Source organism: Aurantiacibacter sp. D1-12 (assembly GCF_028858515.1).
Taxonomy (GTDB): domain Bacteria; phylum Pseudomonadota; class Alphaproteobacteria; order Sphingomonadales; family Sphingomonadaceae; genus Alteraurantiacibacter.
In genome coordinates this window covers 338,607-450,762 of record NZ_JAPJZJ010000002.1, presented here as the reverse complement: position 1 = coordinate 450,762, position 112,156 = coordinate 338,607, and the positions used below count along the sequence as shown (strand labels likewise).

Annotated in this window: 108 protein-coding genes and 2 tRNA genes (2 of these 110 only partly in view); 60 read left to right on the top strand and 50 right to left on the bottom strand. The window is 60.9% G+C overall.

Annotation, left to right across the window (positions count from 1 at the left end; genetic code table 11):
• From OOZ52_RS06320 to OOZ52_RS06300, 5 genes are all read left to right on the top strand, one after another.
• A protein-coding gene (locus tag OOZ52_RS06320; RefSeq protein WP_274697653.1) for a ribonucleoside-diphosphate reductase subunit alpha crosses the window boundary here: on the top strand, positions 1 to 1,515 show its 3' portion. Its footprint begins 546 nt before the window's first position; the window shows 1,515 of its 2,061 coding nt (coding positions 547-2,061); its start codon lies beyond the left edge, outside the window; the stop codon is at positions 1,513 to 1,515.
• A gap of 119 nt (positions 1,516 to 1,634) precedes the next feature.
• Entirely contained in the window at positions 1,635 to 1,919 is a 285-nt protein-coding gene (locus OOZ52_RS06315; RefSeq protein ID WP_274697652.1) for a hypothetical protein, read from the top strand.
• A 109-nt stretch (positions 1,920 to 2,028) separates the two neighbouring features.
• Entirely contained in the window at positions 2,029 to 2,331 is a 303-nt protein-coding gene (locus OOZ52_RS06310; RefSeq protein WP_274697651.1) for a hypothetical protein, read from the top strand.
• A 150-nt stretch (positions 2,332 to 2,481) separates the two neighbouring features.
• A complete protein-coding gene (locus OOZ52_RS06305; RefSeq protein ID WP_274697650.1) occupies positions 2,482 to 3,564 on the top strand; it encodes a ribonucleotide-diphosphate reductase subunit beta in 1,083 nt (360 codons plus the stop codon).
• Between the two features lie 31 nt (positions 3,565 to 3,595).
• Positions 3,596 to 3,931, top strand: coding sequence for a hypothetical protein (locus OOZ52_RS06300; RefSeq protein ID WP_274697649.1), 336 nt, complete (start codon positions 3,596 to 3,598; stop codon positions 3,929 to 3,931).
• Positions 3,932 to 3,951: 20 nt separating this feature from the next.
• Here the strand turns inward: OOZ52_RS06300 and OOZ52_RS06295 are convergent, their stop codons facing one another.
• Positions 3,952 to 5,118 carry an HNH endonuclease gene (locus tag OOZ52_RS06295; RefSeq protein ID WP_274697648.1) on the bottom strand — a complete coding sequence of 389 codons (1,167 nt, stop codon included), beginning with the start codon at positions 5,116 to 5,118 and terminating at the stop codon, positions 3,952 to 3,954.
• A gap of 278 nt (positions 5,119 to 5,396) precedes the next feature.
• On the opposite strand from OOZ52_RS06295, the gene OOZ52_RS06290 reads away from it, so the two are divergent.
• Together OOZ52_RS06290 and OOZ52_RS06285 are read left to right on the top strand one after the other, a co-directional pair.
• Complete coding sequence (locus tag OOZ52_RS06290; protein WP_274697647.1) at positions 5,397 to 5,834, top strand: hypothetical protein; 438 nt, start codon at positions 5,397 to 5,399, stop codon at positions 5,832 to 5,834.
• Between the two features lie 149 nt (positions 5,835 to 5,983).
• Positions 5,984 to 6,238: a YdcH family protein gene (locus OOZ52_RS06285; protein ID WP_274697646.1), complete on the top strand. Its 255-nt coding sequence runs from the start codon at positions 5,984 to 5,986 to the stop codon at positions 6,236 to 6,238.
• On the opposite strand, the gene OOZ52_RS06280 is transcribed toward OOZ52_RS06285, so the two are convergent.
• Both OOZ52_RS06280 and OOZ52_RS06275 read right to left on the bottom strand, forming a co-directional pair.
• The gene (locus tag OOZ52_RS06280; RefSeq protein ID WP_274697645.1) at positions 6,235 to 6,702 is read right to left on the bottom strand and encodes a hypothetical protein; all 468 of its coding nucleotides are present in this window, start codon (positions 6,700 to 6,702) and stop codon (positions 6,235 to 6,237) included. The genes OOZ52_RS06285 and OOZ52_RS06280 overlap by 4 nt on opposite strands.
• An 11-nt stretch (positions 6,703 to 6,713) precedes the next feature.
• Positions 6,714 to 7,361, bottom strand: coding sequence for a hypothetical protein (locus OOZ52_RS06275; RefSeq protein WP_274697644.1), 648 nt, complete (start codon positions 7,359 to 7,361; stop codon positions 6,714 to 6,716).
• A 95-nt stretch (positions 7,362 to 7,456) separates the two neighbouring features.
• On the opposite strand from OOZ52_RS06275, the gene OOZ52_RS06270 reads away from it, so the two are divergent.
• The gene (locus tag OOZ52_RS06270) at positions 7,457 to 8,032 is read left to right on the top strand and encodes a DUF4440 domain-containing protein (RefSeq protein ID WP_274697643.1); all 576 of its coding nucleotides are present in this window, start codon (positions 7,457 to 7,459) and stop codon (positions 8,030 to 8,032) included.
• A 1-nt stretch (position 8,033) separates the two neighbouring features.
• Here the strand turns inward: OOZ52_RS06270 and OOZ52_RS06265 are convergent, their stop codons facing one another.
• Positions 8,034 to 8,507, bottom strand: a complete 474-nt coding sequence (locus tag OOZ52_RS06265; RefSeq protein ID WP_274697642.1) for a DUF4870 family protein — start codon at positions 8,505 to 8,507, stop codon at positions 8,034 to 8,036.
• A 303-nt stretch (positions 8,508 to 8,810) separates the two neighbouring features.
• On the opposite strand from OOZ52_RS06265, the gene OOZ52_RS06260 reads away from it, so the two are divergent.
• From OOZ52_RS06260 to OOZ52_RS06245, 4 genes are all read left to right on the top strand, one after another.
• Complete coding sequence (locus OOZ52_RS06260; RefSeq protein WP_274697641.1) at positions 8,811 to 8,996, top strand: YdcH family protein; 186 nt, start codon at positions 8,811 to 8,813, stop codon at positions 8,994 to 8,996.
• Between the two features lie 147 nt (positions 8,997 to 9,143).
• Positions 9,144 to 10,316, top strand: coding sequence for a Na+/H+ antiporter NhaA (nhaA, locus tag OOZ52_RS06255; protein ID WP_274697640.1), 1,173 nt, complete (start codon positions 9,144 to 9,146; stop codon positions 10,314 to 10,316).
• 96 nt (positions 10,317 to 10,412) lie between these two features.
• Positions 10,413 to 10,712, top strand: coding sequence for a hypothetical protein (locus OOZ52_RS06250; RefSeq protein WP_274697639.1), 300 nt, complete (start codon positions 10,413 to 10,415; stop codon positions 10,710 to 10,712).
• The gene (locus tag OOZ52_RS06245; protein ID WP_274697638.1) at positions 10,699 to 11,316 is read left to right on the top strand and encodes a DUF6969 family protein; all 618 of its coding nucleotides are present in this window, start codon (positions 10,699 to 10,701) and stop codon (positions 11,314 to 11,316) included. Before OOZ52_RS06250 ends, OOZ52_RS06245 begins: the two co-directional genes overlap by 14 nt.
• Here the strand turns inward: OOZ52_RS06245 and OOZ52_RS06240 are convergent.
• The 3 genes from OOZ52_RS06240 to OOZ52_RS06230 form a co-directional block, all read right to left on the bottom strand.
• Positions 11,313 to 11,768 (bottom strand): thermonuclease family protein, encoded by a 456-nt coding sequence (locus OOZ52_RS06240; RefSeq protein WP_274697637.1) that lies wholly within the window; start codon positions 11,766 to 11,768, stop codon positions 11,313 to 11,315. The two genes, OOZ52_RS06245 and OOZ52_RS06240, sit on opposite strands and share 4 nt — an antisense overlap.
• Before the next feature lie 80 nt (positions 11,769 to 11,848).
• Positions 11,849 to 12,622 carry a polyphosphate kinase 2 gene (gene ppk2 / locus OOZ52_RS06235; RefSeq protein ID WP_274697636.1) on the bottom strand — a complete coding sequence of 258 codons (774 nt, stop codon included), beginning with the start codon at positions 12,620 to 12,622 and terminating at the stop codon, positions 11,849 to 11,851.
• A 69-nt stretch (positions 12,623 to 12,691) separates the two neighbouring features.
• Positions 12,692 to 12,853, bottom strand: coding sequence for a hypothetical protein (locus OOZ52_RS06230; protein ID WP_274697635.1), 162 nt, complete (start codon positions 12,851 to 12,853; stop codon positions 12,692 to 12,694).
• A gap of 160 nt (positions 12,854 to 13,013) precedes the next feature.
• Between OOZ52_RS06230 and argB the strand changes: the two genes are divergently transcribed.
• Genes argB through OOZ52_RS06210 form a run of 4 tightly spaced genes read left to right on the top strand, consistent with a single transcriptional unit; the run spans position 13,014 to position 15,697 of the window.
• Positions 13,014 to 13,913 carry an acetylglutamate kinase gene (gene argB, locus OOZ52_RS06225; protein WP_274697634.1) on the top strand — a complete coding sequence of 300 codons (900 nt, stop codon included), beginning with the start codon at positions 13,014 to 13,016 and terminating at the stop codon, positions 13,911 to 13,913.
• A gap of 52 nt (positions 13,914 to 13,965) precedes the next feature.
• Complete coding sequence (locus tag OOZ52_RS06220) at positions 13,966 to 14,253, top strand: YggT family protein (protein WP_446698118.1); 288 nt, start codon at positions 13,966 to 13,968, stop codon at positions 14,251 to 14,253.
• A 31-nt stretch (positions 14,254 to 14,284) separates the two neighbouring features.
• Positions 14,285 to 15,061, top strand: a complete 777-nt coding sequence (locus tag OOZ52_RS06215; protein WP_274697633.1) for a hypothetical protein — start codon at positions 14,285 to 14,287, stop codon at positions 15,059 to 15,061.
• A 15-nt stretch (positions 15,062 to 15,076) separates the two neighbouring features.
• A complete protein-coding gene (locus OOZ52_RS06210; RefSeq protein WP_274697632.1) occupies positions 15,077 to 15,697 on the top strand; it encodes a MarC family protein in 621 nt (206 codons plus the stop codon).
• Between the two features lie 278 nt (positions 15,698 to 15,975).
• Here OOZ52_RS06210 and OOZ52_RS06205 read toward each other — a convergent pair whose 3' ends face one another.
• Both OOZ52_RS06205 and OOZ52_RS06200 read right to left on the bottom strand, forming a co-directional pair.
• The gene (locus OOZ52_RS06205) at positions 15,976 to 16,587 is read right to left on the bottom strand and encodes an LON peptidase substrate-binding domain-containing protein (RefSeq protein WP_274697631.1); all 612 of its coding nucleotides are present in this window, start codon (positions 16,585 to 16,587) and stop codon (positions 15,976 to 15,978) included.
• Entirely contained in the window at positions 16,584 to 17,525 is a 942-nt protein-coding gene (locus OOZ52_RS06200) for a tetratricopeptide repeat protein (RefSeq protein ID WP_274697630.1), read from the bottom strand. The genes OOZ52_RS06205 and OOZ52_RS06200 overlap by 4 nt, the downstream gene beginning before the upstream one ends.
• Positions 17,526 to 17,728: 203 nt before the next feature.
• Here OOZ52_RS06200 and OOZ52_RS06195 point away from each other — a divergent pair.
• A tRNA-Gly gene (locus tag OOZ52_RS06195) sits at positions 17,729 to 17,803 on the top strand.
• Positions 17,804 to 17,862: 59 nt separating this feature from the next.
• On the opposite strand, the gene OOZ52_RS06190 is transcribed toward OOZ52_RS06195, so the two are convergent.
• Positions 17,863 to 18,354 carry a protein tyrosine phosphatase family protein gene (locus tag OOZ52_RS06190; RefSeq protein ID WP_274697629.1) on the bottom strand — a complete coding sequence of 164 codons (492 nt, stop codon included), beginning with the start codon at positions 18,352 to 18,354 and terminating at the stop codon, positions 17,863 to 17,865.
• A gap of 157 nt (positions 18,355 to 18,511) precedes the next feature.
• Here OOZ52_RS06190 and OOZ52_RS06185 point away from each other — a divergent pair, with 157 nt between their 5' ends.
• Positions 18,512 to 19,048: a hypothetical protein gene (locus OOZ52_RS06185; protein ID WP_274697628.1), complete on the top strand. Its 537-nt coding sequence runs from the start codon at positions 18,512 to 18,514 to the stop codon at positions 19,046 to 19,048.
• Here the strand turns inward: OOZ52_RS06185 and pyk are convergent.
• Positions 19,030 to 20,505, bottom strand: coding sequence for a pyruvate kinase (pyk, locus tag OOZ52_RS06180; protein ID WP_274697627.1), 1,476 nt, complete (start codon positions 20,503 to 20,505; stop codon positions 19,030 to 19,032). The genes OOZ52_RS06185 and pyk overlap by 19 nt on opposite strands.
• A gap of 60 nt (positions 20,506 to 20,565) precedes the next feature.
• Between pyk and OOZ52_RS06175 the strand changes: the two genes are divergently transcribed.
• The gene (locus tag OOZ52_RS06175; RefSeq protein ID WP_274697626.1) at positions 20,566 to 20,883 is read left to right on the top strand and encodes a DUF1244 domain-containing protein; all 318 of its coding nucleotides are present in this window, start codon (positions 20,566 to 20,568) and stop codon (positions 20,881 to 20,883) included.
• Positions 20,884 to 20,989: 106 nt separating this feature from the next.
• Positions 20,990 to 21,226 carry a DUF2312 domain-containing protein gene (locus tag OOZ52_RS06170; RefSeq protein WP_197919798.1) on the top strand — a complete coding sequence of 79 codons (237 nt, stop codon included), beginning with the start codon at positions 20,990 to 20,992 and terminating at the stop codon, positions 21,224 to 21,226.
• A 9-nt stretch (positions 21,227 to 21,235) separates the two neighbouring features.
• On the opposite strand, the gene OOZ52_RS06165 is transcribed toward OOZ52_RS06170, so the two are convergent.
• On the bottom strand, positions 21,236 to 21,979 hold the full coding sequence (locus tag OOZ52_RS06165) for a CPBP family glutamic-type intramembrane protease (protein WP_274697625.1): 744 nt from the start codon (positions 21,977 to 21,979) through the stop codon (positions 21,236 to 21,238).
• A gap of 48 nt (positions 21,980 to 22,027) precedes the next feature.
• Between OOZ52_RS06165 and OOZ52_RS06160 the strand changes: the two genes are divergently transcribed.
• The 4 genes from OOZ52_RS06160 to OOZ52_RS06145 all read left to right on the top strand — a co-directional run bounded on the left by OOZ52_RS06160 (position 22,028) and on the right by OOZ52_RS06145 (position 24,939).
• A complete protein-coding gene (locus OOZ52_RS06160; RefSeq protein WP_274697624.1) occupies positions 22,028 to 22,774 on the top strand; it encodes a YebC/PmpR family DNA-binding transcriptional regulator in 747 nt (248 codons plus the stop codon).
• A 12-nt stretch (positions 22,775 to 22,786) separates the two neighbouring features.
• Positions 22,787 to 23,251, top strand: coding sequence for a crossover junction endodeoxyribonuclease RuvC (gene ruvC / locus OOZ52_RS06155; RefSeq protein ID WP_274697623.1), 465 nt, complete (start codon positions 22,787 to 22,789; stop codon positions 23,249 to 23,251).
• A gap of 204 nt (positions 23,252 to 23,455) precedes the next feature.
• Positions 23,456 to 23,806 (top strand): ArsC family reductase, encoded by a 351-nt coding sequence (locus tag OOZ52_RS06150; RefSeq protein WP_274697622.1) that lies wholly within the window; start codon positions 23,456 to 23,458, stop codon positions 23,804 to 23,806.
• 62 nt (positions 23,807 to 23,868) lie between these two features.
• Positions 23,869 to 24,939, top strand: coding sequence for a glycerophosphodiester phosphodiesterase (locus OOZ52_RS06145; RefSeq protein ID WP_274697621.1), 1,071 nt, complete (start codon positions 23,869 to 23,871; stop codon positions 24,937 to 24,939).
• Here the strand turns inward: OOZ52_RS06145 and ubiG are convergent, their stop codons facing one another.
• Entirely contained in the window at positions 24,940 to 25,689 is a 750-nt protein-coding gene (ubiG, locus tag OOZ52_RS06140; protein ID WP_274697620.1) for a bifunctional 2-polyprenyl-6-hydroxyphenol methylase/3-demethylubiquinol 3-O-methyltransferase UbiG, read from the bottom strand.
• Between the two features lie 53 nt (positions 25,690 to 25,742).
• Between ubiG and OOZ52_RS06135 the strand changes: the two genes are divergently transcribed.
• The 3 genes from OOZ52_RS06135 to OOZ52_RS06125 are packed head-to-tail and all read left to right on the top strand — an operon-like array spanning position 25,743 to position 29,241.
• Positions 25,743 to 27,023, top strand: coding sequence for an aspartate kinase (locus OOZ52_RS06135; RefSeq protein ID WP_446698117.1), 1,281 nt, complete (start codon positions 25,743 to 25,745; stop codon positions 27,021 to 27,023).
• Positions 27,020 to 28,198: a formate-dependent phosphoribosylglycinamide formyltransferase gene (gene purT, locus OOZ52_RS06130; protein WP_274697619.1), complete on the top strand. Its 1,179-nt coding sequence runs from the start codon at positions 27,020 to 27,022 to the stop codon at positions 28,196 to 28,198. Before OOZ52_RS06135 ends, purT begins: the two co-directional genes overlap by 4 nt.
• 20 nt (positions 28,199 to 28,218) lie before the next feature.
• A complete protein-coding gene (locus OOZ52_RS06125) occupies positions 28,219 to 29,241 on the top strand; it encodes an NAD(P)H-dependent flavin oxidoreductase (protein WP_274697618.1) in 1,023 nt (340 codons plus the stop codon).
• 6 nt (positions 29,242 to 29,247) lie between these two features.
• Here OOZ52_RS06125 and OOZ52_RS06120 read toward each other — a convergent pair whose 3' ends face one another.
• Positions 29,248 to 29,730 carry an NINE protein gene (locus OOZ52_RS06120; RefSeq protein WP_274697617.1) on the bottom strand — a complete coding sequence of 161 codons (483 nt, stop codon included), beginning with the start codon at positions 29,728 to 29,730 and terminating at the stop codon, positions 29,248 to 29,250.
• A 159-nt stretch (positions 29,731 to 29,889) separates the two neighbouring features.
• On the opposite strand from OOZ52_RS06120, the gene OOZ52_RS06115 reads away from it, so the two are divergent.
• The 3 genes from OOZ52_RS06115 to OOZ52_RS06105 all read left to right on the top strand — a co-directional run bounded on the left by OOZ52_RS06115 (position 29,890) and on the right by OOZ52_RS06105 (position 33,252).
• On the top strand, positions 29,890 to 30,765 hold the full coding sequence (locus tag OOZ52_RS06115) for a dienelactone hydrolase family protein (protein ID WP_274697616.1): 876 nt from the start codon (positions 29,890 to 29,892) through the stop codon (positions 30,763 to 30,765).
• Between the two features lie 218 nt (positions 30,766 to 30,983).
• On the top strand, positions 30,984 to 31,385 hold the full coding sequence (locus tag OOZ52_RS06110; protein ID WP_274697615.1) for a hypothetical protein: 402 nt from the start codon (positions 30,984 to 30,986) through the stop codon (positions 31,383 to 31,385).
• A gap of 238 nt (positions 31,386 to 31,623) precedes the next feature.
• Positions 31,624 to 33,252, top strand: a complete 1,629-nt coding sequence (locus tag OOZ52_RS06105; RefSeq protein ID WP_274697614.1) for an AMP-binding protein — start codon at positions 31,624 to 31,626, stop codon at positions 33,250 to 33,252.
• A 17-nt stretch (positions 33,253 to 33,269) separates the two neighbouring features.
• Here the strand turns inward: OOZ52_RS06105 and fsa are convergent, their stop codons facing one another.
• On the bottom strand, positions 33,270 to 33,923 hold the full coding sequence (gene fsa / locus OOZ52_RS06100; RefSeq protein ID WP_274697613.1) for a fructose-6-phosphate aldolase: 654 nt from the start codon (positions 33,921 to 33,923) through the stop codon (positions 33,270 to 33,272).
• A gap of 115 nt (positions 33,924 to 34,038) precedes the next feature.
• Positions 34,039 to 34,986 (bottom strand): complex I NDUFA9 subunit family protein, encoded by a 948-nt coding sequence (locus tag OOZ52_RS06095; RefSeq protein ID WP_274697612.1) that lies wholly within the window; start codon positions 34,984 to 34,986, stop codon positions 34,039 to 34,041.
• Between the two features lie 220 nt (positions 34,987 to 35,206).
• Here OOZ52_RS06095 and OOZ52_RS06090 point away from each other — a divergent pair.
• Positions 35,207 to 35,293: transfer RNA gene (locus OOZ52_RS06090), tRNA-Leu, on the top strand.
• Between the two features lie 11 nt (positions 35,294 to 35,304).
• Here OOZ52_RS06090 and OOZ52_RS06085 read toward each other — a convergent pair.
• A complete protein-coding gene (locus OOZ52_RS06085; RefSeq protein ID WP_274697611.1) occupies positions 35,305 to 35,871 on the bottom strand; it encodes a helix-turn-helix domain-containing protein in 567 nt (188 codons plus the stop codon).
• An 89-nt stretch (positions 35,872 to 35,960) separates the two neighbouring features.
• Here OOZ52_RS06085 and tdh point away from each other — a divergent pair, with 89 nt between their 5' ends.
• Positions 35,961 to 36,989, top strand: coding sequence for an L-threonine 3-dehydrogenase (tdh, locus tag OOZ52_RS06080; protein WP_274697610.1), 1,029 nt, complete (start codon positions 35,961 to 35,963; stop codon positions 36,987 to 36,989).
• A 10-nt stretch (positions 36,990 to 36,999) separates the two neighbouring features.
• Positions 37,000 to 38,172, top strand: coding sequence for a glycine C-acetyltransferase (kbl, locus tag OOZ52_RS06075; RefSeq protein WP_274697609.1), 1,173 nt, complete (start codon positions 37,000 to 37,002; stop codon positions 38,170 to 38,172).
• Between the two features lie 18 nt (positions 38,173 to 38,190).
• On the opposite strand, the gene OOZ52_RS06070 is transcribed toward kbl, so the two are convergent.
• The 4 genes from OOZ52_RS06070 to cysD form a co-directional block, all read right to left on the bottom strand.
• Complete coding sequence (locus OOZ52_RS06070) at positions 38,191 to 40,155, bottom strand: CAP domain-containing protein (RefSeq protein WP_274697608.1); 1,965 nt, start codon at positions 40,153 to 40,155, stop codon at positions 38,191 to 38,193.
• Positions 40,156 to 40,275: 120 nt separating this feature from the next.
• A complete protein-coding gene (locus OOZ52_RS06065; protein WP_274697607.1) occupies positions 40,276 to 41,007 on the bottom strand; it encodes a 3'(2'),5'-bisphosphate nucleotidase CysQ in 732 nt (243 codons plus the stop codon).
• A gap of 11 nt (positions 41,008 to 41,018) precedes the next feature.
• Positions 41,019 to 42,932, bottom strand: coding sequence for a sulfate adenylyltransferase subunit CysN (gene cysN / locus OOZ52_RS06060; RefSeq protein WP_274697606.1), 1,914 nt, complete (start codon positions 42,930 to 42,932; stop codon positions 41,019 to 41,021).
• Entirely contained in the window at positions 42,932 to 43,846 is a 915-nt protein-coding gene (cysD, locus tag OOZ52_RS06055; RefSeq protein ID WP_274697605.1) for a sulfate adenylyltransferase subunit CysD, read from the bottom strand. Before cysD ends, cysN begins: the two co-directional genes overlap by 1 nt.
• 67 nt (positions 43,847 to 43,913) lie before the next feature.
• Here cysD and OOZ52_RS06050 point away from each other — a divergent pair, with 67 nt between their 5' ends.
• Positions 43,914 to 44,906 (top strand): helix-turn-helix transcriptional regulator, encoded by a 993-nt coding sequence (locus tag OOZ52_RS06050; protein ID WP_274697604.1) that lies wholly within the window; start codon positions 43,914 to 43,916, stop codon positions 44,904 to 44,906.
• Positions 44,907 to 44,943: 37 nt separating this feature from the next.
• Positions 44,944 to 45,822 carry a 3-hydroxyisobutyrate dehydrogenase gene (mmsB, locus tag OOZ52_RS06045; RefSeq protein ID WP_342454942.1) on the top strand — a complete coding sequence of 293 codons (879 nt, stop codon included), beginning with the start codon at positions 44,944 to 44,946 and terminating at the stop codon, positions 45,820 to 45,822.
• Positions 45,823 to 45,828: 6 nt separating this feature from the next.
• Here the strand turns inward: mmsB and OOZ52_RS06040 are convergent, their stop codons facing one another.
• The 4 genes from OOZ52_RS06040 to OOZ52_RS06025 form a co-directional block, all read right to left on the bottom strand.
• On the bottom strand, positions 45,829 to 48,861 hold the full coding sequence (locus OOZ52_RS06040; protein WP_274697602.1) for a CHAT domain-containing protein: 3,033 nt from the start codon (positions 48,859 to 48,861) through the stop codon (positions 45,829 to 45,831).
• Entirely contained in the window at positions 48,858 to 54,089 is a 5,232-nt protein-coding gene (locus OOZ52_RS06035) for a beta strand repeat-containing protein (protein WP_274697601.1), read from the bottom strand. Before OOZ52_RS06035 ends, OOZ52_RS06040 begins: the two co-directional genes overlap by 4 nt.
• The gene (locus OOZ52_RS06030) at positions 54,086 to 55,810 is read right to left on the bottom strand and encodes a ShlB/FhaC/HecB family hemolysin secretion/activation protein (protein WP_274697600.1); all 1,725 of its coding nucleotides are present in this window, start codon (positions 55,808 to 55,810) and stop codon (positions 54,086 to 54,088) included. Before OOZ52_RS06030 ends, OOZ52_RS06035 begins: the two co-directional genes overlap by 4 nt.
• A 209-nt stretch (positions 55,811 to 56,019) precedes the next feature.
• Positions 56,020 to 56,922 carry a tetratricopeptide repeat protein gene (locus OOZ52_RS06025; protein ID WP_274697599.1) on the bottom strand — a complete coding sequence of 301 codons (903 nt, stop codon included), beginning with the start codon at positions 56,920 to 56,922 and terminating at the stop codon, positions 56,020 to 56,022.
• Between the two features lie 118 nt (positions 56,923 to 57,040).
• Here OOZ52_RS06025 and OOZ52_RS06020 point away from each other — a divergent pair, with 118 nt between their 5' ends.
• Genes OOZ52_RS06020 through OOZ52_RS06005 form a run of 4 tightly spaced genes read left to right on the top strand, consistent with a single transcriptional unit; the run spans position 57,041 to position 62,989 of the window.
• Complete coding sequence (locus OOZ52_RS06020; RefSeq protein WP_274697598.1) at positions 57,041 to 59,494, top strand: cyclic nucleotide-binding domain-containing protein; 2,454 nt, start codon at positions 57,041 to 57,043, stop codon at positions 59,492 to 59,494.
• Positions 59,495 to 59,500: 6 nt separating this feature from the next.
• A complete protein-coding gene (locus OOZ52_RS06015) occupies positions 59,501 to 60,376 on the top strand; it encodes a hypothetical protein (RefSeq protein WP_446698116.1) in 876 nt (291 codons plus the stop codon).
• Between the two features lie 10 nt (positions 60,377 to 60,386).
• Positions 60,387 to 62,126, top strand: a complete 1,740-nt coding sequence (locus tag OOZ52_RS06010) for a cytochrome c3 family protein (protein ID WP_274697596.1) — start codon at positions 60,387 to 60,389, stop codon at positions 62,124 to 62,126.
• A 2-nt stretch (positions 62,127 to 62,128) separates the two neighbouring features.
• Positions 62,129 to 62,989: a phosphodiesterase gene (locus tag OOZ52_RS06005; protein ID WP_274697595.1), complete on the top strand. Its 861-nt coding sequence runs from the start codon at positions 62,129 to 62,131 to the stop codon at positions 62,987 to 62,989.
• Here the strand turns inward: OOZ52_RS06005 and OOZ52_RS06000 are convergent.
• From OOZ52_RS06000 to OOZ52_RS05970, 7 genes are all read right to left on the bottom strand, one after another.
• A complete protein-coding gene (locus OOZ52_RS06000) occupies positions 62,986 to 63,249 on the bottom strand; it encodes a hypothetical protein (RefSeq protein ID WP_274697594.1) in 264 nt (87 codons plus the stop codon). The genes OOZ52_RS06005 and OOZ52_RS06000 overlap by 4 nt on opposite strands.
• Positions 63,246 to 67,499, bottom strand: a complete 4,254-nt coding sequence (locus OOZ52_RS05995) for an LVIVD repeat-containing protein (protein WP_274697593.1) — start codon at positions 67,497 to 67,499, stop codon at positions 63,246 to 63,248. The genes OOZ52_RS06000 and OOZ52_RS05995 overlap by 4 nt, the downstream gene beginning before the upstream one ends.
• Positions 67,499 to 69,511 (bottom strand): hypothetical protein, encoded by a 2,013-nt coding sequence (locus OOZ52_RS05990; protein WP_274697592.1) that lies wholly within the window; start codon positions 69,509 to 69,511, stop codon positions 67,499 to 67,501. The genes OOZ52_RS05995 and OOZ52_RS05990 overlap by 1 nt, the downstream gene beginning before the upstream one ends.
• Positions 69,511 to 71,502, bottom strand: a complete 1,992-nt coding sequence (locus OOZ52_RS05985; RefSeq protein ID WP_274697591.1) for a heme-binding protein — start codon at positions 71,500 to 71,502, stop codon at positions 69,511 to 69,513. Before OOZ52_RS05985 ends, OOZ52_RS05990 begins: the two co-directional genes overlap by 1 nt.
• Positions 71,502 to 72,860, bottom strand: a complete 1,359-nt coding sequence (locus OOZ52_RS05980) for a cytochrome c family protein (RefSeq protein ID WP_274697590.1) — start codon at positions 72,858 to 72,860, stop codon at positions 71,502 to 71,504. The genes OOZ52_RS05985 and OOZ52_RS05980 overlap by 1 nt, the downstream gene beginning before the upstream one ends.
• Positions 72,861 to 73,046: 186 nt before the next feature.
• Entirely contained in the window at positions 73,047 to 73,766 is a 720-nt protein-coding gene (locus tag OOZ52_RS05975) for a hypothetical protein (protein ID WP_274697589.1), read from the bottom strand.
• 135 nt (positions 73,767 to 73,901) lie between these two features.
• A complete protein-coding gene (locus tag OOZ52_RS05970) occupies positions 73,902 to 75,971 on the bottom strand; it encodes an adenylate/guanylate cyclase domain-containing protein (protein WP_274697588.1) in 2,070 nt (689 codons plus the stop codon).
• A 117-nt stretch (positions 75,972 to 76,088) separates the two neighbouring features.
• On the opposite strand from OOZ52_RS05970, the gene gdhA reads away from it, so the two are divergent.
• Positions 76,089 to 77,450 carry an NADP-specific glutamate dehydrogenase gene (gene gdhA, locus OOZ52_RS05965; RefSeq protein WP_274697587.1) on the top strand — a complete coding sequence of 454 codons (1,362 nt, stop codon included), beginning with the start codon at positions 76,089 to 76,091 and terminating at the stop codon, positions 77,448 to 77,450.
• Here the strand turns inward: gdhA and OOZ52_RS05960 are convergent.
• Complete coding sequence (locus OOZ52_RS05960) at positions 77,447 to 78,250, bottom strand: class I mannose-6-phosphate isomerase (RefSeq protein WP_274697586.1); 804 nt, start codon at positions 78,248 to 78,250, stop codon at positions 77,447 to 77,449. The genes gdhA and OOZ52_RS05960 overlap by 4 nt on opposite strands.
• Before the next feature lie 95 nt (positions 78,251 to 78,345).
• On the opposite strand from OOZ52_RS05960, the gene OOZ52_RS05955 reads away from it, so the two are divergent.
• Positions 78,346 to 79,332, top strand: coding sequence for a hypothetical protein (locus OOZ52_RS05955; protein WP_274697585.1), 987 nt, complete (start codon positions 78,346 to 78,348; stop codon positions 79,330 to 79,332).
• Here the strand turns inward: OOZ52_RS05955 and OOZ52_RS05950 are convergent.
• Genes OOZ52_RS05950 through OOZ52_RS05930 form a run of 5 tightly spaced genes read right to left on the bottom strand, consistent with a single transcriptional unit; the run spans position 79,329 to position 81,700 of the window.
• Positions 79,329 to 80,255 (bottom strand): alpha/beta fold hydrolase, encoded by a 927-nt coding sequence (locus tag OOZ52_RS05950; RefSeq protein ID WP_274697584.1) that lies wholly within the window; start codon positions 80,253 to 80,255, stop codon positions 79,329 to 79,331. The genes OOZ52_RS05955 and OOZ52_RS05950 overlap by 4 nt on opposite strands.
• 23 nt (positions 80,256 to 80,278) lie before the next feature.
• The gene (locus OOZ52_RS05945) at positions 80,279 to 80,494 is read right to left on the bottom strand and encodes a helix-turn-helix transcriptional regulator (RefSeq protein WP_274697583.1); all 216 of its coding nucleotides are present in this window, start codon (positions 80,492 to 80,494) and stop codon (positions 80,279 to 80,281) included.
• Positions 80,491 to 81,087, bottom strand: coding sequence for a hypothetical protein (locus tag OOZ52_RS05940; RefSeq protein WP_274697582.1), 597 nt, complete (start codon positions 81,085 to 81,087; stop codon positions 80,491 to 80,493). The genes OOZ52_RS05945 and OOZ52_RS05940 overlap by 4 nt, the downstream gene beginning before the upstream one ends.
• Positions 81,084 to 81,509 carry a hypothetical protein gene (locus OOZ52_RS05935; RefSeq protein ID WP_274697581.1) on the bottom strand — a complete coding sequence of 142 codons (426 nt, stop codon included), beginning with the start codon at positions 81,507 to 81,509 and terminating at the stop codon, positions 81,084 to 81,086. The genes OOZ52_RS05940 and OOZ52_RS05935 overlap by 4 nt, the downstream gene beginning before the upstream one ends.
• The gene (locus tag OOZ52_RS05930) at positions 81,506 to 81,700 is read right to left on the bottom strand and encodes a hypothetical protein (RefSeq protein ID WP_274697580.1); all 195 of its coding nucleotides are present in this window, start codon (positions 81,698 to 81,700) and stop codon (positions 81,506 to 81,508) included. The genes OOZ52_RS05935 and OOZ52_RS05930 overlap by 4 nt, the downstream gene beginning before the upstream one ends.
• Before the next feature lie 376 nt (positions 81,701 to 82,076).
• Between OOZ52_RS05930 and ftsH the strand changes: the two genes are divergently transcribed.
• Complete coding sequence (gene ftsH, locus OOZ52_RS05925; protein WP_274697579.1) at positions 82,077 to 84,020, top strand: ATP-dependent zinc metalloprotease FtsH; 1,944 nt, start codon at positions 82,077 to 82,079, stop codon at positions 84,018 to 84,020.
• Positions 84,021 to 84,093: 73 nt separating this feature from the next.
• Here ftsH and OOZ52_RS05920 read toward each other — a convergent pair whose 3' ends face one another.
• The gene (locus tag OOZ52_RS05920) at positions 84,094 to 85,203 is read right to left on the bottom strand and encodes a DUF3667 domain-containing protein (RefSeq protein ID WP_274697578.1); all 1,110 of its coding nucleotides are present in this window, start codon (positions 85,201 to 85,203) and stop codon (positions 84,094 to 84,096) included.
• 109 nt (positions 85,204 to 85,312) lie between these two features.
• On the opposite strand from OOZ52_RS05920, the gene OOZ52_RS05915 reads away from it, so the two are divergent.
• The gene (locus tag OOZ52_RS05915; protein WP_274697577.1) at positions 85,313 to 86,113 is read left to right on the top strand and encodes a sterol desaturase family protein; all 801 of its coding nucleotides are present in this window, start codon (positions 85,313 to 85,315) and stop codon (positions 86,111 to 86,113) included.
• Positions 86,114 to 86,170: 57 nt separating this feature from the next.
• Here the strand turns inward: OOZ52_RS05915 and rpoZ are convergent, their stop codons facing one another.
• Positions 86,171 to 86,515, bottom strand: coding sequence for a DNA-directed RNA polymerase subunit omega (rpoZ, locus tag OOZ52_RS05910; RefSeq protein WP_274697576.1), 345 nt, complete (start codon positions 86,513 to 86,515; stop codon positions 86,171 to 86,173).
• Between the two features lie 131 nt (positions 86,516 to 86,646).
• Between rpoZ and OOZ52_RS05905 the strand changes: the two genes are divergently transcribed.
• Complete coding sequence (locus OOZ52_RS05905; RefSeq protein ID WP_274697575.1) at positions 86,647 to 87,813, top strand: phospholipase D-like domain-containing protein; 1,167 nt, start codon at positions 86,647 to 86,649, stop codon at positions 87,811 to 87,813.
• Between the two features lie 7 nt (positions 87,814 to 87,820).
• Here the strand turns inward: OOZ52_RS05905 and OOZ52_RS05900 are convergent, their stop codons facing one another.
• Positions 87,821 to 89,341 carry a replicative DNA helicase gene (locus tag OOZ52_RS05900; protein ID WP_274697574.1) on the bottom strand — a complete coding sequence of 507 codons (1,521 nt, stop codon included), beginning with the start codon at positions 89,339 to 89,341 and terminating at the stop codon, positions 87,821 to 87,823.
• 150 nt (positions 89,342 to 89,491) lie between these two features.
• Between OOZ52_RS05900 and OOZ52_RS05895 the strand changes: the two genes are divergently transcribed.
• Positions 89,492 to 89,983, top strand: a complete 492-nt coding sequence (locus OOZ52_RS05895) for a UPF0262 family protein (RefSeq protein WP_274697573.1) — start codon at positions 89,492 to 89,494, stop codon at positions 89,981 to 89,983.
• 48 nt (positions 89,984 to 90,031) lie between these two features.
• Positions 90,032 to 90,730 carry a glycoside hydrolase family 25 protein gene (locus OOZ52_RS05890; RefSeq protein WP_274697572.1) on the top strand — a complete coding sequence of 233 codons (699 nt, stop codon included), beginning with the start codon at positions 90,032 to 90,034 and terminating at the stop codon, positions 90,728 to 90,730.
• Between the two features lie 6 nt (positions 90,731 to 90,736).
• Here OOZ52_RS05890 and OOZ52_RS05885 read toward each other — a convergent pair whose 3' ends face one another.
• The gene (locus OOZ52_RS05885; protein WP_274697571.1) at positions 90,737 to 91,876 is read right to left on the bottom strand and encodes a M14 family metallopeptidase; all 1,140 of its coding nucleotides are present in this window, start codon (positions 91,874 to 91,876) and stop codon (positions 90,737 to 90,739) included.
• Positions 91,877 to 91,886: 10 nt separating this feature from the next.
• Positions 91,887 to 92,486 carry a hypothetical protein gene (locus OOZ52_RS05880; RefSeq protein WP_274697570.1) on the bottom strand — a complete coding sequence of 200 codons (600 nt, stop codon included), beginning with the start codon at positions 92,484 to 92,486 and terminating at the stop codon, positions 91,887 to 91,889.
• A 90-nt stretch (positions 92,487 to 92,576) separates the two neighbouring features.
• Between OOZ52_RS05880 and galE the strand changes: the two genes are divergently transcribed.
• The 3 genes from galE to OOZ52_RS05865 all read left to right on the top strand — a co-directional run bounded on the left by galE (position 92,577) and on the right by OOZ52_RS05865 (position 94,494).
• Positions 92,577 to 93,587 (top strand): UDP-glucose 4-epimerase GalE, encoded by a 1,011-nt coding sequence (gene galE, locus OOZ52_RS05875; RefSeq protein ID WP_274697569.1) that lies wholly within the window; start codon positions 92,577 to 92,579, stop codon positions 93,585 to 93,587.
• Between the two features lie 88 nt (positions 93,588 to 93,675).
• Positions 93,676 to 93,801: a type B 50S ribosomal protein L36 gene (ykgO, locus tag OOZ52_RS05870; protein WP_007165381.1), complete on the top strand. Its 126-nt coding sequence runs from the start codon at positions 93,676 to 93,678 to the stop codon at positions 93,799 to 93,801.
• A gap of 72 nt (positions 93,802 to 93,873) precedes the next feature.
• Complete coding sequence (locus OOZ52_RS05865; protein ID WP_274697568.1) at positions 93,874 to 94,494, top strand: HAD family hydrolase; 621 nt, start codon at positions 93,874 to 93,876, stop codon at positions 94,492 to 94,494.
• 87 nt (positions 94,495 to 94,581) lie between these two features.
• Here the strand turns inward: OOZ52_RS05865 and OOZ52_RS05860 are convergent, their stop codons facing one another.
• A complete protein-coding gene (locus OOZ52_RS05860; RefSeq protein WP_274697567.1) occupies positions 94,582 to 94,896 on the bottom strand; it encodes a CC_3452 family protein in 315 nt (104 codons plus the stop codon).
• Between the two features lie 157 nt (positions 94,897 to 95,053).
• Here OOZ52_RS05860 and OOZ52_RS05855 point away from each other — a divergent pair, with 157 nt between their 5' ends.
• Positions 95,054 to 95,551 carry a winged helix-turn-helix transcriptional regulator gene (locus tag OOZ52_RS05855; protein WP_274697566.1) on the top strand — a complete coding sequence of 166 codons (498 nt, stop codon included), beginning with the start codon at positions 95,054 to 95,056 and terminating at the stop codon, positions 95,549 to 95,551.
• Here OOZ52_RS05855 and OOZ52_RS05850 read toward each other — a convergent pair.
• Positions 95,548 to 97,044 carry a YifB family Mg chelatase-like AAA ATPase gene (locus OOZ52_RS05850; protein ID WP_274697565.1) on the bottom strand — a complete coding sequence of 499 codons (1,497 nt, stop codon included), beginning with the start codon at positions 97,042 to 97,044 and terminating at the stop codon, positions 95,548 to 95,550. The genes OOZ52_RS05855 and OOZ52_RS05850 overlap by 4 nt on opposite strands.
• Before the next feature lie 127 nt (positions 97,045 to 97,171).
• Here OOZ52_RS05850 and OOZ52_RS05845 point away from each other — a divergent pair, with 127 nt between their 5' ends.
• The 6 genes from OOZ52_RS05845 to yihA all read left to right on the top strand — a co-directional run bounded on the left by OOZ52_RS05845 (position 97,172) and on the right by yihA (position 101,510).
• A complete protein-coding gene (locus tag OOZ52_RS05845) occupies positions 97,172 to 97,969 on the top strand; it encodes an alpha/beta hydrolase (protein WP_274697564.1) in 798 nt (265 codons plus the stop codon).
• 82 nt (positions 97,970 to 98,051) lie between these two features.
• Positions 98,052 to 98,186 carry a 50S ribosomal protein L34 gene (gene rpmH, locus OOZ52_RS05840; protein ID WP_120048289.1) on the top strand — a complete coding sequence of 45 codons (135 nt, stop codon included), beginning with the start codon at positions 98,052 to 98,054 and terminating at the stop codon, positions 98,184 to 98,186.
• A 264-nt stretch (positions 98,187 to 98,450) separates the two neighbouring features.
• Complete coding sequence (rnpA, locus tag OOZ52_RS05835; protein ID WP_274697563.1) at positions 98,451 to 98,822, top strand: ribonuclease P protein component; 372 nt, start codon at positions 98,451 to 98,453, stop codon at positions 98,820 to 98,822.
• Positions 98,819 to 99,076 (top strand): membrane protein insertion efficiency factor YidD, encoded by a 258-nt coding sequence (yidD, locus tag OOZ52_RS05830; protein WP_274697562.1) that lies wholly within the window; start codon positions 98,819 to 98,821, stop codon positions 99,074 to 99,076. The genes rnpA and yidD overlap by 4 nt, the downstream gene beginning before the upstream one ends.
• Positions 99,077 to 99,082: 6 nt before the next feature.
• The gene (gene yidC / locus OOZ52_RS05825) at positions 99,083 to 100,837 is read left to right on the top strand and encodes a membrane protein insertase YidC (protein WP_274697561.1); all 1,755 of its coding nucleotides are present in this window, start codon (positions 99,083 to 99,085) and stop codon (positions 100,835 to 100,837) included.
• A gap of 31 nt (positions 100,838 to 100,868) precedes the next feature.
• A complete protein-coding gene (gene yihA / locus OOZ52_RS05820; RefSeq protein WP_274697560.1) occupies positions 100,869 to 101,510 on the top strand; it encodes a ribosome biogenesis GTP-binding protein YihA/YsxC in 642 nt (213 codons plus the stop codon).
• A 369-nt stretch (positions 101,511 to 101,879) separates the two neighbouring features.
• Here yihA and OOZ52_RS05815 read toward each other — a convergent pair whose 3' ends face one another.
• Positions 101,880 to 104,090 (bottom strand): EAL domain-containing protein, encoded by a 2,211-nt coding sequence (locus OOZ52_RS05815; protein WP_274697559.1) that lies wholly within the window; start codon positions 104,088 to 104,090, stop codon positions 101,880 to 101,882.
• 316 nt (positions 104,091 to 104,406) lie between these two features.
• Between OOZ52_RS05815 and OOZ52_RS05810 the strand changes: the two genes are divergently transcribed.
• The 3 genes from OOZ52_RS05810 to OOZ52_RS05800 are packed head-to-tail and all read left to right on the top strand — an operon-like array spanning position 104,407 to position 107,493.
• The gene (locus tag OOZ52_RS05810; RefSeq protein ID WP_274697558.1) at positions 104,407 to 105,084 is read left to right on the top strand and encodes a glutathione S-transferase family protein; all 678 of its coding nucleotides are present in this window, start codon (positions 104,407 to 104,409) and stop codon (positions 105,082 to 105,084) included.
• Complete coding sequence (dapE, locus tag OOZ52_RS05805) at positions 105,081 to 106,223, top strand: succinyl-diaminopimelate desuccinylase (protein ID WP_274697557.1); 1,143 nt, start codon at positions 105,081 to 105,083, stop codon at positions 106,221 to 106,223. The genes OOZ52_RS05810 and dapE overlap by 4 nt, the downstream gene beginning before the upstream one ends.
• A 22-nt stretch (positions 106,224 to 106,245) precedes the next feature.
• On the top strand, positions 106,246 to 107,493 hold the full coding sequence (locus OOZ52_RS05800) for a dicarboxylate/amino acid:cation symporter (RefSeq protein WP_274697556.1): 1,248 nt from the start codon (positions 106,246 to 106,248) through the stop codon (positions 107,491 to 107,493).
• Positions 107,494 to 107,496: 3 nt separating this feature from the next.
• Here OOZ52_RS05800 and OOZ52_RS05795 read toward each other — a convergent pair whose 3' ends face one another.
• The 4 genes from OOZ52_RS05795 to dapB all read right to left on the bottom strand — a co-directional run bounded on the left by OOZ52_RS05795 (position 107,497) and on the right by dapB (position 111,337).
• Positions 107,497 to 108,636 (bottom strand): GGDEF domain-containing protein, encoded by a 1,140-nt coding sequence (locus OOZ52_RS05795; protein WP_274697555.1) that lies wholly within the window; start codon positions 108,634 to 108,636, stop codon positions 107,497 to 107,499.
• Positions 108,637 to 108,735: 99 nt separating this feature from the next.
• Entirely contained in the window at positions 108,736 to 109,389 is a 654-nt protein-coding gene (nth, locus tag OOZ52_RS05790) for an endonuclease III (RefSeq protein ID WP_274697554.1), read from the bottom strand.
• A 10-nt stretch (positions 109,390 to 109,399) separates the two neighbouring features.
• Positions 109,400 to 110,578, bottom strand: a complete 1,179-nt coding sequence (locus tag OOZ52_RS05785; RefSeq protein WP_274697553.1) for a M48 family metallopeptidase — start codon at positions 110,576 to 110,578, stop codon at positions 109,400 to 109,402.
• Positions 110,579 to 110,608: 30 nt separating this feature from the next.
• On the bottom strand, positions 110,609 to 111,337 hold the full coding sequence (gene dapB / locus OOZ52_RS05780) for a 4-hydroxy-tetrahydrodipicolinate reductase (protein ID WP_274697552.1): 729 nt from the start codon (positions 111,335 to 111,337) through the stop codon (positions 110,609 to 110,611).
• 124 nt (positions 111,338 to 111,461) lie between these two features.
• Between dapB and OOZ52_RS05775 the strand changes: the two genes are divergently transcribed.
• On the top strand, positions 111,462 to 112,156 hold the 5' portion of the coding sequence (locus tag OOZ52_RS05775; protein WP_274697551.1) for an NAD-dependent deacylase. Its footprint extends 1 nt past the window's final position; the window shows 695 of its 696 coding nt (coding positions 1-695); its start codon is at positions 111,462 to 111,464; the stop codon is cut by the window's right edge — 2 of its three bases fall inside, at positions 112,155 to 112,156.

Below are 112,156 nucleotides of genomic sequence, written 5' to 3'. Positions count from 1 at the left end.
ATCGTCGGCACATGGAACGAGAATGTCTGGCTAGCGTCCAAGGGCGGCGGCATTGGCACCTACTGGGGCAATGTGCGCGGTATCGGTGAACCGGTCGGCCTCAACGGCAAGACCAGCGGCATCATCCCGTTCGTGCGCGTGATGGACTCGCTCACGCTGGCGATTTCGCAGGGCTCGCTGCGCCGCGGCTCGGCTGCCTGCTACATCGATGTGCACCACCCGGAAATCGAGGAATTCCTCGAAATCCGTAAGCCTAGCGGAGACTTCAACCGCAAGGCACTGAACCTGCACCATGGCGTACTCATCACCGACGAGTTCATGGAAGCCGTGCGCGCGGGCGAGAAGTTCGAGCTCAAGTCTCCCAAGGACGGCAGTGTGCGCGGTGAAGTCGATGCGCGTTCGCTGTTCCAGAAGCTGGTCGAAACGCGCCTTGCAACGGGTGAGCCCTACATCGTCTTCGCCGACACGGTGAACCGCATGATGCCCAAGCATCACCGCGATCTCGGCCTCAAGGTTTCGACCTCCAACCTGTGTTCGGAAATCACCCTGCCAACCGGTGTCGACCACCTCGGCAATGACCGCACGGCGGTGTGCTGCCTCTCCTCGCTCAACCTTGAAAAGTGGGACGAGTGGAACGGCGACAAGCAGTTCATTGAAGACGTCATGCGCTTCCTCGACAACGTCCTGCAGGACTATATCGACCGTGCACCGGACGAGATGTCCCGCGCCAAGTACTCGGCCGATCGCGAACGGTCGGTTGGTCTCGGTGTCATGGGCTTCCACTCCTTCCTCCAGTCCAAGGGTCTCGGTTTCGAAAGCTCGATGGCGAAGGTGTGGAACCTGAAAATGTTCAAGCACATCCAGGCCAAGGCTTCCGAAGCGAGCATGCTGCTGGCACAGGAACGCGGGCCGTGCCCCGACGCAGCCGAAATGGGCGCGATGGAGCGCTTCAGCTGCAAGATGGCAATCGCGCCGACCGCCTCGATCTCGATCATCTGCGGTGGCACCAGTGCCTGCATCGAGCCGATCCCGGCGAACATCTACACCCACAAGACGCTATCGGGCAGCTTCGTGGTGAAGAACCCGCATCTGGAAAAGATCCTCGACAAGAAGTCGAAGAACTCGACCAACGTCTGGAACTCGATCCTCGAGAAGAACGGTTCGGTCCAGCACCTCGACTTCCTTTCCGACGAGGAAAAGGCTTCGTTCAAGACGAGCTTCGAAATCGACCAGCGCTGGCTGCTCGAATTCGCCGCCGACCGCGCCGAATATGTCGATCAGGCACAGAGCCTCAACCTGTTCATCCCCGCCGATGTCGACAAGTGGGACCTGATGATGCTGCACTTCCAGGCATGGGAAAAGGGCATCAAGTCGCTCTACTACCTGCGCTCGAAGTCGGTCCAGCGCGCAGGCTTCGCCGGCGGTGTGGAAGCGGACAACACCGCCGATGCGCAGAAGTTCGAGCTGGCTGCAGGCGAAAGCACCGATTACGATGAGTGTCTTGCCTGTCAGTAGAGCTGGTTCGACAGCCCGAACAGAAGAATGGCGGCCAATTGGTCGCCATTTTTCGTTGGACGTCATTGCGGATTTGATGCGTGTGTATTACATGGGTGATACAGCTTGGAGGAAAATCAATGTACCGTCGTATCGCCGTTGCCACTACTTGCATTCTCCTCCTCTCCGCCTGCGCCTCACAAATCGACGCGGGCGTTTCAGCAGAGGCGAGCGCGCCGGGTTTCTGGTGGGGGCTTTGGCACGGATTCATCTTCCCCTTCGCGTGGATCGGATCGCTATTCGATCCCGATATCGCTGTTTACGCGGTGCCCAATTCTGGCGGCTGGTATGATTTCGGCTTCTTCCTCGGCGTGACCGTGCTCGGCGGCGGCAGCGCGTTCGGTTCGAAGAAGCGCAAGCGTTAGTCTAATTTGCGATTACACTGAAATAATACACTTATTTCTTCTGCCACTGCATTTGAAATGCGGTGATAGGTAAGCCTTTGCTAACCAATCCTGCGCTATGGCGGATGCTATGGGTAATAGAGCCAACAAACGTTTTCCGACGCACCACGGATACGGCGATGTAGGGATATCGCGGTTCTTTGTGCTGTATGTGGCGCAGGTCGCGTGGTTCGGCCTTGGCATCTATCTCTATTCGGATGCCTTCTGGCCTTCGACCTGCACGCCGGAAAACGTGCTCGAAATCTACGGTTGCTCGATGCGCCTGCCGGAAAACGGCGGCTGGCGTGAGGCGGCCTTGCTCACCTGGCTGTGGGCGACGCCGATCCTGATTCTGCTCGAAATCAGCCGCCGCATGGCGAAGGAAGAGCGGTAGGCGAGGGCGCCAATCTCGCGGTGCCAACCCCAACGCAATAATCTGTCAAAAATTCCCCGGCTTATCCACGAAACAAAGTCCGGTCTTGCTATCGAATCGGCGCTGTGATTCCCTATATGGGAAGTTCGCGCAGATGAGAGGAAGCACAAGATGTCGCTGTTGGAAGCCCGCAAGACCTACAAGCCCTTTGAATACCCCTGGGCTTACGAGTTCTGGAAACGGCAGCAGCAGGTGCACTGGATGCCGGAAGAAGTTCCGCTGGGTGAAGACTGCCGCGACTGGGCGCAGAACCTCACCGATCACGAGCGTAACCTGCTCACGCAGATCTTCCGCTTCTTCACCCAGGCCGATGTCGAGGTGCAGGATTGCTACCACGACAAATACGGCCGCGTGTTCAAGCCGACAGAGATCAAGATGATGCTCGCCGCCTTCTCCAATATGGAGACGGTGCACATCGCCGCCTATTCCCACCTGCTCGACACCATCGGCATGCCCGAAAGCGAATACGGCATGTTCCTCGAATACGAGGAGATGAAGGACAAGCACGATTACCTGCAGGAATTCGGCGTCGATTCTGACGAAGATATTGCCCGCACGCTCGCCATGTTCGGCGGCTTTACCGAAGGGCTGCAGCTGTTCGCCAGCTTCGCCATGCTGATGAACTTCCCGCGCTTCAACAAGATGAAGGGCATGGGGCAGATCGTCAGCTGGTCGGTGCGCGATGAAAGCCTGCACTGCGAAGGCATCACCCGCCTCTTCCACGCCTTCTGTCAGGAGCGCGACTGCCTGACCAAGGCGGTGAAGGAGGACATTATGGACATGTGCCAGAAGACGGTGCGGCTGGAAGATGCCTTCATCGATCTCGCCTTTGAGCAGGGCCCGGTGCCCGGCATGACAGCGAAGGAAATCAAGCGCTACATCCGCTACATCGCCGACTGGCGCCTCGGCCAGCTGGGCCTGCCGACCATGTACATGATCGAAGACCACCCGCTGCCCTGGCTCACCCCACTGCTGAACGGCGTGGAACACGCCAACTTCTTCGAAACCCGCGCCACCGAGTATTCGAAGGGCGCAACCAAGGGCAATTGGCAGGACGTCTGGTCAAGCTTCGACAAACGCCAGAGCGCGAAAGCCGCGAACGAGGAAGACGGCGCCGAGGACGAAGGCCCTGATATGTTTGGCGAGACCCGCGCTGCCGGTGAAAGCGAAGCTGGGAGCGTGGCGGCGGAGTAAAGCGTTTCAGGGTTTAAGCAGGAGGGGCGCTATGCGTTCGGCGATTTTGGTTTTGATCGGTGGAGCGCTGGCTGTCTCCGGCTGTGTGACGACATCCGATCCCACAACGCTCGGCACGTTGAGCAATCCAGTTCTGACGCGAGGGCCATCAGGCGAGCGAGCTTATCTCGACCGCCTGCGCTGCGCCGACGGCTCGGCGCCTACGTACCACCGCCAAGGCAGCGGAGGCGGCGGGCGGGATGGCCATATCGTCGATTTCTACGAAGTCACCTGCACCGGTCAGGAGCCAGTGATCGTGGTCATGGATATGTATCACAGCAATGGCGAGAATAGGCCGGTGCCGGGGTTTACGATTGTTGGTGGGTGATTAGCCTAAGTGAACGTGTCCTAAGCAGCAATGCCGTGCCACTCCCGATGCCATGCTAAGTATTTCGGATCAGGCCTCGCACGCTCATTGCTGGGAAAGCGCGCTCTTCGGTCCGGAAATAGCAGCTTCTCGACACTTTCGAAATCATTGATCTTATGTGACAATAGGATTTCTCCATCATCAGAGAGCGACACGAGACCACGATCAAACATCCAATGCACAGTTCCAGAAAGGGCAAGTCCATTCGAAACGGTGTCGGGACCGCCTTCTTTGACGCTCCAAATGTGGGCAGCTTGAGTTTCAGCTCGTCCGCCACCATTGATGAGTCGCATGCCAGTGAGCGCACAGGTGCATTCATAGGCAGCTAGGACGCGCGCGCGAAACTGTCGGTCGCGAACTTTGCGTTCAGTCAGCACCGTCGCCCGGTCGACTGGGCCATCCCAAGCCTCAGCCTTGTCGTTGAGCCGCTCGATTAATGGGCTGTCCAGCTCGTCTTCGCGTGGCAACAACTCGTCTTCTGTGAGCATTCCAAGATCGAGAATTCGATTGAAATCTTCTAGCGAGATGTCACGAATCGATGCGCGGGCGCGCCCTTGGCTCAAACTGCCGCTTAACCCCAGCAAGCCACTTTCGACGTATTCACCGGTCACTCTGTAGGGAACCCTACGACCAAACTCGCAATAGGTCTCCGGTTCGATCAATGCGAGAAAACTATCTCTATCCGAAGGGTCGCGGACAATCTGCTCGACTCTGGCAACCGCGAAATAGTCTGGTCCGCCTGCCCGCCGAGGGCGTTGATAGATGATCCATTGCCCGACCGAACGTGAGGCAGCGCTGAGGTGCCGCTGACCAAAACGATAATACAATTCCGGTTTGTCACCATAAGGGGAATGCTCGCCGCTCAAGAAAACGCAGCGTGAGGGCGAAATGTTTGGTAGTTCCACGGGACCGCCGACAAGTCGGTAATTTCCACTCCCCTCGAACTTGAGATGTCCAGCATCGCGCATTTGCTGCAACTCACGGCTGAGCGTCATTGCGGGTGTGGCCCCACGCGAACCCGTTTCGCGCACGATGCGGTCAAGTTCCTCTTCAATCAGTTGTTGGCGGGAAAACACTGCGCTGTCGTGTCGAGCAGCGAGGCGGCGCACAGCAAACTCAACCGATTCGGACCAATTTGCCCCCGCCATGCCTTCCCTTTCTCTATTGGCCGGCGCATTGTCCAGCGGATGATCACCAAACCTTCACCCCGCCTAAAAGTCCAGATGCATTGCGAGAACTGCGGCTCAACCGATGTCTCTCGAGATGCGTGGGGAGATTGGGATGTCGAAAGTCAGCAGTGGAAGCTGCGCACGGTATTCGACTACGCCTACTGTCACGCCTGTGACCGCGAGACGCACATTGAGGAGCGGACGATTTAGACAAAACCCCTGTCCTACACTCCCGCCACCTCTTCACCCTCCCGCGCATGACCTGCGCATCACCGCCCAACCGCACCCGCCGCCGTATCCCGGCGTTCCACCCTGTACCCGTCGCGCCGCGCGCGGACGGGTGGTCGCCTGCCAAACAGGCTGCGTTTATCGGTTACCTCGCGCAGACGCGGTGTGTGGCCGAGGCGGCGCGGCTGGTGGGGATGGACAAGGCCAGCGCCTATCGCCTGCGCAAGCGGCCCGGCGCGGCGGGGTTTGCGGCGGCATGGGATGCAGCGCTCGGGATCGATGCGCCGCGGGTGCGGCTGGCGAGTGCAAAGTCCACGGGTCTCGGCGCCGCCTACCGCTTCCATGCGGGGCTGTTGCAGGTCGTCATGCGCAAGGGAAAATATCGCGCAACCCGCTGGAAAAATGACGATAATGCCATGCTGCAACTGCTCGCACAGTGTGACAGATCGGCGGTGCGCCATGGCTGACCGGGCGTTCGGGCGGGGGTCTTATAAAGCGCGGGAGTGTTCCACATCCGGCTTTCGCGCGCGCCGGTTTGCCAATTTGATGCACATCAATGCTTGTGCGGTGGCGAGTGCCTATCCTGCGTGCAACACACAACAAGAAGGACCTGAAAATGTCGCAGCACACCCCCAACGAACTGACCGAGATCTTCAAGCGGGATCGCGACCTGCTGACCAAGCTCAAGGCCGAGGATGCGCATTACGCGCGGCTGGCGGAGGATTACCACGCGGTCAATCGCGAGGTGCACCGGATCGAGGCAGAGACCGAAGCGGCGAGCGACGAGCGGACCGAGGACCTCAAGAAGAAGCGCCTCAAGATGCTCGACGAGATCACCGCGATTGTGGATGCGGCGCGCGCCAAGGCCTAGGCGAGCCCCCTCACGGCTCCGGCCAGAAGCACGCGGGCATAGAGGCGATGGAACGGCAGCAGCAGCTTCACCGCCATGCTGTTGCTGCCCCGTACGCCGCTGCCGAACCACAGCCGGGTCGTACCATCGCCTGGCTCGACCATCAGCCAGCTGCACGTCCGGTCCTGAAAATCGCGCAAGAGGATCTGGTCATCCTCGCGCGCTTCCACAGACCAGGCGGCGAAGTGATCGGTGCTACCTTCCGCAAGCGCGGTGATGTCCGCCCGGTTCGCGCCGCGGCCGATCAGGGCGAGGATCTTGCGCTCGGGCAGGAAGGCGGGGCTGGCGTAGAATGCGCCTATGTACTCGGCCAGTGTCACCTGGCGCGGAACCTCCGCACGGAAGGCATCGCGGTAGCATTCGGGACCGCGCAGGCGCGCAAGCAGGCTGGTCTCTGGCAATGAAGGCGTGGCGATGGCGGGCATCACAAGAGCGCTCACCAACCCCAGGCGGGGGGCGGTGCCTCCACCGGGGTGCCGGCGTCGAAGCTTACGCGGAACAGGCGAGTCGGGTCGTTGCGGCGGGTGAGCTGGTAGGTGAAGCGCGCGCCGGTCTCGTCGGCCGGGTCCACCTCGACACGCCAGACGTTGGTGAGCGAGAGGTCGAGGCCTTCGCGCTCGAACATGGCGATGGAATAGGCGTCTACCGGGAAGTCCTGCACCCTTGGCGTTCCGACGGAGAGCGTGTCGCCACCATACTGGGTGACCGCGTCTTCGCTGCCATCATAGTGGCGGTGGTCGTGCTTGAGCCGCAGGCCGTCGGCAGTGCGGGTGATGAGCCAGGTGCGGCTGCGGTTCCAGCCGCCGGGTGCTTCGGCATCCTCGACGTGGAAGGCGACCGCGACACGGGTGTCGCTACACTCGGCCCAGTGCGCGACCATGCGCTTGCCCGCCCAGTCGGCGTCGCGCTCGTCACTGCTGACAAGGCCGCCCGCATAGGCATTCGCGCAATGGCTCGAGAGCGCCTGCCAGAACGCCTCCTGCGATTGGGGCAAGGCGGGCGCATCGGGCGCGGTCTCGCACGCGGTGAGAGCAGCAATGGCGATGAAGGGCAGGGCGAAGCGGGTGCGGATGCGATGTGTCATGCGATCTCGATGCCACGCCGTCGCGCGCCTGACCAGCCCGCTTGCATCGCCGCTGCTCATGTGTATCATCGGGTTAACACACCAAACGGGATGCAATGACCATGCTCATGCTATCACTGGCCCTCGCGGCCTCATCACCTGCGCAAGAGGTGCAGCCGATCCCCTCGCTGGAAGAGGCGACCGCGCAGATCGAGCGCAACGACGCGCAGCTGTTCTGGGGCTTCTTCGAAGGGTGCGACCCTGATCTGGTCGAGGGGCTACTGCACCCCGATTACCGCATGATCCACGATCTGGGCGGGCTCGTCGCGACCAGCAGCGAGCAGTTGCTGAGCGAGTCACGTCGCCAATGCGCCGCGCGTCAGCCCGGCGGGCGCAACGAGGGCTACATGAACCGTCGCCTGCTGGTGCCGGGCAGCCGCACGGTCACACCGCTAGGCGAATGGGGCGTGCTCGAACGCGGGGCGCATACCTTCCATGAACTGCGCATGCGGCCTGCCGGCGTGTATGGCGAGGATGATCCCGGTGGCCCCACATGGGTGCAGACGGGCGGCGCGAACTATTACCACGTGTGGCAGTGGATGGCTGAGGAAGGCCGCTTCCGCCTGCTCGAAAGCATCAGCGTCGATCATGGTGCGGCGCCCGACTATCCGCCCGAAAATGCCGGAGGCTAAGTCAGAACAGCCACGTTTCGGGACGCGGCATGGGCCGCTTCTCGCCAGCCTTCACCAGTGAAAGGACGCAGCGCACCGCAAACCACGCGGCACTGAGGAGGAACACGCCCATGCCGCCGAACATGAGCAGGAAGAAGCCGGCGGGCGGCGCGCCATTGCTCGGGCCTTCCTCGAAGGCCCACATCGTCCCGAACATGGCCACAAACCAGCCGAAGAAGACCACGACGAAGATCAGCAGCCCGATCCAGAAGGTGCGGATCAGATAGGTGTAATGGGTCTGCTCCCACTCGCTCGTCCGCTCCTCGCCTCGCCAGATATAGGCAAGGATGACGCCAACGATCACCGAAAAGCCCAGCACAAAGTTGAGCAGATACAGGATGGAGATGATGACAGGCCGCTGCATGCTGACCGAGGTGTCTGCCTGAGGTGGTGGAGGCGGCGGTGCTCCCTCCGCGCGCGGCTGCGTCTTCGTCATGGTCCTGTCCCCGTTGGAATGCGGTGTTTACAGCACTCTAGGGCGCGTACCGCAAATGGCCAAGCCGGGTGCGGTGATACGGTATTTGGACCATATCGGTCCAATTTGCCTTGAAATCGGCGGTGTAGCGCTACATATCCGGAACGCGGGCCGGGCCCCTCTGGCAAGTGTCTCATTTGCACTTGTGATGTCGGACCGCATCGGACAGCCGATGCGTGTTTGCGAGGGAAGAGCGAGAATGCTCACCGCGATAATCACAAAATGGCTGACCGATCACCCTCAACCCCAATTGGGAGATCAAGGATGACGGCCCGTTTCTACAAACTCACAGAGCTTCACCAGAAGCTGGATACCGCATTGCGTGCAGAGATCGCGCGCAAGCTGCCTGACCAGCTCAAGGTCATGGCGCTAAAGCGCCGCAAGCTGCGTGTGAAAGACCATCTGGTCCGCCTGACACCGAGCAACGTTCTGGCGACTGCCCGAGGCTGATCGCCCGCGAGGAGCGGGGCGGGGCCGGCATGTCCACTTCCCTACCTCCCCCTGACGCCGGAACCGGTCCGCCCCTCGCACCTCTATATGAATACGAGGCCGAAAACGGCCGCGCCCATTGGTATGGGCAAGACAGGGAAATGAGAGATGATAAACACCGTAGGCCCGATGCTCACTGACTTCCTGAAAAAGGAAAGCGCGGGCGGTATCACGCTGATTGCAGCTGCCGCTTTGGCGCTGCTGATCGCGAACTCGCCGTTTGCCACCTCCTACTTCGCAGCGCTCCAGATCCCGGTTGTTGCGGGCATTGGCCAGGCGGTGATCGACAAGCCATTGTTGCTGTGGATCAACGACGGACTGATGGCGGTATTCTTCTTCCTCGTCGGTCTGGAGGTGAAGCGCGAAGCACTGATCGGCCAGCTCAACAGCTGGAACAAGGCCAGCCTCCCGCTGGTCGCGGCGATTGGCGGCATGGCCATACCGGCGGCGATCTTTATCGCTTTCAATACAGGCACACCCGAAAACCTGAGCGGTTGGGCAATTCCCGCCGCAACCGATATTGCCTTTGCGCTTGGTATCCTCTCGCTGCTTGGCCCGCGTGTGCCCGTGGCATTGAAGGCTCTGCTGCTGGCAATTGCCGTGATCGACGACATTGGTGCGATTGCCATTATCGCACTGTTCTACACCGCAGAAACCGACATCAACATGCTGATCGGTGGCGCTATCACTCTGGCTCTTCTTGCCGTGTTCGGCCGTGCCAAGGTTGCCTCAAGCATTCCGTACGTCTTGCTCGGTATCGTACTCTGGGTCTTCGTGCTCAAGTCAGGAGTGCATGCAACATTGGCCGGTGTGGCCGCCGCCATGTGTGTACCGATCACCGGCAAGAATGGTGAGAAGCCGCTCGAGAGGATGGAGCATGCATTGCACCCCTATGTCGCCTTCCTGGTGATCCCGATCTTCGGGTTTGCCAATGCGGGTGTCTCGCTGACCGGCGTCGGCATCGATACTCTGCTCGCGCCATTGCCGCTGGGTATCGCGCTTGGCCTGCTGATCGGCAAGCAGATCGGTATTCTGGGGTTCGCCTGGATCGCCGTGAAGGCCGGCATTGCCACTCTGCCCGAGAATGTCGGATGGAAGCAGGTTCACGCGGTCTCGTTGCTCGCAGCGATCGGCTTCACCATGAGCCTGTTTATCGGCAATCTTGCCTTTGCCGATCCGGCGCAGATCGATGCGGTGAAGATCGGAGTGCTGTCGGGCTCGCTGGTCGCGGCGTTAAGCGGATATCTGATCTTGCGATCCAGCCTGCCGAAGGAGGCATGAAGAAGGAATTTTGCTCCGAATCGGACTGGTGGCGTAACCCCTTGCGGCGAACACGCGAATGCATTGCTGGCGTGTTTGCCAAAAGAGGAGAGAGAAATGCCTGAGAAGAACCTTTCAAAATTCCTGAAGGTGGCTGGTGGCCTGGCGCTTGCTGCGCCTGCCCTTGCCGGTTGCAGCGGTTGCGGCGCATGTGGTGCTTGCGGAGCGTGCTCGGCTTACAGCTGCTGTGCTGCGGATTGCGGTGCCGATTGCGGTGCTGCTGCCGATGACGCAATGGCCGATGATGCGATGGCTGACGATGCGATGGCTGATGACGCTATGGCTGATGACGCTATGGCTGATGACGCTATGGCCGAAGATGGCGATGCGATGATGGAAGACGGTGCCGAGCAGTAAGCGCGATGCCGCCATGGCCGAACTGATCGAACTCAGCGCGGCTATGGCAGGAGAGGGCAGGACGCTCATAGAGCGTGTCCTGCCCACTCCTCCCGATACCTACACGCAATGGACGCATTACCCCAAGGGTGATGCCATTGATCCCGGCTCAAAAGCGCGCTGGTTCTACCACGCCCACCCGCCCGAACAGCGCGGGCCGAAGGAGCACGGGCACTTTCACATGTTTCTGCCACTGTCAGCGTTTGATGGCGTAGAACCGCGCTTCACACCGGAAAAGGCAAAGGCGGCCAAGGTCGTCCACGTCGCGGCGCTGTGTTTTGATACGGATGGTCTGCCCACGCACTGGATCGCCACCAACCAGTGGGTTACCGATGAATGGCTCTACGATGCCGAAAACGTGATCGAACGGCTCAATGGCATGGACATGCGCGAGGCGGGCGTTTCCAAGGACATCCCGCATGTCGGGCGTTGGCTGACGCTGGCACTGGATCTTGCGCGTGAAGATATCGGGAAGCTTCTGCGCGAGCGTGACCGCGTGCTCGCCCACACCGATCCGCGCGACAAGCAGGCCGAGATTCTGGCGAGCGCGCCGTTCGCGCTTTAGCTCTCTGCACACCAATCGGTGTGTCCCCAATCACTGTCGAAACCCCAAAGGTCCTGCTCCGCCAGACCCATGGCGTGCATATGCTCTGCAAGCAGCTCTCCACCCCGCCGTGCTTCGCGAAGCTCACGGCCATACTGATCGTAGGGTCGATCATCGCCTGCTTCCATTTCGAAGGGGGCGGAGCTGAGCCAGCGGGATAGTTCTGCTCGCGCTTCACGGGCTTTGACACGCTCTGCCTCACAGGCTCCGTTGAGCTCGGGCGCATCGTAGCCGGTCAAGCGGATGCGCCGATTGCCGATTGCGATTGTGTCGCCATCAATTACGCAGCCTGAGCCGCGCGTGCCCGACCCGCAGACTGGGAACTGGCGGGAGAACTCCGTCCATTCGCCATCGATCCAGCCCGATTGCTTGATCCACCACCCGGCGCCAAGCACCAAGGCAAGCAACGGCACCCATTGCCAGCGCTTCCACCACTGCTTGATGCGCCGCTTGCGCTGCCAGTTGCGATCAAACTTCAGCCGCTTTCCCAGCGTCAGCCCTCCAGCGGGTAGGATGCAATCGGCGGCAGCAGATCGTGCTCTTCGCCATAGGGCTCATGCCCCAGTTCGGGCCAGTCGAGCTCTTCTTCAGGAACACGGGTATCGGGCAGGCGATCAAGCAGATTGCGGATCAGGGTGAGCCGACCGTGCTTCTGGTCGTTGAAATCGACCACCGTCCACGGCGCATGTTCGGTGTGCGTCGCGGCGAACATGGCTTCGCGCGCGGCGGTGTACTCGGCAAACTTGGTGCGGCTGGCGACATCGATGGGGGAGAGTTTCCACCGCTTCATCGGGTCTTCCAGCCTCTCGGCAAAGCGTTCTTCCTGTCGCGTCTGGTCGGCGCTGAGCCAGTACTTGAAGAACCGGATGCCGTCATCGACCAGCAGCTTTTCGAATGTCGGGACTTCGTGCAGGAACTTGGCGACCTGCGCATCATCGGCAAAGCCCATGACTTTCTCCACGCCTGCGCGGTTATACCAGCTGCGATCGAACAGCACGATCTCGCCTGCGGCAGGAAGGTGTGGAACATAGCGCTGGAAATACCACTGCGTACGCTCGACATCGCTAGGCTTGGACAGCGCAACCACGCGGCACTGGCGCGGGTTGAGCCTTGCGGAGATGGCTTTGATCGTGCCGCCCTTGCCGGCCGTATCGCGGCCTTCGAAGATCACACAGATGCGCTCGCCCTTGGCCTTTGCCCAGCGTGCCATCTGCACCAGCTCAAGCTGCAAGGGCTCGAGCAGTGGCTTGTATTGCTTGTTTTTCATGAAGGCCCTTGTGCCGCAGCTTTGCAGCGAAGGCCAGTCAGTTGACGCCGGTGTTTTGGCGGTTAGCCCTTAGCGCGAATAGACGCGCGGGTTTGCACGGCGGTCTTCCCCGCTGCGGCGGTCGCCCTTCCGGCGGTCCGGGCCTTCGAACGGCAGCTGTGCCTTGCGGCGGTCACCGCCCTTGCGACGATCACCACCGGTTGCCTTCGGCATTTTGTCAGTCGTGCTCATGATGCCTCCCAAGGCGCTTGAACCATGCTGCGTGACCATATTCCCAACGATCACCTCTGCGGTTTCACATACTAGGGTTAGCATCCCGTTAATTTCCACAGCTTCGCCCACGGCGTGGAAAAGCTGGCAACCTAAAGCAATGCCGCTTATGCGAGCTGCCATGACCGACGCGAAACCCGATCCCATGCTCAGCAAGGCCGAAACGCTGATAGAGGCGCTGCCCTATTTCCAGCGCTATGCCGGCCGCAGCTTCGTGGTGAAATACGGGGGCCACGCGATGGGAGACCCGGAGGCAGCACGCGATTTTGCCGAGGATATCGTCTTGCTCAAGGCCGTGGGCATCAACCCGGTGGTGGTGCATGGCGGCGGCCCGCAGATCGGTGCGATGCTGAAGAAGCTCGGCGTCGAAAGCACCTTTGTCGACGGCCTGCGCGTGACCGACAAGGCGACGGCAGAGGTTGCCGAAATGGTGCTTTCGGGCGCTATCAACAAGGAACTGGTCGGGTGGGTCAACCAGGCGGGCGGCAAGGCGATTGGCCTTTCGGGCAAGGACGGCAAGATGGTCCGCGCTGAAAAGGTTGAACGCAAGGTGAAAGACCCGGACAGCCAGATCGAACAGGCAATTGACCTCGGCTTTGTCGGCGAGCCCAAGGAAGTTGACACCCGCGTTCTCAAGACCGCGAGCGATGCCGGAATGATTCCCATTGTCGCCCCGATTGCGAGCGACGGAGAAGGGCACACCTACAATATCAACGCCGATACGATGGCGGGCGCGCTGGCAGCGGCGCTGGGAGCGGCACGGCTTTTCCTGCTGACCGACGTGCCCGGTGTGCTCGACAAGAACGACCAGCTCATGGCCAACCTCACGCCCGATGATATTGCAGCCTTGCGTGATGACGGGACGATTAGCGGCGGGATGATTCCCAAGTTGCAGACCTGCGTCGAGGCAGTCGAAGCGGGTTGCGAAGCCGCCGTCGTGCTCGACGGGCGCGTGTCACATGCCATGCTACTGGAGTTCTTCACCAGCCGGGGCGCGGGCACCTTGGTCAGCGCGACTTGACCCGTATTACCCAAGTGATACACTTGGCCCAGCTTAGTTTCAGGAGAATGGCGTGTTCGCGCTCGTAAACATCATCGCAATGATCGCCCAGGCTGTGGTGATGCTCGTCATCATCCAGTTCGTTATCGGATTGCTGTTTTCTTTCAATGTGGTCAGCCCCAGTAACGGCTTCCTGATGCAGGTCTATCGTTCGATCAACGCGCTCCTTGATCCTGTCCTGAAGCCGATCCGGCGCTTGCTGCCCGAAACCGGTGCTATCGACTTTTCGCCGTTGGTTCTGATCATCGTCCTGAACGCTATTGTCTATATCTTGTCCGACGTGGCGATGCGCACCGTTTGACAAACGCAGCCCGCCGTCGCACGGGCGGTGAATGACCGGCAGAATTCTTCTATCGTGCAGTGCGCTGGCCATGGTGCTGGCAGCCTGCTCTTCCCCCCAGCAGCGTGCAATGAACCGCGCGGTGTCCCAGGCACAGCGCACGGTTGAACGCCTGCCCAGTATCGGTGATCCCGGGCGCGTGGCTGCGGCCGATTTTGCCTTTGCGCGCATGGCCCGTGAAGAAGGGCAGTGGACGGCCTTCGCTGCCACAGCCGCTCCCGGCGCAATGCTGCACGGCCGGAACGGACTGATCGAAGCTGCACCGTGGCTCGCCCAGCAGAACGATCCCGAGCGATCGGTTGTCTGGGCACCCAACACTGTCTGGTCGAGCTGCGACGGTACGCTGGCGATCAGTTTCGGCCGCTTCCAGAACGCGGAGGGGCGTGTGGGAAGCTATGTCACTGCGTGGGAATGGCAACGCAGTGGCCGCGAGTACAAGTGGATTTATGACATGGGCGGAGAGGACAATCCGCAGCCGCCTCCGCCGGAAGAGCCCGATATTCCAGAAGGCGCTATCATTGTGCCGGGACTGACCGGCATTAATGGCATGACAGCCGATTGCCCGCAGCAAGGTGGCGGCTTTGCCGAGTCCGCCATCGATCTGCCATCTGGTATCGACTGGGCGGTGAAGAATTCAGCTGACGGGTCGCTCACCTATCGCTGGGAACACCATGCTGATGGCACGCGACGCGTAGTGGTCGACTGGATACGCGAAGGCGAATGGCAGACCGCGCTCGATTTTACCGCGCCAGAACCGCTGGAGCAGTAAGCCATGACAGAAGCTATGACCGAATTGTTCTTGTCCGCCTTCATCACCCTGTTCGTGGTGATTGACCCTCCCGGCTGTGCGCCGATCTACGCCGGCCTCACCAAGGCGGCCAGCAATGCGCAGGCGCGCAATATGGCGATCCGCGCGAGCATTATCGCTTTCATCATCCTGCTGGTCTTCGCGCTGTTCGGGCAGGACCTGCTTGGCGCGCTGCATATCGAGCTCGATGCCTTCCGCATTGCAGGCGGGCTGATGCTGTTCTGGATCGCGTGGGAAATGGTGTTCGAAAAGCGCACCCAGCGCCGCGAAGAACGTGCCGAGAAGGTCGCCGCGACCGAAGTGGAAGATGTCTCTGTTTTCCCGATGGCGATGCCCATGCTTGCAGGTCCCGGCGCGATTGCCGCAATCATGCTGCTGCAGAACGAGGCGGATGGAGTGGAGGAGACACTGGTTGTGCTTGGCGCGCTTGTTAGCGTACTCTTCATTACCATGCTTGCCCTGATCGCTGCCGGTCCGCTGATCCGCCTGCTGGGCGACAGGGTAGAGGCGGTGATTACACGGTTGCTTGGCGTGCTGCTGGCGGCCTTGGCAGCGCAGTATGTGATCGACGGCCTGCGGGGGAGTTTTGGTATTTGATTTGTCTCATGAACCCGCCTCCGCGGGTTCGTCCTCGCTAGACGCGCAGGCGAAGCGAAGCTGAACGACCGCAGGGAGGACAACCTGCGCCCGCTGCGGGCGGGCAGTCGCCTTTGCCCTCGGCTCGTCGCCGAGCGAGCTTCGCGACACGGTAATTAGGTATCGCTGAAATCGGACGCGACTAGCGACCGACAGAGCGCGACTGCGCGACCGCAGGTGCCGCGCAGCGTAGCGGAGCGAACAGCGCCGAGGATGCTCGCCCGGACGGGCGAGCCTAACTACTGAAGAGTCACGGTCCCCTCGTCGGGATCGCCCTTGCCGAAAAACTCCAGCAGGCTGACGAGCAGATCACACCGCTCGCGCAGGTTCTTTGCCTCCAGCAAACCCTGCTTGGCGGCGGCATCGAACGGGGCGATCTGGGATACGCCGTTGATCAGCGTCACATCGTCCAGCTTGGCAACCGAGTCCCAGTCGATGGCATAGCCCTGACTGTCAGCAAATTTCCGCGCTTCGTATTCTACGCTCGCGCGCTCGCCGAGCGACAGGAATTCCTCGTCCTCTTCCTTGATCAGTTCGGCCTCGACCTGGCGGAAGGGGGTCGTGACGTCGAGTTCGCGAGTTATGCGGAAACGGCTCTCGCCAGTCAGCACGATGTTATAGCGCCCGTCTTCGCTCGTCTCGACATCCTCGATCTTGCCGACGCAGCCGATCTGATAGAGCGGGGCGTCCTCGGTCGGCTCTGTCGGCTGGATCATGCCGATGCGGCGATCTCGCGCCAGTGCATCGCCCACCATCGCGCGGTACCGTGGCTCGAAGATATGCAGCGGCAATTGCAATCCCGGGAACAGGATCGCACCGGTCAGGGGAAAGATGGAAAGCCGCGTGCTCATCCAAACAGGATGATGCTGAGCTTGCGGCGCTGCGCGGAAACCCACGGGTCTTCAAGGCCGACCGCTTCGAAAATCTGCAGCAACTTGGCCTTGGCCCCCTCGCTGCCTTCCTCGCCGCCTCCTTCGATGGAGCGGAGCAGCACTTCAGCAGCTTCGTCCCGCTCGCCCGCGGCAAAGGCTGCTTCGGCAAAGGCGAGTTGCGCTTCGGTGTCTGCGGGGCGCTCTGCTGCGGCGGCGCGCAGGGCCTGCAACTCGCTGTCATCAACCTGCTGGCCGGCAAGTTCGATAGCCGAATGGGCAGCTTTCACCGCCGCTTCGTTCTGCACTTCCTCGGGCAGAGCATCATGAGCGGCCTTCGCAGCATCGGTCTGATCATTGGCAACCAGCGCACGGATATAGCCTGACTGGACCTCGGGCTTTTGCGCGATTGGGGGAGGGGCCTGCGTCGCGAGCTGGGTAAACAGTTCGAGCGCCTTGTCGTTCTCATCCGCCGCGAGCATTGCCTCGCCCGCTTCCACCATCTGCGCGACCTGCGCTTCCATCTGCGCCATCTGGTCGGCTTCTCCGCCTTTACCAGCGCCTGCCTGGATCGGCAGCTGCTTCAGCAGCTCATCAAGAGCGGTCTTCAGTTGCGATTCGCTGCGCATCGGGGTGAGGTCTGCCACCGGCTGGCCCTGGAACATGGCATAGACCGTGGGGATCGACTGCACCTGGAACTGCGCGGCGATGAATTTCTCGCTGTCGACGTCAATCTTGGCCAGCACCACGCCCTTGTCGGCATAGTCGGCGGCGACCTTTTCCAGAATCGGGGCGAGCGCCTTGCACGGGCCGCACCATTCGGCCCAGAAATCGACGATCACCAGCTTGGTCTGGCTCGGCTCGACAACCTGCTTACGAAAACGGTCGACGGCTTTCTGTTCGTCGATATTCAATCCCATGCTGGCCAAGGTGTATGCTCCTGCGAAATCCGGTTGCTGGCGGTAGGCATGCAATGTGGCGTTTCTGTGCGCTTTGTGAAGGGGCGATAGGGCGCTGCGCAGTATCTTTCAAAAAAGCGCACGATTCCCTCTTGCAGGGCCTGAAAGCTGGTGCTAACCGCGCCGCTCCCCATTCAGAAGCACTTCTGGATGAGCGCCAGTGAGCGGGCGTAGCTCAGGGGTAGAGCACAACCTTGCCAAGGTTGGGGTCGGGCGTTCGAATCGCCTCGCCCGCTCCATTTTTCTCTAGAGATAGATCGTAAATGTACGGGAACCGGCCCTTGGCCGCGTTGTCGGGCTACGCGCTTTTTTGCTGTTGCCGGTGCCGTGCCAGCACCGCGTTGATGAACTCTTTCCACGGCCGTGCCGCGGGATGATCACTCGCATCCGGAGTCCAGTGTGGATTCATGATCGCGCGGGCTTCGCGCTCAGACATCCCACGCTCGATATGATAGCGAAAGAAGAATGCGGAAACGCGGTAGTTGTAGATGCAGTGAACGTGCACTGGGATCGGCCCCTTTTCGTAGGCCTCTACAAATGCGTGATAGTGCTCTTCTTCGGGCTGGTTGAACGGAACCGTGATCTGCGTGTGCTCAATGCCAAGATCGGCAAGGAGGGCCCCCTCGTTGGGAAGCGCGCCCTCATGCTCAATCGGAGCAAGGTCGATCACATGGCGGACCCCCAACTGGGCCAGATCTTCGATGTTCGATTCGCGCAAACGCCCGGATGTAGTGACGACGTCACTCAACCTTTGCCAGGTATAGATGTTGCAAGGATCACGCGCTTCCATATGGGCATGATACGCCGGTGCGCTTAACATGAGGTCCAAGCCGAGGGTTAAGATTGGCCAAATTTGACTGCCAACCCGCAACGTATTCCGGCGGTTTCGGGCGAGCCTGCCGGCGCACTATGGCCACTCCTTGCAGGGTGCTGTATTCTCCTGCGTCATGCTGGTCGCTCTCACTTCGCTCGCTGCCCTGATGGCCGCGCAGGACTTTGTTCCGCGCGACTTCGTTCCATTCATGACTTTCACCCGTTCGCCTTCGCAGGTGGGGGATGATGTGTCGGTTGAGGTGGGTGTGCTGCGCGGGGAAGGGCGGCTGCAATTCTGGTTCCGCAAGATCGTGGAGCGCGATGGTGAGGGGGATATCCTCTGGACGGACACGCAGCGTTGCCCCGCTGCGCGCGATGCTGTTGTCGCCTCGACCCAGATCGCTCCGCCACGGGTGCTGGTGCCGGGTATTCCCGTGCGTCCCGATGGGTCGATCATCCTGTCGATGGACGGTGTCGAATACAGCCTTCGGTCAAGCGCGCATTACGACAGTTATGGCGGTCACGAGCTCTATTTTACCTCGAACGTCGACACCCCGCTTGCCAACTGGGTTGAGGGAAGCCTGGCGACGCTGGAAGAATGCTGGTCCGAGGACGCGCCGCAACACGGCGAGGAGGATCAACCCGTGGAAGCTCAACCCTCTCCGGAATAGCCTTCCAGCTCGTCACCCTTCACGGTCACGACGTGGACAAGGTTTGTCGCGCCAGACTGGCCGAAAGGTACGCCCGCCATCACAGCAAGGCGTGAGCCGGAGGTGCCAAAGCCGTGGCGCAGCGCCATGCGCTTACCCTTGGCAACCATCTCTTCAAAGCTGCCGATATCCTTGGTCGCCACCGGATGCGCGCCCCACAACAGGGCAACACGGCGGGCGACCGCCATGCTGGGTGTCAGCACCATCACGGGCACGGCAGGGCGTTCACGCGAAACACGGCGCGCGCTGCTGCCCGACGATGTGAAGACGCCAATCGCGCCGATATCCACCGTGTCGGCGATGGTCATGCAGGCGTGCGCCATTGCGTCTGCCGTGGTCGGATCGGGCGGCGTGTCGAGCATACGGACACGGTCCTTGTAGAGTTCGTCGGCCTCTACCTGTCGCGCAATGCTGGCCATCATCAGCACTGCTTCTTCGGGCCAGTCGCCTGCTGCGGTTTCGGCGGAGAGCATGACCGCGTCGGCTCCGTCGTAGACCGCGTTAGCGACGTCGGAGACTTCAGCGCGGGTCGGGGCGGGGCTTTCGATCATGCTTTCGAGCATCTGCGTTGCCACGATCACCGGCTTGCCGGTGAGGCGGGTCGCATTGACGATTTTCTTCTGCAGCGGCGGGACTTCTTCGGGATTGAGCTCCACGCCCAGATCGCCGCGCGCCACCATGATGCCATCGGCCTGCTCAATAATCTCGTCGAGACGGCGCACGGCGGAGGGCTTTTCGATCTTGGCGCACAGTGCGCCTTTGCTGCCCATCAGCTTGCGCGCTTCGATCAGGTCATCAGGGCGCTGCACAAAGGAGAGACCGATCCAGTCCGCGCCCTGTTCCATCGCGAAGGCAAGGTCCTTGCGGTCTTTCTCGGTCAGCGCCGGAATGGGAATTTCGGCATCGGGCACATTCACGCCCTTGCGGTCCGAAATCACGCCGCCGACTTCGGCCTTACAGACAATCGCATCGTCGGAAACCGATTTGACGCGGAAGCGCATTTTGCCATCGTTGACGAGCAGGCGCTGACCTTCCTCGATCACTTCGAAGATTTCCGGGTGCGGCAGTTCGACGCGGTTTTCGTCACCCGGTTCGCTCGAGCGGTCGAATGTGAAGGTCGCACCGTGCGAAATGGTGGCACGGCCATCCGCAAACTGGCCCACACGCAGCTTCGGCCCCTGAAGGTCAGCGAGGATCGCGATGGGGCGGTGGAATTCCTTTTCCAGAGCGCGGATATTGGCAATGGTCTTGGCGTGAATTTCGTGCTCGCCGTGGCTCATATTGACGCGGAAGGCGTCGGCGCCGGCCTTGAACAGGCGGCGCAACACATCAGGGTCTGCGGTAGACGGGCCGGTAGTGGCGAGGATTTTGACCTTGCGGCCGCGTGGGTCGATTTTTGCACGTGTTTCGTTTGCCATGGGCTGAGCCTATGACAGGCTATTGTTACAAGACAAGAGCACTTTGAGAGAGGCATTGGTATGCATGACCAGAACGACCCGCTTGATGCACTTCCGGATAATGTGGCGGCTGCCGCTTTTCGCCGGCTGGTGCGGCATTTGCAGCATCGCCACGATGCACAGAATATCGATCTGATGGGATTGTCTGGCTTCTGCAGAAATTGCCTCGCCGACTGGATCCGCGATGCCGGCTTCGAAGGCGACAAAGCGGCTGCGCGCGAACTCATCCACGGTATGCCGATGGAAGAATGGAAAACAACACGGCAAAGCGAGGCGACGCAGGAACAGCTCGACCGGATGCAGGCGAGCATTGCGAAGAATGCGGCCGATTTGCGCTGAAGTTTTCCACGCTATCGCCTATTTGTGGATTGAGGTCTTCACGCTGTGAAGGTGCGCGGCTAACCAGCGCAGCAACTGATTCTCATTCCAACCGGAGTTACCCCACATGGCCGAAGCCACCGATGATCGCCTGCGCCTTCTCATCGAACGTATCGAACGGCTCGAAGAAGAAAAGAAGGGCATCGCCGACGATATCCGCGATGTCTACGCAGAAGCGAAGGCTGTGGGTTATGACGTGAAGATCATGCGCCAGATCGTGCGCCTGCGGAAGATGGACACCAATGACCGCAGCGAAATGGAAATGATTCTGGACACCTACAAGGCTGCGCTCGGCATGGGGTGATCCCGCAGGTCAGCTGCCTATAGCTGTCACACCCAGATACACAGCGTTGTATATCGCGTGGTGCGCAATGGCTGCGCGCAGGCCGAAGCGTGTGCGCGTGTAGGCGAGCAACAGGCCGCCAAGGATCGCGGGTGACACGATCAGCACATGGCCGAGGCTGAATGCGCCCATATAGTTGCCAAGGTGGAAAAGCCCGAAGGCGATCGCACTTGCCCAGACCAGCCAGTGGAAGTGGCGCTGGAACCAGCCCGGGACTTCGGCATCGCGCCGGTAAGTCAGCACCCATTGCCCGAAGCCGATGCCGGCTAGGCCGAATGCGGCAATGGTAATCGGGGTTAAATACTCCTGCGTGACGACGAGTTCTCCGCTGAGCGCAAGCAGCAAGGCCGCGAGCCCCCATGCGGCAAAGCGCAATGATGCCTTGCGCCCGCTCATCCAGCCACGGAACATCGCCTCTTCAACCAGCGGGGCAAGCACCAGGAAGGACAGCAGCAGCTGCGCGGTCGTTACGTCGCTCTCGAACATTTCCGGCAGGTTGATGACCCTGCCATCCAGCGCCCGCAGCACGGACTGGATCAGGTTATCAAGCAGGATATCGATGGCAATAACGCCCAGCAGCAGTAGCGCTGTCACCTTGCTCCATCCCGCAGTCTTGTCGGGCAAGTCCGGACGGCGAACAAAGCGCAGGATATCTGCGGGAAGCGCGGCCAGCCGGGGCAATGTGCCACTTACGCTTGCTTCAAGCTTCTGCATCAGAGTAAGGCCCCACCAACTCTCATCATTTCAAGTAAGACATTTCCTATGGCAGGCCATTCCAAATTCAAGAACATTATGCACCGCAAAGGTGCGCAGGACAAGAAGCGTTCCAATTTGTTTTCAAAGCTTTCGCGCGAAATCACCGTCGCGGCGAAGATGGGCGCGCCCGATCCTGACATGAACCCGCGCCTGCGCCTGGCTGTGAACACTGCCAAGGCGCAGTCAATGCCGAAGGACAATATCCAGCGCGCGATCGACAAGGCGAGTGCCGGGGATGACGAGAACTACGAGGAGGTTCGCTACGAAGGCTATGGTCCGGGCGGTGTCGCTCTGATCGTGGAAACACTGACCGACAACCGCAACCGCACCGCCACGGCCGTGCGCACCGCGTTCTCCAAGAACGGCGGCAATATGGGTACCGAAGGTAGCGTGCAGCACGGGTTTGAGCGCCGCGGTCTGATCGAATATCCGGCCAGCGCGGGTGATGAGGACACCGTCCTGATGGCGGCGATGGAAGCGGGTGCCGATGATATTGAAAGCAGCAAAGATGGCCACACCATCTGGACCGAAGCTGACGCGCTGCACCAGGTTTCGGGCGATATGGAAAAGGCGCTGGGCGAGGCCGAGAACGTCAAGCTCGCATGGAAACCCAACATCACTGTCGAGATGAACGAGAAGGACGCCGGCGTGCTCCTCAAGCTCGTCGATGCGCTCGACGATGATGACGACGTCCAGACAGTCTGGGGCAATTACGAGATTTCTGACGAGATCATGGAGAAGCTGGGCGATTAAAGCCCGGTAAGCATGCTTATCCTCGGCCTCGATCCCTCGCTCAGCTGCACCGGCTGGGGCCTGATCCGCGCCGAGGGCAGCCGCATTTCGCATGTGGCAAACGGGCAGGTGAAGACTGACCCCAAAGCGCCCATCACGGCGCGGCTGACGCAACTGCACACTGCCATTGCAGAGGTGATCGCGGCGCATGCTCCTGACCGTGCAGCGGCGGAAGAGGTGTTCGCCAACAAGAATGCGCAGTCGACCATCAAGCTGGCGCAGGCGCGTGGCGCAGTGCTGGCGGCGTGCGGCAGCTCAGGGCTCGAAGTTCGCGAACATGCGGCGCGGCTGGTGAAGAAGGCGGTGGTCGGCACCGGCGGGGCGGACAAGGCGCAGGTGCAGGCGATGCTCAAGGTGCTGTTGCCCGGTGCGAAGATTGCTGGAGCCGACGCTGCCGATGCGCTCGCGGTGGCGATTACCGACGCGAACATCGGTTAAGGGCTTTCCTACAGAAATGGTGCTCGGCCAGGTGGTTTGCATGTTCTGCCGATCTCCTGCCCCCACCCCCCTGTTACCTCAAAGTGTCAACTTCGTGTTGCATGATGAAGTCTGCGGATTTCTGCGGGAAACTGCGCGCACCCGGCATCATCACGATGTCAATTTCGTCAGCTTTGCGGCATGGTTGGGGAATCAGGAGAAAGCATGAGCATTCACGTCTACGGCATTCCCAATTGCGACACGATCAAGAAGGCGCGCAAGTGGCTTGAGGCGCAGGGGATTGATTACACCTTCCATGACTACAAGAAGGAAGGCGCGGATCCGGCCAGGCTGGAAGCATGGATCGCGGCGAAGGGCGTGGGCGTGGTGCTCAACAAGCGCGGCACAACCTATCGCAAGCTCTCCGATGCGGAGAAGGCGCAGGGCGAAGATGCGGCAGGTGCTGCTACCCTGCTCGAAGCGAATCCGAGCATGATCAAGCGGCCGATTGTCGAGCATTCCGGCGGAATTCTGGTGGGCTTCAAGGAAGAGGAATGGAAAGCGGCGCTTTGCTGAGGCAATTCCTCATTATTACAATGCTTTGCTGCGCAGCATTGGGTGCAGCATTTTCGCCCGCTATGGCGCAGCAGAATGAGGGGTCGGGCATGCTGATTATCGCCCATCGCGGAGCCAGCGGAGACCGGCCCGAGCATACGCTCGCTGCCTACGATCTCGCGATTGATCAGGGTGCTGATTATATCGAGCCGGACCTTGTTCCTACGCGCGATGGCGTGCTGGTTGCGCGGCACGAGAATGAAATTTCGGGTACCACCGATGTTGCCGATCGCATAGAATTTGCCGACCGACGCACGACCAAGGTGATCGACGGCGAAGAGCTCACCGGCTGGTTCACAGAGGACTTCACGCTCGCCGAGCTTCGCACTCTGCGCGCTCGCGAGCGGCTGCCTGATATTCGCCCGCAGAACACGCGCTTCGACGGGCTCTATCAGGTGCCGACACTAGCTGAAATCATCCAGCTTGTGAGGGCTCGGGAGGCAGAGACGGGCCGGGACATTGGCATCTACCCCGAAATCAAGCACCCAACCTATTTCATAGGCGAAGGGCACGATCTTGCCGCGATGCTGGTGGAGCAGTTGCATGCGGCAGGCTACGAAGGTGAAGGCGCGCCGGTATTCATCCAGAGCTTTGATGTGGAGCCTCTGCGGCGGCTGGACGCGATGACCGATATTCGACTGGTGCAGCTGATTTCCCCTGAAGGTGGTCCCGCGGACGATCCCGAGTCTAGCTACGCAGACATGGTGACGCCGGAGGGTTTGGCCGAGGTGGCCACCTATGCCGATGGCGTGGGTGTCGCGATCCCACTCGTCCTCAATGCGCAAGGGCAAAGCACGGGCTTGATCAGCGCGGCGCATCAGGCCGGGTTGCTCGTCCATGCATGGACCGCGCGGAAGGAAAACGCATTTCTCCCCGATCTTCTGCGGAGCTCCGAGGACGATGCTGCCTGGGGGAATATGCCCGTGCTGCTGGTATTGCTGGAGTTTGCCGGAGTTGACGGTGTATTCACCGATGACCCCGCTATTGCTGTTCCGCTCTACCAGCAGGAAGACCGGGAGAATTTGCTCCGGGCTTTCGCGGGAGCTGACCGGGATCGCGACGAGCCGCGTCGCTCGATGCCGATCATTCCCTGATCAGGCGTGCCGCGCCGTCAAGATATAGTTGAGCGATAGATCTTCGCTCACATGCAGACCACTGAGCGGCGAGAAAGCAATGCCTTTGACGCGCGTCACTTTCAGTCCCGCCGCGCTGAGCAGATCTTCGAGTTCTTCAGGAGTAACAAAGTCCTCCCAGTGATGCGTCCCTTTGGGCACCATGCCAATCGCTTCGGCTCCCTCTACAAGCAGCGCCTTGCTCATCAGCGTGCGGTTGGGAGTGGAAAGGGCCATCAGCCCGCCCTCCGCCAGATGCGCGGCGAGTTGCGAAAGGAACGCTGCTTTGTCGGCTACGTGTTCGATCACTTCCATGCAGGTGACGAGATCGAACGTGCCAAGCCCGAGCGAACCCAGCTCACCCGGAACGTAGCGGATATCGAGCCCCGCACCCTCGGCATGCAGGGCAGCAACTTGCGTGTTCTCCGGCGCGGCATCAACGCCCGTCACTTCCGCGCCCATGCGCGCCAAGGGTTCGCACAGCAGCCCGGCACCGCAGCCAACGTCGAGCGCGGTTTTGCCCGCGAGCGGCTTCACGCTTTCCACATCGCCTGCCCAGTGCATGTCTATGGCCTCGCGAATGAAGCCAAGCCGCACCGGGTTCAGCTTGTGCAGCATGGCGGAGGAGCCTTTGGGGTCCCACCATTCCTTTGCCAGCTTGCCGAAGTGCGCGGCTTCCTCCGGCCGGATGGTGGCCGAACTGGTTTCCAATGTGACAGTTGCATCGCTCATGCACTGCCCTTAACAGCGCCCGGGGCATTCAACCATACCGATGTGAGGCGGCCTTGGCACGCATAGTGATGAAATTCGGGGGGACATCGGTCGCAGGGACCGAGCGGATCCGCCGTGTCGCCAACATCGTGCGCGCGCAGGCTGCGGGCGGCAATCAGGTGGCCGTTGTGGTTTCGGCGATGGCGGGTGAGACTGATCGCCTCGTAAATTTCTGCCGCGAAGCAAACCCGCTTTTTGACCCCGCGGAATATGACGTGGTTGTTTCCAGCGGAGAGCAGGTGACTGCCGGACTGCTCGCGCTCACGCTGCAGAGCATGGGGTGCCGGGCGCGCAGCTGGCTCGGCTGGCAGGTGCCAGTGAAGACCTTTGCCAATCACGCTAACGCCCGCGTCGGTGATATCGAAGCCGCCGAAATGATCGCCGCAATGGAAGGCGGGCAGATCGCTATTATCCCGGGTTTCCAGGGCGTTTCCGATGACGGGCGCATTACCACAATGGGTCGCGGCGGATCGGACACCTCGGCTGTCGCCGTGGCTGCTGCGGTGGAAGCGGATCGCTGCGATATCTACACCGATGTGGACGGTGTCTACACCACCGATCCGCGCATCGTGGCCCGCGCCCGCAAGATCAAGCATATCGCCTTTGAAGAAATGCTCGAGCTCGCATCGGTGGGCGCCAAGGTGCTGCAGACGCGCTCTGTCAGCATGGCGATGAAATACAATGTCCGGCTGCAGGTGCTCTCGTCCTTCGTCGATGAAAGCTCGCCCAGCGCAGATACGCTGCCCGGCACAATGATCGTCTCCGAAGAGGAGATGGGTAAACTTCTGGAGGATGGCCAAGTGGAACGCCAAGTCGTAACCGGCATCGCGCATGACAAGAACGAGGCCCGCGTGGTGCTGACCCGCGTGCCCGACAAACCCGGCGCGGTGGCCGAAATTTTCGGGCCGCTGGGTGACGCCGGCATTAATGTCGACATGATCATTCAGAACGTTGGCCGCGACAAGGGTGAGACCGACGTGACCTTCACCGTACCGCTTTCCGACCTGGCGCGGACACAGGCGATGCTGGAAGACCGCAAGGAAAAGCTCGGCTTCAACCGCGTAATTACAGACAGCAAGGTCGCCAAGATCAGCGTTGTCGGGATGGGGATGAAGAGCCACGCGGGTGTGGCAGCTACGATGTTCCAAGCACTCGCTGATCGTGGCATCAACGTGCAGGCGATCTCGACTTCGGAAATCAAGGTCAGCGTGCTGATTGACGAGGACGAGACTGAACTGGCGGTGCGTGTGCTGCACACCGCCTACGGCCTCGATGCGCCGGACGAAGCTGCGTGAGCCACACCCACAAAATCCTCCTTCTCGGCTCGGGCGAACTGGGCCGTGAATTTGTGATCTCGGCCAAGCGACTGGGTGCCTATGTCGTCGCATGTGATGCCTATGACAATGCGCCAGCAATGCAGGTGGCTGATGCGAGCGAAGTGTTTTCGATGCTCGATGGTGAAGCCCTGCGCTCCGTTGTGGCGAAGCATCAGCCCGATCTGATCGTGCCCGAGATCGAGGCGATCCGCACCGAAGTGCTCGCCGATGTCGAGGTCGACGGGTTCAACGTCGTGCCTTCTGCCCGCGCTACGCAGCTCACCATGAACCGCGATGCGATCCGCGATCTTGCGGCGCAGGAACTCGGGCTCACCACTTCGCGCTATCGCTATGCCGAAAGCTTTGATGAAGTGAAGGCGGGGGCAGAAGTCACCGGCTTTCCATGTGTCATCAAGCCGGTCATGTCTTCCTCGGGCAAAGGCCAGAGCAAGGTCGATAGCGAAGCCGATCTGCAAAAGGCATGGAACTACGCGGTCGACAATATGCGCGGTGACCGCCAGCGTGTGATCGTCGAGCAGTTCATCGCCTTCGACTACGAAATTACCCTGCTGACCGTGCGCCATGCCGGAGGTTTCACCTTCTGCGAGCCTATCGGCCACCGGCAGGAACGCGGCGATTACCAGGAAAGCTGGCAGCCTGCGGCGATGAGCGATGCGGCGCTATCGAAAGCGCAGCAGATGGCCGAGAAGGTCGTGAGCGCGCTTGAGGGCGAGGGGCGCGGCTGGGGTCTCTACGGCGTCGAATTCTTCGTGAAGGGAGAGGAAGTGATCTTCTCCGAACTTAGTCCACGTCCGCACGACACCGGCATGGTTACGCTGATCTCGCAGGGCCTTTCCGAATTCGATCTGCATGCCCGCGCAGTGATGGGCCTGCCGGTCTTCGCGGACGAACCCGCGATTCCTGCGGCGTCGGCTGTAATCCTGGCGGATCGCGAAAGCGCAGACTTTGCTATCGAGGGTGTCTCCGATGCGCTCGGCCTTGGCCCGGATGTTGACGTGCGGATCTTCGGGAAGCCCACTACACGCCCCTATCGCCGGATGGGTGTCGCGCTTGCGGTGGGTGAGGATACCGACGAGGCGAGGGCGCTTGCCGCAGAGGCGGCTGGCAAAGTGCGGATAGACTATCGCGACTGACCGCTTTAAGCGGCTTCACCATGAACAACTATCCCAAGACCAGCGCGCTGATGGCGCGAGGCATCGAATTTCTCGGCAGCGAGCATGCGATCATGTGCGGCGCGATGAGCTGGGTTTCCGAACGCAACCTCGTTTCCGCGATCAGCAACGGCGGCGGCTTTGGTGTGATCGCCTGCGGTGCGATGACGCCCGAACTGCTCGATGCGGAAATCGCCGCGACCAAGGCGATGACGGACAAGCCCTTTGGCGTGAACCTCATCACCATGCATCCGCAGATTTTCGAGTTGATCGACATTTGCGGCAAGCACGGCGTCAGCCATGTTGTGCTGGCCGGTGGTATCCCGCCCAAGGGAAGTGTCGAGGCGATCAAGGGTCACGGTGCCAAGGTCATCGTTTTTGCGCCGACGCTGGCGCTGGCCAAGAAGCTGCTGCGTTCGGGCGCTGATGCATTGGTGATCGAGGGCAGCGAAGCTGGTGGCCACATCGGCCCTGTCTCCACCAGTGTTCTCGCGCAGGAATTCCTGCCCGCGTTAGCTGAGGAGTTCGTGGTGTTTGTTGCAGGCGGCATCGGCACAGGCGATATGATTGCCGCCTATCTGGAAATGGGCGCGAGCGGCGTTCAGCTCGGCACGCGTTTCGCTTGCGCTGCCGAGAGCATTGCCCATGCCGACTTCAAGAAGGCCTTTTTTCGGGCCAAGGCACGTGACGCCGAAATGAGCGTCCAGGTCGATCCGCGCCTGCCGGTGATCCCGGTGCGCGCACTCAAGAACAAGGGCACCGAGGAATTCACCGCCAAACAGCGCGAAGTCGCCAAGATGCTCGATGATGGCAAGGTCGACATGCTCGAAGCGCAGCTGGAGATCGAGCACTTCTGGGCTGGCGCACTGCGCCGCGCGGTCGTCGATGGCGACGTCGAAAGCGGTTCGATGATGGCGGGCCAGAGCGTCAGCCTCGTTACCGAGGAAGAGCCTGCCGCCGATATCATCGCAAAACTGATGGAACAGAGCGAAGTGGCGCTGAAGCGGCCATCGCGTGCCGGTTAGGCCAGCCTACCCGTATTTCTGCCAGAATTTCTCGTCATCCATCGTCAGGTAGATGATGCCCTCGATAACTCCGAGTATCGTTGGAATGCCGGTGACGGCGAACAGTGTATATAGAATGCCTTGGCCGATTCTGCCGAGGTAATACTTGTGGACGCCGATACCGCCCAGAAGAATTGCAAAGATTCCTGCCGCAATCTTGCTCTTGTTGCGAGTGTAGTGCGGTCCGGTGCGGCGCTCCGCCATCTGTTCCTGGCGCATGTTTGCGTCGAGGACTTCACCACAATGGCGGCATTTCTTGGCGCGCGCGGAGATATCCTCGTCACAGACCGGGCAGTTGATCCGTCCTTCACGCTTGGCGATGTTCGCCGGCCGGGTAAGCTCTGCATGAGGTTCGGCACGGGGCAGGCTGCCCCCGTCATACCCACCGCGATCAAGCTGGATAGGGCCCTTCTGGCTGAGTTTCCGAATTTCTTCCGCACGTTTGTCCATGCCTTAAAGATGCCGCTTTTGGGGCGAGAATCAAGGACTCCTTCGACAAGCGACGTCAGCACTAGACGAGCGTTCAATTTCCCCTTCGAAAACCGCGATTTGCGCGTAACCCCATCACTGCTATGTCCGAATAGAGCTTCGAAAAGGAGAGAAACTGCCATGTGTGATCGTGACCATCTTGAATCGATGAAGGCGCTATCGCGGCCAGTCAGCCGCCGCCAGTTCGGTGCATTTGGTGCAGCAGGCGCGATGGCAGCTTGCGCCCCCGTCGGTGGTGAGGACGGACAGGCCGGGATCACCCAGCGCAATGTGACTTTCGCTGCCGATGGCGGGACGATGGACGGGGTTTTCATGCACCGTGCGGGCACCACCAACCCGGCAGTCATTCTCTGGCCCGACATCGCGGGGCTGCGTCCGGCGAAGATCGCAATGGGTAGGCGGCTGGCTGAAGACGGCTTTTCGGTCCTCGTGGCGAACCCCTATTACCGCTCGGTTGCCGGGCAGCAGTTCGAAGACTTCAGCGACTGGCGCAGCAACGATGGCTGGAACCGCGTGATGCCGTGGCGCGAAGTGAATACGCCCGATGCGGTCATGGCGACAGCGCGCAGCGTGGTGGAATGGCTTGATGAACAGGATGCCGTCGATAGCTCTCGCGGCATCGGCAATCAGGGCTATTGCATGACCGGCAGCTGGACGATCCTTGCCGCCAGCGCTGTGCGTGGCCGGATCAAGGCGGCAGCCAGCTTCCATTCGGGCGGGCTAACGCGCGGCGATGCCATGGCTCCGGTCAATCTGCTGGCTGGTCTGCCGGAAAGCACAGGCGTGCACATCGGTGTGGCGCGCGATGACAATGCCCGCAGTGAAGGCATGAAAGACGCATTGGATACAGCCGCCGCTTCGGCAACGGCTGACGTTGTTGTCGACTTGTATGATGGTGATCACGGCTGGACCGTGCTGGATAGCCCCGCCTATGCCGAAGCAGAGGCCGAGAGAGCCTGGTCGAATCTGCTGGCACTCTATCGCGCAAAGCTCTGATTCGTCCGCCCTGCTGACAAAGCGAGCGATCCGGAAGACAGACTGAAACGGCGCTTCTTGGCGTTTTCCGGTTCGGGGCAACGGTTCGTCGCCAGCAGCCAACATCTTCTGCAGACTATCGGGTTTGCGGCGCGGTTCGGCCAGCGCGCGATTGTGCCTGGCGCGCCGACAGAGCAGCTTTCCTTTGGGGGCGTGACGAACCCTTAAAGGAAATGACCATGAAATCTCTTCTTACCCTGTCCGGCGCGGCACTGTTGTTTGCAGGCGGAGCGGCACAAGCGCAGGATGTGCCGCCAAGCCCGCCGACGCAGGTGCCGGAGCCGATGGAGACGACACCCATCCCGCCATCGGACCCGGCGCTGGATCCCGATACCATGCCATCGTTCACGGACGGACAGATCGCTGCATTCGCCGCGGCAGCGGTGCAGATGCGTGAGCTGCGAGCCGACGAAACGCTTGATGATGCAGCGCGTGAAGCGCGCGCCCAGGCGATTGTGACAGAGGCGGGGCTGGATGAAGCAACCTATCGCGCCATCGGCCGCGCGGCGCAGGCTGACCCCGCCATTGCAATGCGTGTGCAGCAAGCCGTGAACGCCATGTCTGAAGAACCCGGCGAATAGACCGGGCAAGACCAGGGCGAGCTATCCTCTTCCCCCTTGCTTGCCTGTCAGGCCCCGACCCGGCCTGTTACAACTCCAGCCTTTGGCCCTGCCGGCATTGATCCGGCAGGGTCTTCTTTTGGCAAGCTGCTGCTGCCTGAAAAGATTCCGCGGCCTTACCCTTGGTCGAGCGTATGAAGCGTCTATACAGGAAGGAATCAGTAAGCTGACGGATGATCAGCAAGTGATGGAGAGAGATATGGCCGAGCAGCGGCTCGAGAAAGCGCATTGTGACTGGTATGCTGGCGAGGAAATCCTCGACACCACTATCGGAGGGCTGCTGCGCGATCAGGCGGCGAACAATGGCGATGCCGAGGCGCTGGTTGAAGGTCTCATGGATGGCACCACCGGGCGCCGGTGGACCTACGCTCAGCTACTCGAAGGGGCGGAACGGATGGCAAGGGGCTTGGCTGTGCGATTCCAGCCGGGTGAACGTATTGCCGTGTGGGGGCCGAACATCCCCGAATGGGTGCTGGTCGAATATGCCTGCGCACTCGCTGGTCTTACGCTCGTCACCGTCAATCCTGCCTACCAGAAGCGCGAGCTTGACTACGTCCTGCGCCAGTCCGGCGCGGTGGCGCTGTTCCTGATCAAGGAAGTGCGCGGTAACCCGATGGCGGAAATCGGCAAGGCCGTGTGCGCGGAAATCCCCGCAGTGCGCGAAGTTGTCGATATGCACGATGATGCGGCCATGTTCACTGACCCAAGTGGCACGCTGCCCGATGTCGATACCAACGATCCGGCGCAGATCCAGTATACTTCGGGCACGACAGGCTTCCCGAAAGGCGTTGTCCTTTCCCATCGCAACATCACCAACAATGCGCGCATTTTTGCCAAGACCGGCAATCTGGATGATCGCCAGTCCACCATCGGCCTCACCCCGCTGTTCCACACCATGGGTTGCTCGATGGGTGTGCTCGGATCGCTCCAGACCGCGTCAAAATATGTGCCGCTGCCCTTCTTCGAGCCCAATGCCGCGCTGGACATTATCGCGAACGAGAAAGTTACCTGGACGCTCGCTGTGCCGACAATGGCGGTGGCGATGATCGCCATGCAAAAGGCCAATGAGCGTGACCTGTCATCGATGAAGCTGATCGGCATGGGCGGCGCGATGGTCGCCCCCGAACTTGCACGCGCGGCAGAGGCGGTGCTCGGCGCCAAGGCGCTGGTTGCTTACGGCCAGACCGAAAGCTCGCCGGTTATCACAAGCGCGCGGCCCGAAGACGATGTGGTTGACATTACCACCAGCATCGGCCGCCCGGCACTCGGCTGTGAAGTCGGCATTTTCGATCCGGCAACGGACGAGATCGTCGATTGCGGCGTGGTCGGAGAAATCCGCTCGCGCAGTTATGCGACCATGCTCGGCTATCACGAGAACCCCGAAGCGACTGCCGAAACGATCGACAAGGACAACTGGCTGCGAACTGGCGACCTCGGCACGATGGATGATCGCGGGTTCGTCCGCATCACAGGCCGGGTGAAGGAAATGATCATCCGCGGTGGTGAAAACCTCTTCCCTGCCGAGATCGAAAACGTTCTCGCCGAGCATGAAGGCGTGGCCGAATGTGCCGTCTTCGGCGTCCCGGACGATGTGCTGGGTGAGGCGGTTGCCGCCTGCGTGCGGATGGAAGACGGACACAGTTTCGACGCCGAAGAGCTGCGCAACTTCTGCCGTTCGCAGATCGCTCCGCAAAAATGCCCCGCCTATTGGGAAGAGGTCAAAGAGTGGCCGCTCACCGGATCGGGCAAGATTCAGAAGTTCAAGCTGCGCGATCAGTGGATCGCCAAGCATGTGAACGAGAAGGCCGAGGGAATTCTCGGCGGCTGATCTCTATCGCATCGACCTTACAGAATTGATTGGCCGGTGGTTTCCCAGTCCTTCAGGAAGCCTTCGATCCCCTTGTCGGTCAGCACGTGCTTGAACAGCGCCATGATCACCTTGGGTGGCGCAGTCATCACATCTGCTCCGATGCGTGCGCTTTCCAGAACATGGACCACGTGGCGCACGCTGGCGACGAGGATTTCGGTGTGGAAGTCGTAGTTGTCGTAGACGAGGCGGATGTCGCGGATCAGATCCATCCCGTCCGTCCCGTTGTCGTCATGCCGGCCCACAAAGGGTGACACGAAAGTCGCCCCCGCCTTGGCCGCCAGCAGCGCCTGGTTGGCGGAGAAGCACAGCGTAACGTTGACCATCGTGCCATCGTCAGTCAGCGCCTTGCAGGTCTTTAGCCCGTCGACCGTCAGCGGCACCTTGATGCAGACATTGTCCGCAATCTTGCGCAGGACTTCGGCCTCTTTCATCATCGTTTCGTGATCGAGCGCGACGACTTCGGCGCTCACCGGACCATCGGTGATGCCGCAGATCTCCCGCGTTACTTCCATGAAATCACGGCCTGACTTGGCGATCAGCGACGGGTTGGTCGTCACCCCGTCGAGCAGGCCGGTTGCCGCCAGCTCACGGATGTCATCGAGTTCGGCGGTGTCGGCGAAAAATTTCATGGCTGCGTAGTCCCCAAAGTCAGGTGCGAATCACTGCAAGCGGTATAGGCGCGCTGATGCAGCCCGCGCCACTCGTGCGCTGGGGATTTCCTCTACTGAAATGAAGGCTGCGCGTTCAGTTCGCCGCGCGCTTCTCGCCAAAGCGACCCTTCTCGCGATAGCGCACCATCCAGCGGCCAAGGAATAGAGAAAGCGGCTTCGGCTCGACCCCCAGCTTGCTGATCTGCGCCGCGCCTTTCGTCGCCACGCTTCCCTCTTCCAGCATCGCGTACTGGTCCGAATTGATCGGGGTGAGCGGCAGAGCGGCTATCACCTTGGCGATCGGGCCCGGCATAGGCATGAACATGCGATCGCGACCTTGGGCATCCGCAATCATCTCGTTGATCTGCATCATGGTGAGTGCATCGGGGCCCGTGGCTTCAAATGTCTTGCCGCCATGCTTGCCGGGGTTCTCCAGCGCATTGACGCAGGCCGTTGCCAGATCGTCGACCCAAACCGGTTGCAACTTTGACTCAGGACCAAACACCGGGACCACCGGCATCATCGCCACCAGATCGGCGAACAAGGGGACAAATCCGTCCTGCTCGCCAAAAACGCCAGAGGGGCGCATGATCGTCGCTTTGGGGAAGGTGCCGAGCACAAGCTGCTCGCCTTCGCCCTTGGTGCGGAAATAGCCGGTGTCCTTTTCTGCATCGGCGCCGATGGCAGACATGTAGAGAAACGCGTTTGCTCCGGTCGCATTGGCGGCCTCTGCCGCCTTGCCGGCTCCAATGACCTGCAACTGTCGCTGATCGGATCCAAAGGTGCCCACCAGGTAGGCAACGGCATCCGAACCCTGCACGCAGGCTTCCACGCTGCGGGCATCCTTTACATTGCAACGGGCAAACTGGATCTGCCCGAGATTGGCAAGCGGCTTCAGCTTGAAGGCCTTTTCCGGCTCGCGCGCTGCGATCCGCACACGCGCCCCGCGTTCGAGCAGGTGCTGTGCAATAAGCGATCCGATAAATCCGCTTCCGCCGATCAGTGTGACGAGTTTTCCTGCGAGCGGTGATGCGCTGGCCATGGTGGCAATCCTTACAGCAGTTGGGTCTTCGTGCTTGGCCCTATGCACAGCATGGCGGCAGGGGGCAATGCTTCAGAAACGGATTGCTTGCGGCTGTAGTTCCGGCGGGAGCGGAAAAGCGCACTTTGCTTGCAAAACCCGCGTTGACTCGGCCCCACACCTGTCTTAGAGGCGCGCTCCTACCACATGGCCCAGCCAAGACTGCGGCCGCGAAGTGAGTGCCCAGATGGCGGAATTGGTAGACGCGCCGTCTTCAGGTGGCGGTGGGGGCAACCCCGTGGAGGTTCGAGTCCTCTTCTGGGCACCATTCAAGACAATTCAGGCGTAGCTTACCACCAGGTAGCAAACTGCATCCTTGCGACCTGCATTGGCGATGCGGTGCTTGCGGTCGGCGGGATAGTGGGCGGTGTCTCCTGCCTTCAGGATAGTCGGGCCTTCCGCGCCTACGGTTAACTGCACCTCGCCGCTGGTCACGGTCAAAACTTCGCGGGTGCCGGAAAAGTGGGCGTCGCTGTCCAGCTCTCCTCCGGGCGCGAAGGTGAGCTCGTAGAACTCGATGTTCTTTTCCATATGTAGCGGCGTGAGCGTGCGCAGACGGCAGCCGTTCTTCTCGCTGAAGATCGCGCCCTCGTCAGCCGCATCGACAATCTCGATCAGCGAAGGGCGGATATCTTCCTCGATCAGATGGATGATGGAGAGGCCGAAGGCATCGGCAATCCGCGCAGCCACGGCGAGCGTGGGGTTCGCCTTGCCGCGTTCGATCTGCGAGAGCATGGAACGGGAAACTCCGGAGCGTTCCGCGAGTTGATCGAGCGTGATCTTGTGCGTGCGCCGCATCGTGGCAACGCGGTTGCCGAATTCGCGGCTGATGGCATTTTCCGACATAGTGGATGTGCTCTTGTATATTGTGCGCTTGAAATTGGACTTGGCGACAGTATAACGCCGCCATTCTTATATATTGAAGGAATAGTTCCATGAAGGCACTGGTCAAGGCGAAAGCGGAAAAGGGGCTCTGGCTCCAGGATGTTCCGGAACCCGAAACCGGCGTGAACGATGTGAAGGTGAAAATCCTGCGCACCGCGATCTGCGGCACCGACATGCATATCTGGAACTGGGACGAATGGGCGCAGCGCACCATCCCTGTGCCGATGACCGTGGGGCACGAGTTCGTCGGCAAGATCGTCGAGATCGGCAGCAATGTTTCCGGCTTCGAGCTGGGCCAGATCGTGTCTGGCGAAGGCCACGTTGTGTGCGGCCGCTGCCGCAACTGCATGGCCGGGCGCCGCCATATGTGCGCCTACACCCAAGGTATCGGCGTGAACCGAGAGGGTGCTTTCGCCGAATATCTTGTCCTGCCCGCGGCGAACCTGTGGGTGCATGACGATGATATCGACCTCGACATTGCCAGCATCTTTGATCCCTATGGCAATGCCGTGCACACCGCGCTTCAGTTCGATGTGCTGGGCGAGGATGTGCTGGTCGTGGGCGCCGGCCCCATTGGCATCATGGCCGCAGCGGTCTGCCGCCATGCGGGTGCGCGCCACGTGGTGGTGAGTGACCTCAATGATGAACGGCTGGCGCTTGCCAAAAAGATGGGCGCGAGCGCCACGGTCAATCCGACAAAGGGCTCAATCGAGGACGTGCAGACGGAGCTCGGCATGAGCGAGGGCTTCGATGTCGGGCTCGAAATGTCGGGATCGCAGCCCGGGCTCGACTCGCTGATTGCCAATATGGCGCACGGCGGCAAGGTCGCGATTCTGGGCTTGCCCGCCAATCCGCCAACGGTGGACATGGACAAGATCATCTTCTCGATGCTGACGATCAAGGGCGTCTACGGTCGCGAGATTTTCGAAACCTGGTACAAGATGTCGGTCTTCATCCAGTCGGGTCTGGACTTGTCTCCCATCATCACCCATCGCCTGCCGGTCGACCGCTTCGAGGAAGGCTTCGCCGCCATGTCCTCGGGCGAAGCGGTCAAGGTCGTGCTGAACTGGGAAGACTGAGGAACACAAGATGAGCCAGCGTTTCTACGAACATCTCGCCGCCGAACTCGATGCTATCGAGGAGCAGGGGCTGACCAAGTCCGAGCAGCAGATCACCTCTCCGCAAAGCGGGACTGTGTCGCTGGGCGATCGCAGTGTCGTGAACCTTTGCGCGAACAATTATCTGGGCCTCGCCGATCATCCGGAGATTCTCGCCGCAAGCCGCGCCGCGCTCGACGAATACGGTTTCGGCATGGCTTCGGTGCGTTTCATCTGCGGTACGCAGGACCAGCACAAAGAGCTGGAAGCGAGCATTTCCGAGTTCGTGGGTTTCGACGACACCATCCTCTACCCCTCATGCTTCGATGCCAACGGCGGCCTGTTCGAAACGCTGCTGGGGCCGGAAGATGCGGTGATTTCGGATGCGCTCAACCATGCCTCGATCATCGACGGAGTGCGCCTGTGCAAGGCCAAGCGCTACCGCTACGCCAACAATGACATGGGTGAGCTGGAAGAGCGGCTGAAAGAGGCTGACGCGGCTGGCGCGCGATTCAAGCTGATCACCACTGATGGTGTGTTCTCGATGGACGGCTTCATCGCGCGGCTGGACGAGATATGTGACCTCGCCGAGAAGTACGATGCGCTCGTCCACTTCGATGATTGCCACGCCACAGGCTTCCTCGGCGCGAATGGCAAGGGTACGCATGAATATCGCGGCTGCATGGACCGCGTGGACATCACCACCGGCACGCTGGGCAAGGCGCTGGGCGGAGCAAGCGGCGGCTACACCAGCGCGCGACCCGAAATCGTGAACCTGCTTCGCCAGCGGTCACGGCCATACCTGTTCTCCAACTCGGTCGCACCGCCAGTGGTGGCGGGGTCATTGAAGGCGCTTGAGTTGGCACGACGCGGCGATGTGCGCGAGAAGCTGTGGGACAACACCGCCTACTTCCGGGGCAAGCTGGAAGAGGCAGGGTTCGACATTCTGCCGGGCGAACACCCGATCATTCCGATCATGCTCTATGACGCGAAAAAGGCTGCAGACTTCGCTGCCGGCGCACGTGCTGCGGGCATCTACGTTACGGCGTTCAGCTTCCCCGTAGTGCCGAAGGGACAGGCGCGCATCCGCACGCAGATGTCCTCGGCGCTGTCACGCGACGAGATCGACCGCGCGGTCGATGTGTTCAAAAGCGTGAGCGGCTAAGCAGCCGCCGCATTTGCCTCACAAAACGAAGTTCGCCTCGGCCAGATTGATCGTGCCGTCCAGCCGGATGGCATAGTCGGCGACAGCATCACCATCGACGTCCATGTAGATCATGGTCGAACCGTTGGTGAAGGCGAAGCGCAATTCCCCGGCGGTGCCAGAGAATGCGGCATTGCCGATGAAGTCGAACGCGTCGTCACTTCCGCCCATGATCGCGTCGAGGCCCGAGAGATCGAGCATGTCGCCTTCTGTGGTGTCGAAATCTCGGATCCTTTCGGAATCGCCGAATTTTGTACCGGCCATATCTCCATCAGCGAAGACGAAAGTGTCCGCTCCGCTGCCGCCGAACATGACATCACGATCAGCGCCGCCGGTCAGCGTATCGTTCCCGGAGTTGCCATAGAGCACATCTGTGCCGGCCCCTCCACTAAGAATGTCGTCGTCTGTTCCACCGCGCAGATTGTCCGCCCCGGCGCCGCCGTTGAGGACATCGTTGCCCGCATCGCCGCGCAGGATATCGTTGCCGGCATCGCCATACATCGTGTCCGCGCTGCCTTTGCCGAAGAAACTGTCATCGCCTGCGCCGCCGAACAGGGTATCAATCGCCTGGCTCCCGATCAGCTTGTCTGCTCCGGCCATGCCGTAGAGCGTCGAACCGCTGGAATGGGCGATAAGCGTGTTGGCGAGCCCATTCCCAGTGCCGGTCGTCGCGCCGGCTCGTACGCGAAGGTTCTCGACATTGTCTCCCAGCACCCAGTTGACGTGGGCATAGACCGTATCGGTACCCTCTCCGGCAAGTTCGGTAACCGTGTCGCCGAGGCTGTTGACCACATAGCGATCGTTTCCGGCACCGCCGCGCATATCGTCATCGCCATTGTTGCCGTTCAGCGTATCACTACCATCGCCGCCGATCAGAATGTCGTTTCCGGGGCCGCCCTGCAGCGAGTCGTTTCCGGGGCCGCCGTCCAGCCTGTCATTGCCGCCGCGGCCAAGCAGGTTATCGCGCCCGCCATAGCCGTAGATCCATTCGTCGCGCTGGCTGCCATCGATCGTTTCGTGATTGCCCGTGCCATCAATCCTGATGCCAGGGACAACAGCATCGTCCGCTTCGACATCCAGCTTCACGTTGGTCGAACCAAGAGTGGCGTTGGCCACGATCGTGCCGTCGAGAGCTCCGCCGGAGAAGGTGATGTCATAGGTGCCTGCGGGCACTTCGATCTGCCAGCCACCCGAATCCCAGGTGGTGGTGGCATAAGTGCCCGAAGTGCCGACAAGTGTGACTGTGACGCCGCCCATGCCTTCGCCAATGTCGTAGAAATCGTCCCCGTCGGTATCGTCGATTACCACGCCGAGGAATTGTGCATTGTAGGCAAAGCGATGGCCGAAGTCCTGCGTGATCACATAGGGGCCGACATCGGTGCTGGGATCGGTTTCCAGATCGATTGCGATGCCGACTTCGGTGAAGTTGCCATTCATCAGGCTGAGCAAGTGCCCCGCAGGATCCTGGATACCGTCACCGCGCGATTGCCAATCGGAATAGCGCTGACCATTGCTGTCGAAATCCACGTCATCAAAGCCCCAGTCGATGACGAAGCCTGCATGGCCATAAATGATGCTGTTGGAAAAGGCGTAGATGTTCTCGCCGAGGCGGTTCCACCCCGTGTAGCCCGCATCGGTGGCGCGTTGGCCAATACCCGGCTCTCCGGGAAGCTGGTGACTTTGTGAGTCAGCCGAAATCATTGCTACATTGTGGCCCGATGCAGCAGTTGCCAGGTTATCGTTCCATGCCAGCGGGGCGACCGCAGCGAACGAATTCATTGCGGCCTCAAACGATGAAAGATCTACGCCAAAATAGTTCAAAGCGCCCTGAATCTCGGCGAGCACTTCGGGAGTTGTCAGCCGCGCATATTCACCTTGCGGGTCCATCCGCAGGCGGTTGATCAATTCCAGCATCAGCTGTTCTTCGGCGGTCGGTCTGCGCATGACCCGGCTCCTGCATAGCGTGTTTGCTCGCTTCGTGCGTAAACAGCATGAACATCACCTTTCGCCACAAGGTTAAGGCGGTAGAAGGGGCTGTTACAGAGACCGGAGGAAGGGCAGCGCCTAGGTGTAGGCCTCGAGCGCGGCGAACACGCGTTCGGCATGTTCCTTCCGGCAGATCAGTAGGTCAGGCATGTAGGTATCGCGCTGGTTGTAGACCAGCGGTGACCCGTCGATACGGCTGATGTGCAGGCCATGCGCCGCCGCTACCGCGGCAGGGGCGCAGCTGTCCCATTCGAACTGGCCGCCCGAGTGGAGGTAAATGTCCGCTTCGCCGCGAATGATCGACATGGCCTTTGCGCCTGCGCTGCCCATAGGGACAAGTTCCGCGCCGATGGCTTCGGATACCGCCACAGCTTCGGCGGCCGGGCGAGTACGGCTGACGACCATACGCAGCTTTTCCGGCGCATCGGGCACAACATCGGGCGCATCGGTACGCAGGACCTGATCGAGCCCGGGTAGGGCAACCGCACCCACTTCGGGCACCCCGTTCACGGCCAGCGCAACATGCACTGCCCAATCGGCGCGCTCCTCACCGTATTCGCGTGTGCCATCGACCGGATCTATGATCCACACCCGCTCCTTGTCGAGCCGCTCTGCCGTGTCCTTGCTTTCCTCGCTCAGCAGCCCGTCATCGGGACGCTGTGCGCGGATGGCGTGGCACAGGAACTGGTTCGCTGTCTGGTCACCCGCCTTGCCGAGAGCCTTGCCTTCGAACATGCCCGAAGCGCGCACTTCCAACAGGATCCTGCCCGCACACTGGGCCAGATAGGCGGCGAGTTCTGCGTCGGTCATTGGGGCAACACTCATTTGAGGGGGAGGACCTTGTTGATGATGTATTCGGCAGCCTCTTCAGGCGTCATCTCCACCGTGTTGACGGTGATTTCCGGCTCCTCTGGCGCTTCATACGGACTGTCGATCCCGGTGAAGTTTTTCAGCTCACCAGAACGCGCCTTCTTGTAAAGGCCTTTCACGTCGCGTTCTTCGGCGACTTCCAGCGGGGTGTCGACGAACACTTCGATGAATTCGTGATCTTGCAGCATGTCGCGCACCATTTGCCGTTCCGCGCGGAATGGCGAGATAAAGGCGGTGAGCACGATCAGGCCGGCATCGGTCATCAGCTTGGCGACTTCGCCTATGCGGCGGATGTTTTCGATCCGGTCAGCCTCGGTAAAGCCCAGGTCCTTGTTCAGCCCGTGCCGCACGTTATCGCCGTCGAGGAGGAAGGTGTGACGGTTCATGAGCGCCAGCTTTTTCTCGACCTCGTTGGCGATTGTCGACTTGCCCGAGCCGGAAAGGCCGGTGAACCACAGCACGCGTGGTGTCTGGTTCTTCATGCCCGCATGATGCTCGCGGGTGATGTCGGTCGCCTGCCAGTGCACGTTCTGGCTGCGGCGTAGCGAGAAGTTGAGCATGCCCGCACCCACGGTCGCATTGGTGATCTTGTCGATCAGGATAAAGCCGCCGAGCGTGCGGTTCTGTGCGTATGGCTCGAACACCAGCGCCTTGTCGGCATAGATTTCCGCGACGCCAATATCATTCAGCGACAGCGACTTTGCGGCCAGCTTGTCCATCGTGTTGACGTCGATGCGGTGCTTGGGTTGCTGCACCGTGGCGGAGACAGTTTGCGTGCCGAGCTTCAGCCAGTAACTGCGCCCGACGTGCAGGTCCTCATCGTTGAGCCATACGAGCGTTGCTTCGAACTGGTCTGCGGTTTCGGGCGGATTGTCTGCCACGCACAGCACGTCGCCGCGCGAGCAATCAATCTCGTCAGCCAGTGTGAGAGTGACCGACTGGCCTGCGGTTGCTTCATCCAGCTCGCCATCGAAGGTGACCACGCTCTTTACGGTCGAGGTCTTGCCCGAAGGCAGCGCACGCACCGTGTCACCCGGCTTGACCGAGCCAGTGGCAATCAGGCCGGAGAAGCCACGGAAGTCTAGGTTCGGGCGGTTCACCCATTGCACTGGCATGCGGAAAGGCTTCTGCGAGGCGACTTCGGACAGCACTTCAACGCTTTCGAGATGCTCGACCAGGCTAGGCCCTTCGTACCACGGTGTGTTGACCGAAGGTGCGCTGGTGATGTTGTCGCCCTTGAAGCCCGAAATTGGCATCGCGGTGAAGCTCTCGATCCCGATCTCTTCGGCGAAGGCCGCATAGTCGGCGACGATCTTGTCGAAAGTCTCCTGATCGTAGTCGACCAGGTCCATCTTGTTCACCGCCAGCACGATATTTTTGATGCCGATCAGGTTGCACAGATAGGAGTGCCGCCGTGTCTGCACGAGCACGCCCTTGCGCGCATCGATCATGACGATTGCGAGGTCAGCAGTCGATGCGCCGGTGACCATATTGCGAGTGTACTGCTCGTGCCCCGGGCAATCGGCGACGATGAATTTGCGCTTTTCGGTGTTGAAGAAGCGGTAGGCGACATCGATGGTGATGCCTTGCTCTCGCTCTGCAGCGAGGCCATCAACCAGCAGTGCAAAGTCGATTTCCTGACCCTGCGTGCCGACTTTCTTGCTGTCATTGCTCAATGCTTCGAGCTGGTCCTCGAAGATCATCTTGCTGTCATACAGCAGGCGCCCGATCAGCGTCGACTTGCCGTCATCCACGCTGCCGCAGGTAATGAAGCGCAGCATGGTCTTGTGCTGGTGGGTTTCCAGATAGCTATCGATATCCTCGGCGATGAGGGCATCGGTCTGGTAGACGGAGTCCTGAGACATCAAAAATAGCCCTCCTGCTTCTTCTTCTCCATGCCGGCACCACCAGCATCCTTGTCGATCACGCGGCCCTGTCGCTCGCTGGTGGTGGTGAGCAGGGTTTCCTGGATGACATCGCTAAGCGTTGCGGCCTCGCTTTCGACCGCGCCCGTTAGCGGGAAGCAGCCCAGCGTGCGGAAACGCACCGAGCGTTCGGTAATCTCGGGGCGATGACCCATCACTTTTTCCAGCCGCTCGATATCGTCAGCCATGAACAAGCCGCCTTCCCAGATGAAGGTCGGGCGCTTGGCGGCAAAATAGAGCGGAACGATCTCGATATTCTCGAGCTGGATGTATTGCCACACGTCGAGCTCGGTCCAGTTGGAGATCGGGAAGACGCGGATGCTTTCACCCTTGTTCTTCTTGGCGTTGTAGAGGTTCCACAGCTCGGGGCGCTGGTTCTTCGGGTCCCAGCCGTGCGATGCGGTCCGGAAAGAGAATACGCGTTCCTTGGCGCGGCTCTTTTCCTCATCGCGGCGCGCGCCGCCGAAAGCCGCATCGAAGCCGTGCATGGTGAGCGCCTGCTTCAGGCCTTCGGTCTTCCACATGTCGGTATGCAGCGGACCGTGATCGAACGGGTTGATACCACGCTCTTCGGCTTCCGGGTTGCGGTAGACGATCAGCTCCATGCCCGCTTCCTCGGCCGAGCGTTCGCGCAGATCGTACATGTCCCTGAATTTCCAGGTCGTATCGACGTGGAGCAGCGGGAAGGGCGGGGGTGAGGGATAGAATGCCTTCTTCGCCAGATGCAGCATCACGGCCGAATCCTTGCCGATCGAATACATCATGACGGGGTTCTCCGCCTCTGCCGCGACTTCGCGGATGATGTGGATTGCCTCGGCTTCGAGGCGCTGGAGGTGGGTAAGCGGTGCAGTCATGCGGCGGGAAATAGGCATGAGCCGATAGCATTGGACCTCCCATATGGGAGGTGTTAGATAACACATCATGCGCGTTCCTAATCTTGGCGAAACCGAACTGCTCGTGCCGCTGCACGATGGCGTGTTCGAACAGCCGATGTGGCAGACCTTTCTTTCCCGCCTCCGCACAGCAGCTGGTGCGCGTGGCGCCGCGATCCTACTGCGTACTGCCAGTGACGAACTGCGCTTTTTGTCCGGTGTGATGGCGCAGGGGTGGCCCGATCCTGACGCGATGCGCCCCGGGCGGCTATACTCAGGAGAGGAGACTGGTTGTGGTGACCTGCAAGCAGTGCGCGTCGCGTACGACGAACGTCTGTCCGTGACGCTTGCGATTTCCGAACCGGCAGCCGATGCGCGCGTTGGCGGCGTGCTGAGTGCGCTGGTTCCGCATGTTCAAGTGGCGCTGCGCGTGCTTGCCGGGCTGGAGCGTGAACGGGCGCGGTCGGAAATGAGTGCAGAGGCTTTTGCGCGGCTCGATTTCGGCTGGGTGAGCCTCGATGCGAAGGGTATCATTGTCGATAATGATACCCAGGCGGACAGGATGCTGCGTGAATCCGGCTTGCTCCGTCGCGGCGCCTATGACCGGCTGGTGCCTTCGGACGCGGCAATTGACCGGCAATTGACCGGCCTGCTCAAGGAATTTGCCGCCAACCCGCGCGCGCGCCCACGCGCGATCAACCTCAGCCATGATCCGTGGATCGATATTCTGGTCGCGCCGCTTCGGCTTGATGCACTGGCGGGCGGGAAGGATGCTGTGGCGGTGGTCTATCTGCGCGGCGACCGCTCAAGCTCCGAAACGCGCGCCGAGCAGCTGGTCGACCTGTTCGACCTCACGCCGAGCGAGGCGCGCATGGCCTGGTCCATGGCGCAAGGCCTTTCGATTGCGGAGGCGGCTCAGGAGCACGGGCTGACGATCGAAACCGCGCGCAATTACTCGAAGAAGATCTACGCCAAAACGGGTGCGCGCGGGCAGGTCGATCTGGTGCGCCACGTGCTCACGGGTGTGCTGGCCCTTGCATAGTTCCACGTGAGATGACAGGCGGGTTTCCAAGGAGAGAATCGCCATGAAAATCGCATTTATCGGCCTCGGCAACATGGGCGGCGGCATGGCCGCGAACCTTGCGAAAGCAGGGCATGACGTGCGCGCTTTCGACCTGAGCGAAGCGGCACTGGCAGCGGCCTCGGACAAGGGCTGCGCCACTTTCACAGCGGCGAGCGAGGCGTGCGAAGGGGTGGACGCGGTGGTTTCCATGTTGCCCAACGGTGGCATCGTGAAAGCGGTCTACACAGATAGTGTAATAGGCCATGCACCCGAAGGAGCAGTGCTGATCGATTGCTCGACAATCGACGTCGCAACTGCGCGCGAAGTGGCAGAAGCAGCCAAGGCGGCGGGCTATCCGATGGTCGATGCGCCTGTTTCGGGCGGCATTGCAGCCGCCGATGCGGGCACGCTTACCTTCATGGTCGGCGGCACTGAAGAGGGCTTCACCCGCGCAGAAGAGGTGCTGAAGCACATGGGCAAGGCAGTGATTCACGCAGGCGATGCGGGCAACGGGCAGGCCGCCAAGATTTGCAACAACATGCTGCTTGGCATTCACATGATCGGCACGGCAGAGGCTTTTGCGATGGCGCAGAAGCTCGGCCTCGATCCGCAGACCTTTTACGATATTTCGAGCGTGTCTTCCGGCCAGTGCTGGTCGATGACGAGCTATTGCCCCGTTCCGGGTGTCGGCCCGACCACGCCGGCGGACAATGGCTATCAGGGCGGCTTTGCGACGGGCTTGATGCTCAAGGACTTGAGGCTCGCGATGGAAGCGGCGCAAACGGCAGGTATCGACACGCGGATCGGTGCGAAGGCGAAGGAACTTTACGAAGCGTTCGACGCTGCCGGAAACGGCGCGCGTGATTTCTCCGCGATAATTACCGAATACGACTGATCCAGCTCAACGACGGACGGTGATCGTCCCGTCGCCCACCACGGCAAAGGCGGCCCAGTAGAACGGGTGCGATGCTTCGGCATCGTCCATCAGACCAAGCTGCGCGCGGCGGAGTGCCTCTGTGGTTGTTTCGCCTTCACCGGCGGAGAATAGACCGCTGACGAGACGCTGTGTGGCATCGTATTCGTCGGGCACCGGCCAATGGCTCGCCACCACCGTGCGACCTCCGGCTCCAACAAAGGCACGCACCAGCCCGTCGAGAGCAAAGTCACCCGCACCGCTGATCCCTGCTTCCTGACTGGCAACCAGGCCGCCTTCGCTCGCGGTGTTGCAAGCGGACAGGACCACCAGGTCGGCATCAATTTGCAGATCGAAGATTTCGGAGAAGCTGAGCAGTCCGTCGGAATTGCCATCGCCAAAGCTGGTAAGCAGCGCGGGGCGGGGTGGGCATTCCGATGCCGGAGCAGTCACCAGACCATGCGTGGCGAAATGCAGGATGCGATATTCATCGAGCTGTTCCATGCCGAGCAGCGCGGTATCGGAGAAAGCTGCATCGGTGAGCAATTGCGCACTTGCTCCACCGGCGCGAAGGGCGGCTTGCGCGGTGCGCAGTTCACCCGCAGCAATCGGATCGTTCCATGTAGAGGCGCCCCACATACAGCGCTCGCTCACCATACCGCCTGCACCCTGTGGCAGCATCGGTAACGGCGACGCGCCGAGAGGAGCGTTCTGGCCGAGGCCGAGATAGTCCATCTGTGCATCACTGACCCGTGTGGCTCGCACATCGCGGAAGCTGGTCGGGGAAACCGACGTTGTCACCCGCATGTCGCGCCCCAGCCATGCCGTGCCGCGATAGTCATATTCGTCGCCGCCTGCTTCCACGCGCGCGGCGTGGCGCTGGACGCTAGCATCATCGCGGACGAGTAAGTTGACCGGCAGGCGCAGCATTGCCCCGTCGGGTTCGAACACGAGGTGATCCACGCCTTGCATGAATTGTTCGACCGGGTCGAACAGCTGCGCGTAGAGATCGTGCGCGGTCGCCATCTCGAAGGGATAGGTGATTGTCTGACCAGCCAGTTCGACAGCAATGGAATCGCGCAACATGCCGACCATTTGTTCGATAGACTGTGAGTCCGCATCCAGTCGGAAAGCGTGCAGCGTGCCGGGTGTCACAAAGATCGCGTAACTCGCGTCATCCAGCATCACCAGCTTGTAATAGGCTTCACCCGCTTGCAGCGTCGCTTGAAGTGCTTGCAGATCCATGCGGCCATCTTCGACTACACGGTATCGCGGATACTCGGCCAGTGCCTGCTGCAGTTCGAGTTGGCGGATTTCGAGCACGCGCAAGCGGGTGCGCATTTCTTCCACCTCGGGTCCGGTCGGAGTGCCTGCAACGCTGGCATCGAGATCTGCCTGTGCGATCTGGACGCGCAGTTGCTCGATCCCGCGCCCGACATTGAGCGTCTGCCGGAACAGCTGCGATGCCTCGTCGCTACCGCCGGAAAGTTCGCGTGCCATCACCGCCTGCGTTTGCGCAAGGCCGGGGCGCAGCATCAGCTGGCTGGCATCGAAGAACTCGCGCGTCATGCCCGGAGGCTCGCGCTCGATCAGCAGGGCGAAATACGGGGCAAGCAATCGGCGCAAGGCGGCCGAAGGCTTTGTATCGGCGTTCTCGACCAGCGAGCGGTAGAGCACCAGCGCTTCGTCTTCCCGACCGTTACGTGCGAGGAAACCCGCGAACTGCGCCTGCGCACTCGCGAGAGAGGGGGAGGAAGGGTAGAATGCTTCGAGCAGGGCGATGGCTTCCCCGTGGTAGTATTCGGCCGAACCCAGATCGCCCGTACGCTCGTCAATCTCGGCGATCTCTGACAGGATCTGTGCCCGCAACCACAGGACCGAAACTACGCGCCCGTCGCGCACCGCCAGAATGTCTTGCCGCGAAGCGACCAGCGCATCGCGCGCATCTGCAGGACGGTTGTCTGCCCGCAGCGCCGCAGCACGAACATAGAGCGATTGGGCATCGAGAAGTTGTGCGCGCTCCAGCTCGGTCAGCTCTCCGGTCGCGCCGCTGATGGCATTGCCGTTTTCTGCCGCAAGGCGATCCGCCAGCGGCATAGAAACTTGCATCTCACGCAGCGCATCAAGGCTCGCTGCACTGCCGGGCAATGGCATGTCGAGCGTCATGATCGCTTCGCCGGGGCGTTCACGATTGAGCGCGTCGAGCGCTTCGTAATTGCGCGCCATGCGGGCAAGGATCGGATCCTCGTCAATCAGCTCGCGAATATCGATGAACAGCAGCGCTGCCTCGAAATAGTTGCCCAGATTGCTCTGTTGAAGCGCAGCGTTGAGCAGCGCTTCGGTTGCGTCACCACCTTCCAGTGCATCTGCCGATGCCGCGAAGAACTCGGCAGCGTCGGCGTAATTGCCGGCATTGGCGCGGCGATATGCTTCGACCAGCGCACTGCGCGCACCGATGGCTTCGGCCTGGGCGCGGGCAAAGGCGCTGTCATCGGATGCAAGCGTCAGCGGGACCTCGACCGTGCCTTCCACCTGCGCGTCTGTCGCAAGTGTCGCCATGCCGAGCGTCAACGCGTCCGCATAGACTGCGATGCCTTCCGCCGCATAGGTTCGCCCGGCGCCATTGCCGACGAGCAAAAGGCGGTTGAGGTTGGTCGCTTGTTCACGGCAAGCTAGTGCGCGCAGGTTGTCGACGCCTGCGGGCACGTCTCCCAGCTCGGTTTCGCGGCAGGTCAGGCCGTCATGCGCCAGTGCGCCGAGCACGCTGTCCATGCTCCGGCCGGAGAAGACTGCGAGGCTGCCTACCGCAATCGATGCATCCTGGCAGATGATCGCATACTCGCGGTCGAACAAGCCGCCTTGCGCTTCGGGAGAACGGATCTGCGCTTCGCACAGTCCGTTGGAGCCGATGGGCACGCTGTCCCGTAGCGATGTCGGAACATCCTGTGCGGTCGATGGGGTTGTGGCGAGAAGGCCGAGTCCCGCCGCAAACATCACGACTTTACCAAGGGAGCGCATCATTCTGCTCCCTCCTCTTCCTCTTCGCGTTCTTCATCGGGAATCAACCCCAGCGCATGAACCGCGCTGTCGGTGCCGCTGGTGACCGGATCGCGGATAACCTCGTCCTCGCTGATCAACGGCGCATCAAGCAGGCTGGGGAAGTCGAAACCGAACTGGCTGTCGGTCATCGCGCCCTCTTCGATGTTCTGCTTGGGCCGCACGGGCTGTTCGACCAGGATCTGGTTGGTGATCGGGATATCAATAACCGGATCGACCGGATCGACCGGCGTAGTCGGGCAGGTCTGCGTCACGATCACGCAATTATTGAACGTGGCATCGGCAAAGTAGGTGCCCGCCAGATCGGTTGCGTATTCCACCACGAAGAAGAAATCGCTGTTGGTCAGCTGACCGGTGCCATCGTCGCGCAGGCCGAAAGCGATCACATTCAAAAGTGCCGGGGCGCCCGTTTGCTGCGTGATCAGCAGTCCGCCGCCGCCCACTGTGATACCGCCGTAGACGCCATTAGCCCCGGTATTCTGGCCGAAAATGTAATCCAGCATGGAAATCTCTACCCGGCCGGCAGAGATGTACGAACTCGCCGCAGCGGCCCCGCCGTCGTCCAGCAGGGCAGCGGCAATCGTTGGATCAGCGGGATCGGCGGCAATCGTGGCCAGTAATCCCGGGTCGGCAGCGGCAAAGCTTGTGCCGCTGATAAGCAGATCGCCGGCAATGCCCGATCCGCCGTCATCCAGGTTGATGCTTCCGGTAGGAAGGACGATGCGTACGTTCTGCTCAACCGCAATATTCAGCGTGTCGCCGCTCAGCAGAGAGCTGAAGTTGAGTGCGCCGATAATGTCGAGCGAGCCATCGACGAACAGGTTGATGTTGGCGAAACGCTGCCCGCCCGAGCCCAGGAAGGTCACATCGTCCACCACGGCATCTACGGTCGCGCTGGTGACACCTGGCAGCAGGATGGTCAGGTTGATCCCGTCAATCGCGACAGCTTCGTCTGCCAGCAGGGTGTAGCCCGCGCCCGCAGTCGTACCACCAATGAGCGCGGCATTGTCTGTATCGGTAGACGTAAGATTTACGTCATTACCGCCAAAACGGGTATCGGCCCCGACTTCGATATCGTCCGATGTCAGGTTTAGCGTCTGCGCGCCGAAGCTGCGTATGATCGTGCTGTCACCGTCGATGAAAATGGTGCCATCGGTGGCAGTCACGTTGAACAGCGCGGTCAGACTGTCCGGCCCGACTCCGCCAAGAATGGTGCCATCATTGGCATAGGTGAAAACGATATCGCCAAAGCTGACAAAGTCGAGAAGGTCAACAATACGTACCGCACCATTATCGGCTGTGATCTGCGAAGGCGTGGCGTTTGCTACATTGCCGAGGTTGGTAATCAGCAGCTCGGTGAAATCGAGCTCGCCATTTACTGCGTTCACCTGGATGAGCCCGGCGGTGTTGGTCACGCCGCCAAGTGCGTCGTTGAAGAATTCGGTGCTGCCAAACGTTGCAAATGACGGCAAGCCACCACCAACCGTTTCGATGATGATGGAGCCCGAGTTGCTGGTGGCATTGGCGCCGACCGCTTCGGCGAAAGCCTCCAGATAGGTATCGCCAAAGCTGGCCTGCGCGCCATCGGACAGGCGCACAATCGCACTGCCGCCCGTGCCCACAGCGTTGTCCGGCCGGGTAACAACCGCTGCGAACATGATGAGCTCGTTGGAGGTAAAGTCCGATCCGCTGATGTCGAGCAGATTGCTCCCGCCCGTGGCATTGCCGCCGGTTGCGCCATTGTTGCCGGTGACCGTGGTTTCATAAATGAGCTGGCCAACAGTCACATCGCTTCCGCCGGAAATCAGCATTCGGTTGTCACCGCCGATACCGTCTCCACCGTCGCCACCGTTTGATCCGCCCGTCACCGCGAGCGCGAACAGGCCAAAATCGACTCCCAGATCGACGACCGAGCCGTTGGAAATATCGACCAGCGTAGTGCCGCCCGTAGCATCACCGCCGACGCCTGCCCCGGCAGAACCACCGGCGATGGCGTCTGCATCCAGTGCGCCGGTCGAATTGGAGGCGGTGAAAGTGGAATTGTCGATCAGCAGGCTGGCATCGCCGCCCGTGGCATTACCGCCAGCTCCCGTTCCGCTCGGGTCAAAGCCACTTCCGGCATCCGATTGCAGGCTGAAATCATCGCCGATTGTCACGTTGCTGTCTGTCGCCGTGAACGTGGCCGAGCCGCCAAACGCATCGCCGCCTTGCGGACCCACGCCGCCAAGCGCGCTGGTGCGCCCGTCAAACTGACCGCCGATATCGACGTTGGCACCATTGGAAACGGAAACACCGATAGTGCCGCCATCCGCCGTGCCGCCATTGATGCCCGCCGAGGTTGTGTCGCCGCCATCAGCGCGCGTCGTGATGATGAAATCGTCGGCTGTGGTCAGGTCGCTTCCTGTGCCATCAACCAGTACGTCGACAGAGCCGCCATCGGCACCGCCTCCGGAGGAGCCATCGACCCCGTTGCCGCCTGTACCGCGCGATTCCACGCCAAGCAGGTTGAGCGATGCGGTGCCGCCGTTCTGGATTGCGATACTTACGTCACCGCCGCTCGCCGATCCGCCAGTAAAGCCTGCTGTGTCGACTGCGCCGCCGGTGGCCGATGCGATCATGTCGAGCGTCGCGGTCGCGCCGTTGAGTGTTGCATTGTCCACGGTGAGCGATACCGAGCCGCCCGCAGCCGAGACACCGTCTCCACTGGTCGTATCACCGCCAGCTGCAGCTCCGGTGGAAGAGAAGTTCGAGAAGCCGGTAAGGTTGAGCGTCCCGCCGTTGCCGAGGAAAATGCTCAGCTCTCCACCAGCTGCAAAGCCGCCATCGCCATCTTGGCCCGGCGCTGCGAACCCGTTGGTGTTGGCAAATATGCCGTTTGCGGTCCAGGTCCCGCCATTGTCCACGCCGAGGAAGCCGATACCGCCTGTTCCGTCCCCGCCAGCTGCGCCGAGCGCGCCAGAGCCCGATGCAGAAACCGTGGTCTGGCCGGTGGTTGTGAGCGAACCGCCACTTACAACGATGGATGCGTTGCCGCCGTTGCCATTGCCGCCGTCGCTGGCTCCGGTTCCACCTGTGCTGTCTGCCGAAGCGCTTGTGGTTCCACCTATCGACACATTGCCGTTGTTCACCAGAATATTGGCGTCACCGCCGAATGCATCGCCGCCTATCTCGCCATCGCCGCCCTGACCCAGCGCGGCAAGGCTCAGCGATCCGGTGATGTCGATATCACCGCCGATTGCGCTGAGAACCGCGGAACCACCGCTCGCGCTGCCCGCGCTTCCACCGCCAGTGATCGCTCCGATGAATGCGTTCGCCGTGCCGCTAACATTGCCGCCCATGGTCAGCGTGCCGAGGTCGATAACACTGAAATTCACCGTGCCGCCATTCGCGAACGGGCCGGTACCGGTTGCGAAGGCCTGGGTAAGTATGTTGGCGTTGGCACTCGCGCTGACATCTCCCGCAATAGACACGCTGCCACTGTTGGTGCCGACGCCCACAGTGATGTTCCCGCCGGTAACGTTGGAAGCCAGGCTGGCATCTGCAGCATCGATACTCGGCCCTTCAGCGCTGGCATCAATGGTCAGCGAGCCTAGCGTGTTGAGGCCGCCGTCTTCGGTGGCGAGGAACTGCACTTGCCCGCCTTGCATCGCGCCATAGCCGCTGGGAGGGAACGAAAACGCGCCCGGGTCAAAGCGGGCATAGCTTTCCATCCGCACATTGCCCTGCAGATCGATAAAGCCGCCTTCGGCCAGGATCTGGGCCTGTCCTCCGGTGCCTGCACCTGCCGTATTGGTGAAGAAATCGAAGCCCGGAAGAGCGCTTGCCGCAACCATTGTCTCGCCAAGAACGATGATCCCGCTATCGACACCGGCCCGCACCGAGGCAAATCCGCCCGTCGCATCGATGCCGATATTGCCCTGGGTGATCAGACCATAATTGCGCGCGGAAACGAACAGATCGCCGTCTACTGTCACATCGTTGCCGTTGGCCGCATTGATTACCGCCTGTGTGCGGCCGACCAACGACAGATCGGCAGAGAAGCTGGAAGAGGCTCCGGTGGCGTCCAGATTGACCTGGTCGCTCGCGATCGCGAGGAAATTGCTGGTCGCCGTGATCCCTTCCAGCAGGATATCGCCCGAAACGCCCGGGACCTGACTACGGCCATCGAAGAAGGAATCCGCACCCTGGCGGTTGTCATCCCCGTCCACTGTCCGGCCAAACACGTTGTAATTGGCGGAAAGGATGATGTCGCCGTTCACTACCGCCGCGCTGGCGGCCGGCTGGAAACCGAGATTGCCGCTGAACAGCATGGAAACACCCCCGCCGCCAATCGCGCCCTGCGTTACACCGTAGATGACATGTTCATCACCCGCGCCGGTGCTCGACGGGCCGCCGGAGCTGCCTGTATGGGTGATCACCTGACCGCCGCCGACTCCGCCGACAATAATGATATCGAACAGGCCGGAAGAATGCGTCATCTGCACCGATGTCGATGCGACATAGGCAATCGAACCGTTGTAGAAGGCATCGCCCGCCATGTTGATCTGCGGTGATGCGACAATCAGGAAGCTGTCTTCCGGTGTGCCGACGAAAGTCGATCCGGCTTGCAGGTCGATTGACCCGGTATTGCCATTGAGCAGGATCGCACCTGTGCCATTGGCAAAGTTGCTGATCGTGCTGATATCCACGGCCTGCGTTGTCAGCATCAGCTGCGGCACTTCGAAGCGGCCCGTCGGCCCCACGATGATACCCGTAGGCGAATAGAAGGCAACAAAACCACCCGGCGTTTGCGCGCCGGTGACCAGATCGTTGAGGAAGGCCTGAACCAGTCCCTGAAAGAGCGCCGGATTCCCTCCGGGTCCTGGCATAATGCGGTTGAGTACGGCGAAATTGGTGTTGTTGCTGCCGTTCTGGAAAATCGCTGTGTTGCCGAATGGCAAGAAGGTTTCAGCTACGCCCAGCGTCGGATCGATGTCCGGGTCCCAGTCGATGACGGTGTCCTGCGTATCCACCGTGACGAGGGTCGTTCCCGGGACCATATTGTCGATCTGCGCAGAACCCTGAACAACTGTCCCGGTCGCGTTGATCCCCTGTGCGGACGCACTGCCCGAAGCGAATGCGAGAGAGGCGAGCAGGGCCGCTCCGGCACAGCTGTGCAAGAGCGTGGTTTTGCGGATGGGTGAAAGGGTCATGATGACCTCCAGGGCAGCAGGCGGGCTGTGATCGAGAAGAGAATGCGGAAACCGGGGCGCTCTCCGGTGGAATCGAGCCGGCGAAGCGGCACCGCGACACTGACATCGCCCTGGACGTTCGCGCCACGGACGAAGCGGATGCCCGCACCGGCGGACCACAGCTCGTCAGTCGGGTCGAACAGCCCGGCATCTTCATTGTCGGTCCATGCCAGATCGGTGAACACGTACGGCTGCCAGACAAGCGACTCCGCGCTGGATGGGACGAGAGTGCCGTAGCGCAGCTCCAGACTGGTGCCGACACCGCTATCGCCAAGGATGGAGCTGGGATCATATCCCCGGCCAATCCCGTAATTGCCCGCGCCATATTCCTCGAACGCAGGGAGCGGGCTACCGCTCAATTGTCCTTCCAGATCGAAGGCAACTGTCAGCAGCGGGATCGGGCGGTACTCGGCACCGAGCGAGGCGCGGCCATAGAATGGCGTGGGGTCTTGCCCGATGCGTGCGGGGGCAATGCCGCCGTTGATCAGGCAGGCTGCGGGATTGGCGCGGCAATCGTCCGAAGCGCCCAAGATACCGAGGCCCTGGCGCAACTCTCCGGTCGCGGCAAAGCGGAACTTGGGCTCGAACGGTGAATAGCCCCCACGCCGGGCAACACTGTCGCCATCCACGTGGACATAGTTGCCGCGCAAGAAGGCGGCGCGCACGCGGTCCCGGGTGAAGGGGTTGCCGTTGATGGTCACATCCTGATCGACCAGGTCAAAACCCACCGCGCCCCAGAGGCTATCGGTCTGCGTGCGCAGGAACGGATAACTCGCTTCCAGCGAGGCAAAGACGGTTTCGGACTCGATGTCGAAACCGGGCAAGGCGTCGGGGTTTGTCCAGCCCAGCGTGACCTGTCCGGAAAGTACCAGCCCATCGCTGCCGAGCCGCATATCGTGGCTGATCTGCAGCGTTTGCTGTTCTTCGAATTCGAGAGTGGAGAAGGCCGAAATTGCCGTACGATCGCCAAGCCCTGTAACATTGTAGAATTCGGCGCGCATCAGGCCGCCAAAGCGCCCCAGCGCCTTGCTACCCCAGTTCTGCACATTGGCGTCAATCGCGCCCCACTGACGGATCACCGCCACTTCGCCGATCAGATCGCCCGGGACGCCGTTTTCGGCAGGGCGCAAAGACAGGCGCACTTCCATGCCCGGCACATCATTGGCGAGCAGCAGCGAACGCTCGGCCTCGCTCACACGGAACACGTCTTGCCCGACAAGCTGTTCGAGATAGCCCGAAATGAGCTGTTCGGCCCCTTGCGTATCGCCGCGAGCGCGCACGGCGATCAGGCGGCCCAGAACTACACCCATTTCGGCCCGGCCATCGCCCAGCGACTGGGCAGGAATCTCGACCGCTGCAAGATATCCGGCATCTTCGAGCAAGGCTGCAGCGCGGTCGCGGATATCGCACAGTGCGCGGATCGGCAGCTCGCGGTTCAGGTACCCGCGATGGGCTTCCTCCAGCGCGACATCGGCGGCGCGTTCGGCACCGGTGTAGTCAACGCCTGTCAGCGTGACCGTAAGATCGGCATATTCGGGATTGTCGAGCGCGCAGACACGGCGCTCCATTTGCCCGTCCACGGTCAGTGTCACACCTTGCCGTTCATCGGGTTGTGCCTGTGGCGGAGCCAGCTCGCCGCGATTGGGTGCGCCCGTATCCTGCGCGTAGATAGTTGATGGCATGGCCAGTCCCGCAAGCGCACTGGCCGTTGCCAGGCTAGCTCTTGCGAGTGCGCGAAAGCGAGCCTTGTGGCCGGATTTCTTGCACAGGTGCCCTACTGAATTCATTCGGTCGCCTCCCCAAAGCCCCTTAAGGGGCCGACCCGTCTGTTCACCACAATGCGCCTGTTTTGGAGCAGAGTCGAATCGCGGTATTGGTCATTTGCGACGGTTCACTCGATACCGAGTGTTGCCGCCATGTTTTCAATCTGTTCGCGTGCATCCGGATGCGCCGAAATGGCCGCATCCCGAGCTCGCCGCGCGTCTCCAGTGCGGCCCAGCTGGTTGTAACTGCGCATCAGCATGACCCATTCCTCCACGGTGCCGCCTTCGGCTTCAATCCGCGCAGCAAGGCGCGCGACCATGCCTTCTGCCATGCTTTGTTGCTCGTCCGGCGCGATGGAGGCAGCTGCGGCCATCTGCTCCTGCGTCGGGCCGGGCATGCCGCCGGTCATTTCGGCCGGCAGCAGATCGCGCGTGCCCGCTGCGCTGGCGATGCGCTGTTCCACCTCGATCTCGTTGATGGCCCCGACCTGCTGGATCGTGCGGACAAGGTCGGTCTCCCAAGGCGCGCCTGGAGGTGTATCCGCCAGCAGCGCCAGCCAGTCGGTAATCGCGCCCTCATGATCGCCGGTCAGGTCTCGCGCAACCGCAAGGAAATAGCGCGCGCGCGGATCGGTCGGGTCCAGTTCCAGGGCGCGGCGAAAGGCGCGTTCGGCGGCTTGGGGCATGGGATCGCTTTCGCTCGCCATAACCCGTGCTTCGCCCAGCGAGGACCACAGGATGGCTGTATCGGTATCGGCCTCGACAGCGCTCTCATAGGCATCCGCAGCCTCGGCAAAGCGGCCCGAATTGAACAGCGCCAGCCCGTATTCCTGCCACAGCAGCGCATTGTCAGGGTCGGCCTCTGCCCTTGCGGCCATCTGCTCGAGCGTTGGCGGGAGGGACATTCCGGCCCTGTCGCCCTCGGCTTCACTCGCGGTATCGCTAGTGCCAATCGTCCGCCAGCCGACAACGCCTGCCAGCAGCGCGATGCCGATAATTGCCCCGACGGTACCCTTGCGCAGTGCTGCCATTGAAGCGGTCCCCCTCATTCCCGCGCTACCAGCCTAACGATGTCACCAAGAGGCGCAAGCGCGATGGCCCCCTTTCCCTTGGCCCTGTTTTTGTGCTTAACAGGCGGCAGGGGGGAATATGGGGCAAGAGCCGGATCAGGTTCAGGTAGCCATTGTCGGATCGGGGCCGGCGGGCCTTTCCGCTGCCGCGCATGCAGCAGCGCTGGGCATGAGCCACGTCCTCATCGAAAAGACCGATCACCTCTCCGATACGATCTTCAAATACCAGAAGGGCAAGCACGTGATGGCGACGCCCAGCAACCTGGTGCTGCGCAGTGATCTCGATTTCGACGCGGGCAAGCGCGAAGTCATTCTCGACACCTGGGACCGGCAGATCGAAGAGGGCAAGGTCAGTGTCCTCTACAATGCCGAGGTGACCGAGATTACGGGCGAAAGCGGCGACTTTACTCTGCAAACCAAGGGCGGCGACGTTGTGAAGGCGCAGGCTGTGGTGCTCGCCATCGGCACGCAGGGCAATCCCAATCTTCTACGCATTCCCGGCGCTGATCTGCCGCATATCCAGTACCAGCTCGATGATCCGGGCGAGTATTTTGACGAGCATATCACCGTGGTCGGCTCGGGCGATGCAGGTATCGAGAACGCGCTGGGTTTGGCTGCCGATCCGGCGCAGGCGAACCGCGTGACGATCCTCAACCGTCGCGACAGTTTTGCCCGCGCCAAGGGAGCCAACGTCAAGCTGCTCGAAGAAGCAGAGGCTGACGGTCGGATCGATGTGCGGCGGGAAACCTCTCCTATCGAAGCGCGCCCGGGGGAACTGGTTCTTGAAACCCGCGACGGCGAAGTCACCATCCCCTGCGATCGCATTATCGCGCGCACCGGCTCCAAACCGCCGCGCGGCTTTGTCGAGGCCATCGGGGTGGAATTCACCAGCGAGGAGCGTGATGCCTATCCCGCGCTGACGCCTACGTTCGAAACGACCAAGAACGGCGTTCATGTGATCGGTGCGCTGGCGGGATATCCGCTGATCAAGCACTGCATGAACCAGGGCTATGACGTGATCGAGTTCCTGCACGGAAATACCGATCTCAAACCCGCCGATCAGCCCATTCTGGAAGAGAAATTTGCTGGCCTGCCGGGTCGTCGCCCGGTTGAAGACTGGCTTGAGGTGTTCGGGAAGAATGTCGTCATCTTTGAAGAGCTTTCACCGCTGCAACTGCGCGAGTTGATGCTCGATTCCACCGTGCACTACTTCCAGCCGGGCGAAGTCGTGTTCACCAAGAACGAGCCAGGCTCTTCCATGTTCGCTATCGCCGAAGGCTCGGTGGCGGTGCAGGTGAGTGAGGACGATCCTTCGATCACCGTGCCTATCGAGCAGGGCTCAATCTTCGGCGAGGTCGGGCTGATTTCGGGCCGCCGCCGCGGTGCGACAATTCAGGCGGCCGAGCCGCTAGTGGCTATCGAGCTGTCGCGCAATGCCGCGCTCAAGCTGATCGCCACCGTGCCGAGTGCGGGCCGCGCGGTGAACCGCATCTCGATCGAACGCCAATTTCTGCAGATGTTCGGCTCCGGCCTGACTCAGGCGGACGTGGCCGAGATTGTTGATGCGGGCGAAGTCATGGACATTCGTGCGGGGCAGGTGGTTGTCGAGGAAGGCGCGGATGACAAAGATATTTTCGTCGTGCGGCGCGGATCGATGATCGTTGAAAAGAGTATTGGCGGGCACCCGGTCTTCCTCTCCTATCTTCCTGCAGGCTCCTACTTCGGGGAAATGGCGGTGATCGACGGGTCGGCGCGCACCGCGACGGTGAAAGCCGCGATCAAGAGCGAAGTCGTGCGTTTTCCGGGCGACAAGTTCCTCGCGCTGATGGATGCGAAGCCCGACCTGCGTGGCCGCGCGCTCGAGGACATGCGCGGGCGGCGGGAGGTTAACGCCTTTGTCGAAGCGCGCAAGGACAGCTTCGGCTCGGCGGCGGACATGTATTCCGAAACTGCGCAATTCCTCGTCGACAACGGCATCGGCGAAGCGACCGACGTGCTGCTGATCGACGAGAAGCTGTGCGTCGGCTGCGACAATTGCGAGAAGGCCTGCGCAGACAGTCACGATGGCCTTTCGCGCCTCGACCGTGAGGCGGGCCGGTCCTACGCGCACCTCCACGTGCCGACGAGCTGCCGCCACTGCGAACATCCGCATTGCATGGCCGATTGCCCGCCCAACGCGATCCAGCGCGGGCCCGATGGAGAGGTCTTCATCAACGAAACCTGCATCGGCTGCGGTAATTGCCAGCGCAACTGCCCCTACGGGGTGATCCGCATGGATGCCGTGCCACCGAAAAAGCCCTCTCTGATCAGCTGGCTGCTGTTCGGCAGCGGGCCGGGGCCGGGCGAAGCAAGCTATGGCTGGCGCAAGCAGCACGCCGATCCGGAAAAGCCCAAGCAGGCGATCAAGTGCGACATGTGCTCCGGCATCGAGGGTGGCCCTGCCTGTGTACGCGCCTGCCCAACCGGAGCCGCAATCCGCGTATCGCCCGACAAGTTCCTAACCGTCACCAAACTGACCGAGGATGTGGAATGAGGGGGGATGTCGACAATGGCTAGCGCTCCCGAAGGTCGTTTCACGCTCGATGAGGAGCGCCGTGACAGCGACCACGTCAGTTTCCTGAAGCATCGCCGCTGGCGCTGGGCGAAGGCAGCAACGATCATCTCGATCGTCGCGATCCTCAGCTACGTCCTCGTCGATGTCGAACCGCGCCACAATGGCGGCAGCTGGTACGGCTATACTCTCGGCACCATCGGTGCTGGCCTGATCGTGTGGCTGAGTCTCCTCGGTGTGCGCAAACGCAATATGAGCGAGGGGCGCTGGAGCCTGAAGGCATGGACCAGCGCGCATGTCTATCTCGGCCTTGCGCTGATCGTCATCGGCACGCTGCACACCGGCTTCCAGCTCGGCTGGAATGTCCACACGCTCGCCTGGGTGCTGATGATGGTGGTCATCATTTCAGGACTTTACGGCATATTTGCCTATGCGACGCTGCCAGCCGAGATCAGCAGCAACCGGCGGCAAATGACCAAGGGCGAAATGCTCGATGCGCTCGCCGCGATTGATCGCCAGCTGGAAAATGCCGCGCAGCCGCTGGGGCGCGAGGATGCTGATCTGGTGATCGCCGCGCTGGAGCAGGATCCGTTCGATTTCGGCCTCGGCGCGCGCCTGACGAACAGCTATCGCAATTGTCGCACCATCGCCGCGCTCGATCATTTCGGAGTGTCCGGCCATGATGAAGCGCTTGGCAAGGTCGTCTCGCTGCTGCGCAAGCGCCGCGCGCAATTGGACCAGATCCGCCGCCAGATGCGCCTTCGTGCGATGCTCGATGTCTGGCTCTACATCCATGTGCCCGTCACTATCGCGCTGCTCGCGGCGCTGACGGCGCATATCGTTTCCGTGTTCTACTACTGGTGAGGGGGCTGTGATGGATATCCGCATACGCAGTATCGACTTCACCGCCAGCGGCCGCGAGATCGTGCGCGAGCGCGATGTCAGCGTCGACGCGGTCACCATCGGTCGCGCCAGCGAAAACACGGTGCACCTGCCCGATCTCGCTATCGAGCAGCATCATATTACCATCACCCGCAATGCCAGCGGCCGACTGGAGGCCGTGGCTGCGGGAACACTCGGCTTCACCCACGATGGCGTATCGGTGGAATCGGCCACAATCGACCCTGCCAAGGGCGGGGAGCTGGGTGTCGGTTCCTACCTGCTGGAAATCGGGCAGGACGACGAGGGGTTGCTCACGCTCACCCAGCGCAAGGCTGAAGGCGATGACGGAGAGGCAAAGGACCGATTGGCCGGTTTTGGCCTGACCGGCACCATGCCCGGCAAGCGCGCGATGGCCTGGACAGGGCTGATAGCCATAATCGTGGCATTTCTCGCCATACCCATTGTGTCGCATCTTACTCGCGCGCCGGTCGCAGAACCGAGCGTGGAAGGGGAAGGCGTGGTGCTGATGGATGCGGCCTGGTCAACTGGAGCGCTCTCGAGCGTGCACCACGGCCTCGAAGATAGCTGCGAGTCATGCCACACGCAGCCCTTCGTTGCAGTGACAGACAATGCCTGCCTGACGTGCCACGAAGGGCTGGGCGATCACGCCGAAGGAGATCGCCTGGTTGCAGGAATGCCCGAGTTTTCCGGCGGAGAAGCCTTCCTCTGGTCAGTCGCGCACGCGTTTAACAAACCGGGACCGGGCGCCTGCACCGATTGCCATACTGAGCACGAAGGCGCGGGCCGGATGGAGCCGACATCGCAAGCCTTCTGCGCCGATTGCCATGACACGCTCGATACGCGCCTGACCGACACCGAACTCGGCAACGCGCATGATTTCGGCACGGGCCACCCGCAGTTCCAGACGCTTGTTCTGCCAGAGCGCGGTGGACAAGAGGCTCGGGTGGAGCTGGCGAGTGACACGCGCGACTTCAACGGGCTGAAATTCCCGCACGACATGCACCTTTCCACCACCAACGGCGTTGCCCGCATGGCGATGCGGCTGGGCGAATGGGACATGAGCGAGGACGGCGCGATGGAGTGCAGCGCCTGCCACACTCCGACGGCGGATGGCGTGCGCTTCCTGCCGGTCGATATGGAGCAAAGCTGCGAGAGCTGTCACAGCCTCGTTTACGATCAGGTGGGCAGCACTTTCCGCTCGCTGAGCCACGGCGATATCGAGCAGGTGCAGGCCGATCTGCTCGCCGCCGACCGCGCGCCGCGTCGCCCGGTCAGCACCGGTCGTCAACGGCCCGGCCCCTATGCCGAGGGCGGGATCTATTATGGCAATTTCAGCCGCGTCACGCTGCCGACGCTGGGCAATGCGTTGTCAGATGAAGGCGTGTGCGGGGAGTGCCACTATCGCGATACCAACCCCACGGGCGGGCTGGCGGTGCATCCGATCGTCCAGCGGTCCCGCTATTTCCAGAATGGCTGGTTCGATCACGAACCGCACCGGCAGGAAACCTGCGTCAGCTGCCACGCTGCCGACACGTCGGACAATGCAACCGATCTGCTGCTGCCTGATCTGGAAAGCTGCCGCGATTGCCATCTGGGCGAGACCGCGCTGGAGGCAGAGGTGCCATCGAGCTGCGCCATGTGCCATTCCTATCATCCGCGAGATCGCGACGGTGCCGCTGCGCCGCCGCGTATTGCCAGACGGGAGCGTTAGCCATGCTGATTGCGCAGATCACCGATGTTCACATCGGCTTTGACCCGGATGCGAAGCCCGAAGAGCTGAACCGCACGCGCTTTCGTGCCACGCTCGATCGCCTGTTCGCGCAGCCCAATCCGGTCGACATGCTGCTGGTGACGGGCGACATCACCGACCGCGGGGATCGCGAGAGTTTTGCGCGCACGGCGGAGATGCTCAGCCAATGCCCGTTCCCGGTCAAAGCGTTGGTCGGCAATCACGATACGCGCGAGGAACTGCTGCACGCTTTCCCCGATACCGCCACCGATGAAAACGGCTTTGTCCAATCCGCCTTCGTGCAGGAGGGGCTGCTGGTCGTCATGCTCGATACGCTGGAGCCGGGGCGGCACGGCGGTGCCTTCTGCGAAAAACGCCGCGACTGGCTGGCCGCGACGCTTGCCAAGCACGAGGGCACGCCTGCGGTCATTTTCATGCACCACCCGCCGATTGTCTCAGGTATTGAATGGATGGACCCCGACCCGTCCGAGCAATGGATCGCCAATCTCGCCAGCGCGCTCGAAGGTCGCAGCGATCAGGTGCTTGCGATCCACTGCGGGCATTTGCACCGCCAGATTGTGGGCCAGTTCTGCGGCATCCCGGTTTCGGTGACGCCTTCTGTCGCGCCGCTTGTGTCGATGGACCTGCGCGCGATCAGCTCGGACAAGCCCGACAGTCGCCCGCTGATCACTACGGAGCCGCCCACCTATGCGCTACACCGCTGGGATGGCACGAGCCTGGTGAGCCATTACGAACGCGTGAGCGATTGGGAAGTGATCGCCAACTACGGCCCGCATCTGCAGCCGATGATCCGCGAAATGGAGCGCGAGAAGGGGACGGGTTAGTCGCCCTTTGGCGGCTCGATCTTTTCGCGCGCAGCTTTTCGGTTCTGCAACGCGGGCCTCGCAAAGCCCCACCAGATCGCGTTGAAAGCGACCGATCCCCAAAAGAAGATCGCCTGCTCATTGATCAGCGGAATGTCGGGTAGGGTGATAAAGCGCGCGTAGACCGCAATGCCAAGCCAGAACCAGACACCGAGAACGACGGTGGTCCAGTTGCCCCAGCGCTCCTCGAAGTCCAGCACTTTGTCGAGCATCTTGCTCACTCGCCCGGCCTCCGCCTGCCCGCAACAGGGCCAGCACCCGGCATCCAGGCATCCATGTTCGCCTCGTCACTCACCCGCCACGGGATGCCCGCGGAATTGAGGAACAGAGTCTCCATTTCATCGCGGTTGAACGGGCGAGAGCCGAGCCTGCCGAACACCGCCATCTGTCCGCCTGTTTCGTCGACTGCGCGGTCCCGGTCGAGGCCCTTGCTGAGCGAAATTGCGGGGCTGGGCGTGCGGCGGAAGGCGATCAGTTCGGGCACGGGGGCGGGGCTGAAGCCGTAGAAATTGGGCTGGCTGGAAGGGCTGGTGAGTTGCACCACCTTCATCCCGTTTACCCCGTCCGCCACGTAAGCGAACAGGCTGGCATTGGTGCTGGCGACTATCACGTCCTCGACATCGTTCATCGTCCCGCCAAAGGTCTCGCGGCGATAGATCTCGGGCGCTAGTGGACGCGTCACATCGGCAATAACCAGCCCGTCCTGCTTGCCTGCAATGTAGAGATAGGTGCGCGCAATATACATGCGCTGCGCATTGGCGAGCGGGATGGTGCCTTCGGGCCGCGCAACGGGATTGCGCATGTCAGTCACGTCGAACAGCTTCACGCCCTCGGCATCGGAGACCCACAGGTAGCGGAACTGGATCGTGCTGGCGCGGGCATCACGCAGTGGGCGCACGGCTGCGAGTTGCGGACTGGCAGGGTCGGCCAGATCGACCACCACAAGCCCGGCGTCAGCAGTAATGTAGGCAATCTCGCCCGCCAGATGTATGTGCCGCGCGCCGTTCAACACGCCATCGGGGTTCCAGGCATCTGCACCGTTGCCGAGCGTAAGGCGATCAAGGTTGTTGTTGCGCAGCTCGCCATCGGCCAGCGTATCGACATTGACGAGGATCAGCCCTTCGACCGCATCGGTCACCACGGCGTAGGAATAGATCGGCAGGAAGGCCTGCTCCTGATTGTCCTCATGCATCTGTGCAGTGTTGCGGTGCGGGGCGATGGGCTGGTTGGTGGCGAGCGCCATGCAGGTGGCGTTTTCGGTCCCGACATGCGTGTCATGCCCCAGCGGAGAGAAGGGCGCGGTGATGATGCGTTCAGAGAAGCCCTTGTTGGCGACGCTCGCGATATCATAGACACGGAAGCCGCCCGATCCTTCGGCGACGAACATATATTCGCCGCGCATCTGCAGACAGCCGACGCGGTCACCGGTGCCCTCGTGCACGTTGGCGAATTCCTCAAGCGCGCGGGTTTCGCCCGAAAGGTCTTCGTCAAAGATATCGCCCCGCGCCCAGTTGATCAGCTCGCGGCCATTGTCTTCGACATGGTAGCGGTAATAGTCAGGGTAGGCGTAGCGGTGGAGGTAGGAGCCGAGCACCGCCTGCGGTTCTTCCCACTCGGTCACGCGCACCGCTTCGAATCCGCCTTCAAGGCCGGTCCATGCATGCATGCCGACGAAGTTCACGAAGTTCGTGCCAAGCAGCAACAGCTGGCTCATGATCGCGTTGTTGTCCTCGGCTTCGGACAGGTGGCAGTCAGAGCACTGCTTGGTCTCGGTCAGACGGACGGTGTGCGGGAAATGCGGCGCGAAGGCTTGGGAGGAGAAGCCTGCGGCGCTGACTGGCGGCTGCTGGATATAGATCCGCTCGCGGTTGATATTGGTGGAGCTCAGCACCAGCGCGCTGGTCGAGCGGACCGGAGCAACTTGATTGCCCTTGGTCGTCTGGTGGATGCCCAGCTGGAACATCTGGTCGCGTGCGACCTGCGGGTTGTAGGTCGCGAAATTGCGCGTCGTCTCGCCTTCATAGCGGTGGACTTCGCTCTGCCAGTTTGCCTCGATAGGCAGGTGGCACCCGCCGCATGAGGTGGTCCACGAGAGGTGGCAGGTGAAGCACGCCATCTCCTGCTCGCCATGTGCGCGGTCTTCCACTGCCACGCCCGGACCAAAGCCGAACTCGCCGGTTTCAGCACCGTCGGCGCTCATCAGCTTGGACCGGGCCGAGAGAGCGTTGAAATCGGGCGAGGCGGGATCGACGCTGTCACGCACCAGGCTGACTTCCCACTCGAGCGAGGGATCGACAATCGAGCGCTGGATCAGCGTGCGGCTGCCGTTGGTGTTCTCGACCCATTCGAACCGGCGGCGACCGTCGGGGTTGCGCAGCAGGGTGAGGTCATGGCCCTCGGGCGGCGCGGCGGGGCCGGAGGTACGCAAGGTCGGATATTCGTCCGCCGTGCCGTGGCAATCCTTGCAGCCGATCTCGATAGCGTTGGCGACTTCGCCGTAGATCAGCCCGTTGCCATGGCTGTCTTGCGCGTAGTGGCAGTCGGCGCACTGCATGCCGTTTTCGGCATGGATGCTCATCATGTGCACGGCTTCACCCGGGTTGGTGCCGGGCTGGACGAACTGCTCCTCTCCATCGCGGCGGAAGCGCTGGCGCCAGCGGTCATCGTGCCGCGCGGCCTCTTCGGGCGTGTCGCTTTCGTTCGAGGGGCGGATGATCTCACCATCGGCGTCGAGCAGATTGCCCTCCCGATCACGCCGGAAGATGCCGCGGAAGTTCCACCCGTGGCCGTGGTAATCGGCCATCTGGGTGTCTTCCAGCACCGCGTTCAGATCGTAGACGTTGCGCAGGAAATCGAGGTCCGCCCACAGCCCGCGCGGAGCTGCTCCTTCGGGGTTGCGATCAAGCACGGCGCGCACTTCCTCGGCAGTCGGATAACGCTGGCGGAGGAACATTTCCTCGTATTCTTCATCACTCATCCCCGGCGGGCGCGGGGCGGTGTTTTCCGGACCCGGCCACATCACCGGCGCATCGCTCTCGTAATCCCACATGGTGTAGCCGAGGTACGAATTCAGGAAGATGTTGGGCTGGTGCATATGACAATTCATGCACTGCGCTGTTGGGATGGCGCGGGTGAACACGTGGCGCAGCGGGTGGCCGCGTTCGCGATCATCGGGGGCCCAGCCGTCCCCCTCGGTATGGTCGTCTTCGCCGAGAGCCTCGTCATGCGGCTGGATCAGGTCGCCGTGGCCGCCCTCATCGTAAGCGTGCTCTTCATCACTGTGCGCGTCGCCATGATCGCCGTAGTCATCGTGCAGGCGTTGGATCTGGCTGGCGATGGTCGGGTCGACCGTCACCGTCTGCCCGTCGCGGCCATATTGCGCGTAGATCAGCGAGTGGCGCGGCTCGCGATCATTGGCGTAGATTACGTGGCAGCTTGCGCAGCCCGAATGGCGATAGTCGCCGGGCTGGTCATTGGTGCCCATGAACCAGGTGAAGGGATCGTTGAGCCGCGTCTTGTGTATGTTGAGCACAGGAATGGCGGCGCGCAGGCCGGTGCCGGGACCACGGTTGGACTGGCGCAGATCGGGCCGTCCCGGTTCTTCTAGCCGCTGGATCTGACCGGTCGGGTTGGGAATGCCGATCTCGGGGAATTGGGTGTTGATCGTGCGCCCGCCGCGCTCGAACACGCGGAAGACATCAGCGGGAGGGACGACCTGCCATGTCGGCAACGGATACATTGCACCCAGCGCGCCGCGCTCGGCCTGTTCCTCGGTCACCGTGCCGTGCTCGCCGTCGTCGCTCGGCGAAAGGATCATCGCCGCTTCGCCGTCGCGGGTGTAGGCCTCTCCCAGCACATAATTCTTATAGGGCAGGATGCCATTGTTGTAGGCCGCGCCGCCCCACAGCATGGCGCCCGTCGCCATCAGGCTTCGCTCCGCGGCTTCGATCACCGGCATATGACACGATCCGCAGGCCTCGCGCGCCACGCGGTAATCGCTGGGGTTCACGAAGCGGATGAAAATCGGGTCTTCGCGGTTGAGCAGCGAATAGCTGCGTTCGGGATTGGCGCTCGACGGATAGTGCCAGCTGTCAGGGTAAGTGGGCAGTACGTGCGCCGCCTCACGCGCCAGCACGTATTCCTCGGCATCGAAACCGAGCGAAGGATCTCCGAAGACTTCAGCATTACCGCCGTGGCAATCAATACAGCCGAGCACCACCGCATCGGACACATGCATGGTCGGCGCATCGGTCTGCACATGGCAGCTGTTACAACCTGCGGACTTGGCATCAGCCTCTGCCTGCGTCTGGTTCTGCGGAGCGGGCGGGGCGATCACGCCTGCCGCCTCGTAATCGCGCTCCACCGCGGTCTCATATCCTTCGGCGGCCAGCAGTGATCCTCCGCCCATCAGCGCGGCTCCGGCGATGAACATGACCGGGATCACGTGGCGAGAGGCGAAGCGCTTCAGCATCAGTAGGTCAGCACCGCATTGGCGAGGACAGAGTAGTAGACGTTGTTACCCCCGCGATTGTCGAACAGGTCCTGAAACCCGTCACCCGCGATCAGCGCCGCGCCCGAAAGGCGGAATACGAGGTTCTGGTTGGCGCGCGGCCTCCAGATGGCGGAAAGCGACACGTCGTAGCCGATCTCCTCGGGGATCGTGCCCTCGACACGCAGCGTTTCGAGCACGCTCGTATCCTCGAACCGCAGATAATTGGCGTTGCCGGTCAGGCGGAATTCGGGCGTCAGATCAAAGTCCGCGCCCACACCGCCCAGGATCAGGCCGGGATTGTTGAAGTTGCTCTGCCCCTGCTCCTTGGAACTGCGCAGCGAGTTCAGGAGACCATTGCGACCATTCAGGCTGATCGCGCGGCCACCGCCGGCAAAAGGAATGGTCTGGCGCATCCAGTATGACGTGTCAGCTCCGGCAAACACGGGGTTTTCAAAGATCGCATCAAACCCACCTTCGACATTGTTGAACGGATCGGAATCGCCGCTCGCGAACAGGCCGGAGAGGCGGAAGCGCATCCAGTCCTGGTCGTAGCTCAGCTCTGCTGCGCCGAAGAACGCGCGGATCTCTGCGGGCTCGCTGGTGAAGATCGAATTGCGGTCCTCGCCAAAGGCGCCGTAGATGCTTGCGGTCACATTGATACGACCGATACGGCCATCGGCGTTGTAGCCGACGTAGACCACATCGTAATCGCGTCCGCGCAGATCACCCAACAAGGCCGGGCGCACAGGGAAACCGTTGTCGTCAATCTCCACGTCGCCGCCTTCGCGGTTCATGTTGTAGACGAGTGTGAACTGGCTTGTGAGCGCGGGGATCAGGAAGTCCTGACGGTAGGCATTGGCGACAAACACGAAATCGCTGCGCGGCGTCTGCGTGATGTCGTTCAGGCCCGAATTGGTGTCCTTCTCCAACCGCCAGAACGCGCCCAGGTTGTACTGGAAGCGGTTGTTATCCCGCGTGCCGAAGAAGCGCAGGCCAAGCTGGCTGTCGTTGAACAAGAAGCCGCGGAAATCGGCCTGGAACGGCTGGATGCCGATACGGAAGCTGTCGAAGTCGTACCGCTCGCTAGTGTTGCGGATGTGATAGTCGAAAAAGGCTTCCTGCACGCCGAGGAAATCGTCGAGTCGGTTGCTGTCGCGGCTTGGCTCGACCAGCAGCACGCGCCGCTCGGGCACGTCGACGTAGTTGATGTTATAGGCGAGCGTCAGGCGATACTCGACATCGGGTGGTTTGTAGGCGGTCGAACCCTTGATCAGCGCCGCACCAAGGATGAAGGTCTGCGATAGGACGGGCGAGAAATCGTTGCCGAAAACGTCGATCCGGTCCGGGTCCTCGGTCGTCTGCACGCCCACGGGAATCGGGAAGGTGCGCGGTTCGAACACCGTGTCTGAGATTGCATTGACCACGAAGAACCAGTCATTGCCCTCCAGCCCGAGGAAGCGCGGGGTCCAGCATTCGTCCGAACCGTAGGGGTAGGCGACGCGATCAGGATCGTAGGCCCGGTTCTCAATGCGGGCGAGGTCGCGTTCTTCCTCTTCGGCCGCTTCACGAAGCCCCGCACGATACTCGCGCTCCTCGTCCGAATTGATGCAGATCGGGCGGTCACCCTTGTAGGTGTTCTGGTTGTACGGATCGAAGGGATCTTCCTCGACGATGCCCAGCGTCTGGATGAGCCGCCAGCGATCAGGGACAGGTATCTGGTCAATTGGGAACGCCTGTGGCGGCGGTGCGCGCACTGCGCCCGGATTATCCTGCGTTACCGGATCTGGAAGATCGCCGACAAAGCCCGGGCGGCGGCGGCCATCGATGATTTCGGGATCGACGGGCTCTGCCGGATCGACCTGCGTGCCCAAACCGCCATCGGGGCGGTCTTGTGCCTGCTCTTCCTCCGTCTCTGGATCGCGGGACACGTCTTGCGGCGGTGGTGCGTCCTGAGCCTGAAGGGCGAGGATCAAGGCGAGCGCAGTCTCCATCAAAGGCCCTGGCACACGTTTTGTGTGTCCGTATCGAGGAACGGCGCGAAGGGGCAATTGACATAGCGAAGCCGGACATTGCGCCCGTTGACGTTCACGACAATTCGGTCGGCGCGGATCGCCGGATCGGCATTACCGATGCCGCCCACGCGAAGGCCCGCATTATGTAGGCCAAGGAAGCTGACCATGTCATCCTGATCAATCCCGTCTCCCGAAACGCCGATGCCGCCCACGAGCTCGCCGCCACGATAGATCGGGACAGAGCCGGGGAAGATCTGGATGCCGTTGGCGATGCGCGGCGCGCCCGACGGTGAATTAGGCGCGAGCGTGCAACCGCGCGGGGTGTCGTTCGGCGATAGCCCGGCGACGAAATTCAGGTGCGCGCCGACATTCGGAACGATGAGATCGGTCTGCAGGCCCACAGCGAAGGGGCTGAAAGTGTTGGGCACTTGCACTGACAGCGGCCCTGCCACCGCGCTCACTTCACCATCCGGGAAGTAGGGCCGCGAGAGGTTGCCGCCGGAGCGGTCTGCAAAGGCGAAATTACCGGTGAGCGCGTTGGGATCGCCGAGGAAATTGCGCACGCGATTGACGTAGTCGGCGCCTGAAAGCCCGCCAGGCGGAGCGGCGATGGGGGTCAAATCTGCGGCAGCCGCGGGATTGGAGAAGAACGCGGCGGTGCGCGCCTTTTGCAAGCTCACATCGACGCCGAAGATTGGCCCGTCCGGCGAGCGGACAATGCCGAGCACTTCGCCATGCGTGTCGACCAAGCTGATGCTCGCCTGCATCCGGCTGTCGAGTGGACGGCGGATCTGCGCACGCGCGCGGCTCAGGATCGTGAACGCCTCTTCGAGGATCGCGCGTACTTCAGCGGCGCTGAGCGGCTGGGCGACGCTGCCCGCATCGGTGCCGGCGCGGATGGGATAGCGCGGCGTGCCCGCACCATCTGTCAGAACCCATGCGTCACGGTTGGAGAACTCGCCCGGCGTCGAGGCGCGGATGCCCGAGGCTTCGGTGCCATAGGCCGTGCCAGCGCGCAGCATGCCATCGGTATATCCGGTCACCGCGACGAGATTGCCCGCCGTGCCGTTGATCGCGGCAAAATTGCCTCCGCCGCCCGCGATCTGCGCCTCGGTCACGTCGGTGAAGCGCAGCGCGGTTCCGTCCACGAAAATGCGGTTTGCGCGGATGTCGGTCGGGGCCATGAAGCCCTGCGCCCCGGCAAGCGCGATGGCTTCTTCCGTGTCGTTCTCGACATCAAGAATGTTGGGATCGAAGCCGTAATCGCCATCGCCCATGATCCCGATGCCGCCGACGACCACGCCGTTCTTGTAGAGTGGCAAGCCGCCCGGATCGGCAGAGAGCCCGAGCGGTGATCGCTTGGGTCCGATCATCCCGTCGCTCGCGCGTGCGGACAGGTCAGAGCAGGGCAGCTGGCTGAACTGCACGCCGAACAAAGGCCCGCTTTCCAGTCCTACAGTCGTCGGCGCAGGCGGGAAGTGTTCCTGCACGATCATGCTCGCCGTGCGGCTGGTAAACGCATTGCCGCTGCTCGAGAGGTAGGCACCCGTTATCGCTTTGGCGATGGCAGCGGTGGTGCTCGGCACCATCGCGCCTTGCAGGCCGATCTCGTCTCCCATCGCTGCCATACCGCCGATCTGCTGGCGGCTGAGCGCGGTCATATCCGGCGCGCCGTTCATCGCGAACACCGCAAGCACATTGCCCACGCGATCCGTCACCGCGATTATCGAGGGCAGGTTGCGGTTCTGCGCTTCTGCAACCGCCTGCGCGATCACTGTCTGCACATCAGCGCTGGTTAGAAATTCCTGCGCGGGCGGGGTGAACAGCTGGCCTGATGGCGGAGGCGTGGGGCTTGGCGTGGGCACGACCACGTTGCCGCTGCCGTTCTGCCCGCCATCGCCGCCACCGCCGCATCCCGCCAGCACCAGCGCGCTGGCTGACAGTAGAGCAGTCGCTCGCCTCCAGCGCATTATCGCAAGCGTCCAATCGCACTGACCGCATCGCCAAGCGCCTCGCGGAACTGCGCGGGGCGGTACCCATTGGGACTGCGCACGGCGACGTAGGCACGGTTGAGGTTCGCGCGGATGCCTGCTGCGGCACCCGTGGTCACCCGACCATCGGTGACGAGTGCATTGAGGAGCGTGTCGATGGCCATCACCGCCTGCACGCTCCCGGTGTAGTCGGTGAAGCGCGGCGAGGTCGCATCGCTGCCGATCCGCGCGACAATGGTGAAGGCGTCGTTCGACCCGAAGTTGCGGCCCGACAGCGCGCTCGAAAGCGCTTGAGCTTCGCTGCGCAGGGCAATCGCAGCCCGTTGCGCGTCGGCGCGGCCATTGTCCATCGCATCGTGGAAATTGCGGCTGGCGCTGCGGAAAGCGTCGGCGCGGCCCGGCGCGAGTACATCGGCCACGGTAGAGAGCATGATGATGTTCTCATCATTGAACGGCGGCTGGCCGAACGTGATCGGGCGACCCGGATTGGTCTCGAACGTCAGGCGGCGCTCCTCGCCATCGGTGATCGGCCGGTGGCACGAATGGCAATCGTAGAAATAGAGCTGCGGGAAGACGCCTTCCTGCCCGTACTCGGGTCGTGCGAAAAGGTCAGTCGCGCGCGCGACGGCCTCGGCCTGGCCCACGGCCCACAGCTGCACGCTATCGGGGCGGCCCTTGCGCTGGACATAGTCGCTGTCGACATCGTGGTGCTGCTGGAAGGAGCTGAACAGGTCGAGCTCGAAGGTGATGCGCGGGTGGCCTGCCGCCATCATCGAATGCGTTACGAATTGCCCGCGATCAGTACTGCCGTAATGGCAATCGAGACACACGCGGGCACGCGCCTGCGGATCTTCCAGCGGGGTCAGGCCATTGCGGACATTGGCAGGATGCGTGCCGCGCACTTCGTAGTGGCTCGAAAGCCAGCCAATCGCTGCGCCGTGGCAGCTTTCACAGCCAACGCCATCGTCAAGCCGGAAACGTGGTCCGCGCTCGGGACCGGGCGCATAGGTCGCATGGCAGCCGAGGCAGGCAGGCGCCTCACGCGCGTCACCCAGTCCTAGCGAGGCGGCGATCTGCTGCCCGCGCCGCCCGCCAAGCACGGCGTAGGCGCGGCTGTGCGCTCCGCTCACCGCGCTGGGCGATTGCCAGGTGGCGATTTCGTCCTGACGCACGATGGCGCCATTGCCTTCGCTACGCCCGTGGCAGGTTGAACCTGCGCAGCTCGCGACACCGGTGTAGGAATATCCGCCTTGCGCATTGAGCGGTTCGCCCGCGGAGAGCGCGATAAACAGGGTGATGGCAAGCGTAAGGGCAGCGGCGGGCAGGGTCGTGGCCACGCGGCTGCGTGACCCTGAAATTCTGGCGATGAACCGGCGGATTCCGACCGCTCGTCGCGCCATGATGATTCCCCCCTTGTTGCCCCCACTGATCAGGCGGGGAGACAGCTCCCCAGCTGCCCTTCTGCTCAGGTCGAGCCTAGCGCATCAATATGCGCTTGGCGAGTGCGCTATTCCGCCCCAAATTCATTCCGCAAGCGCGCGGGTCAACTGATCGAGCTGCACGGAGCAGCCGTTTTCGATCAGCGTCAACGCCAGTTCCTCCCCGTCATTGGGGATTTCCTGCAGGAAGACGAAGCTGACTTCAGCCGAGGAGCCTCCGCCCGAAATCACATAGGTTTCACCTTCGCGCAGCTGCACCGCGCCATCCCAGATGCCGAGCATTTCGCTTTCGGGGAAAGCAACGTCGATCGCTTCCCCTTCCGCACCGCTACGGCTGAAGGAATAGCTGGCCGCAGCTTCAGTGTCGGCGCGCCAGAGCTGGATGGGATCAGGATTGGCAAGGCAGATCGTGCCGCTTTGCGCGACATCGACATACCAGAGGTTGGGATTGCTTACGACCGCATTGCCGTCGCCCCGCACAGCACCCGTGCGCGCCCGGCTGGAGGAACGGCGGGAGGTGAGTGCGGACAGTGCACGATTGTCCGACCGCGCACCGCGCTGCGCCAGGATGAACGTGCCGGGGCCGCGCAAGGTTCGCGTGCGGCCGTTGGAAAGCACGGTCAGCGTATCGCCTGCGCGCAATGTAATGCGCTGGGTGTCGCCGATCTGCGCGCCCACGGGATAGGTCTCTGACGAAGGTCCGCTTGATGCGACAACCGTGCCAGCTTCCGCGGCCTGCGGTGTCAGCGCCAGCGCGGCAAACGCACCCGCAACTCCCAACATTGCCTGTTTTGCCAAACCCATCGGTTCCCTCCTCACACCATCGGTCCGTTGTCCAATACCAGATTTGCCACGCTTTGTGCGTGCCGGATTGGAAATTTGCGAAAAAGCTGCCCTGCCTCTCCTGAACGGGGGCTGATGCCACATGTCAGCATCATGTCACTTGCCCGCCATGACATAGGCGCCATCTTCGTTGAGATGGCGACATCGCTCCAGCAACGCCGCGAGCGCTTCATCGTCAGGATATTTGCGCACCAGTACTTCGATTGTCTTGATCGCTCCCTTGCGTGCCGTGCCGAGCATGTCGAGCGCGTCACCCAGCAGGAGGTTATCGTCCTCGGGAAAGTGCGGTGCAGGCTCGTAGAGGTCGACCGGGCGCGAACGGCCCGAGAGGACGACTTTGCCCATCCGCCTCCACCAGTGGAGGCCCGACCGGCTGGCAAATTCCCTGCTCGCCATAACCGATGTCTTGAAGGTCTTGTTGCCCGATTCCAGCCGCGCGGCAGTGTTCATGCTATCACCCAGCGCAGTGTACTGGATGCGGTTCTCTCCGCCAAAATTGCCCACCACGGCCTCGCCGAAATGCAGGCCCACGCGGGTCTTGCCGATGGGCGGCAGGCCCGGATCCATCTTGGCGACTTCCTCGCGGAAGGCCTCGCCCGCCTGCCAGATGGCATAGCCGCATTGGGCCGCGCGCTGGGCATCATCAGGACGGCTGATCGGCGCCCCCCAGAAGGCGACCACCGCATCGCCGATGAACTTGTCGAGAATCCCGCCGTGTTCGAGAACGACATCAGACAGCATTTCGAGATAGCGGTTGAGCAGTTTCGCGACCATCTCCGGCGCGATTGCATGGCTCATCTTGGTGAAGCCTTCGAGGTCGGAGAAGAGCACGTAAATCTCGCGCTTCTCGCCGCCAAGGCTGAGCAGCTCGGGCTTCTCGATAATCTCGTCCGCAATGCTCTGGGGCAAGTATTTGCCGAGCGCCCCTTGCGCGAATTTGCGCTGTACCGCGCCAGATGCACGCGCCGCGCTGGTGACGGCGGTGAAGGCGACGATCCAGCCGAGCGCCGGCCCGACGGCGGGGAAGCCATGCGTATCGATCCCGCGATCATGGAGGAAGAATGGCAGGCCGATGAAGAGCAGGACCTGGATGACCAGCAGTGGGATGAACTTCCAGTTGCGAAGTTCCAGCAGCGCTGTGAGTGTCGCGGCGATGACGACCAGCAGTGATAAGGCCCAAAGATAGATGACGGAGGGTTGCTGCAACCGTTCACCATCCAGCATCTGCGCAATCGTTGCCGCGTGGATTGTGATTCCCGCCGGGCGCTCGCTCCTCCCGCCCAGCTCGGTCGCTTCGTCCTCGTACCCGGAGAGCGGTGTCAGAACGCGGTCATAATCGATGATGTCGCCGCCAATCAGGACGTAGGAATCGCGCACTGCTTCCTCGAATTCGGCGCGGGCTTCGGGAATAGCGAAAATCTCGTCCACGCTGAACGCTGTGATCGACATGTTCGGGAAGACCGGTTCTTCGTGATATTCCGGGCGGCGGAAGCGGATCGCGCCTTCGTATCCCTCAAACCGTTCAACAGCAGCATCGCCGGCCATCTCCAGCATCACTCGGCCAAGCAGCGGTGGAGTTCCATCTATAACCTCGGGCCAAACGCGCGTTACGCCGTCTGTCTCGGCCAATCGAATGCTCGCGGCCCGGGTATTCGTGCTTTCGAGCGCAAGCAGGAATTCATCGAGATAGGCTTGCTGCTCATACTCGATATCGAGATCGTTGGTGATTATGTCGGCGTACCCGATGGCGACCGGCGTTTGCATATTGTTGAGCGTTTCGACGAGCTCGAGATCTTCGTCCTGTCGCTGGTCGAACAGGATATCGATCCCGATAGCTTTCGCGCCCAACGTATCGATATTGCGCAATGCAGCGGCGATGGTGTCGCGCGGCAGAGGCGACCGCTTCTGCAACTGCTGTAAATCGAAGTCGTTGAAAGTGACAAGCACAACGCGCTGGTCCGGTTCGACAAGCTCTGACAGGTAATACTCACGAGCATCGTAGAGCGCGCGTTCGGCTTCGTCAGTGAACCAGATCGACCAACTAAACCGCGCCAGCAGCAGCGCTGCCAGCAGCAGCACGCCCGTAAACAGCAGCCTTTTCGACCCGGCCTCGCGCACGCTGCGCCAGCCGGCGGCGAAAATGCCCAATGGTTTGCGTGCTGCCAAAGCTCCCCCTCCGCGGCGAACATGCCAGACCAGCGGGATTCGTCAATCGTAACCAAAAGGGGCATAAGCCGCGAAAGGACTCGGCTAGAGAGCCACCAGACAGGGGGGAATAGATTCATGGCATCAGTGTACGATCGTCACGTCGATCTCGGACAGTTTATGGAAGGCGTGAAGAAGCGCAATCCGGGGCAGACCGAATTCATCCAGGCGGTGCAGGAAGTGGCGCAGGACGTCTTCGAATTTATCGAAGACAAGGAAGAGTATCACGAGGCCCAGATCCTGCGCCGTATTGCCGAGCCCGATCGGGTGGTAAGCTTCCGGGTCTGCTGGGAAGACGACAACCACAATATCCGCGTGCAGCGCGGCTGGCGGGTGCAGAACAACAATGCCATCGGACCCTACAAAGGCGGCATCCGTTTCCACCCGAGCGTGAACGAAAGTGTGCTCAAATTCCTCGCGTTCGAGCAGACCTTCAAGAACTCGCTCACCGGCTTGCCGATGGGCGGGGGCAAGGGCGGCGCGAACTTCAATCCGCGCGGCAAAAGCGATGCCGAAGTCATGCGCTTCTGCCAGAGCTTCATGAACGAGCTGTTCCGCCATATCGGCCCGAACACAGACGTGCCAGCAGGCGATATCGGCGTTGGCGGGCGCGAGATTGGCTATATGTTCGGTCAGTACAAGCGCCTGACCAATCGTTGGGAAGGCGTGCTGACGGGCAAGGGCCAGGAATACGGCGGATCGCAGATGCGACCCGAAGCGACTGGCTATGGCGCGGTCTATTTCCTGCAGAACATGCTCAAGCACAAAGACATGGACGTGGAGGGGCACACCGCGGTCATCTCCGGCTCCGGCAACGTCGCGACGCATGCGGCGGAGAAGATCACCCAGCTCGGCGGCAAGGTCCTCACGCTGTCGGACAGCGGCGGGTTCATCCATGATCCCGATGGCATCGATCAGGAGAAGATCGACTGGGTGAAGCATCTCAAGACCGTAAAGCGTGGCCGGGTCAGCGAATATGCCGACGAGTTTTCGAGTGCGACATATCACGAGGGCGAGCGCCCGTGGGGTGTGGAATGCGACCTCGCGCTCCCCTGCGCGACGCAGAACGAGCTCAACGAAGACGAGGCAAAGGCGCTGGTCGATAACGGCGTGATGGCGGTATCCGAAGGCGCGAACATGCCGACCACGCTGGAAGGCGTGCACGTGTTCCACGATGCCAAGATCATGTACGGTCCGGGCAAGGCCGCAAATGCCGGAGGCGTTGCCGTATCAGGCCTTGAAATGAGCCAGAATTCCGAACGCATCAGCTGGAATCACGAGCGGCTGGGCGAAATGCTCACCGAGCTGATGGAAGGCATCCACGGCAAATGTGTTGAATATGGCGATCAGGGTGAGGGCTATGTCGACTATGTGAAGGGCGCGAATATCGCGGGCTTCAAGAAGGTGGCCGATGCGATGTTGGCGTTCGGGGTGGTTTAAGCGAGCGGCGCTGTCACCAGCGCCTTGCCCTGCGGAGCGAAAGTGACGCTGGCCAGGCTCGGTGCATAGGCACATTCACCGGGTTTCACCACGTCACCTTCGACCAGAACATCGCCCGATAGTGGTACGACCAGCAGCTTGCCCGAATAGGCATAGAGCAATCCGTCATCCGCCACGCCGTCGACAAGATCGAGCATAAAGTGCGGCCCGTCGACAAGGCTTGCATGGCCGCTGGCAGGCAAACGCTTGTACAGCTCTTCGGGATAGGGTTCACCGATTGCTACCGCCATGCCTTCGTCCAGATGCAATTCGCGCGGGCGGCCGTAATCGTAGAGGCGATAGGTGATGTCGCAGTTCTGCTGGATTTCGATGATCGAGCAGCCCGGGCCAATCGCGTGGACGGTGTTCGCCGGGATGTAGAAAAAGTCGCCCGCCTGCACCTCGTGCCAGGTCAACTTGTTTTCGATAGTCCCGTCAAGCGCGGAGGCGCGCATCTCGTCGCTCGAAATTTCCGCATCAAACCCGATGCCCAGTGTTGCGCCAGGCTCGGCAGCGACAACCAGCCAGCATTCTTCCTTGCCGTTGCGGCCGAGCCCGGCAGCTTCAGCCTGAGCATCGTCAGGGTGACACTGGACCGAAAGCTTCTCGCTGGTGAACAGATATTTGACGAGCAGTTCGGGCAATTGTTCGGGCGGCTCGAACCAGATCTCACCGATACGTTTGCCCTCCGGCGCGACAAAAGGCGCGGGCAGCACGTCCATGCCCCAGACTTTCTCTACGGTGCGGGTGGGAAGGATCATGGGCTCTTTCAAACTCTGTTTCAGTATTCCGGTCGACACGGCGATATCGCACATATGTTGCAATTTGCCCAAAGGCTGGGCGATAGCGGCCTGCGATGACTAACGCCGCCCATATCGCCGCCGATCCCGCATGGCTACCGCATTCGCTGGATATGGCGGACGGGAAGATGTTGTTCGTAAAGGTTTCGCGCGAAGTCTTCACGCAAAGCGGTTTCCTCGCCGACGTGAAGCCGGATGGGGCTGACGGGGCCGAGTGGGTGCCATTTGATCAGGTCCGCGCGATGACACCCGCGACCGGCCCCGTGCACTTCATCTTCCACACCGCCTTCTGCCGATCGACCCTGCTGGCACGCGCGATGAACATTGCGGGTGTAAGTTTGGGCATGGCCGAACCCGGCATTCTTGCACAGCTCGCCGGAGCGGGCGATGCCGCGAAGGACCTGGTGAAGCCGGTGTGCAATCTTCTTTCACGTCCTTGGGGAGAGGGGGAGGCGGTCTTCGTCAAACCCACCAACCATGCCAATATGCTGCTCCCCGCGCTGCTCTCCGCTCGGCCCGATGCGAAAGCGGTGCTGATGACCAACCCGCTCACCAGCTTCCTGAAAAGCGTCGACAAGCGCGCGCTGATGGGGCGGCGCTGGGGGCGTCAGCTCTATCTTGAAGTTATGGGCTATGCCGGGATGGATCTGGGCATGGATGCGCGTGAGCAGTTCAGTATGACCGACTTGCAGGCGGCGGGCCTCGCGTGGTTCCTCTCGCAGCGGTTTTACACGATGTTATTGGCAAGCGCGGAAGGGGAAAGACTGCGTGTGCTGGATGGCGATCGCTTCGCCCTGGACCGCGCCGATACCGTGGAGGCCGTGCTGGAGCTGGCGGGTCTGGTTTATGATCCGCAGGCGGTCGAAGCGGTGGTGGACGGGCCGCTGTTCCTGAAGCACGCCAAGCTGGGTGGTGATTTTAGCGAGGAAGAGGTCGCGATGGCTCCGGCGCTCGAACAGGAAATCGGGCAGGTGCAGCAGTGGCTCGGTATGATCGCCGAACAGGCGGGAATAGAAATCCCCGCCAGGCACTCGTTGTTCTAATCTGCCAGAAACGTCCTCACCGCAGCGTCAAAAGCCTCGGGCTGGTCCACCATCACAAAATGCGCTGCCTGTTCGATCAGGACGAGTTCTGCAGCAGGAAGCGCGGCATATTGCCGGGCGTAGAAATCACGGATGGTCTCCGGTGTCATGAAACCTGGCCGATGTGGCACGATCACGGTCACGGGCGTGGTGATATTGGCAATGCCCTGCCGCATGTCGCCGAGCATCAACTCGTAGACCAGTTGCCCCGTTACGCGCGGATCGGCATCACCGGTCAAATCGCGCAGCGTCTGCAGGTTGGCCGGATTGGTTGTGTAGCTCGACAGCAGGCCGTCATTGGCATTTTCAGGTACATCCCGTCCATGCATCGAAAGCAGCATCGCGCGCGCCATTTCAGCTTGTTGCTCGACTTGCGCCAGCTCCGGTTCCGAACCCACAGGGACAAGGATCACGGCGAACCACGGCAGACTGTCGACGATCATAATCTTGCCCGGCAAGTCTGGGTGCTGAGCGCCCAGCTTCATCGCAATGAAACCACCCATCGAATGGCCGACAATGGCGGGCTGATCGAGACCTTTGGCTTCGATGTATTGCGCCAACTCGGCAACGAGACCATCCATGATTGGACCCTCGGCATTCACGCCTGCATCCTCACCAAAGCCGCGTACCTGCAGCAGATGCACACGGTGGCCATCGAGCACTTCGAGATGCGGTCGCCACACTTCGCGAGTGGTCGAGAGCCCGGGAATGAGGATCACGTCTGGCCCGGTGCCCTGAACTTCGACGCTGAAACGGGTCGGCTCGAAATCGCTCTGAGCCTCAGCGGACATGCTCCAGAGCAGACCTATGCCAAGCATCAGGATGCTCAGGAAAAGGGCAAAGATCGGGCGTGCCCGCCCACGGCGGAATCCAAACATCATCATCACTTTTTCCTTTGGTTAACCGGCTATTCGGCAGCGGCCTGCTGCTCTTCCTCGCGCAGGAAAATATCTTCGATGGCGAGGCCGAAAATATCGGCGAGCTTGAAAGCCAGTGGCAGAGACGGATCGTACTTGCCCGTCTCGATGGCATTCACGCTCTGGCGAGAGACATCGAGACGGTCGGCCAGATCCTGCTGGCTCCATTCCCGCTCCGCGCGCAGTACACGCAGGCGGTTCTTCACGAGACCTCTCCACCGCGTTCGGGCAGCGCCATGCCGATGCCGAGGCCAATCGCCCAGGCGGGGAAGACCCACCATGCCCATATGTGCGGGACAAGGTCGAAGGTTTCGAGAAAGCCCCACCCGGTGCCGAGTACCAGAACAAGACCAAGCCCGACCATCGATGCGTTGACCGCGCGCAGGCGCAGATACTCGTCATGCTCTTCCTGCAGGTATCGCACCATCGCCCAGATCATTCCGAAAGCAGGGAGCATCGGCAGCACGGCGAGCACCCACATGGCGGGCGATCCTTCGGCGAGTTTGCCCGCGGCAAAAGCCGCACCCAGCATCACCACCATGTAAATGAAGCTGAAAGTGAGAAAGCGGCGGTTGTAGGCGCGCATGGCTTTGGAAACCGCGCCCTTTTCTTCCTGCGCCCTGCTCGCGGATTTCACGAGCGGGATGAGCAGAACCATGTTGCACGCCAGCAGGATCATCGGCACCGGATGCTCGATGGCTCCTGTGATGGAGAGCACGAATATCAGCGCCATGTTGGTGCAGAACAGGCCGGCCCAGACGCCGGGTTTGGCGGTTGATTGAACAGCTTCTGTCATCATGCACACTCCCCGAAAGTGCCCATCGTGATCTTGTTGTAGATCGCTCCGATACCCAGGCCGAAACACCAGATGGTGGGCCACCAGAAGGCGCGCACGTGCGGCACGGGCATATAGGTCTCCAGAAAGCCCCAGACCGCCGCTGCAGTCAGCGCGAGGCCTGTCGCGACCAGGATCTGGCGCACGTAGAGCATGCGGAAGAACTCGTCCCGCTCCTCCACGATCAGGCGAACGAAAATCCAGAAAATGGCGGCGAAGGAAAGCCCGGGCAGGGCTGCCAGCATATATGCCAGCGGCCCTGTCATCCCGCGATCTTCGATCAGTATTTCGGCTGCAAAAAGCGATCCCAAATAGATCACCATCGCCACCGCAATACGGACAAGATAGCGCATCTTTTCCGGCTTGGTGCGTTTGGCAAAGCTCATGATTTTTCTCCGGTTCGGGCCAGCGGGCAGGGCAGGCAACTGCGCTTTGCGCCCAGCGTGCTCCACGCCAGCACTGGCAAAATGATCAACATTGTCTGGGCAACATCGCTTTCGATCGGGCCTGACACGGCCAGCAGCGCAAAAACGATAATCGCAGCGCCCCAGACCAGCGCGTTTTGAATGTCACTCATGTCAAGCTCCCTTGAATTGATGTAAAGGAACCTAGACATCGATTCGCAAAATGTCAAGCGACCTTGTCAAAAGGATTGGGATGCTTGACGCTCTAAAGGCGGTGAGAGGGGAAATGGCTTTCCTACAGGCAGCGGCATCCGGCAGCCTTGCGGAGATGATCGTAACGATGCTCATTCGTCACTTAGAACACTGGAATAACGGTGAAATTTGCGCCTGCGATTTTTGCGCCCAGGACACTGTCACACCTGTCACACCCTGTTGGATCGGGAACACCGTTCACAGTGATCGGAAAACGCCTGCAAAAGAGGAGCGTGCCGTTATCTTGTCATTCACACGGCCAAGCCTACATTGGCTCCACGAAAGGATGCCCTGAGCATGGATGAGAATCGCGAGCCCGAAAACCAACCCAACCCGTGGATGAAGAGCCTCTTCGTCTGGGGCGGCGTGTTCCTTGCGCTGCTACTGGCCGTTTCGATGTTTGGTGGCAATAGCGAGCCGGTGGGGACGCAGATCCCCTATTCGGACTTCAAGGACAAGGTCGCTGAAGGCAGTGTGACTGCGGTGCAGATTGCACCTGATCGCATCACCGGCACGCTGGGCAATGAAGAGACCTTCTCGACCGTTCCGGTACAGAACGATCCGCAGCTCATGCAGCAGCTTGAAGCGGCCGATGTCCGGATTACCGCAGCGCCTGCCGAGCAGATGAGCCTGTTTCTGGTGGTGCTGATCAACTCGCTGCCGTTCATCCTGATCTTGGGTATCGCCTTCTTTGCGCTGCGCCAGGTGCAAAAGGGCGGTGGATCGGGCGCAATGGGCTTTGGCAAGTCCAAGGCCAAGATGCTCACCGAAAAGCAGGGCCGTGTGACCTTCGAAGACGTCGCCGGTATCGATGAAGCACGCGAAGAGCTGCAGGAAATCGTCGAGTTCCTGAAGGATCCGCAACGCTTCTCCAAGCTCGGTGGCCAGATCCCCAAGGGTGCACTGCTGGTCGGCTCTCCCGGTACCGGTAAGACGCTGCTCGCCCGTGCGATTGCGGGTGAAGCGCGTGTGCCGTTCTTCACCATCTCCGGTTCCGACTTCGTCGAGATGTTCGTCGGTGTCGGCGCCAGCCGCGTGCGCGACATGTTCGAACAAGCGAAGAAGAACGCGCCCTGCATCGTCTTCATCGACGAGATCGACGCCGTCGGTCGCCATCGCGGCAACGGCATCGGCAACTCGAACGACGAGCGCGAGCAGACGCTCAACCAGCTCCTCGTAGAGATGGACGGCTTCGAAGCCAACGAAGGCATCATCATCATCGCTGCGACCAACCGCCCCGACGTTCTAGATCCTGCGCTGCTGCGTCCGGGTCGTTTCGACCGTCAGGTGGTGGTGCCGGTTCCCGACATCGACGGCCGCGAGAAGATCCTGGCCGTACACATGAAGAAGGTGCCGCTGGCGCCCGATGTGAACCCACGCACCATTGCACGGGGTACGCCCGGCTTCTCGGGTGCTGACCTTGCCAACCTCGTTAACGAAGCTGCCCTGCTGGCCGCGCGCCGTAACAAGCGCCTTGTCGCCATGCAGGAGTTCGAGGACGCCAAGGACAAGGTGATGATGGGCACCGAGCGCAAGTCCATGGTGATGACCGAGGACGAGAAGAAGATGACCGCCTATCACGAGGCTGGTCACGCGCTCGTGTCGATCAACGAGCCCGCATCGGACCCGATCCACAAGGCCACCATCATCCCGCGTGGCCGCGCGCTGGGCATGGTTATGCGCCTGCCGGAGCGTGACAACTATTCGTACCACCGCGACAAGATGCACGCGAACCTTGCAGTCGCCATGGGCGGCCGCGTGGCGGAAGAGATCATCTTCGGTCATGACAAGGTATCGAGCGGCGCAAGCGGCGACATCCAGTATGCCACCGACCTTGCCAAGAACATGGTCACCAAGTGGGGCATGTCCGACAAGCTCGGCCCGCTGATGTACGAGCAGAGCCAGGAAGGCTACCTCGGCATGGGCCAGACTATGCGCACCATGGCTGGTGCCGAGACCAACAAGTTGATCGATGCCGAGATCAAGGACTTGGTCGAAAGCGGGCTCAAGCGCGCGACCGACGTGCTGACCGAGCAGGAGGACAAGCTTCACCTGCTCGCGCAAGCGCTGCTCGAATACGAGACGCTGACGGGTGACGAGATCAACCAGCTGATGGAAAACGGCAAGATTGATCGTCCCGATACGCCAAGCGGCCCGGTGATCACACAGCCAGCGCACGGCTCTTCTATCCCCAAGGCGGGCAAGCGCTTTGGTGGTGGGGAGGCCCCCGAAGGCGCATAAAGCGCTTTCCTACAGCTTAGACCGAGACAAAAAGGGCGGTGCAGCGATGCGCTGCCCTTTTGTTATGGCACTGTCAGAATGCACCGAGCAGGAAGAGCAGCCAGACAAAGATCATGACGACGATGAACACGATCAGATTGGTGAGCGTGAATGTGCGCCAGAACGCGCCCCAACGTGACAGCTCATAGGTGTATTTCAGCTGCTTGTAGATATGCAGGATCGGGATCAACAGGCCGCTGATAACCAGCACAGCTACAGGAACTCCGATAACTCCAAGCACCGAAAGCGTCACAAAAAGCAGCGTCATAAAGCTGAGCGAGTAGGTTACGAATATCGCGTGATCATAGGCCTTGAAGCGGCGCTTCCAGAAGAACAGCAACCACACGAAGGGGATCGAAATCGGGATCAGCAGCCAACTGAACTTATAGGCATTGGCCTGTAGCTTGTAGAGCATCAGGCCGGGATTATCGTTCCACTTGTTGACCAGCAGTTCATCTATCGTGTCGATCCCGGTGGCATTCATCGTCATGCGTGTGTTGCCATCCTCGCTCAAATCGGCGCGGAATGTGCCGTCTTCGTCCTGTGATGTGGTGAGGCCGCCTTCCGCAGGGACCAACTGCCCGCCTGCTTCGATAGCAGTTTCGAGCGCGGTAATCTGGTCCGTCAACTCTTGCCGTTCTGCCTCCGTCAATTCCGGCTGTTCCACCTGCTCCTGAAGGACAGTCAGTTGGTCGCGCGCTTGCTCGATAGTTTGCTGGGCAGGCTGCTCTGGATTGAATTCGGTAGGTGCCGTGATGCCGACAACCTGAAACACCGCGAACATCAGAAACACACTGAACAGGAACAGCGCCATCGGGGAAACAAAGCGCGCACGTTTGCCATCAATATAGCGGCGGGTAAGGCGACCCGGGCGGAAGATCAGCATCGGCAGCGTGCGCCACAGCTTGCCATCGAGATGCAGCGCGCCGTGCAAAAGATCGTGAACAAAGCCGCCGATCGTGCGGTGGAGATGCCCGCGCTGCCCGCAAGCCTGGCAGTAGGCGCCGGTCAGAGGCGTGCCGCAGTTGAGGCATTCATCGGGTTGGTCGGGATGGGCATCCTTGGCACCGGAGCTCGGCTCGAGCGCTCGGCTGAACAGGCCGCCTTCCGCCACCGATCCAAGCCCGCCGATTATGTCGCTCATTATGACCCCCTGTTGGCGCGAGGGCCCAGTATAGGCGCGAGCGGGAGAGAGGCAATCGTGCACACGAGAAGGACTTGTGGAGTGCAGCCCTGCGCGCCAAATAGCGGCGATGCACACCGCTGCTCCCATCGCGCCGCTTGCCGGGCTGGCTGTTATGGCTGGGGTCTTCACACTCCTTGCTGTGCTGGAGCTCGCCGCGCCATTCCGCCGTGCAAGTCAATCGAAGAGCGCGCGCTGGTTCACAAACATCGCCTTGTTCGCGCTGGACACACTCGCTGTTCGGCTACTGTTGCCGATCGCGATGGTGGGTGCTGCGATGCTGGCGGCGGAAAATGGCTGGGGCCTGTTCAACCTCGTGACTTTGCCCGGTTGGCTGGTCTTTGTTGTCACACTGCTCGCGCTCGACTTTGCCTTGTGGCTGCAACATGTCGTCACGCACCGCATTCCCCTGCTTTGGCGCATGCACCGCGTGCATCACAGCGATATCGACTTCGACGTGAGCACGGCTGCCCGCTTCCATCCGTTCGAGATCGTGCTCTCGATGGTCTGGAAGGTTTGCGTGGTCATCGCGCTGGGCGCTCCGGCATTGGTAGTCGCCGTGTTCGAGGTGGGCTTTGCGGTCGCGACTCTGATCACGCACAGCAACCTTGCGCTTCCGCCGCGGCTCGACCGGGCGGTGCGGACACTGCTGGTTACGCCTACCATGCACCGCATCCACCATTCCCCGCGAGTGACGGAGACGAACAGCAATTACGGCACCGCGCTGTCACTATGGGATCGGCTGTTTGACACCTATACGGCGGAGGCATCGCAGCCACAGCGGCAAATGGAGATCGGGCTGGAAGAATGGCGTGATACCCGCACTGCGCAGCTCGGTTTCAGCCTTTGGCTGCCATTCGTGAAGCGCTGATACGAAAAGGGCCGCACCCTGCGGCGCGGCCCTTTTAGTGCAATGTCTGCAAATGGCTCAGCCGTCGTAATCGGCACCGATTGAGGTCGAACGCGTCGGCGCAGCAGCGGACAGGCGCATGGCTTCTGCCGACTGGCTCAGCGAGCCGACATCATCGGCTTCGTCCTCATCGTCCGGCAGGATTTGCTGCAGCGACTGGACTAGCGATTCTTGCAGATGCTTTGGCTTGATTGTCTGTTCGGCAATCTCGCGAAGAGCCACAACGGGGTTCTTGTCCCGGTCACGATCGAGGGTAATTTCAGCGCCGCCCGATACTTCACGCGCACGCTGTGCAGCAAGCAGGACGAGGTCAAAACGGTTAGGAACTTTGTCGACGCAATCTTCGACGGTAACGCGCGCCATAGGGCACTCCGATGATTCTGGTGTTGCCGGAAAGCGCTGCAGATAGGGCGAAGCGCCGCTCTGGTCAAGGAAATTACACGGGGCGTAAGCGAGCTTGCCCTCGCTAACGAAGGCCGCCAAAGACAGTGCCGATGTATGCCGAACCCGATCCTTGCGCCCACGATTTCCCCGCGGTCTTCACCCATGAAACGCAAGGCCACGTGTTCACCTTCATGCCCGATGGCGGGCAGCGGTATCAGGCGCTGCTCGCCTCGATAGAGGAGGCCAGGCACCGGCTCGAGATCTTCTACTACATGTTCCAGGATGACGAGGCCGGTGGCCCCGTGCGCGATGCCATTGTCCGCGCGGCAGAACGCGGGGTCGATGTCGATCTGGTCGTGGACCGCTTCGGCACCGATGCCGGAGACGATTTCTTCGCGCCAATCATAGACGCCGGCGGCCGCTTCGCCTTCTTCAATCCGCGCTGGAACACGCGCTATCTGATCCGAAACCACCAGAAGATGTGCATCATCGATGATGAGACCGCAATTGTCGGCGGTTTCAACGTATCAGACCACTACTTCAAGCCACCCGAAGAGAACGGTTGGGCGGACCTCGGTGTGATTGTGCAAGGCCCTGTGGTGGCGCGCCTGCGCGATTGGTTCGCGCAGATCTCTGGGTGGGCGCATGACCCGAATGCGCAGTACCGCGCGGTGCGCAGCATGGTGCGCGAGTGGGACCCGGGTGACGCTCGCGTGCGGCTGCTGGTGGGCGGGCCAACGCGCATTCCCAGCGGTTGGGAACAGTACATCAAGCGCGATTTCAATCGCGCTCGCCGCCTCGACATGGTGATGGCCTATTTCTCGCCCCCGCTCAGCTACAGGCGCCTGATCCGCAAGGTAGCCGATCGTGGCAAGGTCAACCTCGTGATGGCGGCCAAGTCAGACAATGGCGCAACCATTGGCGCATCGCGTGCTCTTTACCGAAAGCTGCTGAAAGCAGGGGCGCGGATCTTCGAGTTTCAGCCCTGCAAGCTGCATATGAAGCTGTTGGTGGTGGACGAATTCACCTACTTTGGCAGTGCCAATTTCGATCATCGCTCTATCCGTATCAATCTGGAAATGATGATCCGGGTGGAAGATGAGGAACTGGCGGATCGAATGCGCTGCTATATTGCGGAGCTGCGCGATGCGTCCGAAGAGATAACGCCGCAACTCCATCGCAAACGCTCTAACCCTTGGGCGCTCTTCAAGTGGTGGCTTAGCTGGAGCCTGGTGTACCTGCTCGATTACACCGTAACGCGCCGACTCAATCCGTAAGGCACGCCTACTCGAACCCGTAGTCCGAATAGTCCTTCAGATTGGGCGAGGTGAACTTGGTGAACTCGCTCTGGAAATGCAGCGGGACATTGCCGGTGGAGCCGTGGCGCTGCTTGGCGACGATCAGCGTCGCGCGGTTCTTCAGCTCGAGGAAGCGGTCTTCCCAGACGCGGTACTTCTCCTGATCGGCCTCGGACGATGTTTCGCTGGGCATGTCGGGGCGCAGCGCCTCGTGGTAGTATTCTGCGCGGAAGATGAACCACACCATGTCGGCGTCCTGCTCGATAGAGCCCGATTCGCGCAGGTCGGAGAGCATCGGGCGTTTGTCTTCGCGTTGCTCCACCGCACGGCTTAGCTGCGAGAGCGCGATCACTGGAACCTGCAGTTCCTTGGCGAGCGTCTTCAGGCCACGGCTGATTTCCGAGATTTCGTTCACGCGATTGTCGCTCGCGCGGCCCGATCCCTGCAGCAGTTGCAGGTAGTCGACCACGATCAGGCCGATATCGTGCCGCCGTTTTAGGCGCCGTGCGCGGGTGCGCAGCGCGGAAATGGTGAGCGCGGGCGTATCGTCGATATAGAGTGGCAGCTCGGAGAGCTTTTGCGCGGCGTAGGAGAGTTTCTGGAACTCGTCACGGTTGAGCTTGCCCGAACGCAGCGCTTCGGAGGAAACCTCTGCCTGCTCGGCGAGAATTCGCGTCGCGAGCTGATCGGCGCTCATTTCCAGGCTGAAGAAGGCCGCCGGTGCGCCGTAATTGTGCGGGCCGCCATCGCGCTCCCACTTCAGATGTTCTTCCGCGCAGTTGAAGGCGATGTTCATGGCGAGCGAGCTCTTGCCCATGCCCGGACGTCCGGCGAGGATGATCAAGTCGGAATTGTGCAGGCCGGCGGTCTTGTTGTCGATCAGTTCCAGACCCGTCGTCTTGCCCGACAGACCTCCGCCCGAATTCATCGCCGCTTCGACCATGCGGATGGCTTCCATCGACGCACTACGGAAGCTGGTGCCGCCCTTGTCGGTGGTCGCGCCTTCAGCGACCGAGAACAGCCGCGCCTCGGCATTTTCGATCTGCTTCGATGGCGCGACATCTTCTGACGTATCGAGCGCGCCTTCGACCAGTTCGCGGCCCACGCCGACCAGTTCGCGTAGTAGCGCGAGGTCATAAATCTGTTGTGCTAGTTCACGCGGAGCGAGCAGGCCCTGACCATCCGCGGTCAGCTGCGCGAGATAGGCGGTGCCGCCCAGTTCCTTGAGCCCCTCATCCTTCTCGAAATAGGGCTTCAGCGTCACCGGAGTGACGACCATCTGTTTTTCCACGCCTACCAATACGCGGTCGAAAATGCGCTGGTGCACGGGCGCGTAGAAATGCTGCGGTTGCAGCTCCACCGGCAGCTCTTCCAGCACGCCATTGTCGATCAGCACTGCGCCGATAAATGCGGCCTCCGCCTCCAAGTTGGCGGGCATGGCATTGGTCTTGGGCGCATCATCGCCCGGCTTGGCGTCCTGGCGGATAAGGAGATCTTCGTCTGACATTGTGGCCCCTACATGCGGGTGCCCGGCCATGCTGGCAAGCGGCGAAGCGTGGCAATTTCATCGCGGAGCCTGTGGAAAGCGGGGACTATTGCCACGGCCCCCCGTTTCGCAATTGCAATATGGCACGGGGCTGGCCAAGAAAGTGGGGCAATGTCCTACAGCGAAGATGACCGGATTGATCGAATCACGCTTGATGAAGCGACCGTCATCGCGCGTAATGAGGACATCGAGAAGGAACGCGAAGTGGCACTGCGCGATCTGGTGGAGGACAACCTCTTTCGTCCCTTACGTGCTATAGACGCAGGCCATGAAGGCCCGTGGCTGGTGCACCTTGCGATCATCGATGGAATGCTCGCGCTGCACCTGACCGACCGTGCGGGCAATGCTGCGGGAACGATCGGCCTTGGTCTTTCGCGTATGCGCCGCGTGGTTCGTGATTACTTCGCTATTTGCGACAGCTACTACAAGGCACTTCGCCGTGCTTCCGCGCAGGAGATTGAAACGATCGACATGGCACGCCGGGCGATCCATGATCGCGCCACGCGCCAGCTGCAGGATGCACTCGAAAACAAGGTAGAGACCGATTTTGAAACCGCGCGGCGGCTCTTTACACTAATTTGCGTGCTGCATATCCGGGCCTGATGTTAGGGCAGCGCAAGCACAAAAGAGGGATGCGGGCAGGGTTGCCTCATGGGTAAGAAGAAAAAATCTGTCCTGCGTTTCTGGATCGAAGCGTTGCTGTTCCTCGCGCTGGTCGCGGTGGGCGTGGCTATCTGGTGGCAAACCAAGAACTGGGCGCCGGCCCGCGCGGACTATCCGGTGCAAGGTGTGGTGATGGGCGAGGGCGAAGGTCCGGTCGATGTTTCTGCCCTGCGCACCGCCCGCGCCGATTTCGTCTATCTTGAAGCGAGCAGCGGTGCGGACGGGCGCGATGCGATCTTTGGTCGCAATCTGGCGGCGCTGGGTGAAACCGATATTCCGCACGGCGCGGTGCATGCTTATGACCCGTGCATTCCGGCGGAAGAGCAGGCTGCCAATTTCGTCACCATCGTGCCGCGCGATTCATCCCTGATGCCGCCTGTTATCAGTCTTTCCAAACCCGCCAGCGAATGCGGTGATCCGGTGCTGGAAGCGGCATTGGAAAGCGAGCTGACGACGTTCATCAATCAGGTCGAAGGCCATGCAGGCCAGCCTGTCGTGCTCAAGATCACCGAAGCGTTCGAGCGGCAATATGGAATCGCCACCCGGATTGAGCGCAATCTGTGGCTGGAGAAAGATTGGCTTGAGCCGGACTACGCCGGGCGACCGTGGACGCTATGGACAGCCAACACCAGACTCACCAACCCCGCCAATGGAGAGCCGATGCGCTGGGTGGTGGTGCAGAACTAGAGCGGGTCAGGCGTCGCGACCGTCCAGCCATTCGACCAGTGCGCCAAGGCAATCGCGCGCGAGCAGCTTGCAGCGCTCGGTGCTCCAGCCCTGTTCGGGATCGGGCCAGTCGTCGTTATCCTTGTACGGCATTTCCAGCGTCATCGCTGTTGCCTTGAAGCGTTCGGCAACCTGATTGGTACTGACGCTCATGGTGGCGGTGCCGGGGGCTGACTTGGGGTAGCCTTTGACAGTCTGGAAATCGGGGCAACGGCGATCAAGCAAGCGCTCGTAACGGTAGAACTGCTCGCCGTGTTCATCGGTCCAGCTCGGGATACCTTCGTAGGCCGCAAGGAACACTGCAGGGATTGCTTCATCACCGTGCACGTCCATTGCGAAATCGACGCCACTTTCATCCATCGCGTTGCGGATGGCGAGCACTTCCGGTGAACGTTCGGGGGTCGGGTTGTCCCATTCGCGGTTCAGGTTCACACCTTCGGCATTGGTACGAAGGTGGCCACGCGCGCTCCCATCAGGATTGCAGTTGGGAACTACATGCAGGCTGCATTTGGCACGCAGCGCTCGCCCGATAACGTCATTCGGATCGGTGAGCACTTCAAGCGCCCCTTCCATCCACCATTCAGCCTGCGTTTCACCGGGATGCTGGCGACCATAGATCCACACCTGTGTTTCGCCTTCACCCATTTCGAGGCAATCGATCGGGCGGCCGTCAAACGTCTGGCCAAGGCGGCGATAGGATACGCCTTCTGCTCCGGCAGCTTCGGCTACCAGATCGTGATGTCGCTCCATCGAATAGGGCGGGAAATAGGCGAACCAGACCATGTCCGATCCGGGGGCGTAACGCACCGTCATCTCACCCTTGTCGGCATCATATTCGGTGTCGGCGCGGCCCCAGTAGTCGCGATCTTCGGTGAAGCACGCGCGGTAGCCGGGCCATCCTTCCGGATAGGCCGTTTCCTTCATTCCTTCGAATACCAGCGTCAGTTCGCGCCCGCCCGCACCGGACACGCGAAAGTGGAACCACTGGGCAAATTCGCTCTTGCGGTCTTTCTTGATGCGCAGGCGCGCAGTGGCACCGTCAATGGAAACAACTTCGATGGCACCGCTGTCGAAAGCGGCATCGATGGCAATGTCTGTCTGGCTCATGAAGTCCCGTTTATTCTATCTCTATTGTTTCGCCGGAGTTACCCGGGAAACCGGCAAATAGCGCATCCGCCATGCGAGCGGCGGCCGCAGCGTCCGCTGCATAGTCACTATTTGTCGTTGCTACCATAGTGGCGCGTCCTTCCCACAGATTTGTGGTCAATTCGTTACTTTGTAGCGCAACAAAGATCTCCCGCTCGATTCGCTCGGGGGGCGGGCCGGAGAGACTGCCGAGGTTGATGCCGACGCCGACACCAACGCCCGAACCATAACGGCCGGTCGACCCTCCAGCACCCACGCTCACCGGCCCACGGCGGCTTTCCGCAGCCAGAACCCCGCTTTCGATTGCGATCATTGCGGTCTGCGCCCCACCTTCGTCGACGACACTGTAGCCAAGCGCTTGCAGTTCCTGCCGCACGGCATCGGCATAGACTGCGAATTCGAGTGAGTCGGCATCAAGCCCCGGTGCGGCCATGATCTGGACGGTGCCCTGGCCGAGAACGGCAGGCGTTTCGCTAACAAAGCGTGTTACCTGGACGGGTGAGACATAGGCAGGCGCGGCACAACCGGCGGTCAGCGCACATGCGGCGAGGAGGAGGGCTGGTTTTTTCATGGCAGTATTATGCACCAAGCCGCTCAAAGAGCCTAATCTTTGCCAATTGTGACATTGTTCGGAAACCCTTTCATGCTAGGCGCGCAGGCCATGAGCACTGAGAAACCTCCCGTCCTCGTCACCGGCGGCGCCGGATATATCGGCAGCCACGCTGTCCTCGCTCTGCTGGACGGCGGCTGGCCTGTGGCCGTGATCGACAACCTTTCAACCGGTTTCAAGTTCGCCATTCCCGATGGGGTGCCCCTTTATGAAGGCGATATCGAGGATGCAGACCTGCTCGCGCGGATCTTCGCCGAACAGGGAACGCAAGCGGTTATGCATTTTGCCGGTTCGATCATCGTGCCCGAAAGCGTTGAGGATCCGCTCAAGTACTATCACAACAACACGGTGAAGAGCCGTGCACTGGTTGAAGCAGTGGTGAAAGCGGGCGTGCCGCATTTCATCTTCTCAAGCACGGCGGCGACCTACGGCATTCCCGAAGAATCGCCCGTGCGCGAAGATACGCCCAAGGCACCGATCAACCCATATGGCTGGTCCAAGCTGATGACCGAGCAGATGCTGTCGGACGTCGCGGCGGCGCATGACATGAACTACTGCGCGCTGCGCTACTTTAACGTTGCAGGTGCCGATCCGCAGGCACGCAGCGGCCAATCGACTGCTGGCGCAACGCACCTGATCAAGGTGGCCGTCGAGGCCGCACTTGGTCAGCGAGAGAGCGTGTCCGTGTTCGGCACCGACTACGATACGCCCGATGGCACCGGCGTGCGCGACTATATCCACGTCAGCGATTTGGCCGCAGCACACGTGCTGGCGCTGGAAGAACTGATCGCCAATCCCGATACTTCGATGACGATGAACTGCGGCTATGGTCGCGGCTTCTCGGTGCTTGAGGTGCTAGACGCAGTGGACCGGGTGACCAACATGCAGATCAATCGCGTGATGGCCCCGCGCCGTGCCGGCGATCCCGATTCGCTGATTTCGGACCCATCGCGGATCAAAGCGACCCTGCCGTGGAAGCCAAAAAACGCGGATCTGGAGCAAATCGTGACCCATGCACTCGCCTGGGAGCAAAAACTGGCCGAAATTCGCGGTAATAGTTGACTTAAACGGCACTGCCCCTTATCGGCGCGCCTAGATTTTCCGGCATCGGGGCTTATCTCCGGTGCCGTAATATTTTCGGGAAAAGACCATGAAGATCCGTAACAGCCTCAAGTCGCTGAAGAACCGTCACCGTGACTGCCGCGTGATTCGTCGCCGTGGCCGCACCTATGTGATCAACAAGACCAACCGTCGCTTCAAAGCCCGCCAGGGCTAACCGGCGCCGTGCCGCTGCACTTGCGCGGCAACGGTCTTTTGCAAAGCCTCCGCCAGCGCGGGGGCTTTTTGCATGTCTGAAGCCCCGAAAGTTACCGCCGTTGTCTTCGATGTAGGCCGCGTGCTGATCCAGTGGGATCTGCGCACGCTGTTCGGCAAGCTGATTTCCGACCCCGAAGAGCTCGAATGGTTCGTCACCCACGTGGTGAGCGAGCAGTGGCACCACCAGCATGACGAAGGTCGCCCTCTCGCTGACATGGTGCCAGAGCGGATCGCCGAATTCCCTGACTACGCTGATCATATTCGTGCCTATGCGACGCGGTTTAACGAGACGGTGCCCGGGCCGGTTGTTGGCACACACGACATTGTCAGACGTCTTCATGCTGCCGGCGTTCCTATCTTCGGTCTGACGAATTTCGGGCACGAGTTCTGGGGCATGTTCCGGCCTACCGAACCGATCTTTGATCTTTTCACGGACATCGTTGTGTCCGGCACCGAGAAAGTCGCAAAGCCGGACCCGGAAATCTATGCGATTGCCGAGAAGCGCTTCGGCATTCCGCCTGAGCGGCTGATCTTTATCGATGACAAGGCAGAGAACATCGCTGCTGCGACCGTGCGCGGCTGGCAGGGACATGTCTTCACCAGTGCGGAAATCCTCGAAGCCGACCTGATCGCGCACGGCTTCCTCGTCTGACCTCACAAAAAGGCCCCGGCACCAAGCGGTGCCGGGGCAATGATGTGCCACCCGAGATGGAGAGGGGGTGGCAGGGTCGAGAATTGGTTAGCCGTTGCAGCGCTCGAGCAGCGATGCCGAAACGGGCTCTCCGCGCACTTCAAAGCTGGCGATCTGGCCGACTTCGCGGCGGAGATCTGTGCAGACACGCAGCGGACGGTCGCCACTGCGCGGGCCGGTGCAGGTTTCGCCTTCGCAACGGAACACAACGCCGCCGGCAATAGCGGTTGCTTCGTCAGTCGGTTCGACGAGCTGTGCGCTAAAGTAGTGACCGTCATAGCTGGTGGCTTGCAGCGCGGTTGGTGCAGCAAGGCCTGCAAGCGGGAGGAGGGCGGCGAGGGTCATGGAAGCAATACGGGACATTTGGGGGGCTCCTTTTTCACAAGGCCATAAGTTTCATTTGACAACCAGTTGTGATTTGCCACCTATAACGTTAAGTTTCGATTCGCAACCATATTTGCGAAATTTTTTGGCAATCCCGCAAATCCCTGTAGGAGAGAAGAGGGACAGAGATGATTGTATGGGCATAAGAGAACCACTGGGCGAACTCGGCTGCGGCCTTTCGCATGCGCTAGAAGTGATGGGCGAACGCTGGTCGTTCCTCATCCTGCGCGCCGCGTTCAACGGGTTGTATCACTTTGAAGAGTTCTCAGAGGAGCTGGGGATCGCCCGCAACATCCTCTCCAATCGTCTCGGAAAGCTCGTGGAAAACGGCGTACTCGAAAGGACGCCGTGTGAAACCGACCGTCGGAAAGTGGAATACCGCCTGACAGAAAAGGGACTGGGTCTGCTCCCGGCTATGCTCGCACTACGGCAGTGGGGCGAAACCTATTCGGACACCTGCAATCGCGATCTTGTCCTGGTTGATTGCCGCGACGGGCAACCGGTCAAGCAGATCGGCGTGCGCGCGCACGACGATCGCGAGCTGGGCTGGCATGAGCTAGGCTGGCAAATGCCGGACAAGATCGGCACGCCGGTTGATCGGCATTCACATGCCTATACTAAGGAAGATGCCTAGGCCCGAGGCGGTTGCCTTCGGTAGCTGAGCGCCTCTGCAACATGCACACGTCCCACTCCGTCTGATCCTGCCAAGTCGGCAATCGTGCGAGCGACGCGTAGCATGCGGGTGTAGCCTCGCGCAGACAGGCGCATCGCTTCGGCGGCCTGCATCAATAGCGTTCTTCCTGCTTCGTCCGGCCCCGCGAATTGCTCAAGTGCATCGCCTTCAAGCTCTGCATTGGAACGCACGCCGCGCGCGGTTTGCAGTTCGCGCGCTGCGGCCACGCGAGCGGCGACCTCGGCACTGCCTTCGGCAGGAGGGGGCAGGGCAAGATCGGCGGCGGAAACGGGGTCGACCTCCACGTGCATATCTATCCGGTCGAGCATCGGGCCGCTGACCTTGCTCTGGTAATCGGCGGCGCATTTGGGTGCACGTGAGCAGGCGAGGGCTGCATCACCCAGGTGCCCGCAGCGGCACGGGTTCATCGCCGCGATCAGCTGGACGCGGGCAGGATAGCTGACATGGGCATTGGCGCGCGCGACATCGACTTTGCCGGTTTCCAGCGGCTGGCGCAGTGAATCGAGTACGGCACGCTGGAACTCGGGAAGCTCGTCAAGGAACAGGACGCCAAGGTGCGCCATGCTGACTTCACCGGGCTTCACCTTCAATCCGCCGCCCGTCAGTGCCGCCATGCTCGCCGAATGGTGCGGCGCGCGGAACGGGCGCGTGCGACTGATGCGCCCGCCTTCAAGCGCGCCAGCAACCGAGGCGACCATGCTCGCTTCCAGTGCCTCGGCTGGCGTCATCGGTGGAAGGATACCCGGAAGGCACGAAGCGAGCAGCGATTTGCCCGCACCCGGGGGCCCGTTCATCAGCAGATTGTGCCCGCCCGCAGCGGCGATTTCGAGCGCGCGCTTGGCGCTCTCCTGACCCTTCACCTGCTTCAGATCTGGCCCCGGAGCCGCTTCTTCCACTTCGCCGGCTTCTGGTCCGGGCAGCTGCGAATTGCCGCGCAGGTGGTTGAGCAGGCTGGTAAGATCAGGTGCAGCGCACACGCGGATGTCGCTTGCCCAGCGCGCTTCGGGACCTTGCTCCTTCGGGCAAATGAGGCCCATTTCCTGCTCGCTCGCATGGAGCGCTGCCAGCAAAACACCAGGTGAGGCCGCAATGCGCCCGTCGAGCGCCAGTTCCCCAACCGCGACCCACTCGCTCATCGCCTCGGCATCGACCACGCCCATTGCAGAAAGCAGTGCCAGCGCGATCGGCAAATCGTAATGCGATCCCTCCTTGGGCAAGTCGGCTGGAGAGAGGTTCACAGTGATCCGCTTGGGCGGAAGCGAGAGGCCCATTGCGGACAGTGCCGCGCGCACCCGCTCCTTGCTCTCACCCACCGCCTTGTCAGCCAGCCCTACGATATTGAACTTGGGCATGCCCGGCGCGAGCGAACATTGCACCTCTACGCTACGTGCCTCCAGCCCCAGATAGGCAACTGTGCTGACCATCGAAACCAATATGGAAATCCCCCTTGTTTGAATGTGATAGCGTAATCGGGCGGAGTGTCGAGACCAGCTATAGTTAATTTGCGAGCAACCCCGTATATTCGGATTTGCGCAGTATCGGCTTGCCACTTAGGTGGCCATGACCCGCCGTTTACCTTTTCTGACCTCGCTTCTCGCCCCGCTGGCTGCGCTCTGCGCAGCACCGGTTGCGGCGCAGGACTATGTTGTGGTCGAGGAATGGGTGGAGGAAGTCCCGGCTTCACGCTTCGTCTCTCCTGAGCATGAAGCAGCCGAGACACAGGCGATCGCCGCTTACGGTCCGTTTCGTGTGCTTGATGCCAATACGGTGGCACTGGTGGACATCACAGACAGCCGCGCCCCGGCGCAGTTTTCAGCGATGCTGGCCGCACATCCCGGAATTGAAGTGCTCGAGTTTGTGGAAGCTCCTGGCACGCATGACGACCTGGCCAACTTCCGCGTCGCCCGCATGGTGCGCGAGAATGGCATTGCGACGCGCGTTCCCGAAGGCGGGTCGGTCCGTTCGGGCGCGGTCGAGCTCTTCCTTGCGGGTGTGACGCGCGAGATTGATGCCGATTCGACTTTCGCCGTTCACGGTTGGCTTGATGAATATGGCCGCGGCGCAGAGGACTATCCGATGCACGCGCCCGAGCATCGCCGTTACCTCGATTACTATGCCGAAATGGGCATGGGCGAAGAGCAAGCGCGCGCCTTCTACGCCATGACCAATTCGGTTCCGTTCGAACAGGCGCTCTGGATGAGCGGCGAGGAAATGCAGGCCTGGGTGAACGAATCGGGTATGATCGATACACCGGTTGAAACGTCTGAGGATGTGGCTAAGTCGCCTGCACCGGTTATCGAGGCGGAAGACGTATTTCCCCGCCTCGCATATGTTGACTTGAATCCCGTCCTTCAGTAAGCGCCCCACCATTGTTTGCGGTCGCCCCCAGATTCGTCAGGGCTTGGCGGCCCTTTTTGTTCAGATTTGAAGGTAATTCGCCATGAAGCGCACTTTCCAGCCGAGCAACCTTGTGCGCGCTCGTCGTCACGGTTTCTTCGCCCGCAAGGCTACCCCCGGTGGCCGTAAGGTCCTGCGTAACCGCCGTCGTCGCGGTCGCAAGAACCTCTGCGCCTGATTCTTAGGCCCTCAAGCGCCGGGCGCGAGCCGTTCGGCTCGCTTGGCTCGGCCTAACCGGCCGACGCGCAGTCGCGCTTGCGGGTCCCATTCGGGGCCCGTTTCTTTTGCCAGCTAGAAATCCTGTCGCGGAGCTCGCTCGGCGACTAGCCGAGGGCAAGGGCGACTGCTCGCCCGCAGCGGGCGCAGCTTGCCTGCGCATCTAGCGAGGACGAACCCGCGGAGGCGGGTTCGCAAAACAAACATCACCACCTACATAACACCCATGACCCCCAAGGTCCTCACCAAACGCGCGGACTTTCTCGCGGCGAATCGCGGGTTGCGTGTTGCGCGCCCGGGCTTCGTTCTGCTTGCGCGTCCGAACGGTGGTGAGGGTACGCGTTATGGCATCACCGTGACCAAGAAGATCGGCAACGCCGTGGTGCGCAACCGCATGAAGCGGCGTTTTCGCGACCTGCTGCGCGAAGCATTACCCGATTATGGCTTGCCCGATCACGATCATGTGTTGATCGGCCGCGAAGGCGGGATCGAGCGCGATTTCGGCCAGCTTCGGGAAGAGCTAGCCATTGCTCTCGAGCGTGCGCGCGAAGGCAAGGGTGACAAGCCCCGCCGTCCGCGCAGGGGCAACCGCAAATGAAGCGAGTTCTCATCCTGATCGCACGGGCCTGGCAACTGGGCCCCAGTCGTATTTTGCCCCCCACGTGCCGATACCAGCCGAGCTGTAGCGCCTATGCGATCGAGGCTCTCGAAACGCATGGCACAATCAGGGGTGGATGGATGGCCACGAAGCGGTTATTGCGCTGCAACCCTTGGGGGGGACATGGCCACGATCCGGTTCCGCCGGCCCGCAGCGCCGCCACGCTCCCTGAAACTGATAGTCGCGACGGATAATTCATCTTGGACAACCAGCGTAATCTGATTCTCGCCGTAGTGCTGAGCGCGGTCCTGCTTTTTGGCTGGGACTTTACTATGCGCACTTTCTATCCGGAAACGGACGCGCCGAGCGAAGTCGCCAGCAGTGCGGACACACCTGCCGCCAATGTGGCTGCTCCCGCTGTTGCCGGAGATGCCCCCGCCGAAGTCATCGACATCGACATCGCGCTGGCGAGCACAGATCGGATTGTCATCGACGCACCGGAAATCCACGGATCGATCAACCCGGTTGGTGCACGCGTCGACGATATCGACCTGAAGACTCACCGTGAAACGGTGGATGAAGACAGCGACAATGTCCGAATGTTCTCCCCGGCTGGAACCGATGCGCAGCATTTCGCGCAGTTCGGCTGGGTGGGCGAGGGCGTATCAGTGCCTGATGCCGATACCGTGTGGACCCTCGCCGATGGTGATCAGCTGACGCAGGAAACGCCGGTCACGCTTGGCTGGGACAATGGTAATGGGCAACAGTTCACGTTGCGGTACGAGATTGACGAGCACTATATGCTCACCGTCACGCAAGGCGTTACCAATAGTGGCGAGGGATCGGTGGCGCTGCGCCCCTATGCTTTCGTCAACCGCGACAGCGCGAATGCGAGCCCGAGCACCTTTACCGTCCATGCCGGTCCCATTGCTGCCAACGCTGACGGCGTGAATTTCGACTGGGACTATGAGGATGTTCTGGAAGAGGGGCCCGTCGAGATGGGCGGCGCGACCGACTGGATCGGCTTTACCGACATCTACTGGATGTCAGCGCTCATCACCGAAGAAGGCCAGAGCGCGGCCGGTACCTTCCGTTCTGCCGGGAATGGGACCTATCGTGCGGACCTGATTTACGAGCCGGTGAATGTCGGTGCGGGCCAGAGTGTCACGCGTACCACGCGCCTGTTCGCAGGTGCCAAGGAAAGCGCGGTTCTCTCGCAATACGAAGCGCAAGGTGTCGAGCGTTTCAACCTGGCTATCGATTGGGGCTGGTTCCGCTGGATCGCCTGGCCGATGTGGCAGGTGCTGATCTTCCTGTTCGGCCTGGTCGGCAATTTCGGCCTCGCGATCATCTGTCTAACCTTGGCGATCCGCCTGATCCTGTTCCCGGTGGCGCAGAAGCAGTTCACCAGCATGGCGCAGATGCGCGCGGTGCAGCCGAAGATGAAGGCGCTGCAGGAACGCTACAAGGACGACAAGCAGGAACTGCAGCAACAGATGGCCAAGCTCTATAAGGAAGAGAAGGTCAATCCGCTGGCTGGCTGTCTGCCGATCTTTATCCAGATCCCGATCTTCTTCGCGCTGTACAAGGTGCTGATGCTGGCCATCGAAATGCGGCACGAGCCGTTCTTTGGCTGGATCAAGGATCTGTCTGCGCCCGATCCGGCGACGATCCTGAACCTGTTCGGCTTGCTCGACTTCACGCCTCCCGGCTTCCTTGCCATCGGCGTGCTGGCGGTACTGCTCGGCTTCACCATGTGGCTGCAGTTCAAGCTGAACCCGGCCGCGATGGATCCGATGCAGCAGCAGATATTCATGATCATGCCGTGGGTGCTGATGTTCGTTATGGCACCATTCGCCGCCGGCCTGCTGATCTACTGGATCGCCAATAACGTGCTGACGCTCGCGCAGCAGAAATTCCTCTACTCGCGCAATCCGCAGCTCAAGGCTGCCATGCTGAAGGACAAGGAAGAAAAGGCACGCGCGGCGGAACGGGAGAAGGCCGAGAAGGCTTGAGGCCTGGCCTGACGCCTGAAGGACATGTGCGATGACCGATGAAGACAAGGCGCTGGCAGAAGAAGCGCGCCGCCTGTTCTCAGGCCGCGTGGACTTTCTGCTGTCTGCACCGCAGCTCAAATTCATTCCCGATCCGGATTTTCCGGAGGTCGCTTTTTGTGGGCGGTCCAACGTCGGCAAAAGCTCTCTCATCAACGCGCTTACCGGCCGCAAGGCGATTGCTCGCACATCGGTGACGCCGGGTCGCACGCAGGAATTGAACTTCTTTGAGGTGGGGGAGCCGACCCAGTTCCGGCTGGTGGACATGCCAGGTTATGGTTTCGCCAAGGCGCCCGTTAAGGTTGTCGAGAAGTGGCGCAATCTGGTGAAGACCTTCCTGCGCGGGCGGGTGCCGCTGAAGCGCACTATGGTTCTGGTCGACAGCCGCCACGGCCTGAAAGATTCAGACCGCGACATGATGCAAATGCTGGACGAGGCGGCTGTGGGCTACCGCGTCGTGCTGACCAAAGCGGACAAGATCAAGGCAAGTGAGCTTGAGCGGGTTACAGCCAAGGTTGCCGAGGAAGCGCGCAAGCACGCCGCCGCTTTCCCGCATATTCACGTGACCAGTTCCGAGAAGGGCATGGGGCTGGACGAACTACGCGCAGCTTTGCTGCGCGATGTGCGAATCTGATCAGGCTCAATATTCCAGACATAAAAAAGGGTGCTTTCGGCACCCTTTTGTTTTTGTGGTTTTCAGCCCCGGCACTCAACGAGTGCCGCGATGGAATAACCAGTCCCAGATACGCATTGTTCTCTCCATTTTGTGGAGAGGCAAGAAATCGTTAATCGCGTTTCGTTGTAAAGTGGTAACCCTGTTGCGGAATCGCGCTGTCCAAAAATGGCACAAAAAAGGGCGCCAGAGGCACCCTTTTCCGTTATTCGACTAATGTCTTCAGTCGCGTGAACCACGACCAAAAAGCCAGTCCCAAATGCTTCTACCCATTGCGACTCTCCTGTTACAACAGGATCACAATGCGTTAACCAAGCTCATTTGTAAAGTTTAAACCATATCCCTTAGGATATCGCTTCCACCATCTTGTTGAAATTGCGTGATTCTCTCGAAATCGACAGGGCGGGAAATACCGAATCCCTGGGCAACAAGGCACCCCGAATCGCGCAAAAGCGTTAACGTTCCGGCGTCTTCAACCCCTTCAGCAACAACGATGATTCGCAAGTCCTTACCCATCTGCAGGATGGAACGGACGATGCCAGCTGCCTTTGGATTGCTGGTCATTTGCGAGACAAAGGTCCGGTCAATCTTGAGTTCGGAGAATGGCAGACGGAGCAGCGCTTCGAGGCTGGCCGCACCCACGCCAAAATCGTCCATCGAGATCTTCGGGCCGAGCCTGTCGAGTTCTCCGAGGATGTCTGCCGCCCGGTCAATATTCGAAATACGATAGGTCTCCGTGATCTCCAGCGTCAGACGGCGCGGATCAAAACCGGTCTTGTCGAGCACTTCGGAAACCATCTGTACGATGCCACGCTCGTGCACGAGCGTGGCCGAGATATTGACAGCGATCGGTAGGCTCAATCCGCGATCTTCAAACGCATTGCCGGCCTTGCATGCCTCTTCGAGCACGAAACGGGTCAGGTGTGTCATTCGCCCGGCGGTCTCGCACTGGCGGATGAAGTTGTCTGGTGGGATATGACCTTTCACAGGGTCTTTCCAGCGGACCAGTGCCTCTACACCGATAATCTCGCCGGTCTGCACCATTACCTTGGGTTGGTAGGCAAGATAGATTTCGCCATTTTCAAGCGCGGCATCGATGCGGGCCTGGAGCGAGATGTTCCAGATCAGGTCCTCATCCGAAGCGGTATCGGCGATGATGATCGGATCGTAAGTCTCATTGGTTTTCTCTGCTACGTCCACAGCAGATGCGAGGCGTCGCGCAACATTGGGGCTGGGTGAAATATCGACGCCGAATGAAATGCCAACGTCCACTTGTTGATCGGCAACAAGCAACGGTGCGGAGAACAATGCGCGCAAGCCTTCAAGATGCTCTTGCAGCAAGGCCGGGTCTTTCTCCTTCATTGTCCAGGCAATCAGATGGCCTTGGCCAAGATAGATCGTCGCGTCTTGCGTGGCCGCTTTCAGGCGGCCCGTGATCCTCATGATGTACTCGGCATGCAGTTCCTTCGGTAGCGACCGGCGCACCTGCTCGAACCGATGGATCTTGGCGACAATGATGGCGGGCACGCTTTCGGCCACCTCTTTATCGGCTTCGAGAGCCGCGAAACTTGGAAGGTTTGTTTCCAGATCGACCAGCGCGAATGAGTCTTTCCATACCGAGCGGAGTCTGAAGATGGCAAAGATGGCGCAGAAGGCGACAGCGTCGAAAACGCCGACGCGCCAACCCAAGATACCTGCGGTCGCGGCGAAGCCAACAAGCGTAATCGCGGTAAAGGCATATGCTGTCCTGCGCATCTTCTTGTCCCGCAGTCGACCAGCGAGAATAACCAGCAGACCAAGCACGAACGCGGTCAGGCCACCATGCACAAATCGCGTGTGACCAGCCATCAGTGACTCTGCTGCGAAAACGGGAGCAAGAACCGGTGGCACGTCCCTGACACCGGGAATATGATAACCTTCCACACGTGAAAGGCCGATAACCACAGATGTGCCCTCGAAGCGGGAGAGATCGACGTTCGGCCTGCTGGCCTGTGAAAGTTCCATCGACGGAATGCTGTCGAGATCGAAGGAGTAATTTACCGGAAATATGTCGGCATTACCCCCATCAGTGTCTGCGATATGGGCTGCAATCGAGGGCATTTCCCCATCGGGCGTTTCGATGTCGTAGCTACTCTCCCAGATGTAGCCGAGGAAATTGGCACCGGGGTCTGCACCAACTTCCGGTACTCCGCTACGGATTACATCGATAGTCCGAACGCTTTCGGTTTCTCCGGTGACTGTTGGTCGCAAGCGATATGTTAGGAATGCCCTCCCACTCAAATCACGAAGTGCTGTGTTGAGAGCGCTGTCGGCCGCTTCAGTCGAGGGGTCGGTGAAGACCCCATCAATATATATCGCTCTTGCACCGGCTTGATCGAGGCTTTCGATAAGTTTTGCGAGTTCTTCGCGTCGCTCCGGAAAGTCTGGATCGGCAATGCTGCGTTCCGAGTAGATATAGGCGACTTCGCCTGACGCCGGTTCTTTGAAAGTCAGATTCTGCGTGACCCAGATCATCTGATCGACAGGCTGAAAAAATTGCATCAAGGCAAAAACGAGCGTGATCGCACCTGCCCAGAGAGCATGCCTAAGGCGTTCGAAACGCAGGGCTTTCGCCTTAACTGTCGGTTTGGTTCCGACCACTTATCACCTTCATCTATACCCGTATCGCGTGATGCGACCCTCTGCTCATCGCACAAGATGGTTAACAAAGCGGGAAGATCGTTTACATGTCTGAACGAAAGTATGGCCGTTGGCGCCATGCACACCGTGTTTCGTGCAGCCCCAAACCTGCCTTGTTCAGCATAGACAGCCAAACTCTTAACCGTTACGCCTCGCCACAACAGGGCAGAGGCACACTATGAAGCTGATCGTCGGCAACAAGAATTACTCGAGCTGGTCGCTGCGCGGCTGGCTCGCCATGAAGCAGAGCGGCCTGCATTTCGAGGAACTGACTGTCCCGCTTTACGGTGAGGACTGGGATGCGATGAAGGCGGAGCAGGGCGAATTCCAGCCTTCTGCCGGCAAGGTCCCGGTCCTGTGGGACGGCGATGTCGTGGTGTGGGATAGTCTCGCCATCCTGGACTATCTGGGAGACAAGGTCGGGCGTGACCGCTTCTGGCCCAAGGATGATGGTGCACGCGGTATGGCGCGCGCGATGGTGGCCGAAATGCACTCCTCGTACATGTCGCTGCGCCGCAATTGCCCGATGAATATCCGCGCTCAGGCCCGCGTGGAATTGGCCGAGGAAACCAAGGCCGATATCGTACGTATCCTCGGCCTGTGGGCAGAGGCGCGCGCACGCTTTGGCCAGGGTGGCCCGTTCCTGTTTGGCACTTTCAGTGCGGCCGATATTTTCTATGCCCCGATCGTCAGCCGATTTCTTACTTACGGGATCGGTGTGCCCGGCTTCGCGCAGGCCTATATGCAGGCCGTCTGGGAGCATGACTGGATGCAGCAATGGGTTGCCGCGGCTCAGGAAGAGGACTGGACGATTTCGCAATTCGAAGTGGGTGACAAGCAGGGCAAAGGCGCGTGAGCGCAGACCCTCTCGCCAACGCCCGGCATCTGATGGCATGTGAAAGCGTGACACCGGCGCGAGGGCCCGTGTTCGCGATGCTGGAAGAAATGCTGACGCCCATGGGTTTTGATGTCCACCGCTTCACCCGCGGTGACGGGCCGGAGGGTTCGGACGAGGAAGCGGTCGAGAATCTCTTCGCCATTCGTCGAGGCCCCCAAGGATCGAAGCATTTCGCTTTTGCCGGACATCTCGATGTGGTTCCTCCGGGCGAGGGCTGGTCGAGCGAAGCCTTCGCGCCTGAAGTGCGCGGCGACCTGCTCTACGGCCGCGGCGCGGTCGATATGAAGGGTGCAATCGCCTGCATGGTTTCCGCTGTGGCAGACATTCCGCAAGATGCCGGAACGATCAGTTTTATCATTACCGGTGATGAAGAAGGGCCCGCGCTCCACGGCACCCGCGCACTGATTGATCATATGCGCGAAGTGGGAGAGACTCCTGATCTGATCCTTGTGGGCGAGCCGACGAGCGTCAACCGGCTGGGCGATATGATGAAGATCGGGCGGCGCGGTTCGGTCAATGTGTGGATCGAAGTCGATGGCACGCAGGGCCATGTTGCCTATCCGCACCTTGCCGACAATCCGCTGCCCAAGCTGGTGGCTATCCTCGCGGAGCTTGATGCATTGGTGCTCGATGAAGGGACCGACTGGTTTCAGCCGAGCAACCTCGAGATCACCGAGATCAACGTGCCCAACAAGGCGCACAATGTCATTCCGGGCAAGGCCAGCGCGCGCATTTCAATCCGCTTCAACGATCAGCACTCGGGCGCAAGCCTGGCTGAGCAGGTCACCGCAGTTGCGGAGAAACATGGCGGGCAGGCCAAGCCGATTATCAGCGGCGAGCCGTTCCTGACGCCACCGGGCGAATTCTCAGACATGATTGCTGCTGCCGTGCACGCAGAGACGGGGGTGGACCCCGAACGCTCGACCACGGGCGGCACTTCGGACGCGCGATTCCTCAAGGATCTGGCGCCGGTCATCGAATTCGGTCTTGTCAATGCAACCATGCACAAGACCGACGAAGCTGTGGCCATTGCAGACCTGCATGCGCTAAGCCGTATTTATACAAGCGTGGCGAAGACCGCGTTGGGACAGGATTAAGCCGAAGAGAGGGCGCTCACCCATGTTCAAGACCTGGTTTGCAATTCCGCTGTGGCAGCGTGTGATTGGCGCGCTGATCCTTGGTGTGGCGCTTGGCCTGTTCTGGGGGCCTGAGGCTGAAAGCATCAAGTGGATCGGCGATTTCTTTATCAAGGCGATCAAGATGCTGGTCGTCCCGCTGATATTCTTCAGCCTTGTCGCCGGCGTCGCTGCGATCGGTGATCTGCGCAAGCTTGGTGCGGTGGGTGGCCGCGCGATTATCCTCTTCGTGGTGACCGGACAGATTGCGGTTTGGCTCGGCCTGGCGCTGGGTACGGGCGCGGTCAACCTTGGCCTTTTCCCGAGCAAGGAACAGCTCGGCACACCTGACGTCCCTACGCCACAGCCAAACGAGACCACCGCTGTCGACATGGTCCTGTCGATCGTGCCGGAAAGCCCGGTGCAAGTGATGGCCGACGTGGCGGTGCTGCCGCTTATCGTGTTCTCGCTGCTACTCGGCATCGGCATTCTGATGGCGAAGGAAGAGGGCGAGCCGGTCAAGAAGATCTTCGATAGCGGCGCGATCATCATGCAGAAAGTGACGATGATCGTCATGGAGCTGACCCCGTTCGGCGTCTTTGCGCTGATGGCCTGGGTGGCGGGTACACTGGGCGTCGATGCGTTGAAGGCTCTCAGCTGGCTCGTGATCCTCAATTACACCGGCTGTCTGCTGATCATCCTTGTCATGTATTCGTCGATGATCAAGTTCATCGCCAAACTCCCGCCAATTGATTACTTCCGCGGCATCGTGGACGCTATCGCGGTCAGCTATTCCACGGCCAGTTCCAATGCGACGCTGCCGGTGACGTTGCGTTGTGCCGAGCGCAATCTGGGCATCCCCAATTCGATTGCGGCCTTCGTGATTTCGCTGGGTGCGACCATAAATATGAATGGCACCGCCATGTATCTGGGGCTTGCCACGCTGTTCGGCGCCTCGATCTTCGGCGTTGATCTGAGCTGGGGCCAGTATTTCCTTATCTCGATCCTGGCGACGTTGGGCGCTATCGGTGCAGCGGGCATTCCGGGAGCGGGCCTGATCATGATGGCTCTGGTGTTCGGCGCGGTTGGAGTACCGCTTGAAACGATTGCCTTTGTGGCGGGTGTAGACCGGATCATGGACATGATGCGCACGACAACGAATGTCTCGGGCGATGCCGCCGTAGCAACTACCGTGGCAAGCATGTTGGACGAGATCGACCGCGAGGAAATGATCAGCGCGGATGACATCTGAGGCTTACGCCACGGCGCGAAGCACGTTCAGACCATTCTCGTTGATGGCGCCAACCACACGATTGCGCCCATTCTTCTTGGCGCAATAGACTGCCTGATCAGCCAGCCGGATTGCCGCGGCTAGGCTTTGTGACCTGGTGCGGCGATGAAATCCCACGCTGGCAGTCAGCGCGTATCCGGCCAGCACGCCGTCAAATTCGAGGCTCGCAATCGCGCTGCGCACGGTAAGTGCCAGCGCAGATGCACTATCGGCACTGCCTTGCCTGATCAGGATCACGAATTCTTCTCCGCCTGTTCGGCAGACAGTACCAATGCCCTTGAACATTAATGTCAGACGAGACCCCACTGCATGCAGAACATCATCGCCGGCATCGTGCCCAAACAGATCGTTGACCCGTTTGAAATGATCGAGATCGATCACCAGCACGGCACCGACGGGGTTCTTGCCGTTACTGTCATCCGTGATCCGGCGATCCAGCTTGCGGCGATTTCCGGTCTTGGTCAGCGGGTCGATCTCGACTTCTTTCGTACGGCCCATGAGCATGTCAAAGCCAATCGTCATCATCAGCACAATGCCCATAGTCATTCCCATCAGCGCGCTGGCAGAATGGAAGATAATGTTCAGCCCTTCATAGAAGGCGAGAGCCTCTTCCCGGGTTTCCCCTATGGGCCTGGCATAGATGACGATTGCACGCGCCAGATATGACATCGAGGCCCCGAACATCGCGAAGAAGACGAAGATGTCGACCTTCGATTGCGTCTTCTTGCGCCACAGGAACGGCAGGCCGGACGCGATAATCAGCATGCATGTGGCCTGCACATAGACACCGCGAAACCAGTTTTCGGGCTCCCACGGCATATCGGGCATCACGTAAATGCAGCTGAAACCGGCAAACGCAACGACCCATCTGGGCGCATTTCTGCCGTGGCGTGTCAGGAATGCCTGCACCATGATCAACAGCGGCAAGAAATGTGTTGCTACGGTAAACCAGGAAACCCAGGTGTCCCCGCCGGGTTCGCGATAGCCGTCCACCGAGATGGATGTGAATGCCACGAAGAAGCCCAGCGCAGCCCAGCGCGCGGTTACCAGACGCTTGTCGACCATAGCCATGATCGCGAGCGCCACGGTAAACAGCAAATACATTGCTGGGATCAGTATAAAGAAGGCAGATGCACCCGACATCCTGCCAGACTATCGCAGGATGTTTAATGTGTGCCTAAGGGTATAAACGAAGGCGCATGCTCATTTTCGGCCCTTGGGCTTTTCCAGTACCTTTTTCCTGAAGCTGCACAGGTCCACCAGATCACACCGCCAGCATTCGGGCGTTCGTGCCTTGCAGGTGTAGCGGCCGTGCAGGATCAGCCAGTGATGGGCATGCAGGCGAAAGGGCTGGGGGACGCGCTTTTCCAGCTTTGCTTCGACCTGCTCGGGCGTCTTACCCTTCGCTAGCCCCGTCCGGTTACCGACACGCAGGATATGCGTATCGACCGCAAAGGTTTCTTGTTTAAACCAGCAGTTGAGCACGACGTTGGCGGTCTTGCGACCCACGCCGGGCAGGCGGACGAGATCCTCGCGCGTGTCGGGGACCTCGCCGCCATATTCGTCGACAAGAAGCTGACTGAGCGCGATGACGTTCTTCGCCTTGGAATTGAACAGGCCGATCGTCTTGATGTGTCCGGTCAGCTCCTCCAGCCCCATGTCGAGCATCTGCTGCGGCGTTTCGACCTTGGCGAACAGCGCACGCGTCGCCTTGTTCACACCAACGTCTGTTGCCTGCGCGGATAGCGCGACCGCGACCACGAGCTGGTAGGCATTGCCATATTCCAGCTCGGTCTCCGGTTCCGGATTGTCTTCTGCAAGACGCCGGAAAAATTCGAAGATCTGGTCTTTGGTCATCGTTCCCGGATCACTCGGCAGCGCCCTGATCGCGGTCCGGGTTGGCTGCCTTCCAGTCCATTGCCGCACGCACGCGGTTCTCGACCGTGGGGTGGGTGTAGAAGAGAGTTTCTTCAACCGGCCCCGCGAGAGGGTAGCGATATTCGGCGGTCTTGATCAGCGCGCTGGCCATGGCATCGGGCAGGCCGACATGCTCCATCGAATAGGCATCCGCCTCGGTCTCACCCACGCGGGTAAGCGTGTTCATCGCCGGCTGCGAGAGCGCGGAGAACAGACCGATCACGAAGATGAAAACCGGCATGCTGCGCGGATCGGCTATCTCTGCATCGGTACCGAACAGACGGGCAAACCACGGATAGGCTCGAGCGGTAAGGAACAGTACTGCCATCGCCAGCAGGCTGATGACCAAAACGGTGCGCCAGATATGGCCCAATACGTAATGGCCGATTTCATGTCCGGTCACGGCTTTTACCTCGTCGAGCGAAGCTTCACCCATCGCAACGTCGGAAATGGCGATCCGTGCGGTGCTGCCGACGCCCGAGACATTGGCAGTGAAATTGTTTGACTGGCGCGAACCGTCGAACATGAAAACGCGATCTTCCGGCACGCCTGCATCGGCCGCCAGTTCCATCACCGCATCGTGCACTTCGCCTTCAGGGATCGGTTCGTAATCGTTGAAGATCGGCTCGATAACCGACGGAGAAATCAGCAACATGAAAGCTGTGATAACCGCCAGGAATGCGCCGCCCCATGCCCACCACATTCGGCCGGCCAGGCGAAGCAGCGTATAGATGCCGAGCAGGAACAGTCCGCCGACTACAGCGCCCATGACCAGTGAAATAGCGCCCTGAGCCAAGAAATCGCCCAGCGGTTGGCTGGTCCGGCCATACTGTGTCTCGCGCCACCATTCGGTGTATATGTCCCACGGAAGCGCGATTAGCGAGCTGACGATAAGAAAGACAACAGCGACCAGAAAGGTCTGCAACAGGCGCCTTCCTTCTTTGGGATAGGCGGCAACCTTGTCCAGCACACCACTTCTGACAATCAGCCATGTCACCAGTGCGGAAACCAGTAGCCCCCCAAGAATTAGCCAGTGATTACCCGTCGTATAGTCTCTTGCCAGCGCCAGTTCTTCTGCGCTGAGCGTATCGATATAGGCCTGCGTCGCGGCCGCCGGATCGAATGTCATCCTGTTATCCCTTCCAAAGGATTTGCCCCGTCAAATCCCAAGCACATCTTCCATGGTGTATCGTCCAGCTTCTCGCCCAATGAGCCATGCCGCTCCACGAACAGCGCCGCGGGCAAAGATCATGCGGTTCTCCGCCGAGTGTGACAGCGTGATGCGCTCCTGCTCCCCGGCAAAGATGACACTATGATCTCCGGCAACGGTCCCGCCGCGCAGGGCAGCAAAGCCGATGGCCCCACGCTCGCGTGCCCCGGTGTGCCCGTCGCGCCCGCTTTCGCTGTTCGCCGAAAGCTCGACGTTGCGTGCTTTTGCTGCGGCTTCACCCAACAAAAGTGCGGTGCCCGATGGAGCATCGACTTTCATCCGGTGGTGCATCTCCAGCACCTCGATATCCCAGTCATCGCTGAGCCGGGCGGCGGCCTCCTTCACGAGATGTGCGAGTAATGTAACGCCAAGCGAGGTGTTGCCGGTCTGCAGTACTGGAATGTCTTTTCCGGCTTCATTGATTGCTTCGTGGTGCGAGTCTACCAGCCCGGTTGTGCCGATCAACAGGGGTACACCTGCGTCGCATGCGGCCTGAAGGTTCGCGGAAAGTGCACCTGGCGCGGAAAAATCGACCAGGACATCGCTTTGCTTGGCGAGGTCGAAGGCTTGCTCGTCGCGATCAACGCCGCCTGCCATGGTGTGCTCGCTGTCCTCAAGCACGGAAGCAATCGCCAACCCCATGCGTCCTTCGCTGCCGATGATCCCGATTCTCGCCAAATCAACCTCGCTATCCTGTCATGCCGAACTTGTTTCAGCATCCGTCGTGCCTCACACACAAGTCTGCACAATCTGAGAGATGGACCCTGAAACAAGTTCAGGGTGACGACAAGAGAGGTCGCGCGTGAACACCAACAATATCGTGATCCTGACAGGAGCCGGAATTTCTGCCGAAAGCGGCCTCAAGACCTTCCGCGCGGAGGACGGTCTGTGGGAAAATCACCCGGTAGAGGAAGTCGCCACGCCCGAAGGTTTTGCCCGCGATCCCGATCTCGTCCAGCGCTTCTATGACGAGCGGCGCGCGAACATTCTCGCCGCACAGCCCAATCCCGCGCATGAGGCACTGGCGCGGCTGGATGCCAGTTGGGATGGCGAACTGCTACTCGTCACGCAGAACATAGATGATCTGCATGAGCGGTGCGGAGCGAAACGCGTGCTGCATATGCACGGCGAGGGGCTGAGCGTTTGGTGTCAGAGCTGCGATGCGCGCCATTACTGGACCGGTACTTTACGTGATGGCCCTGCCTGCCCCGTATGTGGCGAAGTGGCGATGCGTCCCGACATCGTGTGGTTCGGCGAAATGCCCTATGAGATGGAGCGGATCTTTGAAGCCATTTCCCGCTGCGACCTGTTCGTCAGCATCGGTACCAGCGGCGCAGTCTATCCCGCGGCGGGTTTTGTGCAGGAAGCGAATCGCGCAGGTGCACGGACGCTGGAACTCAATCTGGAGCGCAGCGCAGGCTCGCATTTCTTCGATGAGACACGGCTCGGCCCAGCGAGCGAACTGGTGCCCGAGTGGGTGGGGGAAGTAATCGATTG

Coding starts and splice junctions, on each gene's coding strand:
- OOZ52_RS06315 (WP_274697652.1), top strand. CDS start 1,635: ATGTACCGTCGTATCGCCGTTGCCACTACTTGCATTCTCCTCCTCTCC.
- OOZ52_RS06310 (WP_274697651.1), top strand. CDS start 2,029: ATGGGTAATAGAGCCAACAAACGTTTTCCGACGCACCACGGATACGGC.
- OOZ52_RS06305 (WP_274697650.1), top strand. CDS start 2,482: ATGTCGCTGTTGGAAGCCCGCAAGACCTACAAGCCCTTTGAATACCCC.
- OOZ52_RS06300 (WP_274697649.1), top strand. CDS start 3,596: ATGCGTTCGGCGATTTTGGTTTTGATCGGTGGAGCGCTGGCTGTCTCC.
- OOZ52_RS06295 (WP_274697648.1), bottom strand. CDS start 5,118: ATGGCGGGGGCAAATTGGTCCGAATCGGTTGAGTTTGCTGTGCGCCGC.
- OOZ52_RS06290 (WP_274697647.1), top strand. CDS start 5,397: ATGACCTGCGCATCACCGCCCAACCGCACCCGCCGCCGTATCCCGGCG.
- OOZ52_RS06285 (WP_274697646.1), top strand. CDS start 5,984: ATGTCGCAGCACACCCCCAACGAACTGACCGAGATCTTCAAGCGGGAT.
- OOZ52_RS06280 (WP_274697645.1), bottom strand. CDS start 6,702: ATGCCCGCCATCGCCACGCCTTCATTGCCAGAGACCAGCCTGCTTGCG.
- OOZ52_RS06275 (WP_274697644.1), bottom strand. CDS start 7,361: ATGACACATCGCATCCGCACCCGCTTCGCCCTGCCCTTCATCGCCATT.
- OOZ52_RS06270 (WP_274697643.1), top strand. CDS start 7,457: ATGACCATGCTCATGCTATCACTGGCCCTCGCGGCCTCATCACCTGCG.
- OOZ52_RS06265 (WP_274697642.1), bottom strand. CDS start 8,507: ATGACGAAGACGCAGCCGCGCGCGGAGGGAGCACCGCCGCCTCCACCA.
- OOZ52_RS06260 (WP_274697641.1), top strand. CDS start 8,811: ATGACGGCCCGTTTCTACAAACTCACAGAGCTTCACCAGAAGCTGGAT.
- nhaA (WP_274697640.1), top strand. CDS start 9,144: ATGATAAACACCGTAGGCCCGATGCTCACTGACTTCCTGAAAAAGGAA.
- OOZ52_RS06250 (WP_274697639.1), top strand. CDS start 10,413: ATGCCTGAGAAGAACCTTTCAAAATTCCTGAAGGTGGCTGGTGGCCTG.
- ppk2 (WP_274697636.1), bottom strand. CDS start 12,622: ATGAAAAACAAGCAATACAAGCCACTGCTCGAGCCCTTGCAGCTTGAG.
- OOZ52_RS06230 (WP_274697635.1), bottom strand. CDS start 12,853: ATGAGCACGACTGACAAAATGCCGAAGGCAACCGGTGGTGATCGTCGC.
- argB (WP_274697634.1), top strand. CDS start 13,014: ATGACCGACGCGAAACCCGATCCCATGCTCAGCAAGGCCGAAACGCTG.
- OOZ52_RS06215 (WP_274697633.1), top strand. CDS start 14,285: ATGACCGGCAGAATTCTTCTATCGTGCAGTGCGCTGGCCATGGTGCTG.
- OOZ52_RS06210 (WP_274697632.1), top strand. CDS start 15,077: ATGACCGAATTGTTCTTGTCCGCCTTCATCACCCTGTTCGTGGTGATT.
- OOZ52_RS06205 (WP_274697631.1), bottom strand. CDS start 16,587: ATGAGCACGCGGCTTTCCATCTTTCCCCTGACCGGTGCGATCCTGTTC.
- OOZ52_RS06200 (WP_274697630.1), bottom strand. CDS start 17,525: ATGGGATTGAATATCGACGAACAGAAAGCCGTCGACCGTTTTCGTAAG.
- OOZ52_RS06190 (WP_274697629.1), bottom strand. CDS start 18,354: ATGGAAGCGCGTGATCCTTGCAACATCTATACCTGGCAAAGGTTGAGT.
- OOZ52_RS06185 (WP_274697628.1), top strand. CDS start 18,512: ATGCTGGTCGCTCTCACTTCGCTCGCTGCCCTGATGGCCGCGCAGGAC.
- pyk (WP_274697627.1), bottom strand. CDS start 20,505: ATGGCAAACGAAACACGTGCAAAAATCGACCCACGCGGCCGCAAGGTC.
- OOZ52_RS06175 (WP_274697626.1), top strand. CDS start 20,566: ATGCATGACCAGAACGACCCGCTTGATGCACTTCCGGATAATGTGGCG.
- OOZ52_RS06170 (WP_197919798.1), top strand. CDS start 20,990: ATGGCCGAAGCCACCGATGATCGCCTGCGCCTTCTCATCGAACGTATC.
- OOZ52_RS06165 (WP_274697625.1), bottom strand. CDS start 21,979: ATGCAGAAGCTTGAAGCAAGCGTAAGTGGCACATTGCCCCGGCTGGCC.
- OOZ52_RS06160 (WP_274697624.1), top strand. CDS start 22,028: ATGGCAGGCCATTCCAAATTCAAGAACATTATGCACCGCAAAGGTGCG.
- ruvC (WP_274697623.1), top strand. CDS start 22,787: ATGCTTATCCTCGGCCTCGATCCCTCGCTCAGCTGCACCGGCTGGGGC.
- OOZ52_RS06150 (WP_274697622.1), top strand. CDS start 23,456: ATGAGCATTCACGTCTACGGCATTCCCAATTGCGACACGATCAAGAAG.
- OOZ52_RS06145 (WP_274697621.1), top strand. CDS start 23,869: ATGGCGCAGCAGAATGAGGGGTCGGGCATGCTGATTATCGCCCATCGC.
- ubiG (WP_274697620.1), bottom strand. CDS start 25,689: ATGAGCGATGCAACTGTCACATTGGAAACCAGTTCGGCCACCATCCGG.
- OOZ52_RS06125 (WP_274697618.1), top strand. CDS start 28,219: ATGAACAACTATCCCAAGACCAGCGCGCTGATGGCGCGAGGCATCGAA.
- OOZ52_RS06120 (WP_274697617.1), bottom strand. CDS start 29,730: ATGGACAAACGTGCGGAAGAAATTCGGAAACTCAGCCAGAAGGGCCCT.
- OOZ52_RS06115 (WP_274697616.1), top strand. CDS start 29,890: ATGTGTGATCGTGACCATCTTGAATCGATGAAGGCGCTATCGCGGCCA.
- OOZ52_RS06110 (WP_274697615.1), top strand. CDS start 30,984: ATGAAATCTCTTCTTACCCTGTCCGGCGCGGCACTGTTGTTTGCAGGC.
- OOZ52_RS06105 (WP_274697614.1), top strand. CDS start 31,624: ATGGCCGAGCAGCGGCTCGAGAAAGCGCATTGTGACTGGTATGCTGGC.
- fsa (WP_274697613.1), bottom strand. CDS start 33,923: ATGAAATTTTTCGCCGACACCGCCGAACTCGATGACATCCGTGAGCTG.
- OOZ52_RS06095 (WP_274697612.1), bottom strand. CDS start 34,986: ATGGCCAGCGCATCACCGCTCGCAGGAAAACTCGTCACACTGATCGGC.
- OOZ52_RS06085 (WP_274697611.1), bottom strand. CDS start 35,871: ATGTCGGAAAATGCCATCAGCCGCGAATTCGGCAACCGCGTTGCCACG.
- tdh (WP_274697610.1), top strand. CDS start 35,961: ATGAAGGCACTGGTCAAGGCGAAAGCGGAAAAGGGGCTCTGGCTCCAG.
- kbl (WP_274697609.1), top strand. CDS start 37,000: ATGAGCCAGCGTTTCTACGAACATCTCGCCGCCGAACTCGATGCTATC.
- OOZ52_RS06070 (WP_274697608.1), bottom strand. CDS start 40,155: ATGCGCAGACCGACCGCCGAAGAACAGCTGATGCTGGAATTGATCAAC.
- OOZ52_RS06065 (WP_274697607.1), bottom strand. CDS start 41,007: ATGACCGACGCAGAACTCGCCGCCTATCTGGCCCAGTGTGCGGGCAGG.
- cysN (WP_274697606.1), bottom strand. CDS start 42,932: ATGTCTCAGGACTCCGTCTACCAGACCGATGCCCTCATCGCCGAGGAT.
- cysD (WP_274697605.1), bottom strand. CDS start 43,846: ATGACTGCACCGCTTACCCACCTCCAGCGCCTCGAAGCCGAGGCAATC.
- OOZ52_RS06050 (WP_274697604.1), top strand. CDS start 43,914: ATGCGCGTTCCTAATCTTGGCGAAACCGAACTGCTCGTGCCGCTGCAC.
- OOZ52_RS06040 (WP_274697602.1), bottom strand. CDS start 48,861: ATGATGCGCTCCCTTGGTAAAGTCGTGATGTTTGCGGCGGGACTCGGC.
- OOZ52_RS06035 (WP_274697601.1), bottom strand. CDS start 54,089: ATGACCCTTTCACCCATCCGCAAAACCACGCTCTTGCACAGCTGTGCC.
- OOZ52_RS06030 (WP_274697600.1), bottom strand. CDS start 55,810: ATGCCATCAACTATCTACGCGCAGGATACGGGCGCACCCAATCGCGGC.
- OOZ52_RS06025 (WP_274697599.1), bottom strand. CDS start 56,922: ATGGCAGCACTGCGCAAGGGTACCGTCGGGGCAATTATCGGCATCGCG.
- OOZ52_RS06020 (WP_274697598.1), top strand. CDS start 57,041: ATGGGGCAAGAGCCGGATCAGGTTCAGGTAGCCATTGTCGGATCGGGG.
- OOZ52_RS06015 (WP_446698116.1), top strand. CDS start 59,501: ATGTCGACAATGGCTAGCGCTCCCGAAGGTCGTTTCACGCTCGATGAG.
- OOZ52_RS06010 (WP_274697596.1), top strand. CDS start 60,387: ATGGATATCCGCATACGCAGTATCGACTTCACCGCCAGCGGCCGCGAG.
- OOZ52_RS06005 (WP_274697595.1), top strand. CDS start 62,129: ATGCTGATTGCGCAGATCACCGATGTTCACATCGGCTTTGACCCGGAT.
- OOZ52_RS05995 (WP_274697593.1), bottom strand. CDS start 67,499: ATGCTGAAGCGCTTCGCCTCTCGCCACGTGATCCCGGTCATGTTCATC.
- OOZ52_RS05990 (WP_274697592.1), bottom strand. CDS start 69,511: ATGGAGACTGCGCTCGCCTTGATCCTCGCCCTTCAGGCTCAGGACGCA.
- OOZ52_RS05985 (WP_274697591.1), bottom strand. CDS start 71,502: ATGCGCTGGAGGCGAGCGACTGCTCTACTGTCAGCCAGCGCGCTGGTG.
- OOZ52_RS05975 (WP_274697589.1), bottom strand. CDS start 73,766: ATGGGTTTGGCAAAACAGGCAATGTTGGGAGTTGCGGGTGCGTTTGCC.
- gdhA (WP_274697587.1), top strand. CDS start 76,089: ATGGCATCAGTGTACGATCGTCACGTCGATCTCGGACAGTTTATGGAA.
- OOZ52_RS05960 (WP_274697586.1), bottom strand. CDS start 78,250: ATGATCCTTCCCACCCGCACCGTAGAGAAAGTCTGGGGCATGGACGTG.
- OOZ52_RS05955 (WP_274697585.1), top strand. CDS start 78,346: ATGACTAACGCCGCCCATATCGCCGCCGATCCCGCATGGCTACCGCAT.
- OOZ52_RS05950 (WP_274697584.1), bottom strand. CDS start 80,255: ATGATGATGTTTGGATTCCGCCGTGGGCGGGCACGCCCGATCTTTGCC.
- OOZ52_RS05940 (WP_274697582.1), bottom strand. CDS start 81,087: ATGATGACAGAAGCTGTTCAATCAACCGCCAAACCCGGCGTCTGGGCC.
- OOZ52_RS05935 (WP_274697581.1), bottom strand. CDS start 81,509: ATGAGCTTTGCCAAACGCACCAAGCCGGAAAAGATGCGCTATCTTGTC.
- OOZ52_RS05930 (WP_274697580.1), bottom strand. CDS start 81,700: ATGAGTGACATTCAAAACGCGCTGGTCTGGGGCGCTGCGATTATCGTT.
- ftsH (WP_274697579.1), top strand. CDS start 82,077: ATGGATGAGAATCGCGAGCCCGAAAACCAACCCAACCCGTGGATGAAG.
- OOZ52_RS05920 (WP_274697578.1), bottom strand. CDS start 85,203: ATGAGCGACATAATCGGCGGGCTTGGATCGGTGGCGGAAGGCGGCCTG.
- OOZ52_RS05915 (WP_274697577.1), top strand. CDS start 85,313: ATGCACACCGCTGCTCCCATCGCGCCGCTTGCCGGGCTGGCTGTTATG.
- rpoZ (WP_274697576.1), bottom strand. CDS start 86,515: ATGGCGCGCGTTACCGTCGAAGATTGCGTCGACAAAGTTCCTAACCGT.
- OOZ52_RS05905 (WP_274697575.1), top strand. CDS start 86,647: ATGTATGCCGAACCCGATCCTTGCGCCCACGATTTCCCCGCGGTCTTC.
- OOZ52_RS05900 (WP_274697574.1), bottom strand. CDS start 89,341: ATGTCAGACGAAGATCTCCTTATCCGCCAGGACGCCAAGCCGGGCGAT.
- OOZ52_RS05895 (WP_274697573.1), top strand. CDS start 89,492: ATGTCCTACAGCGAAGATGACCGGATTGATCGAATCACGCTTGATGAA.
- OOZ52_RS05890 (WP_274697572.1), top strand. CDS start 90,032: ATGGGTAAGAAGAAAAAATCTGTCCTGCGTTTCTGGATCGAAGCGTTG.
- OOZ52_RS05885 (WP_274697571.1), bottom strand. CDS start 91,876: ATGAGCCAGACAGACATTGCCATCGATGCCGCTTTCGACAGCGGTGCC.
- OOZ52_RS05880 (WP_274697570.1), bottom strand. CDS start 92,486: ATGAAAAAACCAGCCCTCCTCCTCGCCGCATGTGCGCTGACCGCCGGT.
- galE (WP_274697569.1), top strand. CDS start 92,577: ATGAGCACTGAGAAACCTCCCGTCCTCGTCACCGGCGGCGCCGGATAT.
- ykgO (WP_007165381.1), top strand. CDS start 93,676: ATGAAGATCCGTAACAGCCTCAAGTCGCTGAAGAACCGTCACCGTGAC.
- OOZ52_RS05865 (WP_274697568.1), top strand. CDS start 93,874: ATGTCTGAAGCCCCGAAAGTTACCGCCGTTGTCTTCGATGTAGGCCGC.
- OOZ52_RS05860 (WP_274697567.1), bottom strand. CDS start 94,896: ATGTCCCGTATTGCTTCCATGACCCTCGCCGCCCTCCTCCCGCTTGCA.
- OOZ52_RS05855 (WP_274697566.1), top strand. CDS start 95,054: ATGGGCATAAGAGAACCACTGGGCGAACTCGGCTGCGGCCTTTCGCAT.
- OOZ52_RS05845 (WP_274697564.1), top strand. CDS start 97,172: ATGACCCGCCGTTTACCTTTTCTGACCTCGCTTCTCGCCCCGCTGGCT.
- rpmH (WP_120048289.1), top strand. CDS start 98,052: ATGAAGCGCACTTTCCAGCCGAGCAACCTTGTGCGCGCTCGTCGTCAC.
- rnpA (WP_274697563.1), top strand. CDS start 98,451: ATGACCCCCAAGGTCCTCACCAAACGCGCGGACTTTCTCGCGGCGAAT.
- yidD (WP_274697562.1), top strand. CDS start 98,819: ATGAAGCGAGTTCTCATCCTGATCGCACGGGCCTGGCAACTGGGCCCC.
- yihA (WP_274697560.1), top strand. CDS start 100,869: ATGACCGATGAAGACAAGGCGCTGGCAGAAGAAGCGCGCCGCCTGTTC.
- OOZ52_RS05815 (WP_274697559.1), bottom strand. CDS start 104,090: ATGCAATTTTTTCAGCCTGTCGATCAGATGATCTGGGTCACGCAGAAT.
- OOZ52_RS05810 (WP_274697558.1), top strand. CDS start 104,407: ATGAAGCTGATCGTCGGCAACAAGAATTACTCGAGCTGGTCGCTGCGC.
- OOZ52_RS05800 (WP_274697556.1), top strand. CDS start 106,246: ATGTTCAAGACCTGGTTTGCAATTCCGCTGTGGCAGCGTGTGATTGGC.
- OOZ52_RS05795 (WP_274697555.1), bottom strand. CDS start 108,636: ATGTATTTGCTGTTTACCGTGGCGCTCGCGATCATGGCTATGGTCGAC.
- nth (WP_274697554.1), bottom strand. CDS start 109,389: ATGACCAAAGACCAGATCTTCGAATTTTTCCGGCGTCTTGCAGAAGAC.
- OOZ52_RS05785 (WP_274697553.1), bottom strand. CDS start 110,578: ATGACATTCGATCCGGCGGCCGCGACGCAGGCCTATATCGATACGCTC.